This window comes from Shewanella sp. FDAARGOS_354, assembly GCF_002209245.2.
Taxonomy (GTDB): Bacteria; Pseudomonadota; Gammaproteobacteria; order Enterobacterales; family Shewanellaceae; genus Shewanella; species Shewanella xiamenensis.
This window is the reverse complement of record NZ_CP022089.2, coordinates 3,460,075-3,575,417: the sequence shown is the minus strand read 5'-3', so window position 1 is coordinate 3,575,417 and position 115,343 is coordinate 3,460,075. Positions and strand designations below refer to the sequence as shown.

General features: G+C 47.1%; 97 protein-coding genes and 3 pseudogenes (2 of these 100 only partly in view). 46 read left to right on the top strand and 54 right to left on the bottom strand.

What is annotated here, in order from left to right; all coding sequences use genetic code 11:
• Positions 1-1,302 carry the 3' portion of a capsule assembly Wzi family protein gene (locus CEQ32_RS15975; RefSeq protein ID WP_088586422.1) on the top strand. The gene continues 171 nt to the left of window position 1, outside the view, so 1,302 of the gene's 1,473 nt are visible here — the last part of the coding sequence; its start codon lies off the left edge, out of view; the stop codon is at positions 1,300-1,302.
• Positions 1,303-1,360: 58 nt separating this feature from the next.
• Here the strand turns inward: CEQ32_RS15975 and CEQ32_RS15970 are convergent, their stop codons facing one another.
• Positions 1,361-2,368: an NAD-dependent epimerase gene (locus CEQ32_RS15970; RefSeq protein ID WP_088586421.1), complete on the bottom strand. Its 1,008-nt coding sequence runs from the start codon at positions 2,366-2,368 to the stop codon at positions 1,361-1,363.
• A gap of 24 nt (positions 2,369-2,392) precedes the next feature.
• A complete protein-coding gene (locus CEQ32_RS15965; protein WP_088587001.1) occupies positions 2,393-3,556 on the bottom strand; it encodes a nucleotide sugar dehydrogenase in 1,164 nt (387 codons plus the stop codon).
• Positions 3,557-3,789: 233 nt separating this feature from the next.
• Between CEQ32_RS15965 and CEQ32_RS15960 the strand changes: the two genes are divergently transcribed.
• Genes CEQ32_RS15960 through CEQ32_RS15950 form a run of 3 tightly spaced genes read left to right on the top strand, consistent with a single transcriptional unit; the run spans position 3,790 to position 6,920 of the window.
• Positions 3,790-4,521, top strand: coding sequence for a glycosyltransferase family 2 protein (locus CEQ32_RS15960; protein ID WP_011624605.1), 732 nt, complete (start codon positions 3,790-3,792; stop codon positions 4,519-4,521).
• Position 4,522: 1 nt separating this feature from the next.
• Positions 4,523-5,182 carry a TVP38/TMEM64 family protein gene (locus tag CEQ32_RS15955; RefSeq protein WP_088586420.1) on the top strand — a complete coding sequence of 220 codons (660 nt, stop codon included), beginning with the start codon at positions 4,523-4,525 and terminating at the stop codon, positions 5,180-5,182.
• Between the two features lie 13 nt (positions 5,183-5,195).
• Positions 5,196-6,920, top strand: coding sequence for an ArnT family glycosyltransferase (locus CEQ32_RS15950; RefSeq protein ID WP_122040771.1), 1,725 nt, complete (start codon positions 5,196-5,198; stop codon positions 6,918-6,920).
• A 61-nt stretch (positions 6,921-6,981) separates the two neighbouring features.
• Here CEQ32_RS15950 and mutM read toward each other — a convergent pair whose 3' ends face one another.
• From mutM to CEQ32_RS15910, 8 genes are all read right to left on the bottom strand, one after another.
• Positions 6,982-7,797 carry a bifunctional DNA-formamidopyrimidine glycosylase/DNA-(apurinic or apyrimidinic site) lyase gene (gene mutM / locus CEQ32_RS15945; protein WP_055648185.1) on the bottom strand — a complete coding sequence of 272 codons (816 nt, stop codon included), beginning with the start codon at positions 7,795-7,797 and terminating at the stop codon, positions 6,982-6,984.
• 24 nt (positions 7,798-7,821) lie between these two features.
• Entirely contained in the window at positions 7,822-8,277 is a 456-nt protein-coding gene (locus CEQ32_RS15940) for a hypothetical protein (protein WP_055648184.1), read from the bottom strand.
• An 81-nt stretch (positions 8,278-8,358) separates the two neighbouring features.
• Entirely contained in the window at positions 8,359-9,342 is a 984-nt protein-coding gene (gene moaA / locus CEQ32_RS15935) for a GTP 3',8-cyclase MoaA (RefSeq protein ID WP_055648183.1), read from the bottom strand.
• Positions 9,343-9,358: 16 nt separating this feature from the next.
• Positions 9,359-11,158: a bifunctional molybdopterin-guanine dinucleotide biosynthesis adaptor protein MobB/molybdopterin molybdotransferase MoeA gene (locus CEQ32_RS15930; RefSeq protein ID WP_037428330.1), complete on the bottom strand. Its 1,800-nt coding sequence runs from the start codon at positions 11,156-11,158 to the stop codon at positions 9,359-9,361.
• 30 nt (positions 11,159-11,188) lie between these two features.
• Complete coding sequence (gene mobA, locus CEQ32_RS15925; protein WP_088586419.1) at positions 11,189-11,782, bottom strand: molybdenum cofactor guanylyltransferase MobA; 594 nt, start codon at positions 11,780-11,782, stop codon at positions 11,189-11,191.
• A complete protein-coding gene (locus tag CEQ32_RS15920) occupies positions 11,766-12,473 on the bottom strand; it encodes an energy-coupling factor ABC transporter ATP-binding protein (RefSeq protein ID WP_088586418.1) in 708 nt (235 codons plus the stop codon). The genes mobA and CEQ32_RS15920 overlap by 17 nt, the downstream gene beginning before the upstream one ends.
• A 3-nt stretch (positions 12,474-12,476) precedes the next feature.
• The gene (locus tag CEQ32_RS15915; protein WP_037428336.1) at positions 12,477-13,184 is read right to left on the bottom strand and encodes an ABC transporter permease; all 708 of its coding nucleotides are present in this window, start codon (positions 13,182-13,184) and stop codon (positions 12,477-12,479) included.
• The gene (locus CEQ32_RS15910; RefSeq protein ID WP_037423998.1) at positions 13,181-14,005 is read right to left on the bottom strand and encodes a substrate-binding domain-containing protein; all 825 of its coding nucleotides are present in this window, start codon (positions 14,003-14,005) and stop codon (positions 13,181-13,183) included. Before CEQ32_RS15910 ends, CEQ32_RS15915 begins: the two co-directional genes overlap by 4 nt.
• Before the next feature lie 284 nt (positions 14,006-14,289).
• Here CEQ32_RS15910 and CEQ32_RS15905 point away from each other — a divergent pair, with 284 nt between their 5' ends.
• Both CEQ32_RS15905 and CEQ32_RS15900 read left to right on the top strand, forming a co-directional pair.
• Positions 14,290-15,672, top strand: a complete 1,383-nt coding sequence (locus tag CEQ32_RS15905) for a sigma-54-dependent transcriptional regulator (RefSeq protein ID WP_037423995.1) — start codon at positions 14,290-14,292, stop codon at positions 15,670-15,672.
• Positions 15,673-17,802 carry a cache domain-containing protein gene (locus tag CEQ32_RS15900; RefSeq protein ID WP_037423992.1) on the top strand — a complete coding sequence of 710 codons (2,130 nt, stop codon included), beginning with the start codon at positions 15,673-15,675 and terminating at the stop codon, positions 17,800-17,802.
• 260 nt (positions 17,803-18,062) lie between these two features.
• On the opposite strand, the gene CEQ32_RS15895 is transcribed toward CEQ32_RS15900, so the two are convergent.
• Both CEQ32_RS15895 and CEQ32_RS15890 read right to left on the bottom strand, forming a co-directional pair.
• Entirely contained in the window at positions 18,063-18,530 is a 468-nt protein-coding gene (locus CEQ32_RS15895) for a GNAT family N-acetyltransferase (RefSeq protein ID WP_037423988.1), read from the bottom strand.
• A 98-nt stretch (positions 18,531-18,628) separates the two neighbouring features.
• Positions 18,629-19,288, bottom strand: a complete 660-nt coding sequence (locus CEQ32_RS15890; RefSeq protein WP_037423985.1) for a 7-cyano-7-deazaguanine/7-aminomethyl-7-deazaguanine transporter — start codon at positions 19,286-19,288, stop codon at positions 18,629-18,631.
• 229 nt (positions 19,289-19,517) lie between these two features.
• Between CEQ32_RS15890 and CEQ32_RS15885 the strand changes: the two genes are divergently transcribed.
• Complete coding sequence (locus tag CEQ32_RS15885) at positions 19,518-20,243, top strand: transporter substrate-binding domain-containing protein (protein ID WP_037428341.1); 726 nt, start codon at positions 19,518-19,520, stop codon at positions 20,241-20,243.
• A 24-nt stretch (positions 20,244-20,267) separates the two neighbouring features.
• On the opposite strand, the gene CEQ32_RS15880 is transcribed toward CEQ32_RS15885, so the two are convergent.
• A complete protein-coding gene (locus CEQ32_RS15880; RefSeq protein WP_037428343.1) occupies positions 20,268-21,626 on the bottom strand; it encodes an isochorismate synthase MenF in 1,359 nt (452 codons plus the stop codon).
• 419 nt (positions 21,627-22,045) lie between these two features.
• Between CEQ32_RS15880 and CEQ32_RS15875 the strand changes: the two genes are divergently transcribed.
• The 8 genes from CEQ32_RS15875 to CEQ32_RS15840 all read left to right on the top strand — a co-directional run bounded on the left by CEQ32_RS15875 (position 22,046) and on the right by CEQ32_RS15840 (position 29,958).
• The gene (locus CEQ32_RS15875; RefSeq protein WP_047533775.1) at positions 22,046-24,229 is read left to right on the top strand and encodes a TonB-dependent receptor plug domain-containing protein; all 2,184 of its coding nucleotides are present in this window, start codon (positions 22,046-22,048) and stop codon (positions 24,227-24,229) included.
• Between the two features lies 1 nt (position 24,230).
• Entirely contained in the window at positions 24,231-25,595 is a 1,365-nt protein-coding gene (locus tag CEQ32_RS15870; protein ID WP_088586417.1) for an ATP-binding cassette domain-containing protein, read from the top strand.
• Complete coding sequence (locus tag CEQ32_RS15865) at positions 25,585-26,268, top strand: energy-coupling factor transporter transmembrane component T (protein WP_088586416.1); 684 nt, start codon at positions 25,585-25,587, stop codon at positions 26,266-26,268. Before CEQ32_RS15870 ends, CEQ32_RS15865 begins: the two co-directional genes overlap by 11 nt.
• The gene (locus tag CEQ32_RS15860; RefSeq protein ID WP_088586415.1) at positions 26,265-26,807 is read left to right on the top strand and encodes a core component of ECF transporter; all 543 of its coding nucleotides are present in this window, start codon (positions 26,265-26,267) and stop codon (positions 26,805-26,807) included. The genes CEQ32_RS15865 and CEQ32_RS15860 overlap by 4 nt, the downstream gene beginning before the upstream one ends.
• A gap of 15 nt (positions 26,808-26,822) precedes the next feature.
• Positions 26,823-27,560, top strand: coding sequence for a DNA-binding protein (locus CEQ32_RS15855; protein WP_037428353.1), 738 nt, complete (start codon positions 26,823-26,825; stop codon positions 27,558-27,560).
• Positions 27,561-27,567: 7 nt separating this feature from the next.
• Positions 27,568-27,810: a hypothetical protein gene (locus CEQ32_RS15850; RefSeq protein ID WP_055647188.1), complete on the top strand. Its 243-nt coding sequence runs from the start codon at positions 27,568-27,570 to the stop codon at positions 27,808-27,810.
• A gap of 217 nt (positions 27,811-28,027) precedes the next feature.
• Entirely contained in the window at positions 28,028-29,218 is a 1,191-nt protein-coding gene (locus CEQ32_RS15845; RefSeq protein ID WP_037428357.1) for an HD-GYP domain-containing protein, read from the top strand.
• 104 nt (positions 29,219-29,322) lie between these two features.
• Positions 29,323-29,958 carry a paraquat-inducible protein A gene (locus tag CEQ32_RS15840; protein WP_088586414.1) on the top strand — a complete coding sequence of 212 codons (636 nt, stop codon included), beginning with the start codon at positions 29,323-29,325 and terminating at the stop codon, positions 29,956-29,958.
• A 48-nt stretch (positions 29,959-30,006) separates the two neighbouring features.
• On the opposite strand, the gene CEQ32_RS15835 is transcribed toward CEQ32_RS15840, so the two are convergent.
• Genes CEQ32_RS15835 through CEQ32_RS15820 form a run of 4 tightly spaced genes read right to left on the bottom strand, consistent with a single transcriptional unit; the run spans position 30,007 to position 35,591 of the window.
• Entirely contained in the window at positions 30,007-30,312 is a 306-nt protein-coding gene (locus tag CEQ32_RS15835; protein ID WP_011627657.1) for a DUF3240 family protein, read from the bottom strand.
• Positions 30,309-33,362 (bottom strand): efflux RND transporter permease subunit, encoded by a 3,054-nt coding sequence (locus tag CEQ32_RS15830; protein WP_088586413.1) that lies wholly within the window; start codon positions 33,360-33,362, stop codon positions 30,309-30,311. Before CEQ32_RS15830 ends, CEQ32_RS15835 begins: the two co-directional genes overlap by 4 nt.
• Position 33,363: 1 nt before the next feature.
• Positions 33,364-34,392, bottom strand: coding sequence for a membrane fusion-like protein (locus CEQ32_RS15825; RefSeq protein WP_088586412.1), 1,029 nt, complete (start codon positions 34,390-34,392; stop codon positions 33,364-33,366).
• Positions 34,389-35,591, bottom strand: coding sequence for a metal transporter (locus CEQ32_RS15820; RefSeq protein WP_088586411.1), 1,203 nt, complete (start codon positions 35,589-35,591; stop codon positions 34,389-34,391). Before CEQ32_RS15820 ends, CEQ32_RS15825 begins: the two co-directional genes overlap by 4 nt.
• 144 nt (positions 35,592-35,735) lie before the next feature.
• On the opposite strand from CEQ32_RS15820, the gene CEQ32_RS15815 reads away from it, so the two are divergent.
• Together CEQ32_RS15815 and CEQ32_RS15810 are read left to right on the top strand one after the other, a co-directional pair.
• Positions 35,736-36,281, top strand: a complete 546-nt coding sequence (locus CEQ32_RS15815; RefSeq protein ID WP_037428372.1) for a helix-turn-helix transcriptional regulator — start codon at positions 35,736-35,738, stop codon at positions 36,279-36,281.
• A gap of 112 nt (positions 36,282-36,393) precedes the next feature.
• On the top strand, positions 36,394-36,540 hold the full coding sequence (locus tag CEQ32_RS15810) for a hypothetical protein (protein WP_086024028.1): 147 nt from the start codon (positions 36,394-36,396) through the stop codon (positions 36,538-36,540).
• Positions 36,541-36,589: 49 nt separating this feature from the next.
• Here the strand turns inward: CEQ32_RS15810 and CEQ32_RS15805 are convergent, their stop codons facing one another.
• Together CEQ32_RS15805 and CEQ32_RS15800 are read right to left on the bottom strand one after the other, a co-directional pair.
• Positions 36,590-37,540 carry a YeiH family protein gene (locus CEQ32_RS15805; protein WP_088586410.1) on the bottom strand — a complete coding sequence of 317 codons (951 nt, stop codon included), beginning with the start codon at positions 37,538-37,540 and terminating at the stop codon, positions 36,590-36,592.
• A 244-nt stretch (positions 37,541-37,784) separates the two neighbouring features.
• Positions 37,785-38,348, bottom strand: a complete 564-nt coding sequence (locus CEQ32_RS15800; RefSeq protein ID WP_088586409.1) for a malate synthase — start codon at positions 38,346-38,348, stop codon at positions 37,785-37,787.
• Positions 38,349-38,531: 183 nt separating this feature from the next.
• On the opposite strand from CEQ32_RS15800, the gene CEQ32_RS15795 reads away from it, so the two are divergent.
• From CEQ32_RS15795 to CEQ32_RS15780, 4 genes are all read left to right on the top strand, one after another.
• Positions 38,532-40,064 (top strand): DUF3612 domain-containing protein, encoded by a 1,533-nt coding sequence (locus CEQ32_RS15795; RefSeq protein ID WP_055647183.1) that lies wholly within the window; start codon positions 38,532-38,534, stop codon positions 40,062-40,064.
• A 309-nt stretch (positions 40,065-40,373) separates the two neighbouring features.
• Positions 40,374-40,772, top strand: coding sequence for a P-loop NTPase fold protein (locus CEQ32_RS15790; protein WP_055647182.1), 399 nt, complete (start codon positions 40,374-40,376; stop codon positions 40,770-40,772).
• Positions 40,773-40,874: 102 nt separating this feature from the next.
• On the top strand, positions 40,875-42,083 hold the full coding sequence (locus CEQ32_RS15785; RefSeq protein ID WP_001206290.1) for an IS4-like element IS10A family transposase: 1,209 nt from the start codon (positions 40,875-40,877) through the stop codon (positions 42,081-42,083).
• Positions 42,080-43,222, top strand: coding sequence for a P-loop NTPase fold protein (locus CEQ32_RS15780; RefSeq protein WP_055647513.1), 1,143 nt, complete (start codon positions 42,080-42,082; stop codon positions 43,220-43,222). The genes CEQ32_RS15785 and CEQ32_RS15780 overlap by 4 nt, the downstream gene beginning before the upstream one ends.
• A 580-nt stretch (positions 43,223-43,802) precedes the next feature.
• On the opposite strand, the gene CEQ32_RS15775 is transcribed toward CEQ32_RS15780, so the two are convergent.
• The 7 genes from CEQ32_RS15775 to CEQ32_RS15750 all read right to left on the bottom strand — a co-directional run bounded on the left by CEQ32_RS15775 (position 43,803) and on the right by CEQ32_RS15750 (position 51,116).
• On the bottom strand, positions 43,803-45,050 hold the full coding sequence (locus CEQ32_RS15775; protein WP_088586408.1) for a glutamate-5-semialdehyde dehydrogenase: 1,248 nt from the start codon (positions 45,048-45,050) through the stop codon (positions 43,803-43,805).
• 11 nt (positions 45,051-45,061) lie between these two features.
• Positions 45,062-46,168, bottom strand: coding sequence for a glutamate 5-kinase (gene proB, locus CEQ32_RS15770; RefSeq protein WP_088586407.1), 1,107 nt, complete (start codon positions 46,166-46,168; stop codon positions 45,062-45,064).
• Between the two features lie 9 nt (positions 46,169-46,177).
• Entirely contained in the window at positions 46,178-47,674 is a 1,497-nt protein-coding gene (gene putP, locus CEQ32_RS15765) for a sodium/proline symporter PutP (RefSeq protein ID WP_088586406.1), read from the bottom strand.
• Between the two features lie 3 nt (positions 47,675-47,677).
• On the bottom strand, positions 47,678-47,854 hold the full coding sequence (locus CEQ32_RS22985) for a hypothetical protein (protein WP_023266152.1): 177 nt from the start codon (positions 47,852-47,854) through the stop codon (positions 47,678-47,680).
• Between the two features lie 325 nt (positions 47,855-48,179).
• On the bottom strand, positions 48,180-49,535 hold the full coding sequence (gene gorA, locus CEQ32_RS15760; RefSeq protein WP_088586405.1) for a glutathione-disulfide reductase: 1,356 nt from the start codon (positions 49,533-49,535) through the stop codon (positions 48,180-48,182).
• Between the two features lie 167 nt (positions 49,536-49,702).
• Positions 49,703-50,233 carry a hypothetical protein gene (locus CEQ32_RS15755; protein WP_088586404.1) on the bottom strand — a complete coding sequence of 177 codons (531 nt, stop codon included), beginning with the start codon at positions 50,231-50,233 and terminating at the stop codon, positions 49,703-49,705.
• A gap of 100 nt (positions 50,234-50,333) precedes the next feature.
• Entirely contained in the window at positions 50,334-51,116 is a 783-nt protein-coding gene (locus tag CEQ32_RS15750; RefSeq protein WP_088586403.1) for a hypothetical protein, read from the bottom strand.
• 263 nt (positions 51,117-51,379) lie between these two features.
• Here CEQ32_RS15750 and prlC point away from each other — a divergent pair, with 263 nt between their 5' ends.
• Both prlC and CEQ32_RS15740 read left to right on the top strand, forming a co-directional pair.
• Complete coding sequence (gene prlC, locus CEQ32_RS15745; RefSeq protein WP_088586402.1) at positions 51,380-53,419, top strand: oligopeptidase A; 2,040 nt, start codon at positions 51,380-51,382, stop codon at positions 53,417-53,419.
• Positions 53,420-53,545: 126 nt separating this feature from the next.
• Positions 53,546-54,076 (top strand): thioesterase family protein, encoded by a 531-nt coding sequence (locus CEQ32_RS15740; protein WP_088586401.1) that lies wholly within the window; start codon positions 53,546-53,548, stop codon positions 54,074-54,076.
• Between the two features lie 137 nt (positions 54,077-54,213).
• On the opposite strand, the gene CEQ32_RS15730 is transcribed toward CEQ32_RS15740, so the two are convergent.
• Entirely contained in the window at positions 54,214-54,861 is a 648-nt protein-coding gene (locus CEQ32_RS15730; RefSeq protein WP_088586400.1) for a glutathione S-transferase family protein, read from the bottom strand.
• Between the two features lie 203 nt (positions 54,862-55,064).
• Between CEQ32_RS15730 and CEQ32_RS15725 the strand changes: the two genes are divergently transcribed.
• Positions 55,065-55,754 (top strand): DNA-3-methyladenine glycosylase I, encoded by a 690-nt coding sequence (locus CEQ32_RS15725; protein WP_088586399.1) that lies wholly within the window; start codon positions 55,065-55,067, stop codon positions 55,752-55,754.
• Between the two features lie 102 nt (positions 55,755-55,856).
• Here CEQ32_RS15725 and CEQ32_RS15720 read toward each other — a convergent pair whose 3' ends face one another.
• Complete coding sequence (locus tag CEQ32_RS15720) at positions 55,857-56,603, bottom strand: TorF family putative porin (RefSeq protein ID WP_088586398.1); 747 nt, start codon at positions 56,601-56,603, stop codon at positions 55,857-55,859.
• Positions 56,604-57,425: 822 nt separating this feature from the next.
• Between CEQ32_RS15720 and CEQ32_RS15715 the strand changes: the two genes are divergently transcribed.
• The 4 genes from CEQ32_RS15715 (at position 57,426) to CEQ32_RS15700 (ending at position 62,481) form a co-directional block, all read left to right on the top strand.
• Positions 57,426-58,574, top strand: a complete 1,149-nt coding sequence (locus tag CEQ32_RS15715) for an efflux RND transporter periplasmic adaptor subunit (protein WP_023266142.1) — start codon at positions 57,426-57,428, stop codon at positions 58,572-58,574.
• A gap of 9 nt (positions 58,575-58,583) precedes the next feature.
• Positions 58,584-61,718 carry an efflux RND transporter permease subunit gene (locus CEQ32_RS15710; protein WP_088586397.1) on the top strand — a complete coding sequence of 1,045 codons (3,135 nt, stop codon included), beginning with the start codon at positions 58,584-58,586 and terminating at the stop codon, positions 61,716-61,718.
• Positions 61,719-61,852: 134 nt separating this feature from the next.
• On the top strand, positions 61,853-62,128 hold the full coding sequence (locus CEQ32_RS15705) for a hypothetical protein (protein WP_037427427.1): 276 nt from the start codon (positions 61,853-61,855) through the stop codon (positions 62,126-62,128).
• Positions 62,129-62,160: 32 nt separating this feature from the next.
• Complete coding sequence (locus CEQ32_RS15700; protein WP_083848315.1) at positions 62,161-62,481, top strand: hypothetical protein; 321 nt, start codon at positions 62,161-62,163, stop codon at positions 62,479-62,481.
• A gap of 97 nt (positions 62,482-62,578) precedes the next feature.
• On the opposite strand, the gene CEQ32_RS15695 is transcribed toward CEQ32_RS15700, so the two are convergent.
• Entirely contained in the window at positions 62,579-64,186 is a 1,608-nt protein-coding gene (locus tag CEQ32_RS15695; RefSeq protein WP_088586396.1) for an AbgT family transporter, read from the bottom strand.
• Between the two features lie 477 nt (positions 64,187-64,663).
• Between CEQ32_RS15695 and CEQ32_RS15690 the strand changes: the two genes are divergently transcribed.
• From CEQ32_RS15690 to CEQ32_RS15680, 3 genes are read left to right on the top strand one after another with little or no spacing between them, the layout of a single operon-like run.
• Positions 64,664-65,230: a LemA family protein gene (locus CEQ32_RS15690; RefSeq protein ID WP_037423819.1), complete on the top strand. Its 567-nt coding sequence runs from the start codon at positions 64,664-64,666 to the stop codon at positions 65,228-65,230.
• A gap of 48 nt (positions 65,231-65,278) precedes the next feature.
• Positions 65,279-66,307, top strand: a complete 1,029-nt coding sequence (locus tag CEQ32_RS15685; protein WP_047535562.1) for a DUF3137 domain-containing protein — start codon at positions 65,279-65,281, stop codon at positions 66,305-66,307.
• Positions 66,307-67,029 (top strand): lytic transglycosylase domain-containing protein, encoded by a 723-nt coding sequence (locus tag CEQ32_RS15680; protein WP_037423814.1) that lies wholly within the window; start codon positions 66,307-66,309, stop codon positions 67,027-67,029. Before CEQ32_RS15685 ends, CEQ32_RS15680 begins: the two co-directional genes overlap by 1 nt.
• Before the next feature lie 111 nt (positions 67,030-67,140).
• On the opposite strand, the gene CEQ32_RS15675 is transcribed toward CEQ32_RS15680, so the two are convergent.
• Together CEQ32_RS15675 and CEQ32_RS15670 are read right to left on the bottom strand one after the other, a co-directional pair.
• Positions 67,141-67,986 carry a 23S rRNA (adenine(2030)-N(6))-methyltransferase RlmJ gene (locus CEQ32_RS15675; protein WP_047535565.1) on the bottom strand — a complete coding sequence of 282 codons (846 nt, stop codon included), beginning with the start codon at positions 67,984-67,986 and terminating at the stop codon, positions 67,141-67,143.
• 92 nt (positions 67,987-68,078) lie between these two features.
• The gene (locus CEQ32_RS15670) at positions 68,079-70,343 is read right to left on the bottom strand and encodes a GGDEF domain-containing phosphodiesterase (RefSeq protein WP_088586395.1); all 2,265 of its coding nucleotides are present in this window, start codon (positions 70,341-70,343) and stop codon (positions 68,079-68,081) included.
• 265 nt (positions 70,344-70,608) lie between these two features.
• Here CEQ32_RS15670 and CEQ32_RS15665 point away from each other — a divergent pair, with 265 nt between their 5' ends.
• Both CEQ32_RS15665 and CEQ32_RS15660 read left to right on the top strand, forming a co-directional pair.
• Complete coding sequence (locus CEQ32_RS15665) at positions 70,609-71,358, top strand: class I SAM-dependent methyltransferase (protein WP_088587000.1); 750 nt, start codon at positions 70,609-70,611, stop codon at positions 71,356-71,358.
• A gap of 115 nt (positions 71,359-71,473) precedes the next feature.
• Positions 71,474-72,046, top strand: coding sequence for a hypothetical protein (locus CEQ32_RS15660; protein WP_088586394.1), 573 nt, complete (start codon positions 71,474-71,476; stop codon positions 72,044-72,046).
• 129 nt (positions 72,047-72,175) lie between these two features.
• Here CEQ32_RS15660 and cyoE read toward each other — a convergent pair whose 3' ends face one another.
• From cyoE to CEQ32_RS15630, 6 genes are all read right to left on the bottom strand, one after another.
• Positions 72,176-73,108 (bottom strand): heme o synthase, encoded by a 933-nt coding sequence (gene cyoE, locus CEQ32_RS15655; RefSeq protein WP_055646981.1) that lies wholly within the window; start codon positions 73,106-73,108, stop codon positions 72,176-72,178.
• Between the two features lie 13 nt (positions 73,109-73,121).
• Positions 73,122-73,463 (bottom strand): cytochrome o ubiquinol oxidase subunit IV, encoded by a 342-nt coding sequence (gene cyoD, locus CEQ32_RS15650; RefSeq protein ID WP_055646982.1) that lies wholly within the window; start codon positions 73,461-73,463, stop codon positions 73,122-73,124.
• Complete coding sequence (cyoC, locus tag CEQ32_RS15645) at positions 73,463-74,083, bottom strand: cytochrome o ubiquinol oxidase subunit III (RefSeq protein WP_047535571.1); 621 nt, start codon at positions 74,081-74,083, stop codon at positions 73,463-73,465. Before cyoC ends, cyoD begins: the two co-directional genes overlap by 1 nt.
• Before the next feature lies 1 nt (position 74,084).
• Positions 74,085-76,064: a cytochrome o ubiquinol oxidase subunit I gene (cyoB, locus tag CEQ32_RS15640; RefSeq protein WP_088586393.1), complete on the bottom strand. Its 1,980-nt coding sequence runs from the start codon at positions 76,062-76,064 to the stop codon at positions 74,085-74,087.
• A 2-nt stretch (positions 76,065-76,066) separates the two neighbouring features.
• On the bottom strand, positions 76,067-77,095 hold the full coding sequence (cyoA, locus tag CEQ32_RS15635; RefSeq protein ID WP_088586392.1) for a ubiquinol oxidase subunit II: 1,029 nt from the start codon (positions 77,093-77,095) through the stop codon (positions 76,067-76,069).
• Between the two features lie 188 nt (positions 77,096-77,283).
• Complete coding sequence (locus CEQ32_RS15630; RefSeq protein WP_050991325.1) at positions 77,284-77,604, bottom strand: hypothetical protein; 321 nt, start codon at positions 77,602-77,604, stop codon at positions 77,284-77,286.
• 694 nt (positions 77,605-78,298) lie between these two features.
• On the opposite strand from CEQ32_RS15630, the gene CEQ32_RS15625 reads away from it, so the two are divergent.
• Both CEQ32_RS15625 and CEQ32_RS15620 read left to right on the top strand, forming a co-directional pair.
• Positions 78,299-81,853, top strand: coding sequence for an EAL domain-containing protein (locus CEQ32_RS15625; RefSeq protein WP_413776990.1), 3,555 nt, complete (start codon positions 78,299-78,301; stop codon positions 81,851-81,853).
• A 74-nt stretch (positions 81,854-81,927) separates the two neighbouring features.
• The gene (locus tag CEQ32_RS15620; protein ID WP_088586390.1) at positions 81,928-82,404 is read left to right on the top strand and encodes a cytoplasmic protein; all 477 of its coding nucleotides are present in this window, start codon (positions 81,928-81,930) and stop codon (positions 82,402-82,404) included.
• A gap of 60 nt (positions 82,405-82,464) precedes the next feature.
• Here the strand turns inward: CEQ32_RS15620 and CEQ32_RS15615 are convergent.
• The 6 genes and pseudogenes from CEQ32_RS15615 to CEQ32_RS15590 form a co-directional block, all read right to left on the bottom strand.
• Positions 82,465-83,664: pseudogene (locus CEQ32_RS15615) on the bottom strand (DUF3300 domain-containing protein); the annotation flags it as partial.
• A 15-nt stretch (positions 83,665-83,679) separates the two neighbouring features.
• The gene (locus CEQ32_RS15610) at positions 83,680-85,290 is read right to left on the bottom strand and encodes an IS1634-like element ISSpu7 family transposase (protein ID WP_011787758.1); all 1,611 of its coding nucleotides are present in this window, start codon (positions 85,288-85,290) and stop codon (positions 83,680-83,682) included.
• A gap of 123 nt (positions 85,291-85,413) precedes the next feature.
• Positions 85,414-85,737, bottom strand: a pseudogene (locus CEQ32_RS15605) (DUF3300 domain-containing protein); the annotation flags it as partial.
• Between the two features lie 149 nt (positions 85,738-85,886).
• The gene (locus CEQ32_RS15600; protein WP_088586388.1) at positions 85,887-87,251 is read right to left on the bottom strand and encodes an ATP-binding protein; all 1,365 of its coding nucleotides are present in this window, start codon (positions 87,249-87,251) and stop codon (positions 85,887-85,889) included.
• Positions 87,244-87,939 carry a response regulator transcription factor gene (locus CEQ32_RS15595; protein WP_037423778.1) on the bottom strand — a complete coding sequence of 232 codons (696 nt, stop codon included), beginning with the start codon at positions 87,937-87,939 and terminating at the stop codon, positions 87,244-87,246. Before CEQ32_RS15595 ends, CEQ32_RS15600 begins: the two co-directional genes overlap by 8 nt.
• 1 nt (position 87,940) lies before the next feature.
• Positions 87,941-88,243 (bottom strand): PepSY domain-containing protein, encoded by a 303-nt coding sequence (locus CEQ32_RS15590; protein ID WP_037423775.1) that lies wholly within the window; start codon positions 88,241-88,243, stop codon positions 87,941-87,943.
• A gap of 360 nt (positions 88,244-88,603) precedes the next feature.
• Between CEQ32_RS15590 and CEQ32_RS15585 the strand changes: the two genes are divergently transcribed.
• From CEQ32_RS15585 to CEQ32_RS15565, 5 genes are all read left to right on the top strand, one after another.
• Positions 88,604-89,524, top strand: a complete 921-nt coding sequence (locus tag CEQ32_RS15585; protein WP_088586387.1) for a choice-of-anchor H family protein — start codon at positions 88,604-88,606, stop codon at positions 89,522-89,524.
• A gap of 301 nt (positions 89,525-89,825) precedes the next feature.
• Positions 89,826-90,233 carry a DMP19 family protein gene (locus tag CEQ32_RS15580; protein ID WP_088586386.1) on the top strand — a complete coding sequence of 136 codons (408 nt, stop codon included), beginning with the start codon at positions 89,826-89,828 and terminating at the stop codon, positions 90,231-90,233.
• Between the two features lie 339 nt (positions 90,234-90,572).
• Positions 90,573-91,172: a hypothetical protein gene (locus CEQ32_RS15575; RefSeq protein ID WP_192959130.1), complete on the top strand. Its 600-nt coding sequence runs from the start codon at positions 90,573-90,575 to the stop codon at positions 91,170-91,172.
• Positions 91,173-91,262: 90 nt separating this feature from the next.
• A complete protein-coding gene (locus CEQ32_RS15570) occupies positions 91,263-91,739 on the top strand; it encodes a peroxiredoxin (protein WP_037423763.1) in 477 nt (158 codons plus the stop codon).
• Between the two features lie 237 nt (positions 91,740-91,976).
• On the top strand, positions 91,977-93,587 hold the full coding sequence (locus tag CEQ32_RS15565) for an IS1634-like element ISSpu7 family transposase (RefSeq protein ID WP_011787758.1): 1,611 nt from the start codon (positions 91,977-91,979) through the stop codon (positions 93,585-93,587).
• A gap of 27 nt (positions 93,588-93,614) precedes the next feature.
• Here CEQ32_RS15565 and CEQ32_RS15560 read toward each other — a convergent pair whose 3' ends face one another.
• The 3 genes from CEQ32_RS15560 to CEQ32_RS15550 all read right to left on the bottom strand — a co-directional run bounded on the left by CEQ32_RS15560 (position 93,615) and on the right by CEQ32_RS15550 (position 96,027).
• Complete coding sequence (locus tag CEQ32_RS15560) at positions 93,615-94,004, bottom strand: YgiW/YdeI family stress tolerance OB fold protein (protein WP_037423760.1); 390 nt, start codon at positions 94,002-94,004, stop codon at positions 93,615-93,617.
• A gap of 90 nt (positions 94,005-94,094) precedes the next feature.
• On the bottom strand, positions 94,095-95,300 hold the full coding sequence (locus CEQ32_RS15555; protein ID WP_226871838.1) for a sensor histidine kinase: 1,206 nt from the start codon (positions 95,298-95,300) through the stop codon (positions 94,095-94,097).
• Between the two features lie 58 nt (positions 95,301-95,358).
• A complete protein-coding gene (locus tag CEQ32_RS15550) occupies positions 95,359-96,027 on the bottom strand; it encodes a response regulator transcription factor (protein ID WP_055646990.1) in 669 nt (222 codons plus the stop codon).
• A gap of 89 nt (positions 96,028-96,116) precedes the next feature.
• Here CEQ32_RS15550 and CEQ32_RS15545 point away from each other — a divergent pair, with 89 nt between their 5' ends.
• Positions 96,117-97,394, top strand: a complete 1,278-nt coding sequence (locus CEQ32_RS15545; protein WP_088586384.1) for a DUF5666 domain-containing protein — start codon at positions 96,117-96,119, stop codon at positions 97,392-97,394.
• A gap of 59 nt (positions 97,395-97,453) precedes the next feature.
• Here the strand turns inward: CEQ32_RS15545 and CEQ32_RS15540 are convergent, their stop codons facing one another.
• From CEQ32_RS15540 to CEQ32_RS15525, 4 genes are all read right to left on the bottom strand, one after another.
• On the bottom strand, positions 97,454-99,430 hold the full coding sequence (locus CEQ32_RS15540) for a methyl-accepting chemotaxis protein (RefSeq protein WP_088586383.1): 1,977 nt from the start codon (positions 99,428-99,430) through the stop codon (positions 97,454-97,456).
• Positions 99,431-99,546: 116 nt separating this feature from the next.
• Positions 99,547-100,863 carry a two-component system sensor histidine kinase EnvZ gene (envZ, locus tag CEQ32_RS15535; RefSeq protein ID WP_037427393.1) on the bottom strand — a complete coding sequence of 439 codons (1,317 nt, stop codon included), beginning with the start codon at positions 100,861-100,863 and terminating at the stop codon, positions 99,547-99,549.
• A 40-nt stretch (positions 100,864-100,903) separates the two neighbouring features.
• The gene (gene ompR, locus CEQ32_RS15530) at positions 100,904-101,629 is read right to left on the bottom strand and encodes a two-component system response regulator OmpR (RefSeq protein ID WP_037423742.1); all 726 of its coding nucleotides are present in this window, start codon (positions 101,627-101,629) and stop codon (positions 100,904-100,906) included.
• A 284-nt stretch (positions 101,630-101,913) separates the two neighbouring features.
• On the bottom strand, positions 101,914-102,888 hold the full coding sequence (locus CEQ32_RS15525) for an IS481 family transposase (protein WP_088586382.1): 975 nt from the start codon (positions 102,886-102,888) through the stop codon (positions 101,914-101,916).
• A 371-nt stretch (positions 102,889-103,259) separates the two neighbouring features.
• Between CEQ32_RS15525 and CEQ32_RS15520 the strand changes: the two genes are divergently transcribed.
• The 4 genes and pseudogenes from CEQ32_RS15520 to CEQ32_RS15505 all read left to right on the top strand — a co-directional run bounded on the left by CEQ32_RS15520 (position 103,260) and on the right by CEQ32_RS15505 (position 109,882).
• The gene (locus CEQ32_RS15520) at positions 103,260-104,870 is read left to right on the top strand and encodes an IS1634-like element ISSpu7 family transposase (protein ID WP_011787758.1); all 1,611 of its coding nucleotides are present in this window, start codon (positions 103,260-103,262) and stop codon (positions 104,868-104,870) included.
• Between the two features lie 12 nt (positions 104,871-104,882).
• Positions 104,883-105,011, top strand: a pseudogene (locus tag CEQ32_RS15515) (transcription elongation factor GreAB); the annotation flags it as partial.
• A gap of 393 nt (positions 105,012-105,404) precedes the next feature.
• Positions 105,405-109,004, top strand: a complete 3,600-nt coding sequence (locus CEQ32_RS15510) for an ATP-binding protein (protein ID WP_226871837.1) — start codon at positions 105,405-105,407, stop codon at positions 109,002-109,004.
• A gap of 86 nt (positions 109,005-109,090) precedes the next feature.
• Entirely contained in the window at positions 109,091-109,882 is a 792-nt protein-coding gene (locus tag CEQ32_RS15505) for a hypothetical protein (protein ID WP_088586379.1), read from the top strand.
• A gap of 79 nt (positions 109,883-109,961) precedes the next feature.
• On the opposite strand, the gene CEQ32_RS15500 is transcribed toward CEQ32_RS15505, so the two are convergent.
• Both CEQ32_RS15500 and CEQ32_RS15495 read right to left on the bottom strand, forming a co-directional pair.
• Positions 109,962-111,377 (bottom strand): DEAD/DEAH box helicase, encoded by a 1,416-nt coding sequence (locus CEQ32_RS15500; protein ID WP_088586378.1) that lies wholly within the window; start codon positions 111,375-111,377, stop codon positions 109,962-109,964.
• A 4-nt stretch (positions 111,378-111,381) separates the two neighbouring features.
• On the bottom strand, positions 111,382-111,921 hold the full coding sequence (locus tag CEQ32_RS15495) for a response regulator (RefSeq protein WP_088586377.1): 540 nt from the start codon (positions 111,919-111,921) through the stop codon (positions 111,382-111,384).
• A gap of 132 nt (positions 111,922-112,053) precedes the next feature.
• Between CEQ32_RS15495 and CEQ32_RS15490 the strand changes: the two genes are divergently transcribed.
• Entirely contained in the window at positions 112,054-112,260 is a 207-nt protein-coding gene (locus CEQ32_RS15490; RefSeq protein ID WP_088586376.1) for a helix-turn-helix domain-containing protein, read from the top strand.
• A gap of 1,426 nt (positions 112,261-113,686) precedes the next feature.
• Here the strand turns inward: CEQ32_RS15490 and CEQ32_RS15475 are convergent.
• Complete coding sequence (locus CEQ32_RS15475) at positions 113,687-114,811, bottom strand: ATP-binding protein (RefSeq protein WP_226871836.1); 1,125 nt, start codon at positions 114,809-114,811, stop codon at positions 113,687-113,689.
• Positions 114,795-115,343, bottom strand: the 3' portion of a protein-coding gene (locus CEQ32_RS15470; protein WP_088585462.1) for an ISAs1 family transposase. 573 nt of this gene lie beyond the right edge of the window; 549 of the gene's 1,122 nt are visible here — the last part of the coding sequence; its start codon lies beyond the right edge, outside the window; the stop codon is at positions 114,795-114,797. Before CEQ32_RS15470 ends, CEQ32_RS15475 begins: the two co-directional genes overlap by 17 nt.

Below are 115,343 nucleotides of genomic sequence, written 5' to 3'. Positions count from 1 at the left end.
CCCTTGATGTGGTCTGGTATTGGTGGTGACTTAGCGAAAGTCGAACCCGAGCTATTGTCTCCCCGATTAGTGCAAGCCTTTGCCCGAGTAAACTTTTACTATCAAAATGCCGTCGATAATCGCGGCAATGCTCGGGTTAAACTCTCGGGGGCGACCGATCCCGCTCGCTTCCAGCATTATGGCTCAGGCTACCGTGAAAAGGGTGAGGTTAAAGCCTCTTACGAATATTTAGGCTCACGTGTGGCCTATAAAACCACAGTTGCTGAGACGTACGACCCGCAAGATAACAAAAACTTCCGTCTCGATGAGTCTTACTTTGCTGTAATCATGGGGAACTGGATTGCGACCTTAGGTACGGTTGAGCAATGGTGGGGGCCGGGATTTGATTCGGCATTGCATCGCTCTAACAATGCGCGTCCAATGCAGTCACTGTCGCTCAGCCGTAATAATGCCGCCGCCTTTGAAACGCCATGGTTATCTTGGATTGGGCCTTGGACCTTCAAGACCGGTTTTAGCATGGCTGAAAAAGAGCGTGCCGTGCCTAAAACGGCTGAATGGGATATGCGTTTCACCGCCAAACCCCTTCAGCAGCTAGAAATTGGCCTGTCTTGGTCAACACTATTTTGTGGTGAAGGGCAGAATTGCGACTTCGATTCTTGGTGGGACTCAGTGGCAAGCAATGCGGTGTGCATCGACGGTTCGGATTCTTGCCTAGCCGATCAACGCCGTGACGCGGGCCATAGAACCCAGAGCATCGATTTACGTTATGCCGACACTTGGCAGGATATCCCCGTTGGTTTGTACCTTGAGCATAGCTGTGAAAACGGCAGCGATTGCGGCTCACTTTGGGGGATAGATACCCATTTCGGCACATCGGGTAAGCAGTTCAAGCTATTCATGGAATACTCGGATACCTTTGTCGAGTGTGATGGCAAGCCTAACTGCTTCTATGAAGATCCTGTTTACCTCAGTGGAGCGCGTTACTACGGCAGAGCTTTAGGTTCGACCTATGATAGCGATGCTCAAGTCTTTGTGTTTGGTTTGGTTGGTCAGTTCCATAACAGCCGCGGTTTTACCTCGCTCCTGCGTTATGCCAAGTTGAATAAAGACGGCACCAACGTGGCGACCACATGGGCGCCACAGCCACCGAAGGAAGACTTACTGATGCTGGAACTTTCTTACCGTATGCCGGTGTGGAAGGGCATGTGGAGTCTGGGCGGTACAGTATCGAGATCGGAATTTGATGTACAAGAAAACGATACTAATGCGACTTTCTTCAGCAGTTTTGAATACCGTTTTTAAGCGCTAATCCAATAAAAAGGCCTGCAAATCAGCAGGCCTTTTTGTTTTCTCAGAGAGCTTACTTCGCATAAAACGCGCGGTACCACTCGACAAATCTGCCCACCCCGGTATTGATATCTACTTGGGGTTTATAACCCACCGCCTTGAACAGGTCTTCGGTATCGGCCCAAGTGGAATGCACATCACCGGGCTGCATGGGTAAGAATTGTTTGTTAGCCTCAATGCCGAGTGCACTTTCGAGTGCGGTAATAAAATCCAGCAATTGCACAGGGCTGCCATTGCCGATATTGAATACGCGATAAGGGGCGCTGCTATTAGCCGGTGTACCGGTTTCTACACGCCAGTCCGGTGTTGGGCGAGGTGGTTTGTCTTGCACCCTGATGATGCCCTCAACAATATCATCGATATAGGTGAAATCACGGCTGAGATCGCCATGGTTATACACATCGATAGTATCGCCCGCGAGAATGGCTTTTGTGAATTTAAACAAGGCCATATCGGGTCGTCCCCAGGGGCCATACACGGTAAAAAAGCGCAAGCCTGTGGTGGGTAACTGATAGAGATGTGAGTAAGTGTGCGACATTAACTCGTTGGCTTTCTTGGTCGCCGCGTACAGGGATATTGGATGATCGACACTGTCCTCGGTCGAAAATGGCATCTTTTGATTCAAGCCATAGACAGAGGATGAAGAGGCATACACGAGATGCTCAATCTTATGGTGGCGACAGCCCTCTAAAATGGTGAGATGCCCAACTAAATTGCTATCGGCATAGGCGAGGGGGTTATCGAGGGAGTAGCGCACCCCTGCCTGCGCGGCGAGATGGATAACCCGTCGAAAACCTTGTTCTGCAAACAATGCAGCTATGCCGTCTCTGTCGGCTAAGTCTAGTTTGATAAAACGGAAATTGCTTAAGGCCTCGAGCGGTGCCAGTCGGGCTAGCTTTAGCCCAACATCATAATAGTCATTGAGGTTATCGATACCGACAACTTCATGGCCCTGTGCGCAGAGGCGCTCACTGACTTTAGCGCCGATAAATCCGGCGGCGCCTGTGACTAAGTATTTCATAGTAAACCTTTATATTTTGGACGCTTAGTCGTGATGGAACAGATCCCGGGTGTACACCTTAGCGGCGACATCTTCGAGTTCATTGGCCATACGGTTAGAAATAATCACATCGCACATTGTTTTAAACTCATGTAAATCGCGGATCACCTTCGAGTTAAAAAACTCGTCTTCCTTGAGTACGGGCTCATAGACCACGACTTCGATGCCCTTGGCCTTAATGCGTTTCATCACACCTTGTACCGCCGAGGCGCGGAAGTTGTCTGAGTCGGATTTCATGATTAAGCGATAGATCCCCACTCGCTTCGGTTGCTTACTTATAATAGCGTTGGCGATAAAATCTTTGCGGGTCGTGTTGGAATCGACAATGGCGCTGATGAGATTGTTAGGCACATCGTTATAGTTGGCCAGCAATTGCTTAGTGTCCTTGGGCAGACAGTAACCGCCATAACCGAAGGAAGGATTGTTATAGTAATCGCCGATGCGCGGATCTAAACATACGCCTTCGATAATCTGGCGGGTGTTGAGCCCTCGGCTCTCCGCATAGGTGTCCAACTCATTAAAGTAGGCGACGCGCATGGCTAAAAAAGTGTTGGCAAACAACTTAATCGCCTCAGCCTCAGTGCTGTCTGTGAGTAAAATTGGAATATCTTGCTTAATTGCGGCGCGAGCAAGCAGATCGGCAAAGGCTTGGGCGCGTTCGGAACGTTCACCCACTATGATCCGTGAGGGGTGCAGGTTATCGTAAAGCGCCTTACCTTCACGCAAAAACTCTGGCGAAAATAAGATATTGTCACTGTTGAGTTTACTTCTCAGCCCTTCGGTAAAACCCACTGGCACAGTCGATTTGATGACAATAGTGGTGTCAGGATTTAGGGCTAGCACTTCCTTCGTGACCCGTTCGACCGACTGAGTATTAAAGTAGTTGGTTTGTGGGTCGTAATCTGTAGGAGTGGCTATGATGACAAAATCGGCTTCTTTAACGACGTTTTTATCGCTCGTGGCACTGAGATTTAAGACTTTATGCTGCAGGTATTCTTCAATCAGACTGTCGGCGACAGTTGGTTTACGCGCATTAACTAACGCGATGCGCTCGGGCATCAAATCAATCGCTACTACATGGTTTTGCTGGGCGAGTAAAACCGCGTTCGATAGGCCAACATAGCCCATTCCAACTACAACTATGTTCATAGGTTTTATACAGTTTGGCATTTTGTTTCCCAAACTAGCATTTTCTGCGGCATTAGAATATGTCATTTCGATGAAATTCACAGTTCCAAATTAAGTGCTCTTTTCTCGATTTTCACCCGTATACAATGCTGGGCTCGCGTTCCGTTTAATTCATAACATCCTATCAATGCAGATTTTTGTTTGCCACAATCCTATGTTACCGTACTCATGGTTATTAAGCTTGGAGCCTTAACGTGATTTCAGTCGTGATCCCCGCCAAAGATGAAGTGGGCAATATTGGCCCATTAATGAAAGAGATATGCCAAGCCCTGCAAGGGTTGACTGAGTTTGAAATTCTTGTTGTCGACGACGGTAGTCAGGATGACACTTTTGGTGAAGTTATGCACACCGCAGAGGTGATGCAATGCGATGCTAAAGCTATTCGTCACGAGCGCAGTACGGGCCAAAGTACCGCTATTTCCACTGGCGTTTTACATGCCCGTGGTAAATACATTGTCACCTTAGATGCCGATGGGCAAAACGATCCTGCGGATATTCCCGCTATGTTGGCTCAATTGCCGCAAATTCATGCTGAACATTTTTGTATTGCCGGTTATCGCAAAAACCGTAAAGACACCGCGTGGAAGCGATTCCAGTCCCGCTTTGCGAATAAAGTGCGTGATGCACTGTTACACGATGGCGTACCAGATACCGGATGTGGCTTAAAACTCTTCCCCCGCGAAACCTTCCTGCGCATGCCCTACTTCGACCATATGCACAGATATATCCCAGCACTGGTGCGCCGCATGGGGGGCGAAGTGTTTATTTCTGTGGTTAATCATAGGGATCGCCAAGTTGGCGTGTCTAAATATACTGCTTGGAATCGGGTCTGGGTCGGAATTGTCGACATCATGGGCGTCATGTGGCTCGGTCGCAGGGCGAAAATAGCTAAGGTCGCCCGTAGCGAAACCAGCTGGCACGATTAAGATGAAGCGACTCTATAAGGCGATTTTTATCGTCTTTATTTTGCTGGTGTTAATGTTTGCGGCCCAGCAAGGGTTATTCGAGCATGTAACCGATAGCAATTGGGTGGCGCACTTTATTAAAGCGGAAGGAAACTATGCGTTAATGGCTTTACTAGCCGTGGGCGCACTATTTACCGCTGTCGGTGGACCAAGGCAGGTGATCGCCTTTGTGTTTGGTTTTGCTTTAGGTGGTATTTATGGTGGCTTATTTTCCACCTTAGCGGCATTGCTTGGCTGTGTGCTGGCGTTTTATACCGCGAGATTGACGATACGCAGTAGCCTACAGCGACGTTTTGGCCATCGCTTGCAAAAATTTGAGGCGCTGATCATTCACCGGACTTGGTTAAAAGTCTTAATGATCCGCCTGTTGCCCGTAGGCAGTAATCTGCTGACAAACCTGTTTGCGGGAGCGACGCATATTTCCCCCGGGGGATTTTTATTTGGCAGTATGCTGGGTTATTTACCGCAGATGCTGATTTTTAGTTTTGCGGGTGCGGGTATTGGCTTGTCTGATCATAACCAACTGGGGATCAGTATCGGGCTGTTTATTATCTCGAGTCTTATCGGTGCTTACCTTTACCGTTCTAGCCTGCGTAAGCAGGTGGATGAATTGGAACACTAAATAGGGATTAGGAATGGATGCATTGAATCGTCGTTTCAATAGCGAAGATTATTACCAAGTACTCTGGCCGCTGCTGTTGATGAGTTTGCTGATCTTGCTGGTTGGCATAGGTTTTCGTTCCCCTTGGCCCGCCGACGAGCCGCGGTTTGTGGAGGTCGCGCGGGAAATGGTTGCCTCGGGCCAATGGTTATTCCCTACCCGGGGGGGGGAATATTATCCCGATAAACCACCCGTGTTTATGTGGGCGATTGCCCTGTTTTATCAACTCACGGGGTCGTTAAAATTCTCCTTTTTACTCCCCAATGCCCTCTGTGGCTTGCTGACGGTATTCCTTGTCTATGATTTGGGTGCCAGATTGTGGAATGTGCGGGTTGGCCGCAACGCTGCACTATTGCTCCTCATCGTGCCGCAGTTTTTGATGCAGGCGAAAAATGCCCAGATAGATGCCATGGTGATGTGTTGGATAACCGTGGGATGTTACGGATTAATCAGACATTTTATGCTTGGGCCTAAGTGGCATTGGTATTTTATTGGCTGGGCATTTATGGGACTTGGGGTGATCACTAAGGGGGTTGGTTTCTTGCCCTTGTTGTTGCTCATTCCAATTGGGATTTACGCCTTCAAAGATAAGACCCGTTTCGAGGGCCGCTTAACTTGGCTTTGCCTGGCGGGGCCTTTGGCCATGCTGGCCGTGATTGCCTGTTGGTTAGTGCCAATGGTGATGACGGTTCAAGCCCATGGCACGCCCGAGATGGTGGCCTATCAAAATAACATTTTGTTTAAGCAAACGGGCGAGCGTTACGTCAATGCTTGGCACCATATCAAGCCTTGGTATTTCTTCGTGCTGAGCGTGATCCCTTGGATGTGGTTCCCGATTTCGTTGCTGGTGGTCGCCTATTGGAAACAGTGGCTGCAAAAGGTGAAGGCCGATCCCACCATCGTGATTCTGCTGATTTGGGTCGGGCTCGTGGTGCTGTTTTTCAGTATCAGCCCGGGCAAGCGCAACGTGTATATTCTGCCCGCATTACCTATGCTGGCCCTCGCGGCGTCGGCGGTATTAACGGGTGTTTCACCTAAAGCTTGGTTTGAAAAACTAGTCACTGGTGTGCTGTGGTTCTTGGGCTCGCTCGTGTTAGTGGCCGGCGTGCTGGCATTTATCCATCACCCTGCACTTGTCAAAGCGCTGGCGGATTATACCGATGATCTCACTAGCATTAGTTACTTATTTATTTTGCTCGGGGTGCTTTGGTGTGCCTTGCTGTGGCTGGCGCGTCGTCAGTTTGCACTGGTGAAAGTGGGGTTAGTTTCAGCCTTGGGCTGGGTGCTGGTGAGCACTTGGGGTTACGCTATGCTTGATGAAATGCGCACCCCCAGAAGCCTGATGCTACATACCGCCGAAGTGATAGGTGAGGATGCCGAGCTTGGGTTAGTAAACTTTAAAGAGCAATTTATTCTGTTCTCGCCCATGAGTGTGACGCATTTTAGTTATCTCGCGCCAGTAGAAGAGCAGGAGCGTAACGCGTGGCAATGGATGCTGGAGAACAAACAGCGTTATGTGCTAGCACCTAGCGGTGCCGAGCTGAGTTGTTTCGATATTAAAGGCGGTAAGAGTATGGGGATTGCCCACCGTGACGAGTGGATTTTGTTATCCGCTGCGGAACTTAAGCCTCAGTGCCAAGCGCCAGAGCGTGAGTACCGTTACTTTACCGATCATCCTGGCCGTTGGTTAAAAGAGTAATCAAACACCATATCGAAGAAGCTAAAAATGCCTGCAATAGCAGGCATTTTTATGAGCGAGATTAACGCGTCTGGCAGATGCCGCAAAACACTGTGGTGCGCTGACCAAGGCGGATTTCGCTGAGTAGATTGCCGCACTGAGTGCAGGTTTCGCCGCCGCGGCCGTAAACATGCAGCTTTTGGGCGAAATAGCCGGGTTTACCCTCGGCATTGGTGAAGTCCTTAAGCGTAGTGCCACCCTGCTTGATGGCGTGGGCGAGGATTTGTTTGACCTCGACAACCAGTACCGTTAAGCGTTCAATATCTATCTTGCCCGCTTCCGCCTCGGGGTGTATTCCGGCGGCAAACAGGGCTTCGTTGGCGTAAATATTTCCCACACCCACCACAATATGGTTATCCATCAGGCAGAGTTTGATGGCCTTTTTCTTGCCCGCCAGCGCGGCAGCTAATTGATTGACGTTAAAGGCATCGGTCAGAGGTTCTGGCCCGAGTTTTTCTAGCAGTGGATGGGCTTCCTCTGGCAATTGGCACCATAACCAGGCGCCGAAACGTCTCGGATCGTTAAAGCGCAGAATACGGCCATTGGCGAGGACAAGATCGATATGGTCGTGCTTCTCCACTGGCGTGTCATGGGGCAGGATCCTTAGGCTGCCCGACATCCCCAAATGCACTATGCTGGTGCCGGCATCGGTATCGATTAACAGATATTTAGCGCGGCGGCGCACTTGGCGTATGGTTTGGCCGATGATCTGTTTGGCAAGTTCGGGAACGGGCCAACGCAGTGAGGCGTTACGGACTACTAGGTCAACCACGGTTTGTTCGACAAGATATGGGGCTATGCCCTGACGGGTGACTTCGACTTCTGGTAATTCCGGCATGATTGAGTTCTTTTAGGTAATAGATTAGCTGGTGGATTTGGCATCGAGGATCGGTTGTAAATCGGCCCTTAGGCTGGGGGGCACTAAGTACCAGTTGCTCGCGGGAGATTTAAGGACGCCTTCATCGGGGAAATAAATCCAGCGCTGTGATTGGCGAATATCGGTAATTTGGATCACCAGTTCCTGAGGTTTGCCAGTGGGTTGTGGCGCGTCATTCAAGGGCGAGACCCTTAAGCCTTGCCAAGCCTTTGCCCATTGCTCACAGTTGAGTACTTGTGGATCGCATTCCCAGCTTGAAGTTTGTTTGTGCAGCCAAATACCATCCAACTGCAACTGAGCCAGCGGGGCATTATCATCAAATAGCCGTTGCGCATCACTGGGCACATTTTGGGTTTTCTTATCCATAAACGTGAGCACGCTAATGATAAACACGCAGGCAAGAATAATGATGTTATTCCACTGTTTACGAGTAAGCGCCATAGGAAGAGTGACACAAAAAATAGGACTAATGCCATGAGTGTATCACGGCAAAATTGAGATGCTAGCCCTGAGGTGAGGAGGTTAACCGCCGGTGGCGTTCATAAAACGCAGAATTTGTACTTCGTTATTATCGAATACATGCCGCTGAGGTTTGCGCTTAATGCCTTGGAGAATGGCAGTTTTTAGCCGTTCAATATCGCCGGGGAACTCTCTTATAATGCTTTTTAAATCAACGGAGTGCTCATTACCCAGACAGAGCAATAGCTGCCCCTCTACGGTCACGCGCACCCGATTACATTCGTGGCAAAAGTTGTGGCTATGGGGTGAGATAAAGCCGATGTGAATTGGACTATCGACCATCTTGTAGTAACGCGCGGGTCCGCCTGTGCGTTTATTGGAGAGTTGTAGTGGATAATGCTCGCTAATCATGGCCTTAACTTCATCACTGCTGCAATGGCGCATGCGTTTGCGTTCATCCATTTCACCCAGCGGCATTTCTTCAATAAAGGCGATATCGAGCTTGCGGTCGCGGCAAAAGTTAACCAGATCGATGACTTCATGATCGTTTTGCTGTTTGAGGATCACGGCATTGATTTTTATGCGCGTAAAGCCTGCGGCAATGGCCGCATCAATGCCTTCGATAACGCGTACTAATTTGCCGTTGCGTGTCAGTTGGGTAAAGAGTTCGGGGTTAAGGGTATCTAGGCTGATGTTTAAACGCTTAAGACCCGCATCAAACATAGGTTTGGCAAACTTACTGAGCCTAGAACCGTTGGTGGTCATCGATAAATCTTTGAGCCCTGGAAGCTTGCCCAGTAAGTGCACCAGTTGATCACAATCGCTACGCACTAGCGGTTCGCCGCCAGTGAGGCGAATTTTGGTCACCCCCAGTTCAGTAAAGGCTTGGGCAATCCAAGCCAACTCTTCGAGGTGCAGTACATGGTCCTTGGGCAAGAAGCAGGGATCTTCGGTCATGCAGTAGACACAACGGAAGTCGCAGCGATCTGTCACTGAGAGTCGTAAATATTCGACCTGACGGCCAAAGGCATCCACAAGTTGGCTCATAGGGACTCAGTGGCTCTTATAGAAGATCGGCAAAAGGTTGAATAAACACGGTTTCACCCGCATTCACCACCTCAGCATCATCTCCAATGATGATAAGGCAATTGCCTTTGACCATTGAGCTGAGCATGCCTGAACCTTGGTTGCCAGTGCTGGTCACGTGCAGCCTGCCATCATTACCTAGGCGATAAATTCCTCGGATAAACTCAGTGCGGCCCGTGCGGCTACGCAGGGTTTCATCGGTAATCGCTGGGAATAATGGCGCCTGCCAGTGAGTTTCACCAGCGAGCTTACGCAGTGCAGGTTGCACAAATTGCAGGAACGACACCATCACCGCCACCGGATTGCCGGGCAAGCCGAAGAATAGGCTATCGCCGACCTTACCAAAGGCGAGTGGGCGACCGGGGCGCATATTGATCCGCCAGAAGTCGATATTGCCAAGGCGTGCCAGCACGGCCTTGATGTAGTCGGCATCGCCAACGGAAACCCCGCCAGAGCTAATCACCACATCGGCCTGCGCCGCAGCCTTAGTTAAGGTGGCTTCGAGAGCGCTTTCGGAGTCTTCGATAATGCCTAAGTCAATGACGTCACAACCTAAACGTTTTGCCATCGCTTTGATGGTGTAACGGTTTGAGTCATAAATACAGTTTGGATTCAGTGCTTCGCCGGGTTGGCTGACTTCATCCCCAGTTGAAAACACGGCTACTGTTGGACGGCGATAAACCGTCACACGGTTAAGGCCGAGGGAGGCTAATAAGCCTTGCTCGGCGGCGCTTAGGCGCGTGGCCTGTGTGAGTGCGACTTGGCCTTGGCCAATGTCTTCACCCGCAAGGCGAACGTGTTGGCCCTGCTGAATGCGGCCTTCAAAACTGACCTTGGCATTGGCCTCGTTAGCTAGCTCACGAGGTTGAACAGTATCGGCGCCAGCGGGCACGGGGGCCCCGGTCATAATGCGCACGGTTTCACCCGCTTTGAGTGTGCCCGAATATTGATGTCCGGCGAGGACTTCACCAACTAAGGTGAAGCTTGCAGGCAGCGGATCTTGATAGGCGAAGGCATAACCATCCATCGCCGAGTTGGTTTGCTGCGGTACATCCACGGGCGAAATGCTGTCGCGGGCGAGCACGCGATTATCTAAATCGTCTAAGCCTATGTCTTCCACCTCAGTGACCGGCGTGACATGGGATAAAATCTGCGCTAACCCTTGGCTCACGCTCAGGTTTTTATCGCTGCCCAAGGTGCAGGCATCGACAGTTGCGATCGGTAATGCGGGGTTAGGGGCTTGCCAGCTATTGGCATATTCCATCACAAAGTCAGCGATTTGCGCGACATTGTTAAGGTCGAGTCTTCTTAGCTCGCTCGGTAGCTCGGTGTCATCACAGCAAGCGATGGCGAGAATATTGTCGTCTTGGGTATAGATAAACGGCTTACCGTGGGCGGCGCGGTGCAGCTCAATTTTCGGTAGCGTGAGTTTTTTAAAGCCTTCGACTAAGACGATATCGACTTTATCGGCTTCAATTTGTTTGAGTAGGTGGACTAACTCTGGGTCGCCATCGCGGGCATCTTCGGTCATTAGCGCCCAACGCACATGGGAGGCGACTAGCATTTGCCGCGCGCCGGCTTTGCGCATCTCGTAACTGTCTTTACCGGGAATATCGACATCGAAATTGTGGTGAGCATGTTTGATCACCGCCAGACGCAGGCCGCGCTGATTTAATTCGGGGATCAATTGCTTGAGTAGGGTGGTTTTCCCCGTGCCGCTATAGGCACAAAATCCGAGAACGGGAATAGATAGCGGATTGACGAAGGGAGTACTCATTTGCACCTCTAATCTAGGAAATTTGAAGCCTTAGCTTTGGTTTATCTCTGCTGCCAGTCGTTGTTTTTGTTCTGGCGTGTTCACATTGACGAAGGCATTGGGTTGATCGGCAAAGGCCGCCACCGCAAAGCGATGTTTGGCATACCAAAAATCAATTTTACGCTCACCCGCTTCGAGAAAGGCGGTCATCGACTCGCGCAGGCTCGGCTTTAATAACATCACCACCGGCTGCTCACGTTCCCCATCGCTGGCCACGGCAAGTTCAGCATCGTTTGCCTCAATGGCGGTTAATAAGCGGGCGACTAAATCCCGCGGCAGCAGTGGACAATCGCAGGGCACCACGAGCAGATAGTCTGCTTGAGTGTGACCCATAGCGGTGATCATGCCCGCCAAGGGGCCGAGAAACCCAGTATGATCATCGCTTAACACCGTAAAACCGAACTCAGCATAGCGTGTTTGGTTACGATTTGCGTTGATCAGGATCTCCTTAACCTGAGGTTTTATCCGTTCGATAGTGTGTTCTATCATGGCCTTGCCGTTTAGCTCGACGAGGCCTTTATCGTCCCCGCCCATACGGCGTGCCATACCACCGGCAAGAATAACCGCATCAATTTGCAACGACATATAAAGATCCCTGTGTGGAGTTTGTGTGCGTTTGCTGATGGGAGGTTATCACCTGTTGGTCAGCAATGTGCCACTGCTGCTCGCAAATGGCGGTGAGCGCACAGTTTTGGTGGCTGCTTAGCAGCATTCCCGTCCCTTGCTGTTTGAGCTGTTGGATCATTTGCAGCACTAAGGCTTGGGAGTCCTTATCCATATTGGAGGTCGGCTCATCGAGCATCAGTAACTTTGGCTGCAATATCCAAGCGCGGGCGATAGCGAGGCGTTGTCTTTCGCCGCCGGATAAATTGCTGGCTCTGGCTTGCAATAGCGAGCCTAGTTGAGCCATCTCAATTGCTTGACCAATTCTACGTTTGGCTTCGGTTTTTGAGGCAGCAAAAGGTAAACCGTAAGTCAGATTGTAATTGACTGTGCCATCGAATAGATAGGGGTGCTGGTGGAGATAAATGGCCTTTCCAAGCAAAGGGTTACGTTTCCACCATCCATCTTTTTTAAAGCCGCTCAACTCAATGTTACCCTGAGATGGCGCCTGTAGACCCGCGAGGATCTTCATTAGGGTCGACTTGCCCGAGCCGTTGTCACCCTGCAAATAAATAACGTTCCCTTGGCATAACTCGAGGCTATGGGCTTTGAATAATAAGCGCGGGCCAAAGGACATTTCCAAGTCACGGGCAATCAGTTTGGCTTGGGTCATAAGTTAATGGCTCCTTGGCGTTTCTTTGCCGCGTAAACTACCTAAGGCAAAGTTTAGGATCAAGGCCAAGATTAGCAGCACTAATCCGAGGGCGATAGCTTGGGCGAAATCACCTTTACTGGTTTCCAGTGCGATAGCCGTCGGGATATTACGTGTTACGTTTAAAATGTTTCCGCCCACCATCATCGAACAGCCGACTTCGGTGAGAATACGGCTAAAGGCTGCGACAATCGCCAGTAATAATGGCATACGTAGCTCGCGACATACTGTCCAGACGGCGCTTATCCAAGAGGCGCCTAAGGTGCGTGAGGTTTCCCATGCGCGGCGATCGACACTAGTGAAGGCCGCTTGGCTCATGGCGATCATCACGGGGGCGCAAATCAGCATTTGGCCGAGGATCATCCCCTCTTGAGTAAACAACCACTTTAAATCCCCAAGCGGGCCGTTGCGGGTCAAGATGAGGTACACCAGAAGGCCGATCACTACGGTGGGAATCGATTGCAGTGTCTGCACTAAGTTGGTGACAAACCACTTTCCAGGGAAATAGGCAAACGCCAACACAAAACCGAGCACCATCGACGGGACTAAGGTAATGAGAAGTGCCGCGAACGAAACCGAAAACGAGACAGAAATGATGGACCAAACGTCGGGGTCCAATGAAAACAGCAGGCTTAACGCCTGCTGTAACAGTGCTAGCCAGCCTTCGTTCATTCGCTATAGGTTGCCTTGAACAGTTGCTCGCCTTCAACTTTGAAGTTGTTGATCATGCTTTGACCTTCTTTGCTGATCAGCCAGTCACTGAAGGCTTTTGCGCCTTTGTGGTTCAGATCTGGGTATTTCGCTGGGTTGATCAGAATCACTTGGTATGGGTTCGCTAGGGTTTTTCCACCATCAAAATCCACACCTAAGTCCAACTTCGTTTTGTACGCTACGAAAGTACCACGGTCAGATAGAGTGTAACCTTGTAATTCGTTTGCCATCAGCAGGGTTTTACCCATGCCTTGACCGACTGAAGTGTAACCTTTGAAGTCAGGAGTCACGCCTGCGGCTTTCCATACTTCTAGCTCTTTGATGTGAGTGCCAGAGTTGTCACCACGAGATAAGAAAGGTAAGCCAGATTTGGCGATTTTAGCGAAGGCTTCTTCAGCGGTTTTGCTTTCACGCAGTTTGGCAGGGTCGTTTTTAGGGCCTAATACGACGAAATCGTTTTCCATAATGCCACGTGGCTCAACACCAAAACCATCGGCAACAAATTTTGCTTCAGCGCTTGGTGCGTGGGTCATCACTAAATCTACATCGCCTTGCTCACCTAGTTTCAGTGCTTTACCTGTACCAGTGGCGATAACTTGTACTTTATAGCCTGTTGCACTTTCAAACTTAGGCAGTAATTCTTGTAACAGACCAGAGTTTTCAGTACTGGTCGTGGTGGCTAATTTAATCACTTCAGCCGATTGAGCGGGTAACACTGTGAGCATACTGGCTGCAACAACTAAGCCTAGTAAAGATTTCATGTGGGATTTCACGTTTAGCATGGATACTCCTTGGCGAAAAATAGGGGTCCGACTCAATTGCCTACTGAGTGGGAGATTCCGTAAATTGTAATGCGTTCGATGGAAAGCAAATAGGATGCCAAACCAATAATGGTGCATTTACCTTCACAGCATGATCTAAATTGTGAGCTCGATCCCAGGCTCAGCAAATAGTTTACAGACAAATTGTCCCAGCGCATGCTTCTGATGGTTCATAGTGACCTATTCGTCTAGTTTCAATGCTAGAATTGGTCGCAATTGAGTCAAAATGTCCAGACGTGAGCACTATGAGCCAGATAGATAATAACCTCAAGCCCCTTCCTTCCGCTGTTTCAGTCCTGATCGTCGATGACGAGCCGGGGATGCGTAGCTTTTTGAATAAGGCGCTCTCGAAGAAATTCGCCTTAGTCGAAACGGCGGGCAGTATTGAAGATGCTGAGCAGTTACGTAGCCGCTGCCATTTCGACTTGCTGATTGTCGATATCCGCTTACCCGGTCGTTCGGGTATCGAGTGGCACGAAGCCTTAGATGAGCAAGGTCGACGTTCCGATGTAATCTTTATGACCGGCTATGCGGATTTAGAGGTGGCGATTAAAGCGCTGCGAGCAGGTGCCTCAGATTTCATTATGAAGCCATTCCATCTCGAGCAGATGATGTCGGCGGTTGACCGTTGTATTGAACGCCGATTGCTGCGCCGTGAAAACTTGATGTTGCGTCGCGAAGTCTCTATCGGCTATTCCTCTACCATCATAGGGAGTAGCGACGCCATGAAGTCGGTGAAGCAAGTGATAGAGCGCGTGGCACCGACCAATGCCGTGGTATTAATTCAAGGCGAATCGGGCACGGGTAAAGAGTTAGTTGCGCGCCAATTACATTTACTCAGCGGTCGCCAAGGGCCCTTCGTGCCAGTTAACTGTGGCTCGATAGCCCCAGAACTACTTGAGAGTGAACTCTTTGGTCATACGGCAGGGGCGTTTACTGGTGCTAAAGGTAACCGTGAAGGCCTATTTAGTTTTGCCTCCGGCGGTACGATTTTCCTCGATGAAATTGGCGAGATGCCGCTCAAAATGCAAACAGCGTTGTTAAGGGTGCTGGAGCAGAAGGCGATTCGCCCCGTGGGCAGTGAGAAGGAAGTCAATATTGATGTCCGGGTGATTGCGGCAACTAACCGTACTCTGATGGATGAAGTCGAAGCGGGGAACTTCCGTCGCGATCTTTATTATCGACTGAATGTGCTGGATATTTTTATTCCTCCGCTGCGTGAGCGTCCGGAAGATGTGGTCGAATTGACCCACCATTTTACCCGCCAATTGGCTGCTGAATTAGGCGTGCGTGAAGTGGTGTGGAGTCATGAAGACATGGTAAAGCTGCAACAACATGAATGGCCGGGTAATATCCGCGAACTGCGTAATATGATTGAGCGCTGTATTCTGCTCGGCAAACCGCCAGCGGAGTACTGGAAGCAGCAGGTTAAAACCGAGTCTTCGGCTTTGCAGGGTTATCCTTTAGATTGGCCATTAAAAGATGTGGAAAAACACCATGTGACGAGTGTGGTCGATCTGCATTCTGGTAATAAATCTGCGGCTGCTCGGGACTTAGGGGTTTCCCGCAAGACCTTAGATCGCAAATATAAAGAGTGGTTTGACGTTAGCGACGAGCAGGAGTTTTAAGTGTCTTTTTTTACTCACTTTTTTGGAGTTAGTTGGCAGCAAATGCAGGCTAAAGTGCGTTATCGCATTTTGATCCTCACATTGCTGCCGATTTTGCTCACTTTGGTGAGTTTAGTGTTTATCACGATTTACTGGAATATCAGCTACACAGGCAAGCAACTGTTTATGAAGGTCAAAGCCGATTTGGCTGTGGCTGAAAACACCCTGCAACAGGTGCAAGTTCGCCAAGAAAAACAGCTAGAAAGAGTGATGACCTCATGGACATTCCAGAATGATTTTAGGCCGATCCTCAGTGGTGCATTAGATCATAGGACGAGCATAGATAGTTTTCTTGATGAGCAAAAGCAGCAACTCGATTTAGACTTTTTGCGGCTGGTCAGTGTGGCTGAAGCGGCGGCGGATCCTGATTTACGACAGATTTTACCGAAAATGGGTGGAATGTTGCCTTATTCGGGACTGATGGTGTTATCTCGTGAACGTTTGGCGCGGATTGACCCTGATTTAGCGCAAAGAGCGAGTATTCCACTGTTAGCGACCTTGCGGGCACAAAGTCCCAATAAGCAAGTAGAGGACCGTGGTTTGCTCAGCCGTAGCTTGTTGCCGATCCCCGATACTGAAGGCAAAGTGGCATGGTATCTCGACGGCGGGGTGTTATTTAACCGCGACACCCGCATCGTTGATCATATCCGCGATCTTGTCTACGACAAGGGCACCTTGCCTGAACGTTCAATTGGTACTGTGACGATTTTTCTCGATAATATTCGGGTATCGACTAACGTTCCTTTGCATTTTTTTCCACAGCCGAATGAATCCCAAGGGCGTGCACTGGGGAGTTTGGTCTCGGAGGAAGTGCGAGAAAAAGTGTTAAATCACGGAGAGTTATGGGTCGATAGGGCGTTTGTGTACAATGATTGGTTTATTTCTGCCTATGCGCCGTTAGAAGATGTCCGTGGACAGCGAATTGGGATGATCTACACCGGTTTTTCGGAGTCACCTTTTATTCATAACTACCTGCTTAATATCATTGAGTTAGGTACCATTCTGATGTTAGTGCTGCTTATTTCAGGTTTGCTGGTTTACCGCGGTGCCTACAGTTTATTGCAACCGATTGAGCGGATTCACCATGTGGTGCAAGCGGTGCAGTCTGGGCGCAATGTGCGTATTGGTGCCTTGGGGTTAGATAGGGATAACGAGTTGTCGAATCTTGCCGAGCAGTTCGACCGTATGCTCGACCTATTGCAGCGGCGCAACGCGCAAATTCAGGCCGCTGCCGAACAGCTAGAAATGAAGGTCGAAGAGCGTACTCGTAGCCTGCAAGATAAGACCTTAGAGCTACAGCGTAACGTCGCTTTACTCAATGAGACACGCCAGCAGTTAGTGACTAATGAAAAGTTGACCGCTCTAGGAGAGTTAACCGCTGGTATTGCACACGAAATCAATAATCCGACCGCTGTTATCCTCGGCAATATGGAGTTACTGCGCTATGAGCTGGGTGATAATGCCGACGTCGTAAAAGAAGAAATTGATCTAGTTATTCAGCAGGTTGGTCGTATAAGCACTATTATCCGTAGCCTACTGCAATATAGTCGCCCGGGAGAGTTTAACGCTCCCTTAGAGATGCACCCTATCACGCCGATCATTGAGGAAATGCTGGTATTAGTGCGGCATTCAATTCAAAAGCAAGAAGTTGTGCTGATAACGGAACTGAACGCCAGTTGCCCTGTTCAGGTCAATCGCCCGCAGTTACTGCAAGTACTGATTAACCTTGTGGTGAACGCAGCCCATGCGATGGATGGTAAGGGACGCATTTGGGTTCGCACTTATGATTGGGTGCAGCAAGATATGCCGATTGGCGTCAAAATCGAGGTTGAAGACGAAGGGTCTGGGATTGAGCCTGAGCAATTGGGGCGGATTTTTGATCCTTTCTATACCACGCGTAAAGATGGCACAGGCCTTGGGCTGTCGCTCAGCTACGGTATTATTAAGCGCATCGGTGGCACCATAGAGGTGAGCTCTGTATTAGGTAAAGGCTCTATCTTCACCATTGGCTTGTATCACGAGGCTAAGGAAGATCAACAAAACAACCTTTACGATGGCTTACATTTTTCGGGACATAATGCTGAAATCTAAATTCTGCGCGAGTTAAGTATAAGGTTCAAAGAGCTTTATTTATTGAATAACAAGCAAAAAAAAGCCGGATGATGAATCCGGCCACAAAAGAGTGTGTGAGCAATGTCGTGCTTGCAAACTCAGGAGCACTTTAACAACGTCAGATTACCAGTCATCGGTGTTAAAGATGAGTTTTGGAACGCAAGTTAACGATAATCATTCTCAATTGTGTTTGCAAGCTATTTATTGCAAAAAAATGCATATTTTTATCTATGGTATGTTTATGCCGCCACAATAGACTTGCTTAAATGTAATTTATGGTTGATCAAACTCTGGGGATCGGCATTCAGCTCGGTAATTAAATATTGGTTTCTAATCAATAGATTGAGCATTGCAGGGAAGCGATTCATGGTTTTAACCTGAATATGGTTATAGCCTTGGAGGCTGGCCCATTTCTCTTGGTATTCCAGTAGGCTTTGTGCTAATCCTAAACGTCTAAAGTCTGTCGCAACGCCACCTAACCAACTGTAAAAAATCCCTTTTTCCTGTTCGTATCCCAGCTTGAACCCCGCCAGTTCGCCTTCCACATAGGCTAGGAGAATCAAGCAAGTCTTGCCTGAAAGCCGTGCCGTTAAGGTGTCTGGCGTCAATGGACGGTCGAGCTCAGGTATTTGCTTACTTAGTTCGATGAGTTGTATGGCTAACTCGGGAGTCAGAGTTGTGATTGCTTTGATTTCAATTGAATACATAATTTTCTCTCACAAAAATCAGCCCCAATAGCGTATCAAACGCATTGGGGCCGAATAAAAACTGTTCAAATTATAACAGGTCTGGCCAGTTGAGTTAATCAGGAAAATGATTTTTGTGGGCTGGTTTGCAATATCTTGTCTTGTAACACTTTCAGTAGCACACCGTAGGCGGGTAAGAATAGCCCTAGGCTAACAAGCAATTTAAAGCTGTAATCGACAGTGGCAATTTCAGGCCAGTTGGCGGCCATAAAGCTGTCTGTTGAAGCATAAAAAGCGATGCTGAAGAACACTAAGGTATCGACTAAATTACCAACAATCGTCGATGCCGCAGGCGCGACCCACCATGAACGGCTCTGGCGCAGACGGGCGAATACAGTGATATCCATCAGCTGACCAATCAAATAAGCCGCAAAGCTGGCAAACGCAATACGAAACACAAAGGTGTTCCATTGGCTTAAGGAGTCCATCCCTTGGAAGCTACCCTGATGGAATACGACTCCCATAACATAGGAAATCATCAGTGCGGGCACCATGGCCTTGAGGATGATGCTTCGAGCGGGTGTTTGTCCAAAAATGCGCACCGTTAGATCGGTTGCAAGGTAAACAAAAGGAAAACTAAACGCGCCCCAAGTGGTGTGATAACCAAACAATTGAAACGGCAGTTGTACCAAATAGTTGCTTAGGCAAATAATCAGTATGTGAAATCCCACTAATAGCAGGAGTGCGCGGCGAAGCTGCGCAGGGGTTAACATTAACATATGTGGCCTTTTTAGTTGTGTAGGGCGGGGTGAGGGAACCCGCTAAATCGTCTGCTGTTATTTTATCCCGTTCCAGCGTGCTGAAATCGGGCCGCCATTATAGTGACCATGTTTGAAGATGCAAGCTTACGGTTTATATTTCAAGCAATTTAGCCGCGAATACTGCGCAAACCTAAGGCATAGGGATCGAAATTGTCCTACACTTTCTAAGAAATGTTAGGAGAAACCGATGAGATTATTTCTTGCCGCCTTGTGTGTTAGCTTATTGAGTTTCTGTGCTTTCGCGACTCCCAATAAGCCGGTCGTGGTGCATCTTGTCACAGCCTCTTGGGAGGGTTTTGCTAATCCTGATGAGACGGGTTACTACTTTGATCTCCTCAGGCGTGTCTTTCCATCACCGGAATGGCAGGTCGATGTGCAGTTTATGCCTTTTGCTCGTACCTTATATCTGATTGAAAGCGGACGGGTTGATATGGTTCTCAGCGTGTACAAAGGCGATGTGAAAAATAGCCTACTGAGTGAAAATGCCGTTGAGCTTGATTCAATTGATGCCGCAGTAACGCCTCAAATTGCAGCAACTTGGGCAGGGATGGAGAGTTTATCCCATAAGCGAGTCCAAGCCATGCTGGCCTATCGTTACAATATGCTGACTTCCATACCGATGTTTTACGAAGAAAGTAGCGACATGCTGAGTATGCTCAATAGTGTAAATGCGGGACGAATCGATGCAGTACTGGATTACAAAAAGAATATGGAGGCGCTCATTCCTGAACTGAGGGCGCCACAAACGTTTGTGATTATCCAAGGCGTGTTAAATGCAGAAACTTTTTTTGCCTTTGCCAATACCGAAAAAGGACAAATGCTAAAGCAACATTTTGATATTGAACATAAAAAAATCATTGACTCCGGTGAGCAGGATAGGCTTTACACCGAGACCAAAGCAAAGGGTTTTTAATGTTTTGGCATCAGTGTTAAATGTTTATAGTTCAATCAGAATCGACATTATCGTTGCAAGTTTATTCTCTAGCTCTTGCCACTCAGCCTCGGGATCTGAACCTGCAATAATGCCCGCACCCGCAAACAGATTAATTTTACCTGGCTCAATCAATGCACTGCGGATGGCGACTGAAAACTCACTCTCATCTTGATTAAAATATCCGCAAGCGCCAGCGTACCAGCCTCGCATATAGCCTTCCCGCTGGCGAATGAACTTCATTGCAGATTCTCTAGGGAGGCCTCCCACCGCGGGTGTAGGATGCAGTGCTTGTAACAGCTGAAAATCGTTCACGCCAGGCTTTAACTCGGCACGAATAGCGCGGTGCAGATGCTGAATATGATTTAACTTAAAGATTGTGGCCGCTTCTTCTGCACCGACATACTGACTCAAAGGCGTGAGCATATTGACTATGTGACGGCGAACAAGCTGATTTTCAACACTATTTTTATTGTCTTCCAGCAGCGCATTGGCTAGTGCCACATCTTCTTCTTTATTTAATCCGCGAACTGTCGTGCCCGCTAATGCCTCGGTAAACAATTGTTGCCGACGACGACGAAATAAGCGCTCTGGGGAGCAGGAGATATAAGTACGCTCAGGGCTAAATTGGAATCCAAATTGAAAGCTATTGGGGTTACGGCCTTGCCAGCAGGCTAATACCATCCAAGGATCAACTTGCTCGTTAACCTTAAGCTCTGTCAAACGTGAGAGAACGACCTTGGGCGTATCTTGATTAAATTCAGGCTCAACGACTTGTTCGACTAAGGTTTTCCAACGAGGAAAGTCCGGAATATCTTGGCGGCTCACTAGGGTGAGTTTATTGGGTGGCGCCAAGGGGCGTGCTGGCATAACCGCTTCAATAGCGGCAATCGCAAGGTCGATCTCATCGATAGGATTGTTATCGGCAAAATTAAGATTTACCCGCAAACTAAACTGATCCGCACTGCGTCTAAACTCGATTCTGGGTAGTACAAATCGGCTATTACCAAACTCAGGCCAAGATTCAATGCTGCGGTCAAAGGCTACACCGCCATAGTATCGAATGTCTGGATTGCTAGATAAAACACGTTGCCGTTCGTAAACACTGGCCAGCTCGTTATCCTGGACGCCAGTTTCAAATTTTATGTCTTTACAAGCACCTATGGCTGCAACTTCTTCAATTTTGTCACGCCCATGCCAGTAGATGCGTGGATACTGAGTTTGTGATGCCAACCATGAAATCAAAGGAATAGAGACAGTCGTTAAAGATAGCTGCACTATCGGCTCCGACGCTGGAACCTGTTTCATTTGAATGAGTTTGTCGATGAGAGACTTAAGGTCTTCAGACAGGGCATGAGCAGGCAAGTAAAACTCCAAAGATAACGGAATGAAGGTAGTGGCTGAAGTTCCGGTTCTCAGCGGTGAATATGAACTAGGTTAATGCATTCTTTTTAAAGTCATTTACACCAAGTTGATTAGAGCGTGTAAATAAGAATCTTTCGCTCAAATTAAAGGCCGAGGCCGTCAGTGTCAAGAAGCAAGCCATGAGTGTGTGACTTTTACCATAGTCTCATTTTAAGACGCAAAAAAATGTGACCAAGATGGGTCTTTTTGTCGATACCGTTGGCAGTGTTGGACATTTTGTCTCTTTGTGACTAAAGGCGTGTTCCATTTGCCGTAATTAGTCGATCTGGGTTGGTTTTTAATTTTTTTTTGGTTGAGACGGAATTATCTAAGACCACAATAGGGAGCACATCTTAAATTTCCTCTATGACAACAATAATATGATTACCAGACAAACGATTTTTAGAGTGTCGTCCTTAGCGTTAGCGATTGGGCTCAGTTTAACGGCTCACGCCGATGAAATCGCCCGCGATCCCCTGCTAAATGTGAATGAAGTGATTGTAGTCCATGGCGAAGGCGCCGATGCGGAGCAATTGGCGACCACTCATTGGAGCATCAATGAGGCCGAAATCCGTGCTTTGGGTGCGCAGACATTAGACCAAGTGCTGAAGAATGTGCCCGGGGTTTATATCCGTGTGGGTGGTGATGGCACCCCTAGGGTCGATATCCGTGGTTTTAAGACCCGCCATGTCACTCTGTTGGTAAACGGCGTGCCCATGAGCAGTGCCGACGATGGGCAGTTCGACCCAAGCGTGATCCCAACCAGCCAAATTGCCTCGGTTGAAGTGTCGGTCGGCCCGACTTCAGTGCTGTACGGCCCAAGCGGTGCCGGCGGGGTGATCAATATTATTACTAAGCAAGGCAGCACTGCGCCCGCCTTGTCTGGACGTGTAGAAGCGGGTAAAGACAATACCTTTAATGGCGACATCAGCGCCGCAGGTTCGGGTGATGATTGGCAGGGATTAGTGAGTGTTAGCCGTCAACAGACCGATGGTTTCCCGATGTCGAACGATTTCGAGCCGACCAAATATCAAGACGGTGAACTGCGTGCCAACTCAGATAAAGAAGTCACCAACGTTTATGCCCAAGGTAGTTACTGGTTATCGGATAAGACCCAACTGATTGCCAACGCGGCACTGCGTAATGGCGAATGGGGCAAACCTGCCCGTGATGGAACTGGCAGTGGCAAACTTAAGTATGAGCGCACCGACGATTACGATTCACATACCTTCCAGCTCGGCTTAGCCCATCAGTTCGACGATACTTTTACCCTGCGAGGTTTTGGCTATCACAATCAAAGCGATACCTTAGAAGCCGCTTATGCCGATGAAACTTATTTGGCATTAACGCAAACTCAAGACGGTCGCTCCGTGGTTCAAGGGGTCAATTTACAGCTGATCACTGATTTTCATAAGGCCGGGCTGTTAACCACCTCTGTGATTGCTGAAGAGCAGAGCTGGAAGTCTGTAGTGGACACATACTCCAGCAATACTGGTAGTGGTACGGGGAATAACTCGGGCACTGGTTCAGGTTCTGGCGGTGGCACTGGTAGTGGTGGCGGAACAGGTTCCGGCGGTGGCACTGGTAGCGGTGGCGGAACAGGTTCCGGCGGTGGCACTGGTAGCGGCGGCGGAACAGGTTCTGGCGGTGGTACTGGAAGCGGCGGTGGAACAGGTTCTGGCGGCGGCAATGGTAGCGGTGGCGGTTCTGGTGGCGCTGAAAACCTAAATGATTCTGCATGGTTATATACTGCGGCGGCCGAATATCAGTATCAATCTGAGCACAACTATGGCGTTACCTTAGGTGGAGCTTTCCATTCACTCGATGCCTCTGATGGCACGGATGATAATTACTCGGCAATGGCATCTAGCTACTGGCAAGTGGTACCCGATTCACGTTTAAGCCTAAGTGTGGCACGTAAAGTCCGTTTCCCTTCCATGGTGAACTTGTACTCGCAATCATCGGGTAACCGTGATTTAGAAGCAGAAGAGTCTAAGCATGTTGAGTTGGGTTTAGAGCAAAACTTACCCGCCAGCACCGACTTCTCGCTCTACGGTTATTACACGGACGCGAAGAACTACATTGCCAAAGATACTGCGGGTTTCTACCAAAATATGGGGCGCTATGAGTTCAAAGGGATTGATTTTCAAATTAATAACCATGTGATTGAACATTTGGATCTGAGCTTCTCCTACAGCTACTTAGATTCAAAAGAAATGGAAGGCGATGATACCTTAGATGCGCTGCAATACCGTCCTCGTCACCAACTGCGCTGGCAAATGAGCTATGAATTCCCATTCGAGACACAAGTCCACCTCAATGTGGAACGTATCCTCGATCAGGTTTATGCGACTCAGGTGAAGGTAAACGGACAAAACCAGTATCAACAGCAATCGTTGGATAATTACACCTTAGTGGATATCAACTTAGTGCAGCCGCTGATCACCGATAAGTTAGACGTGTATCTGCGTGCCACTAACCTATTGGATGAGAACTACTACCAGAGTGAAGCCCTGCCTCAGGCTGGCCGTCAGTTCTTCGTGGGTGTGAACTGGCAGATTTAAGATGAAATTACTCGAGCTCGACGGTGTCAGCTTTAACTATGGCAGCCAGCTAGCCCCGGTTTTACAGGAGCTTAATCTCTCGATTGGCGCAGGCCAATGCCATTGTGTGAGTGGGCCCACGGGCTCGGGTAAATCGAGTCTATTAAATCTACTGGCGGGCGTACAGAATCGCCCGCATGAGGGCGATATTTGGCGTCACCCAGAGTTGGTTACTGGCTTAGTGATGCAGGATCCGCAAACTCAGTTACTGCGGCAGACTGTTGGGGCCGAAGTCGCCTTCGCCTTAGAGAATCTCGGCATCCCCGCCGAGAATATGTTACCTAAAGTGCAGTTAGCGCTGCGACGCGTCGGGCTGTTTTTACGGCTCGACACCTCAGTCAGCACCCTTTCCCTCGGTCAAAAATACCGTTTGATGATTGCCGCACAGTTGGTGTGTGAGCCGCATTTACTCTTGCTCGATGAGCCATGGGCGCAGCTCGATGACCATGGCGTGAGTGAGCTGTTAGCGGTATTACGTAATCTAATTGCCGAAGGCATGGCATTGGTGTTGGTGGAGCATAATGCGGCGGCCTTTGCCGAGATTATCCAGCATTATTGGCAATTAGAGGCAGGCCGTTTATCCGAGGGGATATATACCGTCAGCGATGCCACCGTGCAGGAAGCGCCAGTGAGAGCTTGGGGAAGTACACATCACTTAGGCAAAGTACAGGTGAGCGCCGAGGCGTTTGATTTCTGCTTCGATGGTTGTCAGCCCTTGTTTAGCTGTCCACAAGGGTTTGAATTGCACGCCGGCGAGATAGTGACCTTAGTGGGGGATAATGGTGCGGGTAAAACTAGCCTCTTAAAATCCATCGCGGGCATGCTGCACTTAAAGCAGCGTTTGCCACTCAAGGTGCTAGGCCGTAAACCTAAACTCGGTGTGTACGGCGCCGAGTTAGGGTTATTGCTGCAAAGGCCGAGTCGACAACTGTTTGAAACCAGCGTGCTGGCCGAGATGCAGTTTAGTTTGAATCGTTTCGAACTGCCTAAAGAGCGTGCCGAGCAAATGCTGCTCGATCTCGAATTGAGTGCGCTGGCCGAACAGTCGCCTCATAAGTTGTCCTACGGTCAACAGCATCTTATTGCCTTGGCATCATTAGCCTGCTTGCAGCCTAAGGTGTTGCTACTCGATGACCCACTCGCGGGCATGGATAAAGAGTACTATCGCAAAGTATGGTATCTGCTCAAGCGCCTCAGTGCACAAGGTTGCGCCATTTTAATGAGTAGTCACAGAGTAGTCGTGCATAGTGCCGTGTCTCGGCAACTCAGTTTACACAATGGGTTGTTGACGGAAGACACTCTGATGGAGGAGCGCTATGTGGGTTAGTTGTCGTCGATGGCGACTACGTGCCCGCCGGCGTTGGAGTCGCGAGAAGCAAGAAACTACGCTATGCGCGCTGTCGCTGTTTTTCGTCTGCGTACTTTCCGCCTGCGCTTTTGTATTGCCCGCCGATTTATTGCTGCCGCTGGCGGCCGTGAATGGCTTGCTAGTGCTCCATGGCTTAGCGCGCCGGGGCAGTATTATGGGCGTGGTTAAACTCGGTGTGATTCAACTGACGATTACTTTAAGTCTTTATTTATTGCTCTATGGCGTTGATCACCTCGCCCAAGGCGCCGTGGTGGTGGGACGCATTATTTTAGCGACTATCCCCGGCTGGTGGTTGTGTATCACGGCGGCGCCCGAGCGCATTGGCGAAGTATTAAGTGCATTTTTGCCGAGCAAATGGGCCTTTGTGGTGGCCGCATCTTTGAGTTTGCTGCCCTATATGGCGGAAGAAGTGCGCGAGATTTACCAGATCCAATGTCTGCGAGGCGCGCATATTACCCCTAAGGCGCTGCGAAATCCTAAAAATTGGCCTGAGCTAGTGTATTGCGTGCTGTTTCCTTTATTAATCCAATTACTTAAATTATCTCGCCAGATGGCGGTTGCGGCCCAGAGTCGTCACTTTGGCAAGAGTACGCGTGTCACCCATTGGCACTCACCGAGAGACAAAAAATGAAGAAAAAACTTCCTCTGAGTTTGCAGGACTCGCTGTTTATTGGTTTTTGCGCCACTTTGCTGGTGGCATTGACGAGTATGTTAAGGCTTAAGCTCGGGATTTCTGGCCATAGCATGTTTTTGATGAGTTTCTTCTATTTGATTTGCTACGGCGTACTTGGGCGTTTTGGTAGCATGATTGCCTGTGGTGGTGTTGCAGGGCTAGTCGCGATGGCGCTCGGTGTTGGTAAGGGCGGCCCAATGATTTTATTGAAGTTTATCTTACCTGCTATTGCGATGGATCTGGTGGCCTTGTTGCTACCTCTCACCTTAAGCCTGTACTGGCGCTGCGTGATTTTAGGCATTATTGGCTGTATGGCCTGGGCGATCAAAGTGGCACTCACGAATGTGTTGGCGGGCATGGCGCTCGATGTTGTACTGATCCAATGGGGTGCTAGCGTGCTTAAGGGTGGATTTTTTGCCACCTTAGGTGCCCTGCTGGTGCCTCCCGTGCTGCATAGGCTTAAAGCCCATGACCTCCTCCACCGTGACAAGTTTTAACTGCTAGGAATACCGATGAAAAATTGGCTTATTTGTATCGATGATACCGACGACATTGGCACTAAAGGCACAGGCGAGATAGCTGAGGAAATTGCACATTTGCTCGCGCAAAACTCGGGTGGCAAGGCTTCCTTTGTGACGCGGCACCAATTATTTGTGCATCCTGATATTCCTTACACCTCTCACAATAGCGCCATGTGTTTTGCGTTGCAGTCGCCGTTATCACAAGCCGAGATCTATCGTCTGGCGGTCGCGCATCTGGTGGCTGAATCTGCACCTAAGGCAGATCCTGGGATTGCAATTTTGGATGTCGATTCCGACTATGATGTGAACGCGCTGATAGACTTTGGGCTCAGAGCCAAGTGTGAAGTCATTACCAAAGCGGCCGCCTATCAGCTTGCTGAGCAGTTACAGATTCATCTGACTGAGCACGGTGGTACTGGTCAAGGTGTGATTGGTGCTTTGGCTGGGCTTGGATTGCGGTTAATGGGCAATGATGGACGAGTGAAGGGCCAAATCAAACTCGGTCAACTTGAAGAGGTTTCCCTTGAGCTACCTGTGGCCGATATCCTCGAACAAACCGGCTTGGATGCGGTGATGAGTACCGATAAATACCGCTTGGCCGCAGACGAAAAAGTCCAACTCAAAGGCAAAGTAAAAGCTGTCTATCTTGAACATCAATTTGTTTTATTAGTCGCGAAGGACGGTGAGCTGTGGCGTAATGCTGGCAAGCAAGCCTTGCAGGACTATTGAGGTGGGAATGGATCAAAAGTTACTCAAGCTGTTTGAATATGAGACTGAACGTTGGATTTTTCGGGCGGGTTTACAGCAATATTCAGAAGCAAGGCGGGCGGCGCGGTTGTGCACTCATTTTGCTCCAGATGATGAAGATGAGCAGATAGATGATGATCTTCATTCCTGCTATAACTGCCAATATCGCCGTTGGATGGTGGCAAGCTTCGAATGTGTAATATTAAAAAATGCTATATTATTAGACGATTAGCTCGCTCTTGAGTAATGGCATAGGATTCTACTAGGTTTTTGTCTTGTTCTTTGATGCTAATCATCAAAGCATATGGTGCTTTTATCTTCCTCAGCATAGAATGCGCGTTATACTGTCCTATACTTCCAGGAAGTAAACAACGGCATCGTGCGCCCAATCGTGCGGCATGTTACGTAGTCGATAGCAGTAATATTCTCTATGCCTTGGGGTTGCTAGTATGAGTGAGTCGGCAGAATCGGTTGACCTAATCAAATTGCCAGTGTCGAAATTGACGTTGGGAATGTTTGTCACAGCAATTGACAGAAATGATCAGGGCCGGTTGGCAATTGCAAATGCTGGACAAATCAAGCACAAGGACTCGATTCTAAAATTATCAAAGAGTGGCATCAAATATGTTTGGGTCGATACGGAGCGTTCGGCTGAACATTGTGGTTTTAAACGTAAAGCCAGCAACGATAGCCTATCAGAAGTTAAAAAATCCCTACTGACCCGTGAGAAGCAACAAGCGCAGGCGAAGGTCATTTTGACCGAAGCGAAGGATCTCATTCGCAAAGTACTCTCAGAAACATTCGAGGGTAAAGCGATTGAAGTCGCTCCTTTTGAAGCACTTGCTGACAGCATGATCGAGTCAGTGTTGTTGGATGAAGACGCCCTAAAGTGTATGTCAGCACTGCGCACTAAAGATGCTTATCTGTTAGAGCACTCAGTGAATGTCGCCTTCCTGCTCGTTACTTTCGGTAAATACCTTAAACTCGACCGCGCTATGTTAAGAGAAATGGCGGTGGGCGGCATTTTGCATGATATCGGCAAGATTAAGGTCGACAATAAAGTCCTGCATAAACCGGGCAAGCTCACGCCTGAAGAATTCGAGCATATGAAGTTGCATCAAGTATATGCACTTGAAATAATGAACGAAACCAAAGGGTTGTCTCAAATAAGTAAAGATATCTGCCTAATGCACCATGAAAAATTAGATGGGCGGGGCTATCCAAGGGGATTAAAGGGAGATGAGATACCTCGCCACGGTCGGATGAGTTGTATTGTCGATATATTTGATGCCTTAACCGCGACGCGTTGCTACAAAGAGGCCATGAGTCCTGCGGCCGCCTTTAAGATCTTACTGAGCTTGACGCCATTTCACTTAGATCAAGAGCTGGTTTATGAGTTTATTCGTTGTATCGGTGTATATCCTGTAGGCTCTTTAGTCGAATTGTCCGATGGTCGAGTTGGTATTGTTTGGACCTCCAAGGATAGAGATGCATTACATCCAATTGTGAAGTGTTTTTATTCTCTAAAAGCAAAGCGTTACACTGAAGTCGCCATGGTAGACCTTCTTAAATCAGACCTTCACATTGAGCGAGGCGTATCGCCAAGCTCCTTAGATATAGATCCATCACCCTTTTATTGATTGCCCAAGTTGCACTTGATATCTACCAAGATCTTAAGTGCCATTCATTGCCCCCGCTGCGCCAAAAGCCTTACACTGGGTGAAAGTTTGCTTTGGGCTCAGTTATGAACAGTGTTCGTCAATCTCTCCTTCCCATTCTCGTTATTCTGCTGTCTTTAGCGCTGTTAATTCCCGGCGTGACTCAACCCATTTTGAGCCTCAATGGCAGCATAGATAAGGCCAAACTCACCGAACAAGGGATTGAGCAGGTCGCACAAAGTTTCGATGAGAACTCGGGGCGCGACAGTGCCCGCGGCATGTTAAATATGGTCAGTGGCCTGTTGGGGCTGAATAACCTCAAAGGAGAGGTGGAGGTGCTGCAGCAACCCCGCAGTATCTGGAGCACAGTCACCGAATTATATAACTCTGGCAATGGCTTAGTGGCCGGTCTGGTGATGCTGTTTAGTATCATTATCCCCGCAGTGAAACTCAGTCTGATGTTGGTACAACAAAGCGTGAGTTCGGTTGCGCTGCAGTGGCGCATTCATCATCTAGTGTCTGCGCTAGCGAAATGGTCGATGGCCGATGTGTTTGTGGTGGCCCTGATCATTACCTTTTTGGCGGGCAATGCCTCGGGTGGCATGGGCGAAATGCTAAAGACCAAGGCGCAGTTTGAAAGCGGATTCTACTTCTTTACCGCCTATTGCATCCTCTCCATCGTCAGTGGTTACTTAGTGCGTCGCCCAACCCCGATTCTGTAGTTAATCAAAGGGCATACACATACAGAAGGTTCCGTATGCCCTTTATCGTTAGGAAAGCGTGCCGTTTTGATAGATGGGCATAATCCAATAACGGCATGGGTTGTGTTTACAGACCTTTGCTAGTGCTTCAAGCAGGGCGCTTTGCTGGCTTGCAGGGTGCATAATCTCAAACTTACAAAACTCCCGATAACCTTCCACCTGTTCCTTGATATTGAAATGGCTGTGCTCTCGGCTAAATCCGCAAATATTGCCCAAGCTAAAGCCGGATAAAAACTCCAACTCAATCAGAGTGTCGACTATATCGTCCTTAATATCGTTTTGGGCGATCAGGACTAGCAGTTGTTCCGTGCTCATCGGCGTTTCTCCAGCCAAAAATACAACATGGGCAGTAAATACAGGGTCGTAATGGTCGATGTGAGCAATCCACCGATCACCACAATGGCCAAAGGTTTTTGGATTTCAGCACCAGGGCCCGAGGCGAACACTAAGGGGATCAAACCAAACATGGCGGTGGTGGCCGTCATCAGAATGGGTCTGAGTCGCCGCGCGGCACCCTGTTCGACTCTCTCCCTGAGGCTGCCAAATAAGTATTTGGTTTGTTCGTAATAACTGACCATCACTACGCCGTTAAGCACGGCGACACCTAGCAGGGCGATAAAACCTACTGAAGCGGGCACCGAGAGGTACTCCCCCGAGAGATACAAGCTGACGATACCGCCCATCATAGCGAACGGGACGTTAGCGAGGATTAATCCCGATTTTGCTAGCGAGCCAAAGGTGGTGAATAAAATCAAAGTGATCAGTGCGATAGCTATTGGGATCACCAGCAACAAATTGCTGGTGGCGCGCTGCTGGTTTTCAAACTCGCCACCGAAGCTGACGCTATAGCCGCTTGGTAGTTTGATTTCCTTGGCGATTTTGCTGTTAAGCTCTTCCACAAAGCCCACAATATCCCGCCCTTGAACGTTGGTGGTGATTACCGAAAAGCGATTTCCCTGTTCCCGCTCGATCAGGATAGGGCCCTGTTTATAACTCAATACTGCCACGTCACTTAGGCGTTTCAGGGAATGATCTGGCATTACCAATAGCTGATTTTGCAGTTCGTTGATATTGCTGATCTGCGCCTGATTATTGGCGATAAGCACAGGCGTGCGCTTCTTCCCTTGCAGCACCTCGGTGACGACCACACCTTCGAGTTGGCTCTTGAGGTAACGGGCAAATTCCATAGTGCTCATCCCAAACCCACGGGCGAGCTCGTTATCTAAGGTGAGATTAATAAAGGGGCTGCCTTCAATCATCGCCATCTTAACGTCGACACTGCCCTGAGTTGCAGTGACCAGTTGTTCTATTTCGCTGGTGAGTTTTCCTAAGGTCTCGATATCATTCCCGAATACTTTAATCGCGACATCCCCAATACTGCCTGTGAGCATTTCGGAGACACGCATCTGTATCGGTTGCGTAAAGTTAAAGTTCACGCCGGGATATTTAAGCAGCACAGTGCGGATGGCATCGATAAGCTGCTCTTTAGTGGCAAAACGCCATTCGCTGCGGGGCGCCAGCTCTAAAAACACATCGGTTTCGTTCAATCCCATGGGATCTAAACCAATCTCATCGGCACCAGTGCGTGCCACCATCTGTTTGATTTCGGGGATTTGGCTTAGCAGTGTTTGCTGGATCTGTTTATCGATAGCGATGGAGGCGTCGAGGGAAATCGAAGGGGATTTCTCTAACTGGAGAATGATGTCGCCCTCATCTAAGGTCGGCATAAAGGTTTTCCCCACCAGACTAAATAGGCCCAGACTGACGATCAGCAAGCTAAAGGCGGTGAGCATAAAAGGTTTTTGCCAACCAAAGCAGGCTTTTAGGCTTCCAAGGTAAAGATGCTTGAGCTTTTCGATGGCCTTAGGTTCTTTCGCGGCCTTTTCGTTAACGAGGTATGAGGCAATCACGGGGATCACGGTCAGCGATAACACCAGCGCCGACAGCATGGCAAACACTATGGTGATGGCGACTGGGGTAAAGAGTTTGCCTTCTAAACCACTGAGGGTGAGCAGTGGCGAGAACACTATGATGACGATAACCGTGCCCGAGACTACGGGAATGGCGACGTCTTTGGTGGCGCGAAAGATCAAGTGTAAACGCGGCAAACGCTGTTTAGTGGCGATTAAATTCACCATGTTTTCAACCACGACCACGGAGGAGTCCACTAACATGCCGATAGCGATAACGAGGCCTCCAAGACTCATCAAGTTAGCGGAGAGATTGAAGTAATCCATCATCAAAAAGGTGAACAGTGCGGCTAGCGGTAGCGACAGGGACACCACTAACGCGGCGCGCACATTACCTAAAAACAGTGCCAGCAATACGATGACCAGCACTACGGCCTCGAATAGCGCATTGGAGATGGTCTCAATAGCGGTATTGATCAGGTTAGCGCGGTCGTAAAAGGTGTTTATCTGGCTGCCTTCAGGGAGAGTCAGGCTGATTTGCGCCAGTTTTTCCTTAATGTTGTTAACCACTTGTGCCGTATTGGCATCCTTGAGGGCAATGATTAAGGCTTCGGCGGTTTCGTTACCATCCTTAGTGACGGCGCCGTATCGCGCAAGGTGGCCTATCTGGATATCGGCGAGATCCTGCAAGCGGTAGACCTTGGCATTATCGGCTTTGATCACTAGCAGTTTAAGCTCGTCGATATCATCGATGCGTCCCTCGGAGCGCACTATGATGGTGTCTGTACCTATGGTGAGCTTACCGGCACCTTCGTTGTGATTATTCTCCACAATTGCCTGTTGTAGCGCGGCAAAGCTCACACCCGCAGCCGCCATCGCCGCAGGATTGGGGCTGATGCTAAAACTCTTGGCATAACCGCCGAGGATATTCACATCGGCAACACCCGGCACTGTGCGCAGCAGCGGCCGAATTTCCCACTCGAGTAATTGACGTCGCTCCAGTAGGGAAAGATTGGGGTTTTCGAGTGAAAACATAAAGATTTCACTCAGCGGCGTGCTCATTGGCGCCACACCGCCACTCACACCTTCGGGAAAACTGTCCCAGACCGCCGAGAGGCGCTCGCTCACCTGTTGGCGCGCCCAATAGATATCCGTGCCTTCTTCAAAATCGAGGGTGATATCGCTAATGGCGTATTTAGTGGTCGAGCGCAGAATCGATTGCTGCGGAATGCCGAGCAGCTCGGTTTCAATCGGGACGGTAATCTGGGCCTCGATTTCCTCCGGCGTCATGCCGGGAGCCTTGAGGATGATCTTCACTTGGGTTGGGGAAATATCCGGAAAGGCATCCAAGGGAATGGCAAACCAAGCTCGTGCGCCAGCCAACATGAGGATCAGCGCCACAATCAGCACAAAAAGTCGCTGAGTGAGCGAAAAACGGATCACAGAGGTGAGCATCTTATTCGCCTCCTAAACCGAGCATGATGCCTTTCACCGCGGCAACCGACTGGGATAGGACTTGCAGCTGACTCAAGTCTTGATCGCTGGCGACAATATATTGCTCCGGAGTTGAGCCTAAGATATCGACCGTTAGCGCATTGAGCTGGTTATCGGACAGAGTGAACACTTGGCTGTCTTGCTCCCAACTAAACACACTGTTTTTGGGGAGCAAATACACGGCTTTTTGATACTCGGGAACCACAGTCATTTGCTGACCTAACAACAGGTTACATTCCTGTGGCACCGACGATGACCAAGCCGTGACAAAGGCGCCTTCGGCAATCGCCGACAGTGACTCAATCGCGATATGGCATTGATTAATATTGATGGCCGACAGGGAGTGGGACTGGCCCGTCGGCACATTCACTTTGACGCGGATGCTGTTATTGGGCACCAGTGAAAATAGCTGATCCCCCGCCATATAAGGGCCGCTGATGGCATTGAGTTTAACGATACCGTCAACGGGCGCGGCGACCACTAAGGAGTCGGTAGCCGCATCCGTGCTGTGGACGCGCTCCATAAAGTGCTGCATATGCTCGTATTCGAGGTGAGTCGTGAAATAGTCCTGACTGATCTCACGCCATTTTTCGGCGCTTATGCTGCCATTGGCGAGCAAAGGTTTGTTGCGCTCATAACGACTCTTGGCGAGTTGATACAGGGTAGCCGCGGCCTCGACTTGGGCGAGGTAGTGGAACACTTCTGGCCCTGTGAGTTTAACTATCGCTTGGCCTTTACTGACGCGCTGGCCTTGGCCGACGAGAAAGTGCACCTGCTGGATATTCTCGGGCGTGCTGATCCAGTAATCATTGCCGGGGAGGATTTCAACCTGCGCCGGCAGTGGGCTGCCCTCATAACTGGCGACTCTTTGGGGTTGGGTGTAATTGAGGTCGAGATTACCTAAGGCGCTAATGGCTAAGCTTTCGGCCTGTGCCAAACCTACAACACTCGTGGATAAACAGAGAAGGCATGCGCCGTACTTGGCCATCATAATGAAATTCCTAAGGCTTGGAGTTGTTGGGAATGCAGTTGTTGTAAACTGACGCGGTTGAGCGCCAAGCGGGATTCGGTGTCGAGCGCCTCCATATAGCGGCGTAGCCAGACTTCATAACTCACCTGATCTTGATCTTTTACCTTGGCGAGTTCCTCGGTAATGGTGCGACTGAGGGCGAGCGCTTGGGTGAGTAGGCGCTGTTGCTCGACGAGGTTAGTTTGCTGGCGGACTAATTGATCCCATTGGTTTTTAAGCTCGAGGGCGCTGCGGTCAAGATTGAGACTTTGCTCGGTATTCGCTTGTTGCCATTGGGACAAATCGCTCTGGGACAGCGCCGAGCCCAAGGTTAAGGGCACTGACACGGCTATGCCTAACTGCTGATCATCCACGCCCGTATCCGCGGTATTTTTTGCTGTGAGTGAGACGGTCCAAGGATCGCGCTCACCCGCTTGCTGAGTTTGGATCAGCAGCAGGTGTTGCTGTTGTTGCAGCTTTAGCAATTGCCATAGGGGATGTTGGGCTAAGGTCTCGGCGCCCTTGCCAAGCGGGCGGTCAGTTTCTTCTATCGCGCTCGGCATTCGGTCTTGACCCGTCAGCTGTTGATACAGGGCTAAAGATTGGGCTTGTTGCTGCAGAATGTCGGCGCGGCTTAAGGCGATATCGACACTTTCCCGCTCCAGTAGCAGAGTGTTGGCCAGTGGCAGTTCCCCCGCATCGGTCAGTTGTTTTTGCTGGCGATGGAGTTTATCGAGCAACTGCTGTTTGCGCTCAAGCTGCGACAGTTTGACTTCGCTCTGGCGGTATTCCCACAAGCTCTGCCTTAATAATCCCGAGAGATACAAGCCTTGCAGCGCTGTTTGTTGTTGATGAATTCGCTCGGCGAGTTGTTTTATTTGCTTATCGCTGTTGTGTAGCGCGGGCGATTTAAATGGCAAATTGACTGAGAGTTCCTGCTCGTAGCTGTTACTATTATCCAAACTCCCGAGGTGACTTAAGCTAATGCTCGGCAGGCCAGTGAGCCAGGTCGAGCTGGATAAATTTGCCGATTGGGTATTCGACGAAGTGAGATGAGTCAACCTAGCTTGGCTGCTCGAAAGCGCTTGGGAAAGTTCGGCTTCCGCCGCAAGACACGGGAAACTACTGCCGACTAAGCTGGTCAACAGACATAACTTGATACAAGACGAACTGACAGACATGAGATGATTCTGTGGTATTAAACAATGCTGTCAGTGTAGGGATTGACGGGTGAAAGTCGTCGGGGACCTGTATCATAAACCCGCCTATGGTACATATGCCCCATAAAATAATTGATTGATTTTGCTTTTATTTAGGAGTTTTAGATGAAGGATATTGTCATTATTGGTCTGCTGGCACTCATCATGTGCTTTAAGCTTTTTGACATTAGTTCCGACATTCAATTAGGCATTCCGCAATGGCATTTAGTGCAGGAAGCCATACTCTTAGTGCTCACCGCTGTCGGGGCCATCTACCTCAGTTACGATTTAATGCGCCGCTCGCGCGAGGTTAAAGCCTTAGCAAAACGCCTCGAGTACGCCGATAAGAAAATCGACAATATGTCGACCCAAATGCGCTCCGCCAGACAGGAATACAGCCAAGCCGTATCAAACCAGTTTGATACTTGGGGTTTTACCAAGAGCGAGCAGCAAGTCGCGTTTTTATTGCTTAAGGGGCTGAGTTTTAAAGAAATTGCCGAAGTGAGGCAGACAAAAGAGAAAACCGTGCGCCAACAGGCGTCGACCATTTATGGCAAGGCCGACGTAGATGGTCGCCACACCTTTTGTGCTTGGTTTATGGAGGATTTTATTCAAGAACATAACCAAGAACTGGCGGCAAACGAGTCCGATAGCGCCCATAAAGCCGCTTAAGCTAAACTCTCAGGCTTAGTTTTTATAGCTATTTGTTATTGAAAATCGATATTGGCTGGCTTTTTAGTTCTAAACAATAATGAGCATCCCCTAAGTTTGCAGGAAGATGCAATTGAAAAACTGGCTGATTATCGTGTTTTCCCTGATTGCCCTCGTTGCATCCACGCAAACCACAGGATTACTCCGCTCGCTGATTGAGTTTTCCGCCTTTTTAGGCGTACTGGGGTTGGCTTGGCGGATTAAACCCAACGCCGAATAAAGCTTCCCGCGTTAGCGCGTCAATCAGAGTCGTTAGACTCAAATCCAATCTATTGAAAATACAGAATATAACCTAAAGACGTTACCCCAATTGCCGTCCACAGGATCACGCCCAGCAGCAAAGGCTTAGGGCCGCTTGCCCGCATTTTTTGCACCGTAATCCCCGCACCAATCAAGAACAGACACAGAACCAAGGTACGTTTCGACACAATAAACAGCGTGTCGTAGAGCGGCTGAAACTGCGGTAACCAATGGGCGATTGCGATGGCTAAACAGTAAAATCCGATAAAATACGGTAGGTTAAGCTTACGTTTATCGCCGCCAAAGATCAGCGCACTGACAAGGGCGATAGGGATAATCCATAGTGCGCGCGCCAGTTTAATGGTCGTGGCGGTTTTAAGTGCTTCATCACCATAGGCAGAGGCCGCGCCGACGACTGAGGAAGTGTCGTGAATCGCGATGGCACTCCACACGCCAAAATCGTATTGGCTCATATTGAGCAAATGCCCGAGGGCGGGGAATAAAAACAAAGCCACCGAGTTGAGTACAAATACACAGGCTAATGCGGTAGCGGTTTGGTCTGGTTTGGCATTAATGGCGGGCGATACGGCGGCAATAGCGCTACCGCCACAAATAGCGGTGCCTGAGGCGATTAAGTGGCCTGTGATCGGGTCAAACTTTAAAGCGCGAGTCACCATAAAGCCCAAGATCAGCGTAAAAATAATCGAGCCGACAATTAATCCGAGGTTATGGCTGCTGGCCTCAATCGCGGCGTTGAAGTTAATGCCAAAGCCTAAGCCGATAATCGAATAGGACAGTAATTTTTTGGTGAGGGCGGCGATATTCCAGTCGTTTGGCACCCAACCTAGGCTGGCTAAGGTAAAACCGAGCACAAGTGCCATAGGGGATGAGATAACAGGCGCGAGACACAGTAGCGCGGCGCAGATAAACACAAGGCGATGAGGTTGCTTAAGTTGCGAGACTATCGATGAAAAATTCATAACGCCTTAGGTTTGCGACTGAGTGTTTGGTTCTAACTACTGGAGCGCGGTTTTATATGGCAACGAGGTTAGAACTGAGACGCTGATAAAAGCGGGTATTATAGCGATGGAATTAATCTTCAATAAAATCAATTTAATTTATTTTGAGAGTCAGTTTTACTGATTGTTGGGCCGATGGAATGATCATAAAGGAAAGCTGAGGAGATTCACCTATGGTTTCATCTCCTCCAACTGTAGGATTAAATTAAAGATTAACAATGCTTTGCAGGCTGTAGTCACCACCGTCTTTAGCGGTAAATAACTTGTCTTGAATATCGTTGGCGCTTGGCATTCCCGCATGTAACAGGCTTAACCAATGGCGCGATGTGGCGTTGCGAGTGTCCTTTGGCTCAGTCGCTTGTGCCATTGGGGTTTCAATTTGCACATCTTCCAAATTCGCTAAATCCCGCGCGCCTATCATGCCAGTGCGGTCGAAACACAACTCTACATGGCAGCCTTGGTCCTGTAACACTATGGCGCTCGGTGCATCTTTAGTGCCGTTGAAGGCAACAAACTGCTTTGCTTGGCGTAATCCGCTGTGGCTGCCGTCGGCAAAAAATGCCAGCAGGTGTTGGTAATAAACCACATAGCTGATCACATCTTGGTGCGAACCCGCATCCAGCGGGAAATGACGGTCGAGGAACTGCTTCGCCTGGGCAGGTTTTTCATGTTCGGCCACGTTCACTTGGGCGACGGCAAGCACTTCTTCGGCGATGAAGCTGTTAAGATTCGATTGGATCTGGTTGCTCTTGATAATTGACATATTCATCGCTAGTTCCTCTACACTTTCCAATTTAAAAATTAGGGCCTTGATTTCACTTTAGCTTGTCCAACAGCGTTAATCGTTAAGCAGTGCTAGGTGGATAACCCTTCCTCGATTGCTTAATTTGTAGTCTAGTCTTTTTTTGACTACAATTTCACAATAAAAATTTTACAATGTGAATTTTACAAAATGCGCAATGACCAGAGCTTGATGAGAAAATCACACTTCCTTGGGACAAAAATACGTAACCTACGGAAACGTAACAATTTAACCATGGAAGATTTATCAGCACGTTGCATCCGCGTCGATGCGGGCAGTGCGCCCTCTGTGTCATATTTGTCGATGATCGAACGCGGCAAACGCGTACCCAGTGCCGAAATGTTGGCCGTGATTGCCACTGTATTTCAAAAGGACGTTGACTGGTTTTTAGACGACGTGCCCGAGGAGAGTGCCATCACGCCGGACAAGGGCCGCCGTGGCGGGATCAGTGGCATGGCGCTCGAACCCAGCTTTTTGTTTTCAAATGATATTTTGCAAATAGCCATCCCTGAAATGCTATCCCAGACTGGGATCTCGGGTCGGCAATTCGCCCACTTATTAATTCGCGCCCATCAGGAGCACCATCAAAACCATTTCCCCGATCTTGAACGTGCCGCCGAAGAGGTTGGGTTAAAACGTATGCCCTTATCCCTCGAGGAGATGTTGGATATCGCCAAGGGCGTAGGCTTAAAAATCAAATGGATAGATAGTACGCCCCAGGAAGTGATCGACGAGCGTGGCGTAAGCTCCCATCAGTTAGTGACCTCTTTCTTCGAGCCGCCCAGCACGATTTACATCAATAAAGTCCTTAAAAATCGCCCCAGTCGGCTGAAGTACGATCTCGCCGCCCATATCGGTCATTGCGTATTGCACAACAAAGATGGGCTTAAGAATGTGATGATCTCCGGCCGAAAACTGGAGATGGATGAAGAAGTCACGATGCAATCTAATACCCTGAACGCGCAGGATATTTTGCATGCGTGGCGCGACTTCGAATCCAGCTTTTTTGCCGGAGCCCTGTTATGCCCTAAGGTGCCGTATCGACAATTACTCGACCGTCACGGTTACGAAATTGAGGTGCATAAACAGCTGCAAGTGTCGGCCTCGGTCGCCATGCGACGGATGACTGTGGTATCGCCTTATCCCCATTGGCATTATTTTGATGCCTATGCGCCGGGCAAACTCAAGGCCGTTTACCGTGGTAATGGCATTCCCCTGCCTTGGGGCAATATGCGGCTGGTGGAAGACCCTTGCCAGCATTGGGCGGTGTTTAGAATGATCAGTGAACCTTCAGTTGGGACATCGGCGCAAATTTCGATTTTAAATGTGGGTAATGAACCACGGATTTACTGCTGCGAGTCGATTAAGGTCGAAGACTCGGCGGGCAACCCCCATGTGCTCTGTGCCGGTATCGATTTAAATCCGGCCATTGAGGCTCAAGGTAAGGATGCACTCTCTATCGCCCATGATTTAAAAGCCGCCTGCGTCTCTGGCGGCGGATCAGTCGCGATTCCCAAGCATATTAAAAGCGATCTCGTCAGCGTGGCTAAAATATTGAATATCAACTGGATTGAACGCGGTATTAAAAATGATGCCCGGCTTATCTGCTCCCGCGGTGCCGTCTGCCCACGGCAACCCAGCTGTTATCAAGCGGGTAAATCGCAGTGTGATGGGGTGGAGTAAACTATGCCGCGAAGTTTTGCATAGGGTTTAGTAAATGGCTGCTATTAAGTACTCTCACTTCAGTGACACGTCGCCCTTTTATTTTATAAGAAGTCGTCCCTGAGGGCTCGACGGCGGCGTCTGCAGCATATGGATGTGCGAATGCCGCGATCACATGGATGTGAATGAGCGGCTATGTCGCCAATGGTCACTGTCGCGAGAATGTTTAACTCAGCGAACTCAGATGTCTGTATTGCTCATTGAGTTGATAGTGCACACATAACGGCTTTATTCTGAGGTATGAGTAACTAATTAATAAAAAGGGATTTTATGTCTGATGATATTGTAGAGTTTAACTGGAAAGAGCCTGTGTTTTGCGCAGAAGGAATGGAACTATTTCCAAGGGATACATTAGATCGCGCTAGATACGCTTCTTTTTTACACAATTATTTGGCAGTTAATGCCATCGATGGCGGCTATGTTTTAAACCTAAATGCAAAGTGGGGGTCTGGTAAAACCTACTTTATTAATCGCTGGATGGAAAGTATTAAAGATACGCACCCTGTTGTTTACATTGATGCATGGAAGCAGGATTACTCTGACGATCCTATGCTTACCGTTATTTCATCTTTGATAAATGCTTTAAGTGAGCAATTGCCTGCTGAAAATGAAATTCTGTCAAATATTACTGAAAAATCAGCCCGATTTATCAAAGCAGCTGCGCCCTGAAGAATCCCCTGATGATTTACAAATAAATCATCAAATTAGAGTGGAAGCGCATCTTGTTGCATGATCAAATGGTTTCGCTAAAAACTACACTTGGACAACAAGATGCGCGAAGCCAATATCCTACAACATTCTTTACACCAATACTGCCCAGAACTTCACCTAAAACGATTAAACAGCTTGATGCTGGCCTCTAAGGCACTGATTGAATGTAAGACACTGACCTTGACTGAGTTAGGTCGAAATTTACCAACCACGGCCCGAACCAAGCACAACATCAAGCGCATTGATCGTTTGCTCGGCAACACGCATCTGCATCAAGAACGGTTAGCTGTCTACCAATGGCATGCCAGCCTCATCTGTTCTGGTAACCCTATGCCGATTGTGCTCGTCGATTGGTCAGACATCCGAGAGCATAAACGCATCATGGCTCTGCGCGCCTCAATAGCCTTCAATGGCCGCTCTATTACCCTGTATGAGAAGTCCTATCCCCTATCAGAACAATGCTCTAAGGCCTCCCACAACGGTTTTTTAGCGGACTTAGCCAAGATTTTACCTTTGCATGTTACCCCTCTCATCGTGACTGACGCGGGGTTCAAAGTGCCTTGGTACAAAGAGGTTGAGGCGCATGGTTGGTTTTGGCTAAGCCGTATTCGCGGTACAGTTCAATTTGCAGATATTGGCGCTGAAAATTGGCGTGCAGTTCGCAGTACACATGACTTGGCCAACGGTCAAGCGAAGAGCCTGGGTTGTAAGACCTTGACCAAAACTAACCCTATCAATTGCCATCTCACGCTTTATCGTAGCAAACCTAAGGGGCGTACAAATCAGCGTTCAACGAGGACTAATTGCCACCATCCATCGGCAAAAACGTACTCAACATCGGCGAAAGAGCCTTGGGTGTTAGCCAGCAATTTACCACCAGAATCTCGGAGCCCAAAGCAGCTGGTAAACCTGTACGCCAAACGTATGCAAATAGAGGAAACCTTTCGTGACCTCAAAAGCCCGGCATACGGCTTTGGCTTACGCCAAAGTCGTACCAACAGTCCAGAGCGATTCGACATCATCCTACTGATAGCGTTGATGGTTCAATGCCTGTTGTGGCTAGTTGGTTTACACGCACAGCAACAGGGCTGGGATAAGCATTTTCAGGCCAATACCATTGGGCATCGAACGGTACTCTCAACGATTCGCTTGGGATTGGAGGTGCTCAGGCGGCCTGATTATCAAATCACGGAGAAAGAATTGCTGGCGGCCTGGGTATTATTCGCCAATCAGTTGCTCAAATATGGCTATGCTATGGCTGATTTATGAGGGGATCCTTCAGAGCTGCGCCTGCTTTACTCAAAGGATTGGTGAAAAAGACTGTTGGTTTGAATTTAGATGATATTAAAGTTGAAGGTGAGCCAAAAAGTGATGACAAATTCATTTCTGATACTTTAAGTGAATCTGCCGCCGCAGTTGCACAATGCTTAGTAAAAGACCACAACGATAAATTGCAGTCAGTCAACTATTTGCGAAATGAAATTAAAGCGTTAATTACGGCAGTCATTGCACATAAGCAAGGTGCTTTAAAAATGCCTGCTTTTATCTTTATTGATGAACTCGATCGCTGTCGACCTAGTTATGCCGTAGAAATGTTGGAAGTGGTTAAGCACTTCTTTGAATTAGATAATATTGCCTTTATTGTGGCGACTGATACTGAACAACTACAGCATGCGGTGAAAGCAGTTTATGGTGATGGCTTTGATGCTCAAACCTATTTAGGTCGGTTCTTTAGGCGGCGCTACTCGTTAACCGAGCTTTCTCGCTATGAATTTGTAAGCCATATTACTGAAAATAAAGTCACTTATAATCCTAAGTGGAAGGAATTTGTACCTAGCCTAGCTGAATTAGATGACTTTACTAATGTGGTTTCTATTGTGGCGGATAGATTTAGGCTTTCGCTAAGGGAAACAGAGCAGTTGGTCGATAAGTTTTTATCAGTGCTAAGCAATGCTCAAAAAACGCTGAATCCTTATTTATTGTTAATTTTATTTGTATTAAGAGATAAACATTACTCACTATATGACGAATGGATGGAAGCAATTAATAAAGAGGCTAGCTTTGGTCAATCTATTGGAAAATTAACTTATCGAATGGATATTTTCCCCATGTTTTATAAAAGCAGTGATCAAGTTTTTTTTCCAAGAGAGAAACGAGCCGATTCTCTGGTTGATCTTCAACAAAGCCTTGATATGATTTTATCTATTATGAATAAGGTGTGTTCTCCTTGGAACCAGAGAGAAAAAGATAAATTTATAGACAATTTGGAAGGTGCATTATATTCATCTTCATCTCCTAACCTAACTGTAAGAGCAAATAAGTTGTATCAAATAAGTCTTATGAGTCTCAAAGCCAATAAGTCAGATTATAAAAACTGGGTTGAGCTAGCGGTGTCTTTTGATAAATAGAAAGAAGTGTTGATCTATACTCCTAAGTCATTTTAGAGTCACCTACTTATAAATTTTTGGTGTTAATGTAAAAAATCGTAAGCTACAAAAATACACCGGAATTAACGAGATTAAGCACTGGCATGTAAGTGACCGTTGGCGGCATGGATGCCGCCGTCGAGCCCTCAGGGACGAGTTAATGGCGTGTCACTGGAATGCCAGTGCTTAGTCATTTTAGGATGATTCAACCTATTTTTTATAGAATTATGGTTTGGTTATCCGTCTCACACTCTGAGACTTGCACCCATCTTTAAAAGTTTAATCAGATATTTATCGCTAGATTGTACGCAGAGATCGATGATTCAGCGCTGGCATACAAGCACCGTTGGCTACATGGCCGCTCTTTCACATCTGATCCATAGGGATATGGGAAATGTCACTATGATGTCTGGAACATCATTGACCATGTGATCGCGGCATTTGCACTTCCATGTGCAGCAGATGCCGCCGTCGAGCCTATAGGGATGACTTCTTGTCCAACCAAAGTCGGCGAGTCACTGGAATGCCAGTGCTTAATCATTAGCTGGACTGCTAGTAATCGCTAAGCTCTAATCTGTCCAGTGCCTGAAACTAGGTATTTTTCAGTGGTTAAGGCTTCGAGTCCCATGGGGCCGTAGGCATGTAGCTTAGTGGTGGCTATGCCGATTTCGGCGCCGAGGCCGAGTTCACTGCCATCGGAAAAACGTGATGAGGCATTCACCATAACGACAGAGGCATCCACTGCGCGTTGAAAGCGGGCGGCGGTGAGTTCATTGTCGGTGCAAATCACCTCGGTATGGTGGCTGCCAAACTTAGCGATATGTTGGGTGGCAACCTCAAAGCTGTCGACTTGGCGAATGGCGATTTCTAAGTCTAAGTATTCTTGGCCAAAATCTTCTTCTGCCATATAAGTGCAGGCGTCGAAATACGCGGCGGACTGAGGACATGCATTGATTTTAACTTGATGTTCTGTCAGTGCTTTGGCGACGCGGGGCAAGAATCGCGGCGCGATATCCTTATGCACTAACAAGCCCTCGAGGGCGTTGCATACGCCTGTGCGTTGGGTTTTACCATTAAGCAGCAAATCTAAGGCGATATCTTGATTGGCGTCCTTATCCACATATAAATGGCACACGCCCTTAAAGTGCTGAATAACCGGAATGCTACTGTTTTCAGTGACGTAATTAATCAGTCCTTCGCCACCTCGAGGGATGATCACATCGATAAATTCCCGCTGCTGCATCAGTTCGAGCATTAGGGCGCGGTCAGGATCGGGGATTACGCTGATAAGTGCTTTAGGCAAACCATAGGCGGTCAGTACCGCCTGTAAAATGCTGGCGATCACTTGGCTGGTGTGCAGTGCTTCTTTACCGCCACGCAGGATCACCGCATTGCCGGATTTAAAGCACAATGCGCCAGCATCGGCGGTGACATTTGGGCGCGCCTCATAAATCATACACACCACGCCGAGTGGCACACGCATCTTACTGATAGATAAGCCGTTAGGTCGTTTACCAATAAAACGCTCGCGCCCAACGGGATCGGGCAGGGCGGCGATGGTTTCGATTCCTTGCGCCATCGTCTCGATACGATGCTGGTTCAGCGTGAGGCGATCGACCATTGCAGGGCTTAAGTTATCCTGAGTCGCTCGGTGCACGTCAATCAGGTTCGCGCTTTGGATTTCATAGGTTTTTTCCCTTAATGAGCGCGCCATATCCAGTAATACGGTGTTTTTTAACGACTCATCGAGTTGGGCGAGTGTGCGGGCCGCATGGGCGGCATCGGCAGATATTTGTTTAATTAGGCTCATAGTTTCTCCACTCAAATGGATTTAAGAATGGCGATATTCTTATCGGAAATGATGGGGCCGGTTTTTTGCTGGAATTCACTGGCAAACGCCTGATCATCCTGCTCGGTAATAAAACTCAGTAGGCAACTGCTGTAGTTAGATTTGGCTTTTGCTAACTTAGTGCCATCGCCTTTACGCACTAGAATAGTGTCGCCCACTGAGAAATCCCCTTTGACTTCAACCACATCATCGCTGGTTAATTGCTCGCTGTGCTGATCGAGCGCGAGGTCAAAATCATCCTCGACGATCACTTCGCCCTGCGCTTGCGAGGTGTGGGTCATCCAATGCAAATGCTCCTGCATCGGTTTTTCATAGGGAGTGAAAAGGGTGCCCGGATTTTGCCCCTTTAGCAGTTGGCTAAAGGAGTCGGCATTAAAGCCATTGATAATAAAGGTTTCAATGCCATGGGAGATGGCTTTTTCGGCGGCTTGGATCTTAGTGCGCATTCCTCCGGTGCCAACATCGCTGCTGGCGCCTCCCGCCATCGCATAGATCTCTGCATTGATTTCAGTCACTTGCTTGATCAATTTGGCATTGGGATGCTCATGGGGATTTTGATCATAGAGTCCATCCACATCCGAGCAAATGATCAAGGTGTCGGCATCGGCCGCAGCTGCCACCATGGCCGAGAGATTATCGTTATCGCCAACCTTAAGTTTGTCGGCGGTCACGGCATCATTCTCATTGATGATCGGCATTAAACCGTGGTCGAGCAGGCTAAAAATTGTGTCTCGAATACTGATATAACGCTCGCGATTACGTAAGTCGCCATGGGTCAGTAGCAGTTGGGCGGTGGGAAAATCAAATAGCTTATTCCACGTCGCCATCATATCCGCCTGACCCGCGGCCGCCATGGCCTTTTTCACCGTGACACTCGGCTGAGCTTGGCCCTCAAAATGATGCCAACCAGCGGCAACCGAGCCGGATGAAACCAGTACCACTTGGATACCTTGGACACGGCAGTAAGTAATAAACTGGGCGATACCCAAGAGATAATGGCTACTGCAACCTTGCTTGTGGGGCGCGATTAAGGCGCTCCCCACTTTGACGACAATACGTTTACGGGGAGAGTCTGTCATAACGCCTCCTTAGCTTTCCTCGGCCAGTACACGACCAGCCTGATGGAATTGCTTAGTGGTTTTAGGACAAGGATCGTTATCGAATTTGCTCACCAGATAAATCACAGTGCTGCTGACAACAAAGCCAGGGATCATCTCATACACTAAGCTACTCAATGCCTTACCATCGGCAAGCACGGGGGCATAAATCCAAAAGAGTACCGTGAGCGCGCCCGAAATAATCCCCGCAATCGCCGCTTTATGGGTGAGATTGGCTTTATACAAACTAAACAGCACCAGTGGACCAAATGCGGCACCAAAGCCTGCCCACGCATTACTCACGAGGGAGAGGATACTGTTCGAGCGGTCAAGCGCCAGCAGCGTTGCGACAATGGCAACACCAGCGACCCCGTAACGACCCATTTTGACCATCTCTTGCTCGCTCGCTTGTTTCTTCGACAGGGTGCGATAAATATCTTCGGTCAGCGAACTCGACGAGACTAATAACTGCGATGAAATCGTGCTCATAATGGCCGCGAGAATCGCTGCCAGTAGGAAGCCGCTGATTAAGGGATGAAATAGTAGCTCTGAAAACACGATAAAGATGGTTTCTGGATCCGAAAGCTTCATGCCAAATTTATTGGCGTAGGCGATACCGACCAAGCCCGTCGCTAAGGCACCGATAATGGTCACTGTCATCCAACTGATGCCGATGCGGCGTGCGGTTTTAATGTCGGCGACCGAGCGGATCGCCATAAAACGCACAATAATATGCGGCTGGCCGAAATACCCAAGTCCCCACGAGAGGCTAGAAATTAAGCCAAGCAGAGTCACATTTTGCATCGCGTCAGTAAAATGCGGGATCGACTGATAGGCAAAGTTCATCATGCGATCTGCGCTGGTAAATTCTTGATATGCCACGAAAGGCACTAAGACCAAGGCGACAAACATAATGCAGCCCTGCACAAAGTCGGTGAGGCTAACGGCTAAAAATCCCCCCAGCAGAGTGTACGACACCACGACGGCTAAGGTGACGACTAGGCCTATGTCGTAGTTCAGCCCAAAGGCGGATTCGAACAACTTGCCGCCCGCGACTAATCCCGCCGAGGTATAGAGGGTGAAAAAGATCACTATGATGGCGGCGGCAATAATGCGAATGCTGTTATCGGCCTGACCAAAGCGTTTAGCGAAGAACTCAGGAATCGTCAGCGCGTTATCGGCGACCTCGGTGTAGACCCGCAATTTAGGGGCGACCACCAGATAATTGATTAGAGCACCAATTAATAATCCGAGGGCGATATACAGGGTTTCAAACCCCACCAGAAACATAGCGCCGGGTAGGCCCATCAGCATCCAGCCACTCATATCCGAGGCGCCGGCCGAGAGAGCCGTGACTTGTGGGCTCACTTGGCGGCCACCCAAAATGTAGCCAGAGACATCATCGGTCGACTTACGGTAGGCGAACAAACCAATAGCGAGCATGGCAATAAAATAAATTGCCAATGAAACGTAAGAGAGGGGATTCATCGATTATTTTCCTCCTAACGCTTTGTTATTTTGAATGAAGCTCGGTTTCAAAATGACAAAGAGATAGGTACTTAGAATGGCGAACAGGCAGAAATATTGTAGTGTTCCATGCAGGCGTTCCCGGGTGGAACGGATGATCTGTGAGATGGGGTTTTCATCTGCAGCATGCTTAGCTGACATAATGCCTCCTTGATGTATTTAGGGTGAATAATAGTTAGTGCTATAACTATAATAAGATCTTTATTAGCAAGATATCAAGTTGAAATGCCCAGTTTGCATACTTTCGGTTGGTGTGACGCAAGGGAAATTGATTTGAATACTGATAAATTTATCTATGCTTTTAACCGAAAATTGGGGCTAAAGAGTGGGATGTTAAGAGCGGATAAATAGACGGAATGATCTAGCGTTGAACATAAAAAATGCGGCGCTGAGAATATCAGAACCGCTTTTATAAAATGCAACATTCACAGGCTATTGAGCCTGATTTAAGGATTGAGTCATGCGCTTAGCGCATGGTGACAAATTCCTCAGCTCCTGTGGGATGGATAGCGACAACTGCATCGAAATCGGCTTTGGTGGCGCCCATTTTCATGGCGACGCCAAAGCCTTGGAGAATTTCGTCCATACCAAAGCCAATGCCATGAATACCAACCACTTTCTCTTCTTTACCGGCGCAGACTAGCTTCATCTTGCAGGCTTGGCGATGGCTTGTTACAGCGGTATACATGGAGGTGAAACTGGAGGTGTAAACCTTCACATTGTCATCGCCATATTGCGCGCGGGCTTCTGGCTCGGTTAAGCCCATAGTGCCAATCGGTGGATGGCTAAAGACCACGGTTGGGATTTGACTGTAATCCATTTTGGCATCGCTCATGCCGTTAAATAGGCGCTCGGAGAGTAAACGACCCGCTTTAACTGCAACAGGAGTCAGCTCCACACCGCCCGCCATAATATCGCCCACGCAATAAATGCCTTTGTGGGTGGTATTTTGCTGCGCGTCGGTAATCACATAGCCTTTGCTATCCAGTTGCACATCGGTGTTTTCTAAACCGATATTGCCCGTTGCGGGTGAACGGCCGATAGCCCAAATCAGGCAATCGACGGTCACACTTTCGCCATTTTCAAGGTTCAGAGTCAGGCTGTCGTCGGCATTTTTGACCACAGATTGTGGGACGCTGTTGGTATGCAGGGTTGGGCCTTCGGTCTTCATGGCATCGACGAGGGCGTCGATCAGCATAGGATCGAAGTTACGCAGCGGCGCATGTTTACGCACAAACAGGTGAGTCTCACTGCCAAGTGCGTGCAACACGCCCGCGACTTCGACGGCGATATAGCCAGCACCGACGACTGCGACACGTTTAGGTTGTTCACGCAGGGCGAAGAAGCCATCGGAATCAATGCCATATTCTGCACCTGGAATGTTAGGGATGGTTGGCGCGCCGCCAGTAGCGATCAGGATATGGTCAGCCGTGTAGTGCTCGCCATTTACTTCAATCGTGTTGCCATTAACGAAACGGCCATAGCCATTGAGCAGGGTGACTTTGTTATTGGTAAAACCGCGACCGTAGGCCTCGTGGATGCGACCAATATAGGCTTCGCGGCTGTTTACTAAGGTGTTCCAGTCGAATTTGTTGACTGAAACATCAAATCCATAATCTTTGGCGTAGAGGTTCATGGCCTCGGCGATATGCGCACCATACCACATGACTTTTTTGGGTACGCAGCCCACGTTTACGCAGGTGCCGCCAACATGTTTTGCTTCGATGAGAAGCACTTTAGCGCCACGCATGGCAGCTCGGTTAGCTGAGGCGATACCGCCGCTGCCTGCGCCTAGGCAGATATAGTCAAAATGTTGAGCCATGAGTTTCTCCGTCTAACTCTAAGAATGAGGTGCTTATTAGCAGAAGGTCATTGTAGGTTGGAATGGGTTTGCAGACCAGCCCATTAGGTTGCTTTGGTATAGACCTTGTTTTGCCACAAAAAATCTCCATGAAGCTGAGATTTTATCCCTTGGCGGTTAGCTTAAGCTTAACGGCGATATTGGCAGCGATGGTAATCATCAGGGTTTGGTCCTTCTACGCCGCATTTAAGGCATTGCCACTCCTGCTTGCGAGCATTGAGCTCATCGCTATGGTAGTCGGCGGCTTGCTCTCGCTTATTGCCGATCTGGGTTTCGAGCTGTGACATGCGCGCATCAAGCCAACGGCAACTAGGATCGTTAGCGACTTTATCTCTGCTGGCGAGTTGTTGCTTGCGACTCAATTTTTTATTTTTAGTCTTAGTGGATTGCGTCTTGTTGGTCTTTGTTTTTGGGGACGCATCGTCAACATTGACGGTGGGAGGTGAATAATCCAAAGCGCTTTGCTCTGCGGGAATGGGCAGCGGTTTACCTTGACTGTCGAGCAGAGTCCCCAGTGGTAGTGAGTCAGTCGTACTACTTTTTGACAGAGATTCTAATACTAATTCAGGCTCGCTCTCGGGTGCCGCTAAGGATGGCAGAGTACAAAATGCTAGTGTAATAAATGTATTCGTGAGTATTTTAAACTGATTAGCCAACATTCCCTGTGCCTCGCTAAATCAAGGTCGTTCCATCGACATCTTGAGTGTAGTTTGGACGGGAACGGTTTGCCAAGCCGAAGGGAGTTAGGCCGAGTAACGCTTAGAAGCTGATATTGAAGTGGATGCCCGCATAGGTTTGATCCTGTGAGCTAAAGTCGCCATTCGTGGCCGCTTCTTGCTCTATATCTGCCTGCGCAATGCTGTGGCTAATATGGCCACTAATATTCATATTCTCGGTAAGGTTATAGCTTGCTTCTAGCCCAAACTGGAGATGATTTCTACCATTGTGCTCTTCTGTTCGATATTTAAAATCAACGCCTTGTGTTACGTAGGGGGAGAGTGTGAATTGCTCTGTAACTTGCCAATAGCTGTGTAGGCTCAGCTCCACAAAATAGCCCGCCGCCTCGGTGGAGTAGACATAACTCACGGAAGGCACTAGCCAAGGCTTGGCGGTGTAAGCCAATTCAGCAAACAGTTCGTTATCCTGACAGCGACTGCTGCTATAGCCTTCAATCCGTTGATAGCCCACATGTGCTTCAACATCTTCACTGAAGTGTAATGCGTATTCGAGGCCAATGTTCCACTCGGTATAAGCCTGACTATCACCACGTCCGACAAGGGCGTAGGTTGTCAGGTTGCCGTATTCAACGCTGGCGTTCATCCAATAGATACCGCCATGCTTGAGGTTGTTGCGGCCTTGGGAGATGTACTTGCTGTCCCAACCTAGGTCGAGATTCGCGGCCCAGTCTGATGTCAATACGGGCAATACGCCGCTACTGACCCCTTCGGTTTGCGCGAGGCTTTCGTTGCCCCAGCTATTGTTTGCACAAGCTAAGCTGAGAATGCCCAAGGTACTGAGGATGAAGTGTTTTAAAACGGCCATATCGAAATCTAATCTAGATGCGAACTATGACGATATTTTAATACAGCGGAATATGATCGTTAATGAGAATGGATTTGATTTGCGATCAACTCGTCAAGATTGAATAAGTAAATTTGGTGTAAATCTTAATTGTGAGCTGGCTCGCTTTTTTCTTCGTCTAATGGCGTTAGCGACATAGACGAAGGTTGCAATCGGTTTTCTCGCCTTGATAAATAGTAGATAAGCCCTTATTTATTAGCTACACAGATTGTAGAGGAACCATTATGAGCAACCCTTTGCTTAACGGCGCAAAATTACCGCTTTTTTCCCAGATTAAACCTGAACATATTCAAGTTGCCGTTGAGCAGGCCATTGCTCAGTGTCGTGCCAAGATTGATGAAGTGCTGCAAAACTCAGGGCCGTTTACGTGGGATAACTTAGTCGCCCCGCTCGAGCAAGTGGACGACGAGTTAAGCCAGATCTGGTCGCCCGTCTCCCATATGAACTCAGTGGTGAGTACCGATGAATGGCGCGCCGCCCATGATGCTTGTTTGCCACTGTTATCCGAATATGGCACCTATGTGGGCCAACACCAAGGGCTGTATCAGGCCTATAAATCGCTGCGTGCATCGGCAGAGTTTGACCAATTAAGCCAAGCACAACAGATGGTGATTGAGCACAGCTTACGGGACTTCGAGCTTTCGGGTATCGGCTTAGATGATGGGCAAAAAGTGCGTTATGGCGAAATTGTGAAACGCCTATCCGAGTTGACGAGCGGCTTTTCGAATCAACTGCTCGATGCGACCCAAGCTTGGACTAAGTTAATTACCGACGAGGCAGAATTAGCTGGTTTACCCGATTCAGCTAAGGCGGCCGCAAAAGCGATGGCCGAGGCCCGCGAGCAAGAAGGTTGGTTATTTACCTTAGATTTCCCTTCTTATTTACCTGTGATGACCTACAGCGAAAACCGTAGTCTACGTGAAGAGTGTTATCGCGCCTTCGTGACGCGCGCCTCGGATCAAGGTCCAAATGCGGGTGAATTCGATAATGGTCCCTTGATGGATGAAATCCTTGCGCTGCGCCACGAGCTGGCACAGTTGTTAGGCTTTGATAGTTTTGCCGAAAAATCCCTCGCGACGAAAATGGCCGAAACTCCTGCTCAAGTAATGGCCTTCTTAAATGAATTAGCGCTGCGCTCAAAAGACCAAGCTAAGGCCGAATTAGCCGAGCTTAAAGCCTTTGCACTGGAGCAGTATGGCGTGAGCGAAATGGCGTCTTGGGATTTGAGTTTCTATGCCGAGAAGTTACAGCAACATAAATATGAGATTTCTCAAGAGTTGCTGCGCCCTTACTTCCCCGAAGATAAAGTGCTTTCTGGCTTGTTTTACACCGTCTCGCGTCTATTTGGCTTAAAAATTGTTGAGCAAACTGAGTTCGACCGCTGGCATAAAGACGTGCGTTTCTTCGATATTTTCGACGAAACGGGCGAACACAGAGGCAGCTTCTATTTAGACTTATACGCCCGCACAGGCAAACGCGGCGGCGCTTGGATGGATGATTGCCGCGTGCGTCGTAATACGCCCCATGGTCTACAAAAGCCCGTGGCTTATCTCACCTGCAACTTTAATGGCCCTGTGGATGGCAAACCAGCACTCTTTACCCATGATGAAGTGACGACGCTGTTCCATGAGTTTGGCCATGGCATTCACCATATGCTGACCAAAATTGATGTGGCTGGCGTATCGGGTATCAACGGTGTGCCTTGGGATGCGGTCGAATTGCCTAGCCAGTTTATGGAAAACTGGTGCTGGCAAGAAGAAGCTTTGGCTGAAATCTCCGGTCACTACGAAACCGGTGAACCTTTGCCAAAAGCCATGCTAGACAAGATGTTAGCTGCGAAAAACTTCCAATCTGGCATGATGATGTTGCGCCAGCTTGAGTTTTCACTGTTCGATTTTAGATTGCACCACGAATATGACCCCGCCAAAGGGGCGCGTATTCAAGAGACCTTGGACGCAGTGCGTCGTCAGGTGGCCGTGTTAATTCCGCCTGCATTTAACCGTTTCCAACATGGTTTTGCGCATATTTTTGCGGGCGGTTATGCCGCGGGTTACTACAGTTACAAGTGGGCCGAAGTGCTGTCGGCGGATGCGTTTTCTCGCTTCGAAGAGGAAGGCATCTTCAATCCTGAAACTGGCCGTAGCTTCCTGCACAACATCCTCGAAATGGGTGGTTCTGCTGAGCCGATGGACTTGTTCAAACAGTTTATGGGACGCGAGCCGAGTATCGATGCGCTGCTGCGTCACTCTGGGATTGCGGCTTAAGCCACTAAATAGGAAAGCTTGAGCATAAAAAGGCGCCATTTGGCGCCTTTTTTGTGAGCCAGATCTCGCTTGCCCTCTGGTATGACCTCTGTTAGCCTGTGGCTCTTATTTTTAGGGCGACTGCATATGAATCTGTATTTCCGTTTGTTTTGGTTGTTGTTTTGGCGCACGCGTCACTGCCGTAAGATTGATTTTTTAGGCATGAGCCGCATTACTTACCGTGCATTACCTAGCGATTGCGATATTAACTTCCATCTGACCAACTCCCGTTATCCGGCGTTTATGGATCTGGCGCGCACCTATATGCTGGCCGAAATGGGGCTGTTGAAGCGTTTCCTCAAATTGAAGTGGATGCCGATTGTTAACGCCGCCGAATTTACCTATATCCGCGATATCAAGCCGTTAAAAAAGTTTGAGATTGAAACCAAAGTCGTGGGCTGGGACGAGAAATATTTCTATATTGAACAACGTTTTGTGAGTGAGCGTGGCCTGCACTGTATAGTGCATGTGCGTGGTGTGTTTGTCTGTAAAGGTAAGCAAGTTCCCTTGGATGTGTTAGTCAAAGAGGCGGGTTATACCGATCCTGCTCCTGAGCTGCCGCCAGAAGTCATTAAATGGAAAGCGTTTTTACAATTGAAGAAAGAACGCAATCGCTAGGGCGTGTTGACGTTTCTGCTGCGTTATCGTCCGTTTATGTAGAATAACTACACCGCACAGACTTCGCCTTGCATAAACGCCAGCCAAATTGCTGCAAAAATAACCCTGAAACGTCAACACGCCCTAATGTGTTGGCACTAGGGAATACTCCTGATCCCTGTGTCTTCTTCCATTTCGGCGAGTAGCACTTCTTCAAGCACCAGCATCCAGGCGCCGCGTAGCTGCGCCTGTTGCCAGTAACGCACTAGTTCATCTAAATCCAGCAGATTTAAGTGGGAAAAACTGTAGCTTAAACAGGGGATAAGCGCGCAGTCGGCCAAGGTAAAACTGTCGCCGCACACCCAGTGATTCTGCGTTAGATGGGCATCCAAACGCTGAAACTGGATAAACATCTGCTTCTCTATCTGCTTGATCTCAAATTCGTGCCCTTCGGGGGCATGCTTTAATTTTTCCAATTGAAATAATGGGTTATTAATATCGTTATCTATGATGCGATCGAATAAGCGCACCGCAAGATTGCGTTCGGGGTCGGCGGGCAGTAACTGGGTACTGTTTTGAAAATGCCTGTCTAGGTATTCAATAATAATGCTGGACTCGGGGAGCAGTTGACCTTCGTGGGTTTTAAGTAATGGGAGTTTGCCGGGAGGATAAAATTGCTGGAATGTTTGACGTGCTAGCGGGTCGCGCAAATCGGTGATCCGCGGGTAAAAGTTAGCTTGTTTTTCATAGAGAGCAATCAACACCTTCTGTGAATAACGTGATAACGGATGATAGAACAGCTCCATAGGTGTCGACCCCACAACCCCTGCATTTTTTGACTCTACGCCTTAACTTTAGTCGTTATCAAGGCGCTTGCTGTGGGATTTTTCTGCAGATTGGCGTCAGTTGCGTAAAAGTGGGTTGCCATGCGGAATGATCCACTCGCGCAAAAATTCGGTACTATTAGCTTTAAAATCGCAGTGAAATAGAGATAACCAAAGGTAACAGTATGAGCCAGTTAGAAAGTTTCTCATCCATCTATGCCAGAGCGAGTGAGCGCAAGGGCGGTAAAAAGGGGCTTGAAGCATTACTGCCTGGCTGCCTAACGAGTGCCGAAATTCGCCAGTATGATGATGCTACGTTGCTCTCTGCCATGAGCCGACAGGTGTTTCAGAGTGGCTTTGTCTGGCGAGTGGTCGATAATAAGTGGCCCGCCTATGAGCAATCTTTCTTTCATTTTGTGCCTGAAAAGGTGTTGATGCTGTCACCGGAGCAGATCCAAACGCGCGCTGCGGATGCGACTCTGATCCGCCATTTAAAGAAAACCCAGGCGATTTATGATAATGCCTTGATGATCCATGATATTGCCCGCGAACATGGCAGCTTGGCTAAGCTGATTGCCGAGTGGCCGACCGAAGATATAGTCGGGCTTTGGGCACTCTTAAAGAAACGAGGCGCTCGCCTCGGAGGCAATACGGGGCCGTATTTCCTGCGCGGTATTGGTAAGGACACCTTTTTGTTAACCGATGATGTGCAAGGTTATTTTAAGGCGCACAAGCTGGTGGATGCCGGTTTTAGCTCGCAAACGGCGTTAAAACAGGTGCAGACCGCCTTCAACCAATGGCAGCAAGAATCGGGTCGTTGTCTTGCGGATATCAGCCGCGTTTTAGCCTGTAGCGTGGGCGATAATCGTATTTAGATAAAAAAGGACCAGCCAAATTGGCTGGTCAAGGCTCGATATTTCAAGCAATTGGAGTACTGCAGGGAAGCAGCGGGATGAACGTATAAGCAAAAAACAGGATTAGAAACTCTTACTGATCCCAATGACGACTCTGTCATCGAAGATTTCAGTCTGTGTGCCATAGACTTTATGGTCGCTGTCGACAGTGCTGCCGTGGTAGCGTAAATCGAAGTTGAGGCCGTAGTATGCTTTGCTCAAGCCGATGTTCCAGTGGCCCCAACCTTCGGCGCCATCACCCGTGAGGTCTTGATAACCCACGGATGCCGAAATTTTTACGCCATTGTCAAAGCTATAGCTTGGGTGCAAGGCATAGTTAACCCCGTGCCAGCCATCGACACCAAACCAATCATCAACCGTTGGGGTGACTTCGAGTTGCAGATTCGCACGGCCAAATTGTTTGCCTACTTTTAACCATAATTCGGTGTAGTTAGAGTAAGACGCACCCGGATAGAGGTATGAAAACAACATTACATCATAGGTAAAACCGGAATCGCCAAACTCACCCGCTTTACCAATAAAAGGTGCGGTCACGATTTCTAAGTTAGGGTCGGCGAATTTGATGTTGGAGCTAAATACGCCCGCATACCAACCTTGGTTGTGATTCCAACTCAGCGTACCTTGTACCACGGGAATATCACCGTCTAAGGTCTCTGATTCACCGCGGAACACATAATCCGAGGCAAAGTTAACATTGCCGTTAATGCTGCCACCAAAAAGCTGGTTGTCTTCGGCACCATGGGAGCTGGCCGCCAGTGAAAGTAACGCCCCACTTAGCAGAAATTTAGTACGAGTCTTCATAATCATCATCTCAAAGTCATTGGGAATTGTTAGCGCACCTTTATCGTAAAAATAAGTTGTGAATAGCGGTGCAGCTTGGGATGAACCAATGACGAAAAGATATGAATGAATGTGAACAAGCAGCGAAATAGCGCGATTGCGAGCAGCGTTTATTTTTTAAATGCGTTTTTTGGGAAGCAGAGTTTCATTTAATGGGGTGTAAATCGCCATTTCGGGTTTGCCCTCAATTACACTTGGTCATAAAATGTCGCGTCCAAGGTTTTGGGCGTCTCTCATTTCCAAGATGTAGATTTAAAAAGAATTTACATAAGCCATATATTATTTCACGGTATCAAGAGTATTTTTCGCCTACGATTTTTCAACGCTTTAGTTGGATAACAAGGCGATATGAACCATCCTTGTTTATCAAGCATCTGCCGTTATTTGGGAGATGTTATATGCGTAAAATCTTATTAATGAGAGGCGCGAGCGAATATATCGCATCGTTATCGATTAACTGTGTTCAGCATTTATGGTGACTAAAGCTGTGTTGCCAAACATGTTTGCAACATTTTTGATATAGAGTAGGCTGGATAAGTGCTTTGTATCGTATAACGCTAACAACCTTATCCACTATTAGCATATTCATTAAATAGGGTAACAATGTAATGAATAAGGTATTCGCTAGGGTGTAAACATTTTCATTAGTTTACATTTTAGTTGGTTTATCTTTCTTGTTCATCCTTATAGGGTATGCGATAAGTAGCAGATTTGATTTTAGTTATAATTACGGCCGTGAGTTCACCATTGCAGCGTGGCAAAACGGTAGCGTTAATATTTAAAGGAGTTCTCATGCGGCAGACAATTAAACTTGCCTCAGTAATTAGCGTGGCGTTGTGGATGGCAGCTTGTAGCCCTCAAGAAGAGAAGGCTGGTCATGCTGGCGCTGGGCCGCAGAGTGTTGAGGTGGGGGTCATCAATGTGGCGACCAAGCCTCAGGTTATCCAAGTCGAATTACCGGGCCGTAGCAAGGCGTTCCTCGAAGCCGAAGTGCGTCCTCAAGTGAATGGTATTATTACCAAGCGTAGCTTTGTTGAAGGCGGTCATGTGAAGCAGGGCGAGTCTCTCTATCAAATCGATTCTGCACCTTATAAAGCTGCATTGGTAAGCGCAAATGCCGATTTAGCCAGAGCGAATGCGAGTCTTGCATCGGCTAAGGCGAAAGCTGCCCGTTATCAGCAGTTAGTGAAGACTAACGCCATCAGTAAGCAGGATTTCGACGAAGCTGAAGCGGCTTACAAAGAAGCGCTGGCGAGTGTGACTGTGGCTGAAGCGGCAATCAACACTGCCAAAATTAACCTCGAATACACCGAAGTGTTAGCGCCTATTTCAGGCCGTATCGGTAAATCGAGTGTGACAGCCGGTGCGCTGGTGACCGCTAACCAAAGCCAAACGTTGGCGACCATTCAACAGCTCGATCCTATCAACGTGGATATCGCGCAGTCGAGTGCTCAGCTGTTACGTCTAAAAGCCAAGCTGCAGCAAGGTAAGCTGCAGGCGGCTGATAACGCTGACGTGCAGTTAGTCTTAGAAGACGGCACGATTTATGGCCACAGCGGTAAGCTGCAATTTGCTGAAGTGAGTGTGGATGAAAACACTGGCTCAGTGATCCTGCGTGCAGAGTTCCCTAACCCCGATGGCATCTTACTGCCTGGCATGTATGTTCGCGCCGTATTGAATACTGGTACCGATCCTCAAGCCATCCTAGTGCCGCAAAAAGCCATTAGCCGTAACGCTAAGGGTCAAGCCGTGGCTATGGTGGTGAACGATCAAGGCGTAGTGGAAGCAAAAATTGTTACCACAGCTGAAGTTATCGACAATCAATGGCGTATTACTGCCGGTTTGGAAGCGGGCGATAAGTTGATTGTGGAAGGATTACAAAAGATCCGTCCAGGTGCACCAGTCACTCCCAAAGTTATTTCTGAAACCCAAGCACAATAGGGCATAGCTATGGCACGTTTTTTTATTGATCGCCCCATCTTTGCGTGGGTGATCGCCTTAATCATTATGTTGGCGGGGGTTCTGTCGATCCGATCCCTGCCAGTCTCGCAGTACCCTAGTATTGCGCCACCGACAGTGGTGATCAGTGCGAACTACCCAGGTGCATCGGCCAAAATCGTTGAAGACTCAGTGACTCAGGTGATTGAGCAACGTATGAAGGGTATCGACCACCTACGTTATATCGCATCAACCAGTGATAGCTTTGGTAACGCTTCTATTACCTTGACCTTTAACGCGGAAGCCGATCCGGATATCGCGCAGGTTCAGGTTCAGAACAAGTTACAGGGTGCAATGACTTTGTTACCACAAGAGGTGCAATCTCAAGGGGTTAACGTTAACAAGTCAAGCTCTGGCTTCCTGATGGTATTGGGCTTCGTATCGACCGACGGTTCTTTGGACAAGGGTGACATCGCCGACTATGTGGGCGCTAACATCCAAGATCCTATGAGCCGTGTACCGGGCGTGGGTGAAATTCAGATTTTCGGTGCTCAGTACGCGATGCGTATATGGTTAGACCCGCTGAAACTGACTCAATATAACCTCACTAGCTTAGATGTGGTGAGTGCTATCCGCGCGCAAAACGCACAGGTATCTGCCGGTCAACTTGGTGGTACGCCATCACTGCCAGGACAAGAGCTGAACGCGACTGTATCGGCACAGAGCCGTCTGCAAACGCCAGAACAATTCCGCAAGATTATTCTTAAATCCGATACGTCGGGTGCGAACGTGTTCTTGGGTGATGTGGCGCGTGTCGAGTTGGGTTCAGAAAGTTATGCCGTAGAGTCTCTGTATAATGGTAAACCTGCCTCGGGTATTGCGATTAAGCTGGCAACCGGTGCTAACGCCTTAGATACGGCGGCAGCGGTTCGCGCTAAAGTTGAAGAGTTGCGTCCCTTCTTCCCTGCTGGGTTAGATGTGGTTTACCCCTACGATACGACACCATTCGTTGATAAATCGATTGAAGGCGTAGTCCACACTCTGCTTGAAGCGATCGTACTGGTGTTCGTCATCATGTACCTCTTCCTGCAGAACTTCCGTGCGACATTAATTCCAACAATTGCAGTACCTGTGGTATTGCTGGGTACCTTTGCGATTCTCTCTGCAACGGGCTTCTCCATCAACACCCTCACCATGTTTGCAATGGTATTGGCGATTGGTCTACTCGTGGACGACGCGATTGTGGTGGTTGAAAACGTTGAGCGGGTGATGGCCGAAGAGGGCTTAAGTCCACTCGAAGCGACCCGTAAGTCGATGGATCAAATTACTGGCGCGTTAGTCGGTATAGGTCTGACCTTGTCTGCGGTATTCGTACCTATGGCGTTTATGTCGGGTTCTACTGGGGTAATTTACCGTCAGTTCTCGATCACTATCGTTTCTGCGATGGCGCTGTCTGTGCTGGTGGCCTTGATTTTAACCCCCGCACTCTGTGCGACTATGCTCAAACCGTTGAAGAAGGGTCATGGCCATATCGAAACGGGTTTCTTCGGTTGGTTTAACCGTGGTTTCGATCGCTTAACGAACCGTTACGAATCGAGCGTGGCTGGCATTGTGAAGCGTGGCTTCAGGGTCATGATGATTTACGCTGCATTAGTGGTGGCAGTGGGCTGGATTTTCATGCGCATGCCAACGGCATTCTTACCAGACGAAGACCAAGGTATCTTGTTCACGCAGGCAATTTTGCCAACCAACTCTACCCAAGAAAGCACCATGAAAGTGTTAGAGAAAGTCTCTGATCACTTTATGGCTGAAGAAGGCGTAAGGTCGGTATTTAGTGTTGCGGGCTTCAGTTTTGCGGGTCAAGGCCAGAACATGGGTATTGCCTTCGTTGGCTTGAAGGATTGGTCAGAGCGTGAAGCGCCAGGTATGGATGTACAATCCATTGCGGGCCGCGCTATGGGTGTATTCAGCCAAATGAAAGAAGCCTTCGTATTCGCCTTCGTACCGCCAGCGGTCATCGAGTTGGGTACGGCCAATGGTTTCGATATGTACCTGCAAGATAAAAACGGCCAAGGTCACGATAAGTTAGTGGCGGCGCGTAACCAATTGCTGGGTATGGCAGCTCAAAATCCAAACCTTGTGGGGGTTCGCCCTAATGGTCAGGAAGATGCGCCAATTTATCAATTGCACATTGATCATGCTAAGTTGAGCGCATTAGGCGTTGAGATTGCTAACGTTAACAATGTGTTGGCAACGGCGTGGGGTGGTTCTTATGTTAACGACTTTATTGACCGTGGCCGTGTTAAAAAGGTATTTGTGCAAGGTGATGCTCAATACCGTATGCAGCCAGAAGACCTAGACACTTGGTATGTGCGTAACAACAAGGGCGATATGGTGCCGTTTTCAGCCTTTGCGACAGGTTCTTGGGAATACGGCTCACCACGTCTAGAACGTTTTAACGGTTTACCTGCGGTGAATATTCAAGGCGCAACAGCACCTGGCTTTAGTACTGGTGCGGCCATGAATATTATGGAAGACCTAGTTAAACAGTTACCACCGGGCTTTGGCATCGAGTGGAACGGCTTATCCTATGAGGAGCGTTTATCGGGTAACCAAGCGCCTGCGCTATATGCGTTGTCGATTCTGGTGGTATTCCTCGTATTGGCTGCACTGTATGAGAGCTGGTCTGTTCCGTTTGCGGTAATCCTAGTGGTTCCGCTAGGTATTATCGGTGCCCTGCTGGCGATGAATGGCCGTGGCTTGCCAAACGACGTGTTCTTCCAAGTAGGTCTGCTGACAACCGTTGGTTTGGCAACCAAGAACGCCATCTTGATTGTGGAATTTGCGAAAGAGTTCTACGAGAAAGGGGCGGGTCTGGTTGAAGCGACGTTACATGCTGTACGTGTGCGTTTGCGTCCGATTCTGATGACATCGCTGGCGTTTGGTTTGGGGGTTGTGCCGTTAGCCATTAGTACGGGTGTAGGTTCAGGTAGCCAGAATGCCATCGGTACTGGTGTACTTGGCGGTATGATGAGTTCGACGTTCTTAGGTATCTTCTTCGTGCCACTGTTCTTCGTTATTGTTGAGCGGATCTTTAGTAAACGAGAGAGAAAAGCGAAAGACGAAAAGCCAACATCGGCGGAGTAATCTAGCGTTCTAATCAAAGCCCTGTATTTACAGGGCTTTTTGTTGGGCGAAAAATATTATCGTTACAAGGATGGATAGCTACCTTGAATCAATTCGGGCATATTAAATGAGTCAAGATAAAAAGGGAGCTGGTGATGTCGGCAGTCAGTAAAGATCAATTAATCAAATTAGAGGCATCTCTCGCAAAGGGAAAGTGGTATTTCATCTTGGTGATTGGCGTACTGTATTGGGGGAGTGTGACGTCACTTTTGGTGGCGGGGTTTCAATACTTCACCGCTGAGACGCCATTTTGGCAGGCAATGAAAGTCGCACTATATATTTATCCCGCGAGTGGCGTGCTATTTGGCTGGACGCTATGGATGCAGTTAAATCACAGAAGAGATAAACTGCGCGGCAAATATCGTCCATAATCAATACATAGCGCTGGCGTAGGAGCAAAATCGTGTCATCGGTGAGCAGTCTTATCACTAAGCAACTTGTCGTAGCGATGATTTGCCATGCTATCGCTATTGGCATTTTGGCCTATGGCGCCTATGAGTTTTATCTTGAGCAGCTTGTCGTCCCCGAGCTCATCCGTAGTGTTGCCGTAGCGGTATTTTTTATCGGCATGGGACTCGAACCCAATATGTTTTTTACACCGTTAAGTCAGGTCATGATCCAAGCCGACGATAAGTCGCCTAAGTCGAAATTACAAACGATGGTGTTTAACTTTGGGGTTTTCTTACTGATTTGTGGCTTTTTAATGGAATGGTTGTACGACTAGCCCGCTAAACCTGTCCATGAAAAAGGCGCCGAGACTAGCTGCGACGCCCTAATCAACCTCGCGAAAGTTAAACTTGTGCTTCAGGCATCACTCGTGCCTAAGGCGTATAGTAAGTTGCTGCCCCTGGCCCTACTGGTAAACCAAAACCGAATACCCACAGAAAGAAAAACGCCGTCCAGCCAACGAAAAACACTAAGGTGTACGGCAGCATAGTGGCGATCAGTGTGCCTATGCCGAGGTTTTTTTGATAGCGACAGGCCACTGCTAAAATCAATCCGAAATAACTCATCATTGGCGTGATTAAGTTAGTTACCGAATCCCCAATACGGTAGGCCGCTTGAATGGTTTCGGGCGCATAGCCAACCAACATCAACATGGGCACAAAAATGGGTGCGGTAATAGCCCACTGTGCTGAAGCACTGCCCAGCATTAGGTTGATAAAACCGCACAGCATAATAAAAAACAGGAACAGGATTGGCCCAGTTAACCCTATGGATTGCAAGGCATCTGCGCCCAACACGGCTAACACGGCGCCGAGATTACTCCAGTTAAAGAAGGCCACAAATTGTGCCGCAAAGAACACCAGTACGATATACAGTCCCATTGTACTCATACTGTGCGACATGGCATTGATAACATCTTTATCGTTATTAATACTACCTACCACTTTACCGTAGACAAAACCTGGGATCGCAAAACAGATAAAGATAAAGGCGACAATTCCCTTGAGGAAGGGTGAGCCCGAAACCAGACCGGTTTTAGGATCGCGCAGTGGTGCACCCTCTGGCACGACTGATAGCGCAAGGATTACCGCTAGCACCAGCATAGATAACCCCGCCCACTTGAGGCCGCGTTTTTCCAGCTCAGTGATATTGCCCATGGATTGATGCACGGTTTCATCGGCATCATCGCCCTGATACTTGCCCAGTTTCGGCTCGACAATTTTCTCGGTTACAAAGGCGCCGAGGAAAGTGATCACAAAGGTCGAGACAAACATAAAGTACCAGTTAACTTCAGGGCCGACGTTGTAGTCGGGGTCGATCATCCGCGCCGCCGCTTCAGTTATGCCCGATAACAGTGGATCGACAGTACCGAGCAATAGATTTGCGCTGTATCCCCCTGATACTCCTGCAAATGCAGCGGCTAAGCCTGCTAACGGATGGCGGCCTAAGGAATGAAAAATCATCGCCGCCATGGGAATTAATACCACATACCCTAGCTCTGCCGCGGTGTTTGACATAATTCCCGCAAACACGATAGTCACTGTCACTAAACGCTTTGATGTTCCCATAACGAGTGCGCGCATGGCGGCGGATAATAGTCCTGAACGCTCGGCGATACCCACACCCAGTAGGGCAACCAGAACCGTGCCCAAGGGGGTAAAACCGGTAAAGTTAGTGACTAAGTTGGACACTATCATCCGCAAGCCTTCGGCATTCATCAGGCTGACCACATGGATAAGTCCATCGGCACCTCGGCCGTGGGCGCCCTCGGGGCGTGGATCGGCCACCGTCAACTCAAAGTAGCCAGCAATGCCAGACACCAGAATCACGGCGACACAAAATAGAGCAAACAGGGTAATAGGGTGTGGCAATAAATTACCTAACCGTTCGACAATATTCAGAAAGCGTACAAACCAGCCACTTGAGCTGATGTCATGTGGGGGCGATGTCTTTATGGGAATATGATTGGATTTCAAACTCATGCCTTGCCTCTGTCGACCTTTGCTAGCGCATTTTTTATCCGTGAGCTGAATCGATGCGGCGTGACTTGGCTGAGGAGCCTCTCGCTCAAGTGATTGGATTAACGCTAAGGTAAAAGTGAAAAAATTGGCCGAAAAGTATGATGCTTGTGCTTTAAATAAAACTTAAATGAGGCTAGAGCAGTATGTAGGCAGATTTTGGATAAAAAAATGGACTCACGGGGAGTCCAGTATTCACGAGCAAAAAGGTTGCTCTAAACGTTGTGCAAATTAACTATAGCTTAGTTTTTCTGTATCCAAGCTGAATGTTTTCAATCAATTCGGGTTTAATCTTGTCACAAAAAATCTTGGGTCAGATGCTCTTACCTGTGCAGTAAAAGATAACATTTCATTGCACTAGCTAACGCTTTAGATGAAATTCTTGCTTATTTATGGTTAGCTGTAGCCATTAAAAACAATAATAAACACTAAGGATGGAAGATGGACAAACTGTTACTGGGATTAGCGCTGATTTTTATCGTGACCTATCTTTGGTATGTCAGCCTAGTCAAAAAACGCAATACCGCCCTTGAGGCTCTGTCGGGGATCGATGTGCAGTTGGCTAAACGCGCCGATCTCGTGCCCAATATCCTCAAAATCGCCAAGCGATTTATGGATCATGAAAAGTCATTGCTCACTGAAATTACTGAGCTACGCACGCAATTAACCCGTCATTACAACAAGACTGACCCCAATGCGGTTAAAGAGCATATTGCACAAGCCGAGCAGTTAAACGACAAAATGGCTACCTTGATGGTTAATGTTGAAAACTATCCCGAGCTGAAGTCCGACAACACTATGCTTGAAGCCATGCAAACCTATAACGAGGTCGAAGCACATATTTCGGCGGCTCGTCGTTTCTATAACTCAGCGGTGTCGGAGTTAAATACAGCCGTTGAAATTTTTCCTGGGTCGATTATTGCGTCAATGGCTAAGATTAAAGTGATGCCATTTTATGAAGTCAGTGAGGCATCTAAAGCACCAATAGACGCCGCAGATTATCTGTAATCTTTAATATTTGCGGGGGCAAAATGCCCCCGTAAAATAACGATCTCAATGAATATATTCACCTTTATCTTGGGTCGTCCCATCAAGGCCCAGCGACAGACGGTAAAACTGTCGGCAGAGCCTGCGGATAGGGAGTCGCTGCAACAGTATTATGATTCCCACCTTGCACCGCTTGCTGCCCGTTATGAAACCAAGCGCGTAGCAAGCCTGAAGGCAACACGTCAACGCTTGTATCTCAGTTTAGTGATTGTTGCAGGGCTCGTACTATTAACGATATTGGGACATAGCCGTGGGCTGGTGTTGTTTCCGCTACCAATCATTGCACTACTGTTATTAGGTTTTTGGAGTTTTACCCCGACAAGGCAGTTTACGCGTCAAGTGCAGCAAGAAATCTATCCCATCATGTTTAAGTATTTTGGTGAAGACTTTATCTACAATCGCGAGATGCGCCTTGATATAAATCGGCTCTCGGCGGCAAAAGTCTTACCTCATTACGACAAGGTGAGTTTTGGTGACTATATTCACGGTCAATACAAAGGCGTAGAACTAATCGTCAATGAGTTAACCCTGACCAAAGATGTGCGAGTGGAAGAGTGGGACGGTAATAAACGCAAAACCGTAACCCGCACTGAAACCCGTTTTCGCGGCACTGTGGTCGAGCTCAGTAGTCACAAGCAGTTTATCGGCCATACCGTGGTATTAAAGGATCGTGGCGGATTAGCGAATTTCTTATCCGACAGTCATTCGGGGCTGCAAAGAGTGCGACTAGAAGACCCCTTGTTTGAAAAAGAGTTTGATGTGTTTTCAACAGATCAAATTGAATCACGTTATTTGCTCAACACCGCTTTTATGGAGCGATTACAGCAACTGGCAAAGGTCTTTGCTGGTGATATCCAATGTGCCTTCTTTCGCAACCGGCTGATCCTATTTTTGCCCAATCGTAGGAGTCGTTTCCAAATGCGCTCTATCTTTGATAGTGCGAATTTTTCGACAGAATTTAGCCAGTTAAACCGTGAGATGAAGCAACTCTTTGCTATTATTGAAATACTTAAACTAAACGAATACACGGGACTTTGATGATAGCAATGCACCAACCACCTACTTACCTTAAGTCGATTGCGCTATATGGGCTCGGCTTATTGTTAACTTGGGGGAGCTTTGCAACCGTGTTCGCCGAAGAGGTCAAACCGACTAAGCCGCGCATTGTGGCGCGCTATTCTGACAGTGGCATCGTCAGCGCGGAAGGCCAAGAAAAATTTAAGGTTTATCAATATCAACAGGCCAATGGCGTAACGGTTTTTACCGATAAAGCGCCATCGAGCAGCGATTACCAGATCCTACTGTACGATTGCTTTGCTTGTCGCCCAGACTCGACTATCGATTGGAATGGTATTCGGTTGTTTACCCGTAATTACGAGAGTTTAATCAGCCGCGCGGCCCATAAACATCGGTTAGATCCTGCACTTATCCGTGCGGTTATCCATGCTGAGTCAGCATTTAATGCTAGAGCGATATCCCGCTCGGGGGCTATGGGGTTAATGCAATTGATGCCCGAAACCGCCAAAGAGATGGGTGTGACTAATGCCTTTTTGCCAGAGGAGAATATTCTCGGTGGTAGTAAGTATTTGGCGCAAATGCTAAAACAGTTCAATGGGGATATTGCGCTGGCCTGCGCGGCCTATAATGCTGGGCCTACAACTGTGACTCAGTACAACGGTATTCCGCCCTATCCAGAAACCCAAGCCTACGTAGAACGGGTGCAAATTCTGCTCAAGCGTTACCGCAGCACTAAGGTATAAGGTTCGCTGTAACTATCGATATTCTGCTTTAACAACAAACGCAGCGGGACAAGTAAAGTATCCGCTGCGCTATGTTGCAGCTTCATAATGTTGAAGCCAATCTGGCAGAGCTTATTCGCCAACTTCCCATTTTACGCTGACATGACCATCTGCTTGGCCGAGGGTTTTACCTAAGTAATCGAGCATTTCGGTAGCAATTTCATCCAGTTGCCAAGGTGGATTGATCACCCATAGTCCTGCGGCAGTCATGCCAAACTCGTTAGAATCGGGCTTGATGGCTTGCTCGATACGTAGTTGGCGCTTAATACCGCTAGTGGCTAAGCGGGAGAGCATTTCTTCTGTTTGCGCGCGGTTGACTACCGGATACCAGAGCATAAATACGCCCGTGGCAAAGCGTTTGTGCGCCTTGATTAACGTGTCGGCCACTGTTTGATAGTCGGTCTTAATCTCATAACTGGGGTCAACAAGTACCAGTGCGCGGCGCTCTAGTGGCGGTACTGCGGCAATCAGCCCTTTTAAGCCATCGCCTTTAATCACTTTAACTTGCTTATCTTGTTCGAAATACTCATCCAGTAGCAGATGATCGGTACCGTGCAATTCGTGCAGAACCATACGATCCTTTGGCCCTAGCTCCATATCGATAATGGCGGGGGAGCCTGGGTAGAAGTTGAGATCTTCTGGATTATCTTCGTTAAAGTGGCGCACTGCATCCACATAATCCTGTAGGGATTTTGGCAGATCGGTTTTATCCCAGAGCTTAGCTACGCCTTCGAGGTATTCACCTGTCTTTTGGGCAAACTCATCCGTTAACGCATAACCGCCTGCACCCGCATGGGTGTCGATATACACGAGCGGTTTGTCTTTTTTATGCATTAACTGCAAGGTTTGCAGCAACATAGCGTGTTTCAGCACATCGGCATAATTGCCGGCGTGATAACCGTGACGGTAACTTAACATGGGGGATCCTAGTTATTTGCAAACAAAGCAAAGGGAGGCAAATGCATGTCGGCAATTATACCTAGGATGCCCTATGGCGTAAAATTAATGCCTCACTTCGCCCGTTTTTTATGGGCTAGCCAATGTGAAGGGGTTTGCATCTGGAAGGTTTTTAGCCAAAGCCCAGCGGGGGCGGGTTTACCAAATAAGTAACCTTGAAACTGTTCACACCCTAGTGCGGTCAGTTGCATTAATTGCGTTTCGGTTTCGATCCCCTCTGCAATGACATTCAGGTTTAAACTTTTAGCTAATAAAATTGCGGCGTTGACAATTTGAGTATGGCGCTCGCTAATACCTAGCTGACTCACAAAGTAACGGTCGATCTTAATGGTGTCGGCACTGATATCGATTAACTGGCTTAGTGACGCATGGCCAGTGCCAAAATCGTCAATCGCAATGGATACGCCCATACGAGCAAGAGTGTTTAAACGTCTGCCAGTTTCTTTATATGTTGAAAATACTGAAGTTTCTGTAATTTCAATTTCTAATAATGGGATGAGTTCAGGATGATTCATATAGGTTTGGATCAAGACTTTAAAGAAGCGATCCGACAGTATATCTTGCCCTGACAAGTTGAAAGCTATCCTGACCATAGGGACATTTTTTGGCCAAGAGCGGATCAGTTGGAGTAACTGTCTAAGCACTTTCATCGCAAAAATCGCCTGTAATTGTGACGACTCTATAATGGGGATAAAGGTGCTTGGCATGATCATGCTGCCGTCTTTATCGAACATTCTGGCGAGCGCTTCAAAGCTAATGATATGGCCATCAGCCATCACTTTAGGCTGTAACCACATTTCAAGACGGTTGTGTTTTAACGCATCGCGGATTTTACTTTCTTGCGAGGAGGCCTCAAGCAAATTGTTAATCAAACCAACGTAATACACCATGACAGGGTTAGCTTGGGTGGTTTGTTTGATGGCAATTAAGCATTGCTCGGCGGCTTGCTGCGGCGCGGATTTATTACCTGAACAGCAACCTATTCGACATTCGAGATGATATTCAATCTGCTGTTCTTGCTTCAGTTTTAAACTGGTTGGTATGCGTTGCCGCAATTGTTGTGCAAGCGTCTCTGGGGAGATTAACGGTAGTTCGGTGAATTCTAGGGCAAAGGATGCGCCCCTAAAGCGGTATATTTTGGCCTGATGGCCGACACGTTCTTTCAGTTCTATGGCAAAGGCTTTTAGAATTGCATCACCAACGCCGATCCCAAATGCGGCATTGATTTGGCTGAGATTATCTATCTTAACTAAAGCGACGGTCATTGCTTGATGAGTCGCGCTTGGAGCGGGGTTATACCAATGGTTCTCGTTGGGTAAACCCGTGACTAAATCATAATAATGAGTGCTGATATGGTGCTTTTTAAGTCGACTTAATTCAAGCGCATGATTGGTTTGCGCCGTGATATCGTGACAGTGAAATAACAAGGTATCGTGGTGCTCCAATGAGGCTTTTTGCAGGAGATATCGATTGCTTTGGTTGTTTTTTAAACGGGTCTGAAATGACGCGGCGAGTAAATTGACGCTGGCATCTTCAGTTAAATCAAAAATGTCACATAGGCGAGTGCTATTGAGTGTGATATCTGTAGCAATGTTCTTTGCCGCATTATTTAGGTTGAGAATCACCCCATCCTCATTACAGAAGAAAGACGCTGTGCCATTATTCTCAAAAATCTCAGCATATTGATCTAAGGTATGTTGCAGTGCCTTTTGATGCTTAATCATCTGCTGTGCATGGATTTTTTGGGTTTTTAACAGCCGCATTGCCGATAAGGGGATACAGATATTAAAAAACATAAACAGTAACCCGTTTAGATAGGCGTGAGTTGCGGGCAGGCTAATATCCACATCGACAAGGGGCGGGAGGTTTTGGTTACGCAGCAATAATAAAAAAGGCAACACATTGAAGCACATCATCCAGCAGGCGACTTTTCTGCCAAACAGAAAAAGCGCCATCAGCGGCAGCGTATACAGAAAAGTAATACCCGCCTGCGACAAATTGAAATTAGGTACAAACAACAAGATAGACAAACAGGCTGCAACCACCATGACCAGCAAGCTGATTGAACTCGCCAGTAAACATCGACGGGTAAACCATAGCGCAAGAAATAGCACAGTTAAAAAACTGACCGTAATGCCAATAATAAAACTGAGGTTGAGTTCATATGCAATCAATGAACTGTGCAGCACTATGCTGGTGGTCAATACTGCACCACTTAGCAAAATAATCCGCAATAAACTGGTTTTTAATATGGTTCTATCAGGGTTTAAAAAGTCTTGCTCTCTGATAAACAAAAAACCTTTCAGCCAGTTAAGCAAAAAATGTCCTTATTCCATACGGAAGTCGCTAAGGTTGACTGGGAATAAGACATATAACATAAATCGCTAATTTGTTACATAAATAGATTTCTTCCATTATAAATCAGTCAATTACATTGTGATTGATGTTTGAGTTTTTATAGGAGCAGTTAGACAAATTGACCAACAACTTAATACTCGCAAACAAGGTGATTTGCTTGCATGTTCATCAAGGCGGTTCTTTGGCATAATGGCCGCAATTTCTACCCGTTAAACAGTGATCCCTTTGCCTATTCCAGTCTTTTTTAATCAGCAATTTCCAACACTTGTGGACATTTGTGCCCGCTGGCAACTGGTTTTTGATGTCGATGCGCCATTTGAGTTGCGTTTTGAATCAGACACCTTGACGCTACATAAGCGTGATGAGCCTAAGCTCGATGGCATAGTGGTGGATTTTGTGACAGGCGCGGTTGCCCATAGACGCAAGTTTGGTGGCGGTCGTGGTCAGTCGATTGCCAAGGCTGTTGGGTTAAAGCAGGGCGTTACACCAAAAGTGGTCGATGGTACTGCGGGCCTCGGCCGCGATGCCTTTGTGCTGGCAAGTTTAGGCTGCACCGTGACTATGGTAGAGCGCCATCCTGTCGTAGCCGCATTATTAGAAGACGGCCTACGCCGCGCCTATCAAGATGCCGAAATCGGCGATTGGATGCGTGAACGTATGCAGCTTTTCCATGGTTCCAGCCTCGAAGCACTCGCAAAATTGGAGCAAGAGGTCGATGTCGTCTACCTCGACCCTATGTACCCCCACCGCGACAAATCAGCGCTGGTGAAGAAGGAAATGCGGGTCTTCCAAACTCTAGTCGGCGCTGATCTTGATGCAGACGGTTTGCTCGCCCCCGCCATGGCCCTAGCCAGTAAGCGTGTAGTGGTGAAGCGCCCCGATTATGCCGAAGACCTCGCCGGCATTAAGCCCAGCATGGTTATCGAAACTAAGAAAAACCGCTTCGATGTCTATATAAAATCGGCAATGAAGTAGTGAATTGCATTCGTTTTTTATTCGATTGAATTATTTAACTATTTGATGTGACTATTTTTGTGCTTTCTTGGCAGATTGCACAATCTTATCTGTGCTTTATATAAAAGGAAATATTATGAAGTTAAAGACAATATCTGTCTTATTAATGTCCTCAGTTTTAACGGCTTGTGCAACTAGCGGTTATAAAGTCGCTTCAGGAAAAGAAACCGCCTCGCTTCGTGTTTTATCGACTGACAGCGCTAATACGTCGGTATGGATTGATAACACTGAAGGTTGTATCAAGCATAATTTCATTCGAGGTGGTGAAATTGCTGTATTGGGTATGAAAGCGAATTTATTGGCTGATCGCCAAGCTGGCCGAAAAATCGGGATGCCATTGTATCGTTCTGATGTCCATGAAAAGCAACAAACTGAGTTAAAAGTAGAGGCGGGAGTGCCGCTTTCTTTCTATTTTGCTGGTGTATGGGTTGACGGCGCTAACACGCTAATTGATGGTTACACCTATTGTGTGAAAAAAGTCAGTTTTACGCCCAAAGCTGGAGCAAATTACGAAGCTCAGTATTTTGTGGATAAGATTAACGGAAAAGATCAGTGCACAATTAAACTGTTTGATATTGTTGAGGATAAAGGTAATTTTGTTAAGACCGAGGATCCAAACTATCAACTGATCACTGAGATCTGCAAATAGACATCATAAAGTCTGTGTATAAGGCCTGCGACTCTGCTTTTCCTTGAAACTGCATGGTGCTTTCAAAAGTGTTCAAATAAAAAAGCGCTAACCTAGGTTAGCGCTTTTGTTTTTGAATAAAGGTTATGTTTATCGCACTAAGGTAAACAGTGGGGTTTGACTGACCGCTTGAAAATCCAGCGCCATGGTTACACTGAGTGCTGTGATGGTAATAATTGAAAAACCAAACACTTGTCTGGCCCAACGTGGCATATCCACATCTTGACGATAACCTTTGAGGGCCATAGTTAGCCACCAGAGGCTGGTGGCACAGGTCACGGCCATAAAGGCGGTGCCTGTGTAACCTGCGAGTGGCAGCATAGTGCTGACCAAGGCGAACACTGCGATATAGAGCACTATATGGTGTTTCGCCTTGGCCATCCCTTCGGCGACCGGCAGCACGGGGATCTTCGCGGCTGCATAGTCATTAAAGCGGAAAATCGCGATGGCGTAGGAGTGTGGCATCTGCCAGAGGCTGAACATCAGCAATAAAATCACTGCGCCCATATCCATTTGCCCCGTCACGCTGCAATAGCCCACCACGGGCGGTACTGCGCCCGAAAAGCTGCCGACTAAGGTGCCGTAAACCGAGTTTCGCTTCATATAGAGGCTATAAATCCCGACATAAACGACATAGCCAATTGTGGCAAACAGCAGGGCTAAGGCATTGGTGAACAGGGCTAAGATGCCAAATCCAAGCACGCCTAAGGCGATGCCAAACAGCAATACATGGCTTAGGGGGATTTCGCCCGTGACGGTGACGCGTTTGCAGGTGCGCTGCATTTTGGCGTCAATATCACGGTCAATACAGTTATTAATCGCACAGCCTGAGGCGACGACTAAGGATAATCCCACTAAGCTTGCCAGCATCAAGACCAGATCCACATCGCCCTTCGCGGCCAATAGGAAGCCGCCAGCAACGGAAATCAGATTCCCGAAAATGATGCCAGGCTTAGTCACCTGTACATACCCTTTGAAGCGTGCTTTCCATTGCGTCGATGTCAATCTAGCTTGTGTGTTCATTTGCTGTGTCTCGTTACATCATCAAAGCGTTAGCTTCGAGAATGATCCATACCGACAAGCCAACCACCATCACGATGATCAGCGCGGTAAATAGGAAGGAGAAGGTGTTGATCTTGCCTTCCTTAGAGAAGTCCAAGTGCAGGAAGTACTTAAGATGTACCAAAATCTGCACCAGTGCCGTGATAACGACGATGGCAAGCGTCGTCGATTGCTCGAAGTGATGGGTCATTACCGCCCAGAATGGGATGGCAGTTAACACCACTGACAGCACAAAACCGACTAAGTAGGACTTGATGCTGGCGGCCAGATCGTCTGCGCCATGGCTATGATCGTGTGATTGAGTATGTGCGCCCATTACAGTGCTCCCAATAAGTACACAACGGTGAATACGCAAATCCACACGATGTCGAGGAAATGCCAGAACAAGCTTAAGCAGCTCAGGCGAGTGATGCTGCGGTTACCTAAGCCCGTTTTGGCGACTTCAATCATCATGATTGCCATCCAAATTAACCCTGCGGTCACGTGCAAGCCGTGCATGCCCACTAAGGTGAAGAAAGATGACAGGAAGGCGCTGCGTTGTGGGCCGTTGCCATGTTCGATCAGGTGATGGAACTCATAGACTTCCATGCCGATAAACACGCAACCCAGTGCAAAGGTAATGGCTAACCAAGTGAGGGTCGCCGCTTTGTTGTGGCGCTTAGCGAAAATCAACGCGAAGCCATAGGTAATACTACTGAGCAGCAGGGCTGCGGTTTCGATCAGCACAAAGTCCAGTTCGAAAATGTCTTTACCCGATACACCGCCGTCGGTGTTCATATAGAGCACGGCGTAGGTGGCAAATACCGATGCAAACAGGATGCAGTCGGTCATCAGGTAGAGCCAAAAACCAAACAGGGTGTTGCCACCCGTGTCATGGTGCTCGTGGTGCTCCTCGGCGTGAGCAACGTCTAAATCAGCTGGGATTGCAACACTCATATCAGCCCCTTACTACATTGTTTAAGTGAGCATTTTCAATGCGTGCCACTTCATCGGGTTGAACGTAATAGTCGACATCGTTGTTATAAGCTCGGAATAAGAACACGATAAACGCGCCCACCATGCCCACAATCGCGAGCCACAGAATGTGCCAAATGGCCGCAAAGCCCGCGGCAGTAATGCCCAGCGCCATCAAGATACCGCTCGGGGTATTCTTCGGCATATGGATTGGCTGATAGTGTTTTTGGCGTTGATACGCGGTGCCTTTTTCTTTGGCATCGGTAAAGGCGTCGATATCAGACACTTGTGGCAACTTAGCAAAGTTGTAGAACTGTGGTGGTGATGCGGTTGACCATTCCAGCGTGTGGCCATTCCATGGGTCGCCAGTGGTGTCACGGTTTTGGTCGCGGTCACGGATACTTACGTACAGTTGCACGAATTGCAGAATGATACCGACCATGATGATGCAAGCACCCGCGGCAGCGATATAGATCCACAGGTTCCATGCTGGGTTATCAATATGGTTGATACGGCGAGTCATCCCCATAAAACCGAGTACATACAGCGGCATAAAGGCCACATAGAAACCAATTTGCCAGCACCAGAATGACGCTTTACCTAAACGCTCATTTAAGTGGAAACCCGTCGCTTTCGGGAACCAGTAAGCAAAACCGGCTAAGTAACCGAACACGGCACCACCGATAATGGTGTTATGGAAGTGAGCGATCAGGAACAAGCTGTTGTGCAGTACGTAGTCGGCACCAGGTACGGCCAATAACACGCCCGTCATCCCACCAATGGTGAAAGTCACCATAAAGCCTAAGGTCCACAGTACTGGCACTGTTAAGCGCAGGCGGCCGCGGTAAATGGTGAACAACCAGTTAAACAGTTTTACCCCAGTCGGGACCGCAATCACCATAGTCATCACGCCGAAGAAGGCGTTGACGTTGGCGCTCGAGCCCATAGTAAAGAAGTGGTGTAACCACACGATAAAACCGAGGATCGAAATCGCGCCACTGGCCCAGACCATTGAGGAATAGCCGAACAGACGCTTAGAGGTAAAAGTTGAAATCACATCCGAGAAGATACCGAACGCAGGTAAAATCAGGATGTACACTTCAGGGTGACCCCAAGCCCAGAACAGGTTGATATACATCATGGCGTTACCACCACCATCATTGGTGAAGAAGTGGAAACCCATGTAGCGATCGAGTGTTAACAGCGCTAAAACCGCAGTCAGGATCGGGAACGACGCCACGATCAGGATGTTGGCCCAAGTACAAGTCCAAGTGAAGATAGGCATTTGCATCAGCTTCATGCCAGGAGCACGCATCTTAAGCACAGTCGCGATAAAGTTGACCCCAGTTAAGGTTGTCCCTATCCCCGAAATCTGCAGCGCCCAGATATAGTAATCGACCCCTACGCCCGGACTGTAAGCCAGCTCAGACAACGGCGGGTAAGCTACCCAACCGGTACGGGCGAATTCACCTAAACCTAATGAAATATTGATCAGCACGGCACCAGACGCGGTTAACCAGAAGCTGAGGTTGTTCAAGAAGGGGAAGGCAACGTCGCGGGCACCGATTTGCAGTGGCAGCACTAAGTTCATTAGACCGATCATAAATGGCATCGCCATAAAGATAATCATGATCACGCCGTGGGCAGTGAAGATTTGGTCGTAATGTTCAGGCGGCAGATAACCTGCGGCGCCATTGGTGGCCAGTGCCTGTTGAGTACGCATCATGATGGCGTCGGAAAAACCGCGGATCAGCATGATGAAGGCTAGCACTATGTACATGATACCGAGGCGTTTATGGTCAACCGAAGTTAACCAGTCGTGCCAAAGCACACCCCATTTTTTGTGTTTAGTGATCAAGGCTGCGACGTACAGGCCTATCACGGCAACAACCGCAAGGGTCACCATGATGATAGGCTCATGATACGGGATCGCATCTACGCTTAATTTACCGAGAAAAGACATGATTACTCCGCCTCCACTGGGTGAGTGGATGAGTGTTCTGTTGATGAAGTGTCAGAATGGGTTGAGCTTTCCATGTCGGCCATCTTCTGTTCGCTCGCCATATGCGCCATATCGTGGTGCATGCCAGCCATATTGTGGTCGGCACTCATGTGTTCAATACCTTCATGGCCTGCCATGTGCTCGTTTGAGTCCATGTGCATGTATTGCATAACGATTTGATCGAACATGCCGTGACTCACTGAGCCAAAGTATTCAACAGGATTGTTTTCACTCTTCTGTGCTAAGGCTTGATAAGTCGCAGAGTCTAAGGTCTTAGTCGCCTGTTGTTTGGCCTTGGCAACCCAAGCATCGAAGTCGGCGGCCGTTGGCGTGGCAATGGCTTTAAACTTCATGCCCGCAAAACCTGCACCGCTATAGTTAGCGGAAATACCGTCATAGGTACCGGGTTCGTTGGCAATCAGGTGCAACTTAGTCGTCATCCCAGCCATTGAGTAGATTTGGCTACCTAACTGCGGGATAAAGAAAGAGTTCATGGCGGTATCAGAGGTGATCTTAAAATTCACTGGTACGTTCGCTGGGAAAGCCAGTTCGTTTACCGATGCAACACCTTGTTTTGGATAGATAAACAACCATTTCCAGTCCATAGAAACCACTTCAACCGTAATCGGCTTGGCCTCGTGTTCGAGTGGTTTGTAAGGGTCGAGATCATGGGTCGAGCCCCAGGTAATCACCCCTAGAATCACGACGATTACAATAGGCACAATCCAAACCACGGTTTCAATCGCGGTCGAATGGGACCATTTAGGGGCGTAAACCTCCTGATCTCGGCCATCACGGTATTTCCATGCGAAGAACAAGGTCATAAAGATCACGGGGATAACCACAATCAGCATGAGTAGGGTCGCGATGATGATCAGGTGCTTTTCATCGGCACCGATCTGGCCCTTGGGGTCCAATACGCCGCCATCACAGCCTGCGAGCATCAGGGCAAGCGCCGCAAATGCTACTTTACTTAAATTTCGAATTAACAAAGGAAGATTCCTCTAACCCTAAGGTTTACAACTCTGCCCTGAGAGATTGGCAGTAGCATTGAGCGGCGTTATCCGAAAGCAAATCCGAAAGTGGCTCGAGCGTGGCACAAAAATGCCTGCCACCTCAATACGAGATTGAGGATCGACTTTCAGCGCTTAATGCTAAATTTAAATTTTAAAACAAAGAGTTACAATGGTGGGGCGCGACAACCGTGCGCAAGGTGCTCGAGGGATTTTAGCCTTGGGGGTGCTAAAAACAGGGCAGCATTAGTTAAATCTAAGCTGTTGAAAAACTTGAAGCCATTGTCGAACAAATTCCACAATTGCTTAATTATCTGGGGGTTGAGCAGCAAAATGCTCAGCAGCGTGGCGCCGAAGAACTCGATTAAAAAGCCATCACTTAGGGTGATTAATTCGCCAATATCGATGCAGCCGCCGACCATCACTGACACTAAGTCAGCTGCGGGCAGCACAAACAGTAACCCAAAAAGCAGGGCTAAGTTTGTCATACTGAAGTGGGAGAACCTCGCAACGAGATTCAATCCTTCAGCGCAAAATTGGCTGAGTGCGAATTTCAATTAACAGGTCCGGCGTTGAGCGAGAAGAATTGTTGGCTGAATAAAAATTCAAGCTGCAACTTTTTTGTGCGGGCGGGAGGATAACAAGAAGCGGGGATTGATTGAAAGTAGATCTAGGTCACAAAAGGGCTTTTGCATTAAAAAAACCTTAACTAAAACCATAATTAAACATGGTGGTTACATATTTAACTAAAGATAAACTGATTTCACTCACATTCTGTGTGGAAATTGTGATGGCGATATGTAAATGTCTTGGCTTCACTGTGAGTCGTTTAGCGCGCTTATTTGCCGAGTTGGTTGTTTATACTTTCTGATTTTAGTGATGCCTTGCCGATATTCAATGCTGAATCCTACAATAAAGCATAGCTATCACCCTAGGGTGTTTTGTGGCAGTTTAACTGGTTAGACAGCGTAAAAATAATTTTTACATCATGGTACCGCTTTGGCTTTCAACTCCCAATGAGCTAACGGTTTGACTACTCTTGAGATTGATTTGCAGATTAAGGCATTATGGGCCCATTCTGATTATCAACCCAATTAATACAAGGGATTAAATATCAACGCATTTGCGCACTATTTTAAGGTCAATTTATTCATAGCCTTAGCCTACTTTATTGTCGGTAAAATGGGTTTGATGATTGCCTTACCTCCCGGATATTCTGCGGCAATTTGGCCCGCGGCAGGGATCGCAATCGCTGCTTGTCTTTTATGGAAAGCATATGCGCCTTGGATTGGGGTTTTTATAGGGGCATTGCTGATTAATATTAATATTGGTGGGCAACTACATCTCGGTTGGTTGCCCGTCAGTATTGCCTTGGGCACGTTACTACAGACCATTATTTCTGCTCGAATTATTCGATACATCGATCCTTTACTGACCTTTGATAAACCAGAAACTGTTATTAAATCAATGATTAGTCTCAGTGCTGGTTGTATTATTGCCTCTCTATTGGGTAATGCTGCACTTGCAGTTTACGGCATGATTCCAAGTTCGGATCTCGTTACCAGTATGCTCAATTGGTGGATGGGCGATTTCCTTGGAGCGGTCATTTTTATCCCGCTAACCATATTAGTGTTTGATAGGCGACCCATTTGGCGCTCAAGGCGGATTCAAACAGGACTACCTTTGGTGATTGGTTTTTTACTTTGCGTGGGGATTTATTATTACGCAGATATGAACCAGCGGCAGCAACTGCAGGATAAGTTTCAAATTCAATCCAATGCGATTATCAGTAGTGTGGAAACTTTTCAGGGAACCAATCTACAACAATTAGTTGCCCTTGCCAGCCTGTTTGATAACAGTGAAATAGTCACGGAAGATGAATTTATTCAGTTCGGTAAACGTAATCGACTCCAATTAGATGGCTTTAAGGCTTGGGCTTGGTCACCATTGATTGCGGCGAGCGATAAACAGAGTTTTGAGTCTGCAACCACAGCTGAGCTGGGGCGACCTTTCAATATCAAATACTTAGAGGGGGACAAACCAAACGCCGACGGCTGGCTTGTGCCTGTTAAGTATGTGCAGCCTATGTATAGCAGTCGCGCCGTACTTGGATTAGATCTCAACAGCGAGTCTGCGAGGGCGGCAGCCATTGCCAAAGGGAGATCAACGCTTGCGCCGGTGATCACAGGCAAAATCCAATTAGCTGAAGATCCTCATGGCCTTGGAGGCACGCTACTATTGGTGCCTTCTTTCGATCGCGTCGGTAACATTAAAGGATTTTGTTCGGCGGTGATCGATATCCAAAGCATCATCAATAAAGTCGAACAGGTAAAAGGTTTGCATTGGCGGCTAACGGATATGAGTGCTGATGGAGCCTTGCTCTATGCGAATAGTCAGAAAGAATTTCCTACCTTTTCTGGTAAGTTACATAGCGATAAAACAGGCCAATACTATCAGGCCCACTTAACGCTTGCCGATAGGCAATGGCATATTGTGATTTACGAGTCGTATGCTCAACTGATGGGTGAATCTTACAGTCTGTCACTGTTGCTATTACTTTTAGCCTTTATCACCTGTGCCGTTGTGAGTGGTGTGACATTAATCTCTTCCGGTGAGCGTCATCGGATTGCGGATAAAGTGGCAGAAAAAACTATGGCACTTTCGAAGGAGATTGCGCGTAATCAAGCATTTCAAGCCACCCTCGTCGAGAGCGAAGAAAAATACCGTAACCTATTCGATAAGGCACCCGTTGGTCATGTGTTAAAACGTCTTGAGGATGGGCACTTTGTCGCCATTAACCAAGCATTTACTGAAATTACGGGCTACACACTAGAGGAGCTTCAGGCGCTTGATCCTTGGGAGCTTACCCCGATTCGTTACCAAGTGACTGAGGCTGAGCAGCTCGAACGCCTCAAGCAAACACGCCGTTATGGTCCTTATCAGAAGCACTATCGGCATAAAGATGGACAGCTAGTGGCCGTCAGGCTGAATGGCTCCTTAGTGGCCGCAGCTAATGGTGAGCCGCTTATCCTGTTTATTGTGGAAGATATTACCGCGCAAGAGCGCACTATTGCCCGAGTTAACTTGTTGGCACAGGTATTCCAGCAAAGTGGGGAAGGTATCACTATTATCGATGCCAATGACGTCATCGTGGATGTTAATAGCGCCTTTAGCCAAATTACTGGTTACTCAAGGGATGAAATCATAGGTAAAAACTGTCGTTTTATTGAAGCCGCTCGAACCGATAAAAACATTGATGCTCAAGTGCGAGCTGCGCTTGAGCAAACGGGGTTTTGGCAAGGAGAAGTGTGGGATCGCCACAAAGATGGCTATGATTTCCCGAAATGGCTGATGATGTCTGTGGTTCGCGACGAAACTGGGGCAATCAGCCATTACATCGGCAGTTTTACCGATATCAGCGAACGCAAGGTGAATGAGGAGCGCATTCACTTCTTAGCGCATCATGATTCCTTAACTTTGCTACCGAATCGTTTGAGTCTGCAATCGCGTTTGGAGATGGTTTTTCAGGAGGCTTTTGTCAGCCAAACCCAGATTGCCGTAATGTTTATCGATATGGATCATTTCAAAAATATTAACGACACCCTGGGACATCATGTCGGCGATATGTTGTTGCTCGAAGTGGCGCGGCGCTTAAAGAGTATTGTAAGCAGTGACGATATCGTCGCGCGCTTAGGCGGTGATGAATTTGTCGTGGTGTTGTCTGATACGGATCACGATAGCGTCGCTAAGGTGGCGGAAGCCTTGCGCAGCGGTCTGAATCAAGTCTACATCATAGATAACAAGCCCTTACATTCATCACCTAGCATAGGCATCAGCCTGTTCCCAACCGATGGTGACAGTGTTGAGGCATTGATGAAAAATGCCGATATGGCCATGTACCGCGCCAAGGCGGCGGGGCGAAACAACTATCAGTTTTTCACCGCTGCAATGAATACCTTAGTGACTGAGCGCCAGCAAATTGAAACTGGGCTCAGGCAAGCCATTGCCCGTGATGAGTTACTGCTGCATTATCAGCCGCAGATCGATATCAACACCGGACAAATGGTGAGTGTTGAGGCGTTGATCCGCTGGCAGCATCCTGAATTGGGATTGGTTGCTCCCGATCGCTTTATTCCTATTGCCGAGGAGATCGACATGATTATCCCCATCGGCCAATGGGTATTAGAGCAAGCACTAGCACAACTGGCGCAGTGGCGTAAAAAGGGCGCGAAAGACTTGCGAATGGCGGTTAATCTGTCGGCGCATCAGCTGCGTAAAGAGACCATAGTTGCTGATATTATCAATGTGTTAGCTCAATATGATCTTGGCAAGGGAGCATTGGAGCTTGAGATCACTGAAAGTGTCGCCATGCAGTATCCTGAGCAAAATGCCAAGTTGCTGGCCGAGTTGCGTCAATATGGGATTGAATTGGCAATTGATGATTTTGGCACCGGCTATTCGTCACTCTCTTACTTGAAGTTGCTGCCCTTAGATCGGCTCAAGCTCGACCGTTCCTTTGTCAAGGATATTGAAAATGATCCAAACGATGCGGCAATCAGCGCGGCCACGATTTCGATGTCCCATGAGTTAGGGTTAACCGTGGTGGCTGAAGGAGTGGAAAACGAGGCACAACTGGTGTTGCTCTCGAGCATGGGTTGCGATCTGGTGCAGGGATATTATTTCAGTAAACCCTTATCTGCAGATGATTGTTTGCGTTTTATTGAACGCAATTTTTAGGCCGTTTTTTATCCATTTAGCACTATACTTGAGTCAGTCTGGCGATAGGACATGGATACATTAAGGACAGCGCTATGCAAGTTATCTTCACTAAAGGTTCGACCCGTTACGCTCAATTACGTTGTGTTCGCATGGATGGTAGTGCCACACAAACTCAGATGCCTGAGCAGGGGATTGCTCCCCACGATATGATTCACTACGTCGTTGAAAAACGCCTGCGTATTCAAGGCGCTTTTTTCGCGCAAATACGTGCTGGTGCCGATATCAATTTCACCCTTGAGCATAACGAAGCTTCTTTAGCGGTTGCTGATAAAACTGACATTTGGCAAACCGAATCGATCGTCGAAGCATTGCAATCTCTGCTATGGTCTGCTGATACGCCTAGCTATGCGGGATTTATCTATTTACTCGAGCAGGCCTGTAGTAACCGTAAATTAGCCGTACCTGAGATTTCAGAATCTGACTTTGAACATATTATCAATGAGATAATGGAGCTTACGATCGAGTGGCAAGGTATGGGAGAAGGCCAGTCCTTGACCCTAAAGTTTTAACGACTGAGTTATCAATAAGAGCGCGAATCTTCGCGCTCTTTTGCTATATTTGATCTTTGCTTATTCCCGGTGGCGACGTTCTTGGCTCTGAGTTGAGCGGCCTTGATTACGCTCCACACTGCGTGATGCTTGCATATTTTGGCGGGGTTCGCTCTGCCTTACTCTCGTCTCTTCCCGTTGTCTTGGCTGTGCTTGACGGGGTTGCTCCATACGTTGCGGTTCGGAGCGTCTCACCTCGGGGCGAGCTTCCTGTCTTTGTGGCTGAGTACGGGTCTCAAAGCTGCGCGGTTGCTGCTCTCGAGTCTGATACTGCCTTGTTGAGTTGTCCCTAGTTTGTTCTCGTGATGCCTTAGCCTGCATTTGCCTTACCTGATTATCATTGCGGGCATTGTCGTTACGCTCTTTTTGGTAACCTTCCCTTTTGGTTTGCGCCGAGTTCGTCGGTGCCACGCGGCGCTCTTTTAACTCGGCTTGGGTATTTTGAAAGCTGGGCGCCCGCTCGCGGCTATAGTTATTGTCGCGGCTTAAGTTATTGCCTCTATCCTTATCATGGCTTTTATCATCGCCCTTGCTGTCTCGGTTATAACGTGTGTCTTGGTGTTCCCTTGATTTCGAGTACTGGCTGGTAAAGTGCTGGCTGCTGCCACTGGAGTGGGAGTCGCGGCCACGGAACTTGCTGTCAGCGTAGTAGCGTTCTTTTACCACGGGATTATGGTAAACCACGCCGCGTCTGTGCTCGGGTTTATGCTTCCAAGGTTGAGCGCCATGGCTGACCGAGTATCTTTCCCGTGGACGATAATGGTGGGAGTGATGGTGATCTATCACGACGACTTTATGGCGATGCCAATGAAATGAGCTAAAGAAGTAGTTAAAGGAAATATGGATCCCAGGCGACCAGTAAAAGTTGCTATGGCTTGGGCGGTAAGGGTAGCCAACATAGCCGCCAAACTCCCAATATACAGGCGGATAGGCCACGCCCCAACGCCAAGTACCGTAAACTACGCGGGGGTCATAATAAGGCACATACACTACTTCGCGGCGTACAGGCTCGATGATGATCTGGTTATTGGCGCGAGTTACCGCCATATTGTCCATATTGGCTAAACTGTTGGCTTTATCCGCCTGCTGTCTGAGTGATTGAATACCGTCCATCACTTGCGCCTCATCGGCCAAGAAGGCTTCGCCAAGCCTTTGGGTCCAATCCAAATCTTCGCTCATTTTCTGTAAGACATTGGGGAAAGCCATTAGTGCTTTAACCGACATTCCGCAGCTAATTTAGGAATAAACTACCTCATAGAATCTACCGAGTAATTTGAGTAGTTGTGTTTGGTGATCTTGAAGTCCAGTGATGAACCTTTGGCCGTTAATCTCTAGCGTATCTATGCCTTCGAATTGCAAGAAGACCCAACGTGCCGTCGGTCTGGAGGTCGTCTTGTTCTTTACCATACTTGGGAAGAACGCTTCGGTTTGTGCGAGTTGTTCTCTGATTTTGTGTTCTAAACTAGCGTAAACAAGCAAGCTCAACGTCATTATCATTAGCAACGCTTCAATGCGCTCAGGCTTTTTCAAGAAGATGGAAGAGGTTAAAAACTCAGGGCTTTTTAGAAAACGGAAGCCGCGCTCGACTTTTTGTTGCGATTTGTAATGTGCTAGAAGAGCCGCCATGGTGAGTGCTTCATTGTCGGTGTCATTCGTCGCGAGGATAAACATGCCTACTTTGAGCTTAGCCAGTTTTACTTTTTCTAGGTCGGTGAAGGGGGCGGCTTCGATAAAGTATTGGTATCCTGTCGGTGCTTCATCTGTCTTTGGGCGGCCCGAATGAGAGTAAGTCGGCTGTTTGATGAGAGTGCCTTGTTCAAACCCAAGTAAGTCACATTGTTTCTTGAAATCGTTAAACGCTAATTCTGCGTCAACTTCACAAGCGAATGGTTTTTTACTTAGCTTTTCCAACGCTTTGATTTCTTTTGCTATGTTTTTCTCTAAGTTCTTGAAGAAAGTGATTTCTTCCCGCTTGGTGGCCTGTTCACTGTGAACGAGCAACCAACGTTGATTGACCTTTCCGTAATCCGAGTCTATCCAACATCCTGAGTAGCCATGACCGATAGTGCTTAATTGCTCTGGCTCTAGCGCAAGTAGTGCTTGTTTTGCGAGCTTGATGGTCATGGGGACACGGGTAATGAATTTTTGATTTTGCTCATCTAGCGAGGAGATGCTTTCTTCGGTGTACAAAGCGGCATCAGCGATAAAGTAACGACTATTTTGCGCGGCTTTTAGGCAATGTATGTGTCTTTTAGTGACTTCAGCGAATGCCTTGGCATCATTGGTGTTACCACTCAGTGCTTGCATGTAAACAGGAATACCTGCTTGGTTTTCACAGATGAGTTCAAGCACGACTTGGTTAAGCTCTGGCCTATGATCCCGACTATAACCTCTTACAAGCTTAATCACGTTGGTGTTTTCATCTTGTGCATACTCACCATCAACGTGGAAGCTAGTGATATCAAGATGAACAGAATCGGTCGTCAAGCCCAGTTTATCAACAACACGCTCAGCAATAACCTGATAGAGCGCTGAGACATCGGCTTCGTATAGAGCATCTAATGTGCGGCCTAGTACATCATCAGTCAGGTGGTGTGCTTCAATGTCTTTGGCGAGTAGCTTAGATACAGGCTTGGTCTTAAAAAAGTCCGAGAACATGTGCAGTGTTCTGCTATGAAAGCCAAGTCCATTTAGGAGCATGGCCAATACCGCGTCACCATGAGAAACATTGTGGTCAGAATATTTTGGGATAACGGCATCTATCATCCGTGGCAGGCCAATTTCGTGACAAAAGGCGGCAATGAGACCAAGGTGATCTAAGCGTTTAATAACAGGATGGGTAGACATATTTTGAGACCGTCAAATAGCAGTAATAGAGCAAAACTGTCGATCGCGGTCAAGATGGTGTCGTAGTTTTTATGAAAAGCTGATCGCCAGATCACACTATTTAAATTCTGGAATTAGCTGCGGAATGACGGCTTTAACACTCGGGTCCCAGTCCTTGTCTTCGGTGCGAGACATCACTTGATCAGTCGACAACTTAGGATGATCTTCCAACCAACGTTGCGCTTGTACTACTTCGAGTGGATAGGTTGAGGCGATCAAAATATGGCTCAACAAACTATCGGGATAGAGGGCAATGGGCGCAAGCATCTGCTCGAGTTCGGCTTGGATCAGTGAAGCACTTGAACCTTGGCTAACGGATACGCCCGCAGCTTGCGTCGGCGCGGTGAAAGGCAGAGCAACTAAAGCCGCCGATAACACTAGCCATTTCCATCGATATAATCTGTTCATGGTTCGCTCCAATAATCCTATTTGCGGATGTTATTGGCATCATAGGCGCGTGAATATGAACATAAGCTGAAAGTATATTGTGCGGCAAAAGCGTGTTGTAGATTTATTTTCTTACCAATAAAACGATATATGGCATTGAAAATAAAAGACTAAGCTGAATGGGTAAAGTTAACGGTAAACTTGGCTCCGCCTAAATTTTCTGAGCGGGAAACAGAAATTCGACCGTTATAGCTATCCACTAAATCGCGGACAATCGCTAAACCTATGCCGTTACCTTGATGATAGGAATCGGCGCGGATCCCGCGCTCAAAGATTTGCGTTTGTAGGGGTTCGCTGATCCCTGGGCCGTCATCTTCGATACAAAGTTGCAATTGATAAGCATCGCCGGTGACGGTTAATTTGACCGTTGATTTAGCGGCTTTACAGGCATTGTCGAGTAAGTTACCTAAAATCTCGGTGAGATCGGCTTCATCGCCCTTAAAAACCGCTTGTTCAGCGATTTCGCCACCGAGGTTAATTTGCGGTTCTCGATAAATCTTGGCTAAGGTGCGTAGCAGTTTATTGGCCACCTCATCAACCTTAATCCCTAAATGCCATGAGGCGGCCGCCGCAGTTTGGGCGCGTTTAAGCTGGTGGCTGATGATGCGACTGATGTTAGACACTTGCTCGCTCGAGGCTTCACTTAAATCCACCTGACTTTTAATCACCGCCAGTGGTGTTTTGAGGCTATGGGCTAAATCCGCAAGGGCATTGCGATAGCGCTTACGCTGGGTTTGTTCGGTATTGAGCAAGATATTGAGCTGCCTCGCCACCGCCTGTAACTCGCTGGGGTACTGGCTGCTCAGCTGGGTTGATTTACCCTGTTCCACATCGTGCAGCTCTTGGGTAAAGCGTGCCAGCGGCCTAATGGTCCAAATCAACCAACTCAGCTGAAATATCAGCATCACGAGAATTAAGATCAGTAACCAAGTCCAAAGCTGTTGATTAAATTGAGCTATCTGCTGCTGAAATTCATGTTCATCTTTAATGATATGGATAGTTACTGGCACATTTTCATTCAGGCTGGCAAAGCTCACACTAAAACTATAGATAAGGTGTGGCGCGCCCGCGAGGTCGATTTGCTCAAAGGCACTTTGGCCCGTTGGCGGAATGGTGAACTGTGCTGGTGGCGTGATGCCCATAAAGGATTGCGAATGCCAGACGATGCTCTGTTTATGCTCCGCATCTTCGGTGGTGGCTATGGCATAGAGGCCTGATTGAATAAGGTTAAAGCGGTTCTCGAGCACTAATTCAGGGATAAAAATCCGTTTTTTTTCGACTTCAGTCACCGCTAATACTGAATATACATAGGCACTTAGCTCATTTTTAGCGGCACTCTTTACCTGTTCAGCAAAGGCGTCATTGAGGGCGACCCCAATCAGCGGCAGCAGCACTAATATAAACAACAGCGCACTGAGGACGAGCCGAGTCTTTAAGGAGTTGAGCAACTGCCAGGCAAGCGCGCGCTTACTCATCAGTACCTTGCTCAGGAGCAATGACTCTTAAGCGATAGCCTTGGCCGCGCAGGGTTTCGATTAGATTGTATTGGTTATCGGGGTCGAGCTTTTTGCGTAAACGGCGGATAAAGACTTCGATGACGTTAGAGTCGAGGTCAAAATCCTGATCATAAATATGTTCGGTGAGTGCTGTTTTAGATTTCACTTCACCTTGATGCAGCATAAAAATCTCAAACAGCTTGTATTCAGAGCCGCTGAGGGTAACGAGTTCGTCCCCTTTGCGGACCTCTAAGCTACTGGTATTTAAACTAAAGGGACCGTTAGTGATGATTGGGCTTGCTTTACCTGCCGAGCGTCGGATCAGTGCTTTAAGGCGGGCAACCAACTCCTCGGGATGAAACGGTTTAGTGAGATAATCATCGGCACCGGCATCGAGGCCTTCGACTTTATCTTGCCAGCTGTCGCGCGCGGTTAAAATTAAGATAGGGAAAGCGCGCTCTTTTTGGCGAATGCGGCGGATAAGGCTAATACCGTCGAGTTTAGGTAAACCGACATCGATAATGGCGGCGTCATAGTTATATTCAACGGCTTGAAACAAGCCCTCTTCGCCGTCGCTGGCGACATCAATGCTGTAATGGGCATCCAGCAAGTGTTGTTTTAAGTTGGCTTGCAGTGCTAAGTCGTCTTCAACGAGTAAGAGTCGCATATTAATTCCTCGACACGCGTCCTGTGGCGGCATCCACCGAAACTGAAAAAACCTGGCCATCATTATTGAGGATTTTGACGCGATAGCCTGAGCCGCTCGACTGCACGCTGAGCACTTTGCCTCGATATTGACGCTGCGCCATAGCCACGGCTTGGTCTGGACTATTCACCACAAGGCGGCGCTGCTCATTCTTAACGCCTTGGTCGCGCGATTGATTGCGATCATCGTGTTTATCATTGCCCGCTATGCAGCCAAAGGAGGCACATAAACAAGCGACTAGGGTCAGTGTCAAACCAAGTTTCATATCTGTTACCCGTACAGGTTCGGCGATCTTAAGTAAGTGGCGAGCTGGTTAGCTTATCGAGTCGACTAAGAATACCTCATCACCATAACAAACACATAGAGATCAGCCAATTGGTAAACACAATTCCTTTAAAATTCACTGTGATTCGTGAGATTTTATCGAGTTAATCCTCATCGAACCTCTTTACATATCAGGAGTCATATCCTGTGACATATTAGTAGTGTTAACCACAGCAGATGAATTAAGGCTGAACAGCGGTGTTGCTCTGAAATACAGCAGATTTTAATGTTCAGCTTATGTTCACCTTGAGTGCCCTCTAATGTCACCAATTTGAGCGGATTATCCAATGGGGTATTCAAGATGAACACAGTGAAACAACAAGTTATCGCAACCACGACTTATGTGAAGGCTGTGGTATTGGCCAGTGCATTTCTGGCATCGACAATGGTGAGCGCGCAGCCGAGCGACGAGTCAAACTTGGCGCCTTTTAGTGCAGCGAGTATTGGTATGATGAAAAAGACCGATGCCGAGCAAGCCGTCAAGCAAGAGCAGCAAGCCTTAAGCCTATTGCAACAGTCGGCTCCCGCTCAAAGTGTAGCGGAAGCTACTGCCGCTGCGGTTAAATCGCTAGCGCCGTCCTTCTCGGCACAAGGTGCGAATGTTCAGCGAGTACAATTGATGGGTGCAACCCCCATGACTCGCGAACAAGTGATCGCCAAACATACGAGTCAGCCGATCCCCAGTTCAAGCGCCGCCACAGAAGATCCCTATCGCGCCCCTATTTATCACAGCTTTGCGATTTTTGATGCCAGCAGCCGTTTGTTTGAAGACTTTGATTACGATGGGTTTTATCAAACCTTTAGCGTAACCTTCGATGTAGATGTGTTTGGTGCATATCTTAATGAACGCGCCGACCTGTTTGCCGAGTTATACCTCAGCCGTAACGGTGGCCCTTGGGTGCATTACTACACCACGGACGTGTTTACCATCTACGGTGACTCGACTCAGGATGATTACGAAGTACTGACAACCCTCTACACTGGCTATCAAACGGATCACTACGATGTATTAATTGATATTTATGAAGTGGGTTATAGCGATATTGTTGCGACTATTAGCGCCGATGATACCGATGGGTTATATGCCTTGCCGCTAGAAAGTCGTGACCGCGATAGCTCTGGTGAGGTAATTATTGTCGAAGAAGGCGGTGCAGTTTCTTTCTTTGCTCTGCTTGGTTTAGGGCTATTAGCAGCAATGCGCATGCGTGAAAAATGGGTTTAATACTTTTAGAGCCAAATAAAATCTTATGTAAATCATCACGATTAATGCTTGAGTAATACCTTCTAAGGCAAAAAGTAGATCTCACATTAAAAAGGCAGTGTATCAATAGATGTGCTGCTTTTTTTATTTAGTAATGCACACCGCAAAACAAACAGAAATCATGCGTTTATGCACTTTCTACCCAGAATGATTTTTGTTATTGTGGAAATCAAATTTTAAATCAGTGAGTTGTGAATAATTTTGCCGAGTGAACTTAGGTGAGATTAGGCGCATATACACAGTAGCAATATTAAAAGCCAACATGAATATCGAGCAAGCATTTGAACAGTCACTGATTGAACTTGAATCAAAAGAATTCGATGCGATTCGTGAGCATGAGCGTGTATTAGCAACAATATGGGCTGTGGAGGCCGAAGTTAATAACGGTGGTTTTGACCAGCTTTTTTATAACTCAGCTGGCGATATTTCCTTTTATGCAGCAAAAGCTTTCGACGCTATTGGTGCTCATAACATGGCAAGCATTGCCCAGAAAGCACTGGATCTATTTGGTCCTGAAGGCCCGCCTAAAAACCGTGATGAGAGAGTTGAGATATTAGAAAGTATTTCTGAAAAACATGAAGAGTACTTAAATAAACTTGACTATGAGTTCACAGAGTACCCAGACAATATTAAGGAATTGCTGCTTACGTATGTTCAATCAAATTTCTAGCAGACAACATTTTACAAGGTCAGGCAGCATAGCGCCTGTGCGTTGGATCTCAGTTAGACTCAGTTGCTTTTAATGTCTTTATTCATTATAGGAAATGAGTGGCTGCATTTACCCTTCACGGTCGTGATAACGATTCAAACATGTGTGGCTCATGCGACTAAAAGAAGTGGACACCCTCCTTAACGTCAAATTTTTGCCTATGATGCTGCTCAAGTGCTTTTAATGGCCCTATTCAAGCCACTTTAGCCTGAGTAAGTTGTAGGCAAATCTAAAGTACATTATGTTTTTGTTTTATCTTGGGTTCTCTAATTTATTTTGGTGGACGTTAAATTTAGAAGCATGGAGTTTGCTTTGATTAAAAAATGGATATTACTCTCTTTGTGCTTTTTCCTTATGTCTTGCGGATATAAGGGGGATGGAGATTTTAAATCATATGGTTATTGGCCACTTATCACGTACGAGCTTACTTTGCCAGATTTTCCTTTTGAGACTGGATCAAAGCATAAGTTTGATTTAAAAGGTTATAAGTCTCATGAAACTTCGACTATAAGTATCGAGCTATTCAGTGATAATGAACATGATTTTGCTGAACTTGATACCGAAGTTGAGCTTAAAATTGTAAATGATTTAGGCGTTACCTTTTTTTACAGGAAATCTCCTTTAAATGCTCATTTCAAAAGGATGCAAGAACTTAAAGAAGCATCATGGGCTAATGAATATGAGTGGAATGGAAGATATAGCTATAAAAACCAAGATGTGAGTGATCGAGCTGTACCGTTTTCATCAATTGAAATGCCAGCTAAAACAAAAAGTATGCGATATTTTAATTTCTTTCCTAGTGATGCTGGTTCACTAAGCCTCACTATAAATATTGGTAGCGTTCCGTCACAGTTTGAGGATTTGAAGGTAAGAATCAATCTATCGTCTGGTTGGAAGTAACAATGGTCAATCCCCCCTTTTTCTCTCGGTGTTTATCCTGTCGGATTCGGGCTAGTATGGGCAAGTTACGTTAACTAAAGGAAGAGAGACATGATTGCTCAAGGTCAAAAATTACCAGCGGCGACGTTAAGCCAATTAACAAAAGATGGCATGGTAAATCATCAAGTTACCGAGCTGTTTGCGGGTAAAAAAGTGGTGTTATTTGCAGTGCCTGGTGCTTTCACACCAACCTGTTCTGAAGCGCATTTGCCCGGTTATGTGGTGCTGGCCGATCAGTTTAAAGCCAAAGGCGTTGATTTAATAGCCTGTGTATCGGTAAACGATGCCTTTGTGATGAAAGCCTGGGGCGAAGCGCAAAATGCGTCTGAGCTACTGATGTTAGCCGATGGTGATGCCAGCTTTACTAAGGCGCTGGGACTCGAGATGGATACCGCAGGCTTTGGCGGTGTGCGTTCACAGCGTTATGCGATGATTATCGATGATGGCGTGGTAACGTTACTGAATGTTGAAGCACCTAAGTCATTTGAAGTGAGCAAGGCCGAAGTGGTGTTGGCGGCTTTAAGTTAAGATAAGCAGATGCCCCTGAACTTATGGGGCAGATGTGTCGCTTGCTTGAGCGAGAACAATAGCCAGCCTAGATGAGGCTGGCTTTTTTATTCGGGCTTTTTTATACCCGTCATTCCGCAGCTAATTCCAGAATTTAAATAGTGTGATCTGGCGATCAGCTTTTCATAAAAACTACGACACCATCTTGACCGCGATCGACAGTTTTGCTCTATTACTGCTATTTGACGGTCTCAAAATATGTCTACCCATCCTGTTATTAAACGCTTAGATCACCTTGGTCTCATTGCCGCCTTTTGTCACGAAATTGGCCTGCCACGGATGATAGATGCCGTTATCCCAAAATATTCTGACCACAATGTTTCTCATGGTGACGCGGTATTGGCCATGCTCCTAAATGGACTTGGCTTTCATAGCAGAACACTGCACATGTTCTCGGACTTTTTTAAGACCAAGCCTGTATCTAAGCTACTCGCCAAAGACATTGAAGCACACCACCTGACTGATGATGTACTAGGCCGCACATTAGATGCTCTATACGAAGCCGATGTCTCAGCGCTCTATCAGGTTATTGCTGAGCGTGTTGTTGATAAACTGGGCTTGACGACCGATTCTGTTCATCTTGATATCACTAGCTTCCACGTTGATGGTGAGTATGCACAAGATGAAAACACCAACGTGATTAAGCTTGTAAGAGGTTATAGTCGGGATCATAGGCCAGAGCTTAACCAAGTCGTGCTTGAACTCATCTGTGAAAACCAAGCAGGTATTCCTGTTTACATGCAAGCACTGAGTGGTAACACCAATGATGCCAAGGCATTCGCTGAAGTCACTAAAAGACACATACATTGCCTAAAAGCCGCGCAAAATAGTCGTTACTTTATCGCTGATGCCGCTTTGTACACCGAAGAAAGCATCTCCTCGCTAGATGAGCAAAATCAAAAATTCATTACCCGTGTCCCCATGACCATCAAGCTCGCAAAACAAGCACTACTTGCGCTAGAGCCAGAGCAATTAAGCACTATCGGTCATGGCTACTCAGGATGTTGGATAGACTCGGATTACGGAAAGGTCAATCAACGTTGGTTGCTCGTTCACAGTGAACAGGCCACCAAGCGGGAAGAAATCACTTTCTTCAAGAACTTAGAGAAAAACATAGCAAAAGAAATCAAAGCGTTGGAAAAGCTAAGTAAAAAACCATTCGCTTGTGAAGTTGACGCAGAATTAGCGTTTAACGATTTCAAGAAACAATGTGACTTACTTGGGTTTGAACAAGGCACTCTCATCAAACAGCCGACTTACTCTCATTCGGGCCGCCCAAAGACAGATGAAGCACCGACAGGATACCAATACTTTATCGAAGCCGCCCCCTTCACCGACCTAGAAAAAGTAAAACTGGCTAAGCTCAAAGTAGGCATGTTTATCCTCGCGACGAATGACACCGACAATGAAGCACTCACCATGGCGGCTCTTCTAGCACATTACAAATCGCAACAAAAAGTCGAGCGCGGCTTCCGTTTTCTAAAAAGCCCTGAGTTTTTAACCTCTTCCATCTTCTTGAAAAAGCCTGAGCGCATTGAAGCGTTGCTAATGATAATGACGTTGAGCTTGCTTGTTTACGCTAGTTTAGAACACAAAATCAGAGAACAACTCGCACAAACCGAAGCGTTCTTCCCAAGTATGGTAAAGAACAAGACGACCTCCAGACCGACGGCACGTTGGGTCTTCTTGCAATTCGAAGGCATAGATACGCTAGAGATTAACGGCCAAAGGTTCATCACTGGACTTCAAGATCACCAAACACAACTACTCAAATTACTCGGTAGATTCTATGAGGTAGTTTATTCCTAAATTAGCTGCGGAATGTCGGTTATACGGTTATTGAACGAGTTGAATGCTGTCGGCATCGATAGTGACTTCTGACCAGTCCTTATCCACTTCACCGCGAATAATGACTTGGGTTTCTGGTGTGACGGTATGTCCGAGCCACAGATCATCGTCAATTTCGATTTTAATCTCGCCCGTGCTGTCACGGAAAATATAATCATCGTGGCCAATTGAAGACATGATATGGCCGGTTAACTCCACTTGAGTGTCATCGCTGGCATTGAGCGCACTGACGACATCATGAATGATTTGCCGTGCACTAGGGCCTTGAAAGCCGCCACGTAATTGGGGTTCGCCCGTTGTTGGTTGAAATCCAGCTTGGCTGCACAAGGCACTCAATGACAATGTGATTGCTAACATACTTAAGGTGATTTTATTCATCTAAATGTCCTCTTTCTAATCTTACGCCGCAGGGCGACTCATCTGCGGCGTGTATCATGCCAAGACGAGCGTGAAGCAGTTGTGAAGAATTTAAGCGGATTCATTTAGATGCTGTTGTGGCTCGCCGTTATCCATAAATTGGATTGTTGCCAGATAGTCATTCCCTAGGCTTTGGGCCGAAAAGTGCCATCCCATGCGCTCGCTTATCCGTTCAATAATGATCAAACCACAGCCATAGCCCGTGGGCTCGGCGCTGTGGTGGCTAAGCGGATTTTTTATGGTTAGTTGATTGTTATTCAGCGTGATTTCAATATCGCCACTGCTGTAGTTAAAGGCATTTTTAATTAAGTTGCCTATCACTATGTCCACAAAACTCACCGGTGCGCAAATGGCGGTATTTTCGTTAACGCTGAGCTGATAGCGGATTTCGTGTTTGGCAAAATGCTGCGCCATTTCACTTAATAGCTGCGTAAGCCGTGCGGCTAAATCAACTTGGTCATAGTGTTGCGATTCAATCTGTTCCTTACCTAATAACAAAAAGGTTTCGGTGAGGGTTTTCATCTGTTGGCTTGAGTAATCAATGCGGGCAATGGCTTTGTTGGCGATCCGCTGCTGGGCTTCGTTCCCGTTGTTTGGCAGTTTTTTAAGTAATTCTGTCGAGCCTTGGATCACCATAATGGGCGTGCGCAGTTCATGGGAGGCAAAGCGGCTAAACTCCTGCTCCCGAGTAAAATAGGCGGCAATTTTGGCTTTATTTTCCAGTAGTGTTTGTTCGATATGGCGGGTTTCACGGTAGGGTGTGCTAGGGACAAATCTCGGCTCCTCTGGCGTCAACGCATTGATTTTGCGTTCAATTTCAAAAAATGGTGCCGATAGTAGCCGTACAAAATACAAGCCATAGGCCATGATGAACAGCAGTAAACCTACCCCGAAGAGGGATATCAAAATATGCAGTCTGTCCTCATATCCATCGAGAAAGTCATCCGCATCATCCTTATACACCACATACAATAAACCTTGCCCTGATGGGTGCGGCGAAATCAAAAAGTGCTTATCTTCGGCGCCCAATTGGTGCTCATAAAAACCCGTTTGTTGATAAGCTTGCAGCCATTGCGGCACAAACTCTTTGCTCCAATAGGTGGTGAGTTCGTGGATATCGGGGAGCTGGGCTTTATCGCCAAATCGTTGATAGTTTTTTTGGTATTCGCGGGTCTCGGTCGCCAATTTGTGTTCAAGGCTAATGACCTCAATTTGTTCTTCGGCGATATAAATCAAACCCCAGAAAATCGCGAACATGAGGCTCGTGAGCACTAAAAACGTTAGGCGAATTTTTTTGTATAAGCTCGGTAATGGCTTAGGGGAGGAGTCGGTAACCTTGGCCATGAATCGTCTCTAGTTTGGAATCTGTAAAGCCCTTATCCAATGCACTACGCAGGCCGTAAATATGGCTACGAAGCGCGTCGCTACAGGGGGCTTCGTCACCCCAAACCGCATCGATAACTTGTTCTTTACTCACAATGGCGGGGGCATGTTTGAGCAGTAGCGTCAAAATCGTGCGTTGGATTTTACTCAGCTTGATTTCCTTACCCGCGCGGCATGCTTGTTGCGTTGCGACATTTAAGCTGATTTCACCAAAGCGCAATATACCTACATCTAAACGCGGCCCGCGGTTATGCAGTGACCGTAGACGCAGGCATAGTTCTTCCATGGCGAAGGGTTTATTTAAAAAGTCATCACCGCCCGAGGTAAAGGAGTCAATTTTGTCCTGCAGGCTATCTCTAGCGGTTAAAAACAAAATCGGCGTATTACAAAACAGCTCTTCGCGCAGTTTTTTGACCGTACGAATACCGTCTAATTTGGGCATCATAATATCCATAATGATCACGTCATAATGGTTTTGCTGTATTAAATTGATGGCGCTTTCACCGTGATAGGCACAGTCAGCAATAATGCCTTCGAGGGTTAAATAGTCCATGATTGTTTCTATAACATCATGATTGTCATCAACAATTAATACTTTCATTAGTTATCTTCATTTCTTCACGTTTGCTTGACGTTTCCCATACTAAGATGCCAGCCGTTGATTTAACAAGGTAAATAAGGGAGAAAAAAATGAATAAGCACTTAGTAGGTATTAGCGCATTACTATTAACCGCTTGTGGTGGCGACGGTTCATCAACGGATGTGACGCCACCTCCCGCGAATTTACCCGCTAAAGTGATGGGGACTGTGACTCAAGTGTCCGCAGACCACCAACAGATCACTGTGAATGGATACAAGATTAATATCGCCAATGCAGATATTCGTTATCAACAACAACCACTGGATGCCAAAGCTATTCAAGTGGGGATGCGCCTAGATTTGGTTAACCAAGGTCAGCAGGCTAAAACGGTTGCTGTCGATCCTGCGCTGGTTGGTGAAATCAGTGCCATCAATCAAAATAATATTACGGTCAATGGCATACAGTTAGCCGTTGCATCAGCTAGCCAATATAAAAAGGGCGATTGGGTGGCGGTAAATGGCTATCCCACAGTGGTCGGACAATGGCAGGTAGAGTCGATTAACCTTTTCCCTAATCTCGCAATTGCTGAAATCGAAGGTCGAGTAACAGAGCTTGATCCTGTTGCGCAGCAATTCCGCCTAGGCTCAGCCTTGATCGATTACGCTGGTATCACCCCAGAGGGGCAGCTCGCCGAAGGCGTGTGGGTTGAGGTTGAAGGTAAATTGGAAGGCGCCGTATTTAGGGCCCATGAAGTCGAGGTGGAAGATGCGAATGATGCGCCGACGTTCAACGAGATGGAGTTAGAGGGCACAGTAACTTGGGTTAACCAAGACAAGAGCCAGTTTGAGCTTAATAGCCGCACACGACTCTATGTGAATGAACAGACTCAATTTGAAGATGGTAATCGCGCCAATTTGCTGGAAGGTAAGCGCCTAGAGGTGGATATTCAATCTACTGCGCAGGGCCTGTGGGCCAAAGAGGTCGACTTTGAAAGTTCAGATGCGGGTGACCCATTACCCGATTTAGGTAACAAGTTTGAGCTTGAAGGGCGAGCTACGCTCGATAGCAATAACCAGCTACAAATTAATGGCGTTACCTTTATTATCGACGCGAGAACCCAGTTTGATGATGGCTTAACCCTTGCAACCCTTGATCAAAAATGGCTGCAAATTGAAGGTGTTGAATTAGCCGATGGCCAATGGCTAGTGAAGGAAATTGATCTTGAACAGCAGAGTAATGAACTGGAGTTAACCGGAAAGGTGAGCCAGAACAGTCTGTGGGGTTACCATGCTAGTGATGCCTCATTAGCAACCTTTGATGGTAAATGGGTTAATGTGGAATGTCAGTTTGATGGCATGCAAATCCACAGTTGCCGCATTGACGACTAACGCTCGTTAATCCCTGTAAATGGCAGCAAGATTATTTTCTTGCTGCCATTTTTATGTGCTTAAGCCGCGCGCATTGGCACGACACGACTGTCGGCAATACCTAAACTGGTTTCGATATTTTCCACGCTTTGCTGCACTTCTTGGGCGATGACTTCGCTCTGCTGCGAACTGGTTTGCGCTTGGTCTTTCAGGTTATCCATGCTGCGAACAAACTCATCGAGGTAATCCACCTGTTCCTTGGCGTTGAGCGAGCCTTGTTTGGCGGTATTGGCCATTTCACTCGCTTGATTTTGTACGGTTTGTGCCATTTGCCATAGGCTCTGTGCCCGCTGTTTTTGGCTATCGGTCGCTTGGGCAATGCCATCGACACTCTCGCCGAGAGCAAGGTTAGATTGGGTGAGCTGATGCAGGATTTTCACAATTTCATTTAACGATACCTGAGTACGTTGGCTAAGGCTGCGCACCTCATCGGCGACCACGGCAAAACCGCGACCTTGCTCGCCTGCACGGGCGGCTTCAATGGCGGCATTAAGTGCCAGTAAATTAGTTTGCTCGGCGATATTGCCAATTACATCAATGATTTTTGCCACATCTGCCACTGAGTTATTCAGGCTTTCGAGCGAGGCATGGCAAAGGCCAACCGCCGTTTGGGTTTGCTCTGTGGCACTCAGTACCGCTTCGGCCTCGGCTTGGCTCGACTGCATTTGGCGCATGGTTTCGGCCGCGCTTTGTTCAACAAGGGCCGAGGTATGGCTGACCTCATTGGCGAGGCTACGGATATGCTCGGTTTGCGACTGCGTGTCGGCGACTATGGTCTGAGTGTGTTCGGTGTGCTGCGACAGTTGAGTAATGCGCGCGACCAGCTGACTTAAGGATTGAGAAACCTTAGTCATTTGTTGGCGCTGCAGTTCATCTTCCTGTTCAAAGCGATGCAGTAGCTGATTAAAATGCCCTGCAATTTGGCCAGTTTCGCAGCGGCGATTGATGTCCAAACGTTCACGGCTGTTGGACTCGCTTAATTGCATAAAGGCTTGATTGAGGCGTTTGAGGGGTTTAACCACGCGGTTCTGTTGCAGGATTAAATAGCCGATAGCAAACAGCGTCATAATCGAAACCATCGCATAAAGAATGACTTGTAACTCATATTTGAGCTGTTGGTTTTTGGCCGCTTGGGCTTCACTGAGGGCAATGAGCTGCTGTTCAACTCTGCCAATCGCTTGAATTAATTGCGCTTGCATCTCCTGATTGGCTTGCAGCAATTGGTGGGTGTTGGCGACTTCTTTATTGTATCGATTGGCAAGGCTTAACAGCTCGTTGCGATCATTTTCGCCCACTTCAATTTGCACTGGCTCACTTGCGCCGAGGGCAAATTCATCGGCTTCCTGTTGTTCATATACACCGATTAATGGCAGGGCGTTGAGTTGATCGCGCCATTGGTTAAGCGCTTTACTGGTGCTGTCGAGAATATTCTTAAGTTGCTGGTTTTTATCAATGAGATAGCCATCGGTAAGCTGCGACAGTTGATAAACAATGCTGGGAAAGTCACGGCTTAATTGCAAATATTGCTCGGCTATTGCTGCATTAACGGCTAAGCCTTTGTCGGCATAGCTACCAAGCCTACGGTTATAGTCGAGCATTTCGGATTCTGCGTGAGCCAGCAGTTGTCTTGGGTTACTTGCTAGTTTGCCCGCCGCGCGGTATTTAGTGTCTAAGTCTTGAATGAATTGATTCAGGCCGGCCTGTAATTCCTCATCGGCATTACCTGATGCGGCAAGGTTGAGTTCGCTGAGTTGGTTTTTGATTTTGCTCAGCTTGGCTTTGGCTTCTTCGAGTTGGGTCGCGTTGCCGCTGGTTAAATAGCCATCAAGATCGCGGCGAACGCCTACGAGAAAGTCCTGTTGCAGGCCTTGGAGTACTTGGGTTTGTTGCTCAATCTGCTGTCTTTGATCGCTACTCCAAAGTACTACTGCTGCTAATAATCCCGCAAGCAATAACAACAGCGCCGAAGCAGTACGTGACAAGGTCGAAATCTTCATGATGCAATCTTCATTGGAAACTTAAGGTAAGTTAACTGCCTAAAGTTTATGAATTTCGCGTGACATAAATATGACAGAACCAATCAAATGTCAGCGTTGTCATTATGATTTTGGGATTATTCTAGCGGTAGCCAAACTTGGGCTTTTAAACCGCCTGCGGCGCGATTCGAGAGGGTAATTTGGCCTTGGTGGCGGTCGATAATCCGTTTGATGATGGCGAGCCCAAGCCCAGAGCCGACACTGCCACGGGCAATATCACCTTGGGTAAAAGGTTGAAACAGTGTAGGAATTTGTGATTCATCTATCCCTGGGCCATTATCTTCAACGCTAAAGCCGATGCGTTTGCCGTCAAATTGCGAGCTTATTCGCACCCAGCCGGAGCCATAACGAAAGGCGTTTTCAACTAAGTTGCTCAACACCCGCTTAATCGCCAGCCCTTGAAATAAGGCCTCGGGGCAATCGCTCAGTACGACTTCAATTTCACCATCGCGATTGGCTTCGGCTTGGGCAATATCTTGAATGAGTTTATTGATTTGCCCGGGCTCGCGGCTGGCTTCCTGATCTTGGCGAATATAGGCAATAAATTGGCTGATAATGGCATCCATATCTTCAATATCGTTGACGATACCGTCTTTAAGATATTGATCTTCTTCAACCATCATCTCAGAGGCAAGGCGGATGCGGGTCAGCGGCGTGCGCAAATCGTGGGAAATTCCCGCCATCAACAGTGCACGATCTTGCTCTAGCTGCTTCATGCTATGGGCCATCTGGTTAAAGGCGTTGGTCACTTCCACCAGTTCGCTGGAGCCTTTAAGCGGCAAAGGATCGGGAAACTCGCCACGGGACACCGAGATCGCGGCTTTTTGTAAGCGCCTTAATGGTCTGTTTTGCTGGCGAGCAAACCACCATCCGCCGGCAACACTGAGTGCGCCGATCACCATCAAGTACAAGGTCAGTGGCGACAAGTCGGAAACATTTTGCCCAATCAGCGGCACTTTAATCCACACAGACGGCGCCTGCGGTGGGCGGATCCAAATTTGCAAAACACTGCCGTGGGTAACACGGACTTCGGCATCGCCACCGAGATATTCCGACATCTGTGATGACCAAAAACCGTAGTAGGTGGCTTGTTCGATGCCAGCTTCACGGGCTTGCTGTTGGTTATACACCTTCATGCCATCGTCGCGGACTTTGGCATTGAGCGCATCGACTATGGTTAAATGCTCGCGGCCGATATCGACACCATCGACAAATAACAGATTGATTTGACGGGCGATTAACTGGTTGATTTGTTGATAGCTGGGTTTCAACACATACACAGCGACAGTGACATAGGACACCAGCTGATTGATCAGCAGCAAACAACCAATCAGCAGTACCGTTTGACTAAAGGCGCTGCGTGGAAGGAGTCGCTGCCACCACTTAAGTTTCATAGTCGTGCCAAAAAAGCGTCAACAACAGGCCAAAAGCAGCTCATCGACGGGCGGCACCGTCGGGCACAAATACATAGCCTAATCCCCACACGGTTTGAATGTAGCGCGGATTAGCGGGGTCTTTTTCAATTAAGCGCCGTAGACGCGATACCTGCACGTCAATCGAGCGCTCGAGCGCCGAATAATCACGACCACGGGCGAGGTTCATCAGTTTGTCCCGCGATAACGGTTCGCGTGGATGGGTAACTAACACTTTTAATACCGCAAATTCGCCACTGGTCAGCGCGATGGCTTCATCACCGTGGTACATCTCACGGGTAGCTAGGTCGAGGGAAAACTCACCAAAGCTAATTTCGGCTTCTTGTTGCGCGGGCGCGCCGGGCACATCCTGAATTTGGCGGCGCATCACCGCTTTAATCCGCGCCAATAATTCACGCGGATTAAAAGGTTTTGGCAGATAATCATCGGCACCGAGTTCTAAGCCGATAATGCGGTCGACCTCATCGCCTTTGGCGGTGAGCATCACAATCGGAATGGTGCTGCCCTGTTGACGCAGACGACGGCAGATAGATAAGCCATCTTCCCCGGGCAACATCAGATCGAGCACAATCAAATGAAAGTTTTCTCGCTCCAGTAAACGGTCCATCTGCTCAGCATTGGCCGCACTGCGTACCTGATAGCCTTGCTCCATCAGGTAACGCTCGAGTAGTGCTCGTAGGCGCATATCATCATCGACAACGAGGATTTTCGAGGTTTCTTGTCCCATGGGATGTCCTTAAATTGCTCGGATTATTGCTTTTATTTTTTATGCCGTCATACAACAAAGATTAACTGGCTGAAATTGAAAACGAATCTGCCAAGAATGCGCTTAATATAGCTGGATTCAATCTGAGCGACTAGCTCATGATGTAAGCCAACCACGGTCGAATGCGACAAATTGCCAACTCATGTTAATACTAAGCAAATGAAATTGCATGGGAATCGTTGAATATATTCACTATACATATGAAATTGTAACTAAATTGGCATTTCTGGCAGCGGTGCTTTTTGCTAGTTGTCAGGTCCCGGGCGATTGGTAGGTCTTATCCGAAATAATTCCGGTGAAGCTTGGTAATACTCTTTGAGTTTATCCAGCGGTGTAAGATGATTCAATGCCTTCTGTGCAATGAATTGATTATACAGCCGCTGATAACGCTCAAGTGTGGCCGCTAGATCTCCTGAGCACTCGAACCGAGTTTCCTTCAGCAGCGTGGCAATTCGCCCATTGAATCGCTCGACCATCCCGTTGGTTTGCGGCTTGCCCCGCTTAATCAGCCGATGTTCAATTTGCTGCTTGTTGCATACCACGTCAAATGGATGGTGGCCTGTTGGCTCTCGCTGACCCGTAGCGCAGTATTTATCGGTAAACTCTTTGCCATTATCGGTCAGTACAATGCTGAGCTTGAAAGACGCTTTGCGTACCAGCCGACTTAAGAAACCACTAGCAGAGCGGGCGCTCTTATCTGGCAGGATTTCAAGATAGACCCATCTCGAGGCACGGTCGATTGCTACAAACAAGTACTTCCTGCGAGTTTCATCAGGCATCTGAGGTAAGTATTTGATGTCCATATGGACATAGCCTGGTTCATAATCTTTGAAGGACTTAGGCGAAGTGACTGGCTCGGTTTCAGGGAGCAGCGCTTTTAGATTACCCACATTATTGCGAACCAAACATCGACTTAAGGCTGAGCGAGATAATTCAGGAAAGATAAAGCGTCTAACCACAACCAACAGGTCATCCAATGGCAGCAAGAGAGTCTTGCGCAGCTCGACAATTAGCCATTCTTGCACAGGGTTGATAACCGTCTGCAAGCGGTGTGCAGTGTGAGAGCGGTCTTGGTCATTATCGCGGTCCTTCCACCGACGGATGGTGGTTTCAGACACACCAAGCTCCTTGGCCAGCACCGCAACGGACTTTGTAGACTGTTGGATCAGTTGACGCGTTTTTGGGGTTGTTGCCGCATTGGCATGGAGTTTAATGTTCACGGAGCTGTTCCTGAAGTTGGTTAATAAAGTCTTCCATCCATCGAGTAGATTTAACCAAACGATGGCTGCGATTGTCTAACCAATCATCAGGGACCCAACAGCTAGTCCTTAACTTTGGCGGCGACTCTGAGTATCATCAGTGCCATGCCTGTTTAAAATTATGCTCGTTTTAGTTAACTATAGAGTCTTAACATGAAAGCGCATTTGATCACCCGCCAAGGCTGGATGACCTTAGATAAACCGTCATTCCGCAGCTAATTCCAGAATTTAAATAGTGTGATCTGGCGATCAGCTTTTCATAAAAACTACGACACCATCTTGACCGCGATCGACAGTTTTGCTCTATTACTGCTATTTGACGGTCTCAAAATATGTCTACCCATCCTGTTATTAAACGCTTAGATCACCTTGGTCTCATTGCCGCCTTTTGTCACGAAATTGGCCTGCCACGGATGATAGATGCCGTTATCCCAAAATATTCTGACCACAATGTTTCTCATGGTGACGCGGTATTGGCCATGCTCCTAAATGGACTTGGCTTTCATAGCAGAACACTGCACATGTTCTCGGACTTTTTTAAGACCAAGCCTGTATCTAAGCTACTCGCCAAAGACATTGAAGCACACCACCTGACTGATGATGTACTAGGCCGCACATTAGATGCTCTATACGAAGCCGATGTCTCAGCGCTCTATCAGGTTATTGCTGAGCGTGTTGTTGATAAACTGGGCTTGACGACCGATTCTGTTCATCTTGATATCACTAGCTTCCACGTTGATGGTGAGTATGCACAAGATGAAAACACCAACGTGATTAAGCTTGTAAGAGGTTATAGTCGGGATCATAGGCCAGAGCTTAACCAAGTCGTGCTTGAACTCATCTGTGAAAACCAAGCAGGTATTCCTGTTTACATGCAAGCACTGAGTGGTAACACCAATGATGCCAAGGCATTCGCTGAAGTCACTAAAAGACACATACATTGCCTAAAAGCCGCGCAAAATAGTCGTTACTTTATCGCTGATGCCGCTTTGTACACCGAAGAAAGCATCTCCTCGCTAGATGAGCAAAATCAAAAATTCATTACCCGTGTCCCCATGACCATCAAGCTCGCAAAACAAGCACTACTTGCGCTAGAGCCAGAGCAATTAAGCACTATCGGTCATGGCTACTCAGGATGTTGGATAGACTCGGATTACGGAAAGGTCAATCAACGTTGGTTGCTCGTTCACAGTGAACAGGCCACCAAGCGGGAAGAAATCACTTTCTTCAAGAACTTAGAGAAAAACATAGCAAAAGAAATCAAAGCGTTGGAAAAGCTAAGTAAAAAACCATTCGCTTGTGAAGTTGACGCAGAATTAGCGTTTAACGATTTCAAGAAACAATGTGACTTACTTGGGTTTGAACAAGGCACTCTCATCAAACAGCCGACTTACTCTCATTCGGGCCGCCCAAAGACAGATGAAGCACCGACAGGATACCAATACTTTATCGAAGCCGCCCCCTTCACCGACCTAGAAAAAGTAAAACTGGCTAAGCTCAAAGTAGGCATGTTTATCCTCGCGACGAATGACACCGACAATGAAGCACTCACCATGGCGGCTCTTCTAGCACATTACAAATCGCAACAAAAAGTCGAGCGCGGCTTCCGTTTTCTAAAAAGCCCTGAGTTTTTAACCTCTTCCATCTTCTTGAAAAAGCCTGAGCGCATTGAAGCGTTGCTAATGATAATGACGTTGAGCTTGCTTGTTTACGCTAGTTTAGAACACAAAATCAGAGAACAACTCGCACAAACCGAAGCGTTCTTCCCAAGTATGGTAAAGAACAAGACGACCTCCAGACCGACGGCACGTTGGGTCTTCTTGCAATTCGAAGGCATAGATACGCTAGAGATTAACGGCCAAAGGTTCATCACTGGACTTCAAGATCACCAAACACAACTACTCAAATTACTCGGTAGATTCTATGAGGTAGTTTATTCCTAAATTAGCTGCGGAATGTCGGATAAAGAATTAAAATACCTGTGGAAGGAATATCGCCCGCAGATCACCCTCAAAGTGCAAGAGGCCGCCGCGCAGGGCGATCGAAGTGAAAATGCGGATTTTGTTTTAGTAGCTCTTTTACTGTACTAATATACTTTAGCCTTTGAAATGGTTAAATAAAAAAATAGTACCATACTCTTTATGATGTACTATTTTTTGGCAAATGTTGCCTTGAAAATGTTCATGACAACCTTGAGCTGATCGCCTATCTTTGCGCAGGGCATTCTTTCATTAGAAATTCTTCAAATACATTTTCTCCAAACGTGATTTGAGGTGCATTCAGCTATCTAAAAATTGCGCAAATTTTAGTAATGCTACAAAGTAACTAAAGTGTTGATGGTGATTCATTAGCTCTAATTCATGAACGCTATAGACCTAAATGGAGAAGTGCCATTAAAGTGGCTGTTCAAATAGATATTGCCTTTAGTGTATTTTAGATTCTTGAGGGTTACGTTAATTCAGCATCGTATGATTAAAATGAAAACCGCCCTAACAGATTGGCTTGTCAGAAGTCTTAATCGAATTGTGACTTGGCTAGAACGCAATAACGGTTCCACTGATATGCAATCGAAGTTTGTAGACCTTGCGCCAACTGATGAGGCCGACAAAGGTGGCGTATATTCCAAAGCGATTTTATTTGCGACGAACAATGCTAAGGTCTTCAATATTGCCTTAACTGGCCCCTATGGTTCTGGAAAGAGCAGCATAATCCAATCCTTCTTGAAAAAGTATCGGAGAAATGCACTTCATATCTCTTTAGCTTCTTTCGTTCCTGAAGCTGATTCGGTTACAGGAAAGGTAAGCCGTCAAGAGATTGAGAGAAGTATTTTGCAGCAAATATTGTACGGTGCTGACGCAAATAAACTTCCTCTATCGCGGTTCAAAAGAATCCAGTCGCCTGGTGTTTGGTCTATTTTTAAATCTCTTTACATCATGTTTGGAATTCTCGCACTTTTGTATGTATTTCATCAGCGAGAAGATATCATCAGCGGTAAATTTTTCGTTCCGTTCGAGCTCAGCAATTGGTTCCATCTGGGGATATTCTTGTTCGCGGTAACATTTCTTTGGGCGATACTGCATCACTTTTATGTGGCAAGTTTCGGTTTGTCACTCAAAAGTATCTCGTTAAAAGACGTTGAGATTAAGCCTGCATCTGATGATCAGGCGTCCATATTGAATCGCCATCTAGACGAAATAGTCTACTTTTTCCAATCAACCAAATACGATCTTGTCATTATTGAGGATTTAGACCGATTTAATAATGCGGATATTTTCGTCACACTGCGTGAAATTAATAGTCTTGTAAACGAAAACGCAGGTGTGAAACGCACGATCAGATTCCTATACGCCTTGCGTGACGACATGTTTGTCAACACTGAACGAACCAAGTTCTTTGAGTTCATCATTCCAGTGATACCTATCATCAACACATCGAATTCGATCGACATGGTATTGGATCAGGGAAGGAGACTTGAGCTCGACGGACGCCTTGATCGGCAGTTTCTGAGAGAGGTATCACGATATCTGAACGACCTGAGGTTGATTCGAAACATCTTTAATGAATACGCTATTTATGTGGCTAATTTGGAAACTACTGGGGAGAATCTGCTAGATGCCAACAAGCTTCTTGCGATTCTGATCTATAAAAACGTTTATCCAAGTGATTTTGAGCAACTGCACCGCGGCGCGGGTAATCTCGCTAAAATACTGAACTTAAAAGACGAACTTATTAGACCTGCTGAAGTGACGTATAGGACCGAGATCACAGGACTTGAAGAGAGGCTTGAAATCGCGGAGCGGCAGACGCCTTCGGACCTGAGAGAGTTGCGGCAAATCTACGCTATGGCTCTGGTTGAGAAGCTTCCAGCGAATACTATCAGCGTTAGTCATGATCAGCAGACATGGTGTTCGCTTTCTCAACTGGTCAGCCACGATGCATTCGAGAAACTGTTTGAGACTTCTCGTCTGTTCTGCCGCAACGACTATGGTCATCTAAATCACTTCGATGCTTCTAAATTACAAAGCGAGGTGGATGCTCACAGATCTTACCTGCAACGTAAAGTGGAGATAGAAAGTAAGGCGGCTGATAATAAGAACAAGATCTTACGTAGGATAAGTGAGCTCAGATTAAAGATTACAACGCTACGCACGACTATGCTTAATGAACTGTTGCGTTTGAACATCAAGAGCGTGCCGGATCATTTTCAAACCTTCGGGGAAAACGGAGAACTTGCTCGTTTTCTGCTCCTAGAAGGCCATATTGACGATACTTACTATCAATACACCTCACTCTTTCACTCTGGTCGTTTGTCACCCAATGACAACAAATTTCTGATCCAGATACGGGCATTCGTCACTCCAGAGCCAGGTTTCCCACTCGATAATCCGCAAGAAGTTATTGCAGCTATGCGAGATGAGGATTTCAGGCAAAGCTATGTCTTAAACGTCAAGCTTGTTGATTGTCTTTTGGCGGAGCGTAGCCGTTACGCCAACCAAACACAAAAACTTTTCCTGTATCTCTCGTCGAAGTTTGAGAGCTGCGAAGACTTTTTAGATTCCTATTACACAAGCGGTTGTAATATTGAAAGACTTCTTTTAGGACTTACCAACGTATGGGATGGTTTTGTCCCAGCAATCATAGCTAGTCCTAACAATCTCTCCCATGTCACACAATTGGTCGCGAGTCTACCTGAAAACTCGCTTAAAATGCTCGCGAGGGATTTTGACGAGCTATCAGAATTTGTTTCGGAGAATCTTCCAGATATTCTGGTTAATTTACCTGAACTAGCACCGGAACGCCTCGCATACCTCGACGTTGAAGTCAAAGATATGGCTGCAGTCAAAGAATATCCTGAAATTGTACGCTTCATGTTCGAAGAGGGACTTTTCGAACTTACGATCGCAAACTTGGAATACATCTACCAAGTTATTTTAGGAGAGAACGATCTCGAGCCACTACGAACGAGGAACTTCACTACTATACGTTCGACAAGTAACACTGCGCTATTGAAGCGGATCGAAAACAATTTCGAACGCTACCTATGTGATATCCTTTTGGAACTTGAAGAAAACTCGAGAGAGGATGCTTCAGCTATCCTCAGAGTGATTCAATGCAATACATTTGATCAAGATGATATTCGGATGTTTCTTGAACGACAGATGACACTGTTGCCAACCCTAGAAGATGTACCCGAGAGGTTGCACTCAATGCTGTTCCAATTAGGTAAGATTGAACCAACTTGGGAGAACTGTCTTGCTTTCATCGAAGGTAACGTGTTCGAGGCAGATAGCCTAATTGGATATTTTGATCGAGAAGTTATTCGTGCTGCTATTCTGCAATACCCCATACCAAGCAATGATGATTCACTTCGATTACGTCGATTCATCTTCGAGGCTATTTCGATACCTGATGTCGTCTATAGAGAATATGTTCGTGCCTTGCCTAGGACGTTTTCGTACCTGCCAAAAGGACTCGAACCAACTAAGTTGCGAATTCTAATAGATGAAAAGAAAATCACATTTACGAAGGAAATGCTTGATTTGCTCGCTGACAATCGTGACTTACAGGTACTATTCGTCGCCGCTAACATTGAAACATATCTGGCGAAACCAGACAGTTTTGCACTTGACGATGATTTCCTCGAGGACCTTCTTCGAACACAAATTGATATTGTAGCTAAGCTTGGGATAGTCAAATTGATGGACTTAGAATTGCTTGTTGATCTTCCTAAGCGCTCAGCGCTGATTGGTCCAATTATTGTCAAAACTACCGCCGACATCCCCAGCCTTAACCGAAATATTGTGCAATCCCTGATAAGGTATTCTTCACCTGTAGCGACACAAATTTCACTCTTTAACAAATATCAATCTCTTATGACAAATGATGATGTTCGTCATGTACTGGCTAATCTACCAAAACCATTTTCAGAAATAAAATTGGGATATAATTCACCGAGATTGAAAAGCACTCCTGAAAATCTGGAGTTGGTCAAATGGCTTGATTCAAGAGATATCATTTCAACTTGGAGCGAGAATTTCATCACTAACGATATAAAAGTTAATCTCTACAGACGTTGATAAAAGAGTACTAAACACTTGAATCAATTTGAAACATGCCCGTGAATCGTAGACTGGTTGAGCAGTTGCTAGACAAGAGATAAAGAATGGACTTCATATCAGAACTATTTTATAACCCAATTATGCAAGGTATGATCTTTGGCCCGATTATGGGGGTTGTCTTCGCTACACTTTTTGCAGGCTTAACTCAGAGTCCGACAAGTCAATCTCCCGTAACTGTAGTCCAAACACGTGAAGTGTATATAACTCGAATAGTAGAACGTCGAAGCCAACGCCGTAATTCTGAAGAAGGTGGAGGAGTTTTGGTTGTAGCTGGTTTTGCTCTTTTGTTTGTTTTATGGAAATACGCAATCTATGTAAATGAAATTCATCAATATATAGGGTTTAGCCTTCTAACTGTATTGAGTTTCAGTACAACAGCACTTTTCTTATCATATTTAAAAGGTCAATTTACATCTGAAGAATGGTGGGTCTATCTTGTTAGTCCTTTATTATTGCTTGTAGGGTGTTTGTATTTACTTAATCTAGCTCATTCCACATTTGACCCTCAAATAACAAAGATTGCTCTTCAAAGTAACCTCTGGCAGTTTTACACAAAGTCTCTTACGGATTTTGGGCGTAATTTCATGATTGCGCATGTTGTAGGAATCATATTACTTTGTCTCGTAATTATATTTTCGTTTATGGCTTTGCTGCATTATTTGTCATTAATGAATCAACGAGCAGTTGGTTCAATGTCTGGGCTCTGGTTTTTTATTGCAAGGGCAACTTCCTTTTTCTCAGGGAAAGCGTGGCTAGTTGCAGCGACCATACTATACATCTTAGCTTATATAGGTATTGAGCCTAGTGCAGGAACTGCGTGGTTAACAAAAAATTAACGATTTAATTCTAATGTGCTCCTGTCCTTAAATTTACATACTGTTTAGCTTTGACGTTACGTAATTCTGGCATTTAGATTTAAAACGGTGAGTCAAAAGTTGAGACAACTTTTTCTCTAAAGCCACCTAAGAGTTCGAATGATAGTGATTTGGAGGTGCCAAAATATTCCTCCGAGAAAATCTCTGCAGAATACAATTTTGTCTGTTTATCGAGGTATTGCCTGCCAATATTGAGAATATTGCTTTTAGTAGGTGGCTTCGTTTTCACTGTCATATCATGGGGTTCGGGTTGCTCTTGTTTGAGCTTTATCTCGATTGGCTCGCTAAATATCACTGGGATATCAGGTATTTCTTCAGATATACGATTGGCAAATTCTACAAGTTTTGGTTCAGCAAAGGTGTATAGCCAAGCTTGCTGATTAAGCGAATCATTAGTTCGTAAAATACGACCTAAAACCTGTCTAAAGTAAAGCTCAGTTTTTACTCGACTAAGGTGGCAACAAACCTGCAGACGAGGGATATCAGTCCCCTCACTTATCATGCCGATACTCACGATCCAGTTAGTTGTGCTGTTTCTGAATCCATTTATCTTGGCAGCTGGATCATCCTCTTTGTAGGTAACTATCTGAGCTGTTTCATTAAACTCATTTTTGAGTGTGTTTAAGATATCTGCTGCGTGTGATACAGATGATGCGACAATAAGTCCGGCTGCATTAGGGTTGGACTGTTTTATGGCTTTTAACTTATTTGTTGCTAACGTTAAGATATATTGAATCGCCTCATGATTCTCGATGATAGACTGATAAGAGATTGATGAGCTTTTCAGTAGCTCATCCAAAGAGCGATAAGTCTTTGTTTCGTTTTCTTCGTCTGTAACTGAAATTTTGTCGTTATCGATTAGCACAATGTGAGGGCTACGGCATACACTTTCTGCAACGGCTTCCTTAAGGCCATAGACATAGTCACATTGAATTTGGTTATCTGGATCTGTGTATCGAGATAAGACAATGGGTGCTTGGTCAGAGCGCCAAGGCGTGCCCGTTAACGCTAGGGTGTACTGCGCTTGGGCCTGTATATTGAGTAGGATTTCTTCCCCCCATGCGTTTGCATCTTCAAGAGAGCTCCCTGCACAATGATGGATCTCATCAAAGATGACGAGAACTCGGTTTTTTCTTAGTAATTGCCAGAAATCCTCTTTAAAAGCCAACATCCCTTGGTAAGTATAAGAGCAACCAACTGAACCTATCACACCATCAAATCGGCACTCCAGACGATTGGAAAATGTCTGTTTCAATCCTTGAGAGATATTCACTGATGGAGAGAAACACAACACAAAATCGATTAGATCATCCTCAAATAGTTTCGCAGCAACTTCGGCGGCCATGATTGATTTACCAGCACCAGGTGTTGCTAAGCAAAGGAAATGTTTATGAGCACCATAAAAGTGCCTTAGAGCGCGTTCGACACACTCAGATTGCCATTGTCTAAGTTGCATTGAGTTACTTTTGTTGATGGGTAATAGCTGATTTAATGGCTTTTATTTGACCAAGAAGTTTTGAGCTCGTTTCGCGAGCCAACAAATACTGTGATTCGAGATGAGCCTTCATTTCAGGGAAGGTTTGGTATAAGCGCATATACTCTTCCGACTCACCAATGCTCGTTAGTAAATCGATTTCGGATTGCTTGAGCCGTTCTTCTAATTGTTTAATAGTATTATGCTTTTGCTTACTTGTGAGTGTTGCCCCTACGGATTCAGATTTTTTCGGACCTTGTAGGATGAAATTCGCTTGGAAAAAATTCGTTGTCTTTTGATAAGTCGTTTCGTTCGATTGTGGGTCCACATTTTTATCTAAGAGACCCTTTTTCACGAGTCTGTGGACCTGTTGATAAATGAAATTGTAAGTTTTACTGACAGTTATACAGCTAGTCGAAGCAGCAAGATAAGCGTCGCGTAAACTTTTAATTTGAAAATTGTTGAAGCTCTCGTCCTGGAGAATGGTATGCAAAGTCGGGCATATTTTGATTGAGGCTTTAGACATGACGTTCTCGCAAGAGGTTGTTTAGTGCTCTAACTAGGCATTATAAGAGCATTGTTTGCACAAATGCGGATTATAATCCGTGGCATTATAAGCCGCAACTTTGGATAGTCTTTCTCTTTAACGAGATGAAAAATGAAAGACTTAGCAATCCAATTTGGGGCTAAATTACGAGAGGAGCGTAAACGGCGAGGCATTTCCCAAGAAAAAATTGCGCTACTCACAGAGATAGACCGCAGTTACATGGGGCGAATCGAACGTGGAGAGGTAAACATCACGCTCGAAAAGGCATATCAGTTGGCAGAAGCCTTAGGCTGTGACATAAGGGCACTCTTGCCGTAGGCGCATCTTAATTAAACTTCCCAAGTGAGATTTGCAGCCTCAGTTCTGGTTCTGCCTGCACTCCGGTATACTTATAGCGGATCTCAATATGATTTAGTTTAAAAATCAAGTTTGTTACGACATTTTCTCCTAGCTAAATTTTGCTCAATATCATTACACTGTGATTCATTGACATATGTGGCGTATATAAATTAGAGAAAATGGTTTATGAATAGAAGTAGGTTTAATGCATTTGGGGCCCATGCGTTACCGTGTTTAATTATATCATGTAGTATGCTGGGTTTTGCTTGGCTTGCGATTCAGGAGTCAGATGTAACCCTATCGATAAACTATCTCGTGGCCGCCTCCGTTTCGTTTACTTTTACGATGATAGGTTATTGGGGATATTGTAAGTATTACGTCTCAAAAAAACCGCATAGTGTATTATATGCTGTTGTTTATACAGTTTTATTTCCATTTTTTTATCTGCCAAGTGCAATTTCTAAAAGACGCTGATAATTTCGCAATGGTAAATTGTCCTAGCTTTATTCCAAGGCATTGCTTAGTAATACCTTAAAGGTTAGTGTGGGTAAATTAAGCCCGTGTTCGTAAAATTGAATGCCGATACTCGGGCTAGAATGGAGCACATTTGTGGAAATGTGTAAGCGTTCTATGCACTGGCTGATGCGTGAATACGTTGAAAGAGAGGAAAAGCGTGAAGCTTTGCGCCAAGAATCAGTTAGCGACTCATAACGGGTCGAGTTTGCCATCATCAATACCATTAAGAAGCTTGAAGTTTATTTGGAAATCGGTCGTCCTTTGGACTGTGTGGGGACTCGCTTCAAAGGAGTGTTGATTTTGGTGATAGGGCTATCTGTTTTGGTACCACAAAGAAGGTGGTAAGCACTTAGTGATCCTGTGTTTTCGTCATCAAAAAGAAGTTGGTTGTTGATGTATTCCTTTTATAATGTGAACTAAATTACCATGCAAAAAATGGTTAACTGTATTGTGAGTGAATGGTTTTCACTTGAATAGCACAAAAACGTTTAGTATTTCGCTTATGATTTTTTAACTAAATCAAGGCGTAGTTAAGTCAATCGAGGTAAAGAGCCATTTTGGAGGTCTAGTATGAGTATTAAAATACTGGCAGTTCTTGTCATGTTGTTTACCCTTGGGCTTATTGTGGCATCCGGTGTTGTTTTGTACCGAGGATTTAAAGAGCGATAGACCTGTGGGAGATTAATAAAAGTAATAATGAATCATACTAAAAGGTAGTGATCTCATCGAAACGCTGCCTTTTCTAAAAAAATTTTTATGCCTCAAAATGCTTTATAGTGATATACCTACTCCGGAGTTATTAGTTTTAATTTACCATACAAAAGCTAATCCATTTTTACTTGTTATTAGGTCAGGCAATTACAGCTAATATCCCAATTGAGATACTTTATTATGACCATATAGATGCAAATGCTGCATCAGAAGACTTTGGTTTTGGCTTAGCTTCATCAATGGAAAAGCGTATCGGGATATTGAAAGCTGAACCGAAACCAATAGCATCCCCTCTAGGTAAACCAGAAATTTCACTTAGAGTATGTTCATTACCATTTTCTATCGCGTGTCTTAATGCATTGATGTCTCGCTCATTAGTTAAACGCAGAGAGATCCAATTTGAACACATGGCCAGCACTGTCGAAGAGAGCTCTGATGGGCGTTGAGTGCTAACAAGTAATGAACAATTAAATTTACGCCCTTCTTTTGCAAGCCTTTCGTATGCTTTAAGCTGAGTTCCTTCTTCTGCAAAGGGATCTCTAAGGTAGTGATGGGCTTCCTCTAAAAGAAGCATGGTTGGATAATTCTGATCTTGGCCTCTTTTAAATAATACATCAGAGTACATCTCTAAAAGTGAACCTAAAATCATTGGGGCATGATCATCTGCTATGTTTTTTAAGTTAATGATATGAACATCCCAATCTTGTGGCTCTCCAGATTTTTTACCAAAAATATAATCAACTTCATCTTCAACTTCTTTATTCCACATAGTCGCTGGGTTCGTAATTGCTTGTCCTCCAGATAAGTTAACTACATTGTTGAATCTAGGGTCATCTACGAGTTGCTGGATAATCTTAACTAATGGCAATACATTACCATAACTAAAAGCATCTCTTTTGCTTGTTCCTTGAGGTGTGAATGCTTGACATCCGAACTCTGCAACAAGGTTAGCTAGCGCTTTAAAAGGAGGCCAAGTTGGGAAATGTCCAAGTGCATTGCTTCTCAACTTTTTCAACCACTGACATAAGTGATCTTGTCCATCTTGTCGACAGTCATCAACTAACTCGAACCAATTTGCAGTTGTAGAAGGTGGTATTGTTTCAGCGGTCCATATCAATCCGTTCTGGCACGTACAAACCATATGAAGTGACTTCAATGCATTGCGTAGAGCAGGTAATTGTGTTTTATCGCTTGGTCTTAATAATTTGATTAAGCCAGCATAGCCAAATGCTTGATAAGGTATTTGATGATAGATAGGGTATTTGCCAGGGCGACCGCATGAGTGTCTACATTTTAACCACATGACTAAAACCAGCGCTTAATACCTCCTCTAGCATGGTTGTGCTCATCATGCATCGCTTTTGTTTACCAACAATGCTTAGCTTGGTTGGCTCTGCTCGAAGCATATTCAAACTCATATGGCGTAAGCAAGACAGATTTTCTGCACCATGACCTTTATATATCTGGCACGCATCTTCATTCATGGTGACATCAAGCACCCAGTGCATTGACTCTATGCCCCAGTGGTCTCTGACTGCTACCGCAGCTTGCTCTGCACTAAGCGCTTTGGAACTGATGTAATAACGGTACTCTAGCTCGACAGATTTGCCTTTCTCAAAGCGGAAGTTTTCAACCATGATAATGTTCTTCAACCCTTTCCAGCGAGAAAAGTCACCATCAAGGTTGGTACTGGCCAAAACATAGCATTGGCGAGACTCTATACGTCCATGCCCCTGTTCAAGGTTGACAGTGTCTGCCACATTGGCTCGCTGAGATGAGAATGCTTTTTCCATCGCTTGTCGGAGTTTTCCTTGATTGCTCTTTACTGCAAGCAA

What these genes read in the sequence shown, in the direction of transcription:
- CEQ32_RS15920 (WP_088586418.1), bottom strand. Translation starts at nt 12,473, where the DNA reads ATGACCCAAGCCAAACTGATTGCCCGTGACTTGGAAATGTCCTTTGGC.
- CEQ32_RS15820 (WP_088586411.1), bottom strand. Translation starts at nt 35,591, where the DNA reads ATGTCTGTCAGTTCGTCTTGTATCAAGTTATGTCTGTTGACCAGCTTA.
- CEQ32_RS15855 (WP_037428353.1), top strand. Translation starts at nt 26,823, where the DNA reads ATGAAAAATTGGCTTATTTGTATCGATGATACCGACGACATTGGCACT.
- CEQ32_RS15520 (WP_011787758.1), top strand. Translation starts at nt 103,260, where the DNA reads ATGTCTACCCATCCTGTTATTAAACGCTTAGATCACCTTGGTCTCATT.
- CEQ32_RS15835 (WP_011627657.1), bottom strand. Translation starts at nt 30,312, where the DNA reads ATGAGCACGGAACAACTGCTAGTCCTGATCGCCCAAAACGATATTAAG.
- CEQ32_RS15720 (WP_088586398.1), bottom strand. Translation starts at nt 56,603, where the DNA reads ATGATGATTATGAAGACTCGTACTAAATTTCTGCTAAGTGGGGCGTTA.
- ompR (WP_037423742.1), bottom strand. Translation starts at nt 101,629, where the DNA reads ATGGGACAAGAAACCTCGAAAATCCTCGTTGTCGATGATGATATGCGC.
- CEQ32_RS15620 (WP_088586390.1), top strand. Translation starts at nt 81,928, where the DNA reads ATGCAAGTTATCTTCACTAAAGGTTCGACCCGTTACGCTCAATTACGT.
- CEQ32_RS15970 (WP_088586421.1), bottom strand. Translation starts at nt 2,368, where the DNA reads ATGAAATACTTAGTCACAGGCGCCGCCGGATTTATCGGCGCTAAAGTC.
- CEQ32_RS15710 (WP_088586397.1), top strand. Translation starts at nt 58,584, where the DNA reads ATGGCACGTTTTTTTATTGATCGCCCCATCTTTGCGTGGGTGATCGCC.
- CEQ32_RS15600 (WP_088586388.1), bottom strand. Translation starts at nt 87,251, where the DNA reads ATGAGTAAGCGCGCGCTTGCCTGGCAGTTGCTCAACTCCTTAAAGACT.
- CEQ32_RS15705 (WP_037427427.1), top strand. Translation starts at nt 61,853, where the DNA reads ATGTCGGCAGTCAGTAAAGATCAATTAATCAAATTAGAGGCATCTCTC.
- CEQ32_RS15800 (WP_088586409.1), bottom strand. Translation starts at nt 38,348, where the DNA reads ATGAATATGTCAATTATCAAGAGCAACCAGATCCAATCGAATCTTAAC.
- CEQ32_RS15885 (WP_037428341.1), top strand. Translation starts at nt 19,518, where the DNA reads ATGAGATTATTTCTTGCCGCCTTGTGTGTTAGCTTATTGAGTTTCTGT.
- CEQ32_RS22985 (WP_023266152.1), bottom strand. Translation starts at nt 47,854, where the DNA reads ATGTCAGCTAAGCATGCTGCAGATGAAAACCCCATCTCACAGATCATC.
- CEQ32_RS15695 (WP_088586396.1), bottom strand. Translation starts at nt 64,186, where the DNA reads ATGAGTTTGAAATCCAATCATATTCCCATAAAGACATCGCCCCCACAT.
- CEQ32_RS15790 (WP_055647182.1), top strand. Translation starts at nt 40,374, where the DNA reads ATGTCTGATGATATTGTAGAGTTTAACTGGAAAGAGCCTGTGTTTTGC.
- CEQ32_RS15565 (WP_011787758.1), top strand. Translation starts at nt 91,977, where the DNA reads ATGTCTACCCATCCTGTTATTAAACGCTTAGATCACCTTGGTCTCATT.
- CEQ32_RS15660 (WP_088586394.1), top strand. Translation starts at nt 71,474, where the DNA reads ATGAAGTTAAAGACAATATCTGTCTTATTAATGTCCTCAGTTTTAACG.
- putP (WP_088586406.1), bottom strand. Translation starts at nt 47,674, where the DNA reads ATGAATCCCCTCTCTTACGTTTCATTGGCAATTTATTTTATTGCCATG.
- CEQ32_RS15865 (WP_088586416.1), top strand. Translation starts at nt 25,585, where the DNA reads ATGTGGGTTAGTTGTCGTCGATGGCGACTACGTGCCCGCCGGCGTTGG.
- CEQ32_RS15595 (WP_037423778.1), bottom strand. Translation starts at nt 87,939, where the DNA reads ATGCGACTCTTACTCGTTGAAGACGACTTAGCACTGCAAGCCAACTTA.
- CEQ32_RS15795 (WP_055647183.1), top strand. Translation starts at nt 38,532, where the DNA reads ATGCGCAATGACCAGAGCTTGATGAGAAAATCACACTTCCTTGGGACA.
- prlC (WP_088586402.1), top strand. Translation starts at nt 51,380, where the DNA reads ATGAGCAACCCTTTGCTTAACGGCGCAAAATTACCGCTTTTTTCCCAG.
- cyoC (WP_047535571.1), bottom strand. Translation starts at nt 74,083, where the DNA reads ATGAGTGTTGCAATCCCAGCTGATTTAGACGTTGCTCACGCCGAGGAG.
- CEQ32_RS15850 (WP_055647188.1), top strand. Translation starts at nt 27,568, where the DNA reads ATGGATCAAAAGTTACTCAAGCTGTTTGAATATGAGACTGAACGTTGG.
- mobA (WP_088586419.1), bottom strand. Translation starts at nt 11,782, where the DNA reads ATGTCGTTGCAAATTGATGCGGTTATTCTTGCCGGTGGTATGGCACGC.
- CEQ32_RS15875 (WP_047533775.1), top strand. Translation starts at nt 22,046, where the DNA reads ATGATTACCAGACAAACGATTTTTAGAGTGTCGTCCTTAGCGTTAGCG.
- proB (WP_088586407.1), bottom strand. Translation starts at nt 46,168, where the DNA reads ATGACAGACTCTCCCCGTAAACGTATTGTCGTCAAAGTGGGGAGCGCC.
- CEQ32_RS15730 (WP_088586400.1), bottom strand. Translation starts at nt 54,861, where the DNA reads ATGGAGCTGTTCTATCATCCGTTATCACGTTATTCACAGAAGGTGTTG.
- CEQ32_RS15755 (WP_088586404.1), bottom strand. Translation starts at nt 50,233, where the DNA reads ATGTTGGCTAATCAGTTTAAAATACTCACGAATACATTTATTACACTA.
- envZ (WP_037427393.1), bottom strand. Translation starts at nt 100,863, where the DNA reads ATGAAACTTAAGTGGTGGCAGCGACTCCTTCCACGCAGCGCCTTTAGT.
- cyoE (WP_055646981.1), bottom strand. Translation starts at nt 73,108, where the DNA reads ATGAACACACAAGCTAGATTGACATCGACGCAATGGAAAGCACGCTTC.
- CEQ32_RS15895 (WP_037423988.1), bottom strand. Translation starts at nt 18,530, where the DNA reads ATGTATTCAATTGAAATCAAAGCAATCACAACTCTGACTCCCGAGTTA.
- CEQ32_RS15550 (WP_055646990.1), bottom strand. Translation starts at nt 96,027, where the DNA reads ATGAAAGTATTAATTGTTGATGACAATCATGATGTTATAGAAACAATC.
- CEQ32_RS15845 (WP_037428357.1), top strand. Translation starts at nt 28,028, where the DNA reads ATGAGTGAGTCGGCAGAATCGGTTGACCTAATCAAATTGCCAGTGTCG.
- CEQ32_RS15955 (WP_088586420.1), top strand. Translation starts at nt 4,523, where the DNA reads ATGAAGCGACTCTATAAGGCGATTTTTATCGTCTTTATTTTGCTGGTG.
- CEQ32_RS15555 (WP_226871838.1), bottom strand. Translation starts at nt 95,300, where the DNA reads ATGTTCGCGATTTTCTGGGGTTTGATTTATATCGCCGAAGAACAAATT.
- CEQ32_RS15740 (WP_088586401.1), top strand. Translation starts at nt 53,546, where the DNA reads ATGAATCTGTATTTCCGTTTGTTTTGGTTGTTGTTTTGGCGCACGCGT.
- CEQ32_RS15785 (WP_001206290.1), top strand. Translation starts at nt 40,875, where the DNA reads ATGCGCGAAGCCAATATCCTACAACATTCTTTACACCAATACTGCCCA.
- CEQ32_RS15490 (WP_088586376.1), top strand. Translation starts at nt 112,054, where the DNA reads ATGAAAGACTTAGCAATCCAATTTGGGGCTAAATTACGAGAGGAGCGT.
- CEQ32_RS15495 (WP_088586377.1), bottom strand. Translation starts at nt 111,921, where the DNA reads ATGTCTAAAGCCTCAATCAAAATATGCCCGACTTTGCATACCATTCTC.
- CEQ32_RS15940 (WP_055648184.1), bottom strand. Translation starts at nt 8,277, where the DNA reads ATGGCGCTTACTCGTAAACAGTGGAATAACATCATTATTCTTGCCTGC.
- CEQ32_RS15860 (WP_088586415.1), top strand. Translation starts at nt 26,265, where the DNA reads ATGAAGAAAAAACTTCCTCTGAGTTTGCAGGACTCGCTGTTTATTGGT.
- CEQ32_RS15680 (WP_037423814.1), top strand. Translation starts at nt 66,307, where the DNA reads ATGATAGCAATGCACCAACCACCTACTTACCTTAAGTCGATTGCGCTA.
- CEQ32_RS15775 (WP_088586408.1), bottom strand. Translation starts at nt 45,050, where the DNA reads ATGAGCCTAATTAAACAAATATCTGCCGATGCCGCCCATGCGGCCCGC.
- CEQ32_RS15560 (WP_037423760.1), bottom strand. Translation starts at nt 94,004, where the DNA reads ATGAATAAAATCACCTTAAGTATGTTAGCAATCACATTGTCATTGAGT.
- gorA (WP_088586405.1), bottom strand. Translation starts at nt 49,535, where the DNA reads ATGGCTCAACATTTTGACTATATCTGCCTAGGCGCAGGCAGCGGCGGT.
- CEQ32_RS15830 (WP_088586413.1), bottom strand. Translation starts at nt 33,362, where the DNA reads ATGCTCACCTCTGTGATCCGTTTTTCGCTCACTCAGCGACTTTTTGTG.
- CEQ32_RS15910 (WP_037423998.1), bottom strand. Translation starts at nt 14,005, where the DNA reads ATGCTAAACGTGAAATCCCACATGAAATCTTTACTAGGCTTAGTTGTT.
- CEQ32_RS15540 (WP_088586383.1), bottom strand. Translation starts at nt 99,430, where the DNA reads ATGAAGATTTCGACCTTGTCACGTACTGCTTCGGCGCTGTTGTTATTG.
- CEQ32_RS15590 (WP_037423775.1), bottom strand. Translation starts at nt 88,243, where the DNA reads ATGAAACTTGGTTTGACACTGACCCTAGTCGCTTGTTTATGTGCCTCC.
- CEQ32_RS15580 (WP_088586386.1), top strand. Translation starts at nt 89,826, where the DNA reads ATGAATATCGAGCAAGCATTTGAACAGTCACTGATTGAACTTGAATCA.
- CEQ32_RS15915 (WP_037428336.1), bottom strand. Translation starts at nt 13,184, where the DNA reads ATGAACGAAGGCTGGCTAGCACTGTTACAGCAGGCGTTAAGCCTGCTG.
- cyoD (WP_055646982.1), bottom strand. Translation starts at nt 73,463, where the DNA reads ATGGGCGCACATACTCAATCACACGATCATAGCCATGGCGCAGACGAT.
- CEQ32_RS15815 (WP_037428372.1), top strand. Translation starts at nt 35,736, where the DNA reads ATGAAGGATATTGTCATTATTGGTCTGCTGGCACTCATCATGTGCTTT.
- CEQ32_RS15575 (WP_192959130.1), top strand. Translation starts at nt 90,573, where the DNA reads ATGGAGTTTGCTTTGATTAAAAAATGGATATTACTCTCTTTGTGCTTT.
- CEQ32_RS15780 (WP_055647513.1), top strand. Translation starts at nt 42,080, where the DNA reads ATGAGGGGATCCTTCAGAGCTGCGCCTGCTTTACTCAAAGGATTGGTG.
- CEQ32_RS15570 (WP_037423763.1), top strand. Translation starts at nt 91,263, where the DNA reads ATGATTGCTCAAGGTCAAAAATTACCAGCGGCGACGTTAAGCCAATTA.
- CEQ32_RS15805 (WP_088586410.1), bottom strand. Translation starts at nt 37,540, where the DNA reads ATGAATTTTTCATCGATAGTCTCGCAACTTAAGCAACCTCATCGCCTT.
- CEQ32_RS15685 (WP_047535562.1), top strand. Translation starts at nt 65,279, where the DNA reads ATGAATATATTCACCTTTATCTTGGGTCGTCCCATCAAGGCCCAGCGA.
- CEQ32_RS15905 (WP_037423995.1), top strand. Translation starts at nt 14,290, where the DNA reads ATGAGCCAGATAGATAATAACCTCAAGCCCCTTCCTTCCGCTGTTTCA.
- CEQ32_RS15545 (WP_088586384.1), top strand. Translation starts at nt 96,117, where the DNA reads ATGAATAAGCACTTAGTAGGTATTAGCGCATTACTATTAACCGCTTGT.
- CEQ32_RS15500 (WP_088586378.1), bottom strand. Translation starts at nt 111,377, where the DNA reads ATGCAACTTAGACAATGGCAATCTGAGTGTGTCGAACGCGCTCTAAGG.
- moaA (WP_055648183.1), bottom strand. Translation starts at nt 9,342, where the DNA reads ATGAGCCAACTTGTGGATGCCTTTGGCCGTCAGGTCGAATATTTACGA.
- CEQ32_RS15825 (WP_088586412.1), bottom strand. Translation starts at nt 34,392, where the DNA reads ATGATGGCCAAGTACGGCGCATGCCTTCTCTGTTTATCCACGAGTGTT.
- CEQ32_RS15950 (WP_122040771.1), top strand. Translation starts at nt 5,196, where the DNA reads ATGGATGCATTGAATCGTCGTTTCAATAGCGAAGATTATTACCAAGTA.
- CEQ32_RS15625 (WP_413776990.1), top strand. Translation starts at nt 78,299, where the DNA reads ATGGGTTTGATGATTGCCTTACCTCCCGGATATTCTGCGGCAATTTGG.
- CEQ32_RS15840 (WP_088586414.1), top strand. Translation starts at nt 29,323, where the DNA reads ATGAACAGTGTTCGTCAATCTCTCCTTCCCATTCTCGTTATTCTGCTG.
- CEQ32_RS15965 (WP_088587001.1), bottom strand. Translation starts at nt 3,556, where the DNA reads ATGAACATAGTTGTAGTTGGAATGGGCTATGTTGGCCTATCGAACGCG.
- CEQ32_RS15585 (WP_088586387.1), top strand. Translation starts at nt 88,604, where the DNA reads ATGAACACAGTGAAACAACAAGTTATCGCAACCACGACTTATGTGAAG.
- CEQ32_RS15750 (WP_088586403.1), bottom strand. Translation starts at nt 51,116, where the DNA reads ATGGCCGTTTTAAAACACTTCATCCTCAGTACCTTGGGCATTCTCAGC.
- cyoB (WP_088586393.1), bottom strand. Translation starts at nt 76,064, where the DNA reads ATGTCTTTTCTCGGTAAATTAAGCGTAGATGCGATCCCGTATCATGAG.
- CEQ32_RS15725 (WP_088586399.1), top strand. Translation starts at nt 55,065, where the DNA reads ATGAGCCAGTTAGAAAGTTTCTCATCCATCTATGCCAGAGCGAGTGAG.
- CEQ32_RS15870 (WP_088586417.1), top strand. Translation starts at nt 24,231, where the DNA reads ATGAAATTACTCGAGCTCGACGGTGTCAGCTTTAACTATGGCAGCCAG.
- mutM (WP_055648185.1), bottom strand. Translation starts at nt 7,797, where the DNA reads ATGCCGGAATTACCAGAAGTCGAAGTCACCCGTCAGGGCATAGCCCCA.
- CEQ32_RS15715 (WP_023266142.1), top strand. Translation starts at nt 57,426, where the DNA reads ATGCGGCAGACAATTAAACTTGCCTCAGTAATTAGCGTGGCGTTGTGG.
- CEQ32_RS15610 (WP_011787758.1), bottom strand. Translation starts at nt 85,290, where the DNA reads ATGTCTACCCATCCTGTTATTAAACGCTTAGATCACCTTGGTCTCATT.
- CEQ32_RS15690 (WP_037423819.1), top strand. Translation starts at nt 64,664, where the DNA reads ATGGACAAACTGTTACTGGGATTAGCGCTGATTTTTATCGTGACCTAT.
- CEQ32_RS15475 (WP_226871836.1), bottom strand. Translation starts at nt 114,811, where the DNA reads ATGTGGTTAAAATGTAGACACTCATGCGGTCGCCCTGGCAAATACCCT.
- CEQ32_RS15505 (WP_088586379.1), top strand. Translation starts at nt 109,091, where the DNA reads ATGGACTTCATATCAGAACTATTTTATAACCCAATTATGCAAGGTATG.
- CEQ32_RS15675 (WP_047535565.1), bottom strand. Translation starts at nt 67,986, where the DNA reads ATGTTAAGTTACCGTCACGGTTATCACGCCGGCAATTATGCCGATGTG.
- CEQ32_RS15630 (WP_050991325.1), bottom strand. Translation starts at nt 77,604, where the DNA reads ATGACAAACTTAGCCCTGCTTTTTGGGTTACTGTTTGTGCTGCCCGCA.
- CEQ32_RS15510 (WP_226871837.1), top strand. Translation starts at nt 105,405, where the DNA reads ATGAAAACCGCCCTAACAGATTGGCTTGTCAGAAGTCTTAATCGAATT.
- CEQ32_RS15890 (WP_037423985.1), bottom strand. Translation starts at nt 19,288, where the DNA reads ATGTTAATGTTAACCCCTGCGCAGCTTCGCCGCGCACTCCTGCTATTA.
- CEQ32_RS15930 (WP_037428330.1), bottom strand. Translation starts at nt 11,158, where the DNA reads ATGAGTACTCCCTTCGTCAATCCGCTATCTATTCCCGTTCTCGGATTT.